At 72.4% G+C, this 98,438-nt stretch carries 82 protein-coding genes, 1 tRNA gene and 1 pseudogene (1 of these 84 only partly in view); 43 read left to right on the plus strand and 41 right to left on the minus strand.

All coding sequences use genetic code 11. From position 1 onward, the window contains the following. From HQQ78_RS07460 to HQQ78_RS07470, 3 genes are all read left to right on the plus strand, one after another. A protein-coding gene (locus tag HQQ78_RS07460; RefSeq protein WP_056049351.1) for a hypothetical protein crosses the window boundary here: on the plus strand, positions 1 to 508 show its 3' end. The gene continues 548 nt to the left of window position 1, outside the view; 508 of the gene's 1,056 nt are visible here — the last part of the coding sequence; its start codon lies off the left edge, out of view; its stop codon occupies positions 506 to 508. A 38-nt stretch (positions 509 to 546) separates the two neighbouring features. Next, on the plus strand, positions 547 to 1,419 hold the full coding sequence (locus tag HQQ78_RS07465) for an endo alpha-1,4 polygalactosaminidase (protein WP_173151923.1): 873 nt from the start codon (positions 547 to 549) through the stop codon (positions 1,417 to 1,419). A 166-nt stretch (positions 1,420 to 1,585) separates the two neighbouring features. Next, on the plus strand, positions 1,586 to 2,116 hold the full coding sequence (locus HQQ78_RS07470) for a hypothetical protein (protein WP_173151925.1): 531 nt from the start codon (positions 1,586 to 1,588) through the stop codon (positions 2,114 to 2,116). Between the two features lie 38 nt (positions 2,117 to 2,154). Here the strand turns inward: HQQ78_RS07470 and HQQ78_RS07475 are convergent, their stop codons facing one another. The 5 genes from HQQ78_RS07475 to HQQ78_RS07495 all read right to left on the minus strand — a co-directional run bounded on the left by HQQ78_RS07475 (position 2,155) and on the right by HQQ78_RS07495 (position 6,439). Next, positions 2,155 to 2,355: a helix-turn-helix transcriptional regulator gene (locus HQQ78_RS07475; protein ID WP_371740395.1), complete on the minus strand. Its 201-nt coding sequence runs from the start codon at positions 2,353 to 2,355 to the stop codon at positions 2,155 to 2,157. Next, a complete protein-coding gene (locus HQQ78_RS07480) occupies positions 2,352 to 2,531 on the minus strand; it encodes a hypothetical protein (RefSeq protein WP_173150693.1) in 180 nt (59 codons plus the stop codon). The genes HQQ78_RS07475 and HQQ78_RS07480 overlap by 4 nt, the downstream gene beginning before the upstream one ends. A gap of 391 nt (positions 2,532 to 2,922) precedes the next feature. Further along, positions 2,923 to 3,768: a transglutaminase family protein gene (locus tag HQQ78_RS07485; protein ID WP_123572111.1), complete on the minus strand. Its 846-nt coding sequence runs from the start codon at positions 3,766 to 3,768 to the stop codon at positions 2,923 to 2,925. Then, positions 3,765 to 4,691, minus strand: coding sequence for an alpha-E domain-containing protein (locus HQQ78_RS07490; RefSeq protein ID WP_056049358.1), 927 nt, complete (start codon positions 4,689 to 4,691; stop codon positions 3,765 to 3,767). The genes HQQ78_RS07485 and HQQ78_RS07490 overlap by 4 nt, the downstream gene beginning before the upstream one ends. Next, a complete protein-coding gene (locus HQQ78_RS07495; RefSeq protein WP_173151927.1) occupies positions 4,685 to 6,439 on the minus strand; it encodes a circularly permuted type 2 ATP-grasp protein in 1,755 nt (584 codons plus the stop codon). Before HQQ78_RS07495 ends, HQQ78_RS07490 begins: the two co-directional genes overlap by 7 nt. A gap of 196 nt (positions 6,440 to 6,635) precedes the next feature. Between HQQ78_RS07495 and HQQ78_RS07500 the strand changes: the two genes are divergently transcribed. The 4 genes from HQQ78_RS07500 to HQQ78_RS07515 all read left to right on the plus strand — a co-directional run bounded on the left by HQQ78_RS07500 (position 6,636) and on the right by HQQ78_RS07515 (position 10,946). After that, positions 6,636 to 6,848, plus strand: coding sequence for a hypothetical protein (locus HQQ78_RS07500; RefSeq protein WP_056049364.1), 213 nt, complete (start codon positions 6,636 to 6,638; stop codon positions 6,846 to 6,848). Positions 6,849 to 6,995: 147 nt separating this feature from the next. Beyond that, the gene (locus HQQ78_RS07505) at positions 6,996 to 7,265 is read left to right on the plus strand and encodes a GlsB/YeaQ/YmgE family stress response membrane protein (protein WP_043595797.1); all 270 of its coding nucleotides are present in this window, start codon (positions 6,996 to 6,998) and stop codon (positions 7,263 to 7,265) included. A 105-nt stretch (positions 7,266 to 7,370) separates the two neighbouring features. Beyond that, on the plus strand, positions 7,371 to 8,111 hold the full coding sequence (locus tag HQQ78_RS07510) for an aminoglycoside 3'-phosphotransferase (RefSeq protein WP_159825858.1): 741 nt from the start codon (positions 7,371 to 7,373) through the stop codon (positions 8,109 to 8,111). 120 nt (positions 8,112 to 8,231) lie between these two features. Further along, a complete protein-coding gene (locus HQQ78_RS07515) occupies positions 8,232 to 10,946 on the plus strand; it encodes a phosphoenolpyruvate carboxylase (protein WP_173151929.1) in 2,715 nt (904 codons plus the stop codon). A 79-nt stretch (positions 10,947 to 11,025) separates the two neighbouring features. Here the strand turns inward: HQQ78_RS07515 and HQQ78_RS07520 are convergent, their stop codons facing one another. From HQQ78_RS07520 to HQQ78_RS15855, 5 genes and pseudogenes are all read right to left on the minus strand, one after another. After that, on the minus strand, positions 11,026 to 11,988 hold the full coding sequence (locus HQQ78_RS07520) for an SDR family NAD(P)-dependent oxidoreductase (protein WP_173151931.1): 963 nt from the start codon (positions 11,986 to 11,988) through the stop codon (positions 11,026 to 11,028). Positions 11,989 to 12,057: 69 nt separating this feature from the next. Next, entirely contained in the window at positions 12,058 to 12,684 is a 627-nt protein-coding gene (locus HQQ78_RS07525) for a CDP-alcohol phosphatidyltransferase family protein (protein WP_123572106.1), read from the minus strand. Between the two features lie 160 nt (positions 12,685 to 12,844). Beyond that, positions 12,845 to 13,279 carry a hypothetical protein gene (locus tag HQQ78_RS07530; RefSeq protein WP_056049374.1) on the minus strand — a complete coding sequence of 145 codons (435 nt, stop codon included), beginning with the start codon at positions 13,277 to 13,279 and terminating at the stop codon, positions 12,845 to 12,847. A 203-nt stretch (positions 13,280 to 13,482) separates the two neighbouring features. Beyond that, the gene (locus HQQ78_RS15850; protein ID WP_256415791.1) at positions 13,483 to 14,568 is read right to left on the minus strand and encodes an alkene reductase; all 1,086 of its coding nucleotides are present in this window, start codon (positions 14,566 to 14,568) and stop codon (positions 13,483 to 13,485) included. 108 nt (positions 14,569 to 14,676) lie between these two features. Next, a pseudogene (locus HQQ78_RS15855) lies at positions 14,677 to 15,807 on the minus strand (MFS transporter); the annotation flags it as partial. Between the two features lie 22 nt (positions 15,808 to 15,829). Between HQQ78_RS15855 and HQQ78_RS07540 the strand changes: the two are divergent. Further along, positions 15,830 to 16,420: a TetR/AcrR family transcriptional regulator gene (locus tag HQQ78_RS07540; protein ID WP_159825848.1), complete on the plus strand. Its 591-nt coding sequence runs from the start codon at positions 15,830 to 15,832 to the stop codon at positions 16,418 to 16,420. Between the two features lie 33 nt (positions 16,421 to 16,453). Here HQQ78_RS07540 and HQQ78_RS07545 read toward each other — a convergent pair whose 3' ends face one another. Both HQQ78_RS07545 and HQQ78_RS07550 read right to left on the minus strand, forming a co-directional pair. Beyond that, the gene (locus HQQ78_RS07545) at positions 16,454 to 17,362 is read right to left on the minus strand and encodes an NAD(P)-dependent oxidoreductase (RefSeq protein WP_256415792.1); all 909 of its coding nucleotides are present in this window, start codon (positions 17,360 to 17,362) and stop codon (positions 16,454 to 16,456) included. Positions 17,363 to 17,368: 6 nt separating this feature from the next. Next, entirely contained in the window at positions 17,369 to 18,118 is a 750-nt protein-coding gene (locus HQQ78_RS07550; protein ID WP_173151938.1) for a lysophospholipid acyltransferase family protein, read from the minus strand. A 405-nt stretch (positions 18,119 to 18,523) separates the two neighbouring features. Here HQQ78_RS07550 and HQQ78_RS07555 point away from each other — a divergent pair, with 405 nt between their 5' ends. Further along, a complete protein-coding gene (locus HQQ78_RS07555; protein WP_157485546.1) occupies positions 18,524 to 18,982 on the plus strand; it encodes a hypothetical protein in 459 nt (152 codons plus the stop codon). On the opposite strand, the gene recQ is transcribed toward HQQ78_RS07555, so the two are convergent. From recQ to HQQ78_RS07575, 4 genes are all read right to left on the minus strand, one after another. Next, positions 18,943 to 21,045, minus strand: a complete 2,103-nt coding sequence (recQ, locus tag HQQ78_RS07560) for a DNA helicase RecQ (RefSeq protein WP_173151940.1) — start codon at positions 21,043 to 21,045, stop codon at positions 18,943 to 18,945. The two genes, HQQ78_RS07555 and recQ, sit on opposite strands and share 40 nt — an antisense overlap. A 31-nt stretch (positions 21,046 to 21,076) precedes the next feature. Beyond that, positions 21,077 to 22,072, minus strand: coding sequence for a type II CAAX endopeptidase family protein (locus HQQ78_RS16375; protein ID WP_173151942.1), 996 nt, complete (start codon positions 22,070 to 22,072; stop codon positions 21,077 to 21,079). A gap of 145 nt (positions 22,073 to 22,217) precedes the next feature. Next, the gene (locus HQQ78_RS07570) at positions 22,218 to 24,506 is read right to left on the minus strand and encodes a bifunctional UDP-sugar hydrolase/5'-nucleotidase (RefSeq protein ID WP_173151944.1); all 2,289 of its coding nucleotides are present in this window, start codon (positions 24,504 to 24,506) and stop codon (positions 22,218 to 22,220) included. Between the two features lie 196 nt (positions 24,507 to 24,702). Next, positions 24,703 to 25,122, minus strand: a complete 420-nt coding sequence (locus tag HQQ78_RS07575) for a GNAT family acetyltransferase (RefSeq protein WP_173151946.1) — start codon at positions 25,120 to 25,122, stop codon at positions 24,703 to 24,705. A 129-nt stretch (positions 25,123 to 25,251) separates the two neighbouring features. Here HQQ78_RS07575 and HQQ78_RS07580 point away from each other — a divergent pair, with 129 nt between their 5' ends. Together HQQ78_RS07580 and aroD are read left to right on the plus strand one after the other, a co-directional pair. Further along, positions 25,252 to 26,127, plus strand: a complete 876-nt coding sequence (locus HQQ78_RS07580; RefSeq protein ID WP_173151948.1) for a shikimate dehydrogenase — start codon at positions 25,252 to 25,254, stop codon at positions 26,125 to 26,127. A gap of 2 nt (positions 26,128 to 26,129) precedes the next feature. Then, positions 26,130 to 26,969 carry a type I 3-dehydroquinate dehydratase gene (aroD, locus tag HQQ78_RS07585; protein ID WP_173151950.1) on the plus strand — a complete coding sequence of 280 codons (840 nt, stop codon included), beginning with the start codon at positions 26,130 to 26,132 and terminating at the stop codon, positions 26,967 to 26,969. A 287-nt stretch (positions 26,970 to 27,256) separates the two neighbouring features. Here aroD and HQQ78_RS07590 read toward each other — a convergent pair whose 3' ends face one another. Then, positions 27,257 to 27,727: a DUF805 domain-containing protein gene (locus tag HQQ78_RS07590; RefSeq protein WP_173151952.1), complete on the minus strand. Its 471-nt coding sequence runs from the start codon at positions 27,725 to 27,727 to the stop codon at positions 27,257 to 27,259. 155 nt (positions 27,728 to 27,882) lie between these two features. Here HQQ78_RS07590 and HQQ78_RS07595 point away from each other — a divergent pair, with 155 nt between their 5' ends. Beyond that, positions 27,883 to 28,137, plus strand: a complete 255-nt coding sequence (locus HQQ78_RS07595; protein WP_043593189.1) for a DUF6458 family protein — start codon at positions 27,883 to 27,885, stop codon at positions 28,135 to 28,137. Positions 28,138 to 28,221: 84 nt separating this feature from the next. Here the strand turns inward: HQQ78_RS07595 and phoA are convergent, their stop codons facing one another. The 3 genes from phoA to HQQ78_RS07610 form a co-directional block, all read right to left on the minus strand. Then, a complete protein-coding gene (phoA, locus tag HQQ78_RS07600; protein WP_371740396.1) occupies positions 28,222 to 30,156 on the minus strand; it encodes an alkaline phosphatase in 1,935 nt (644 codons plus the stop codon). Between the two features lie 256 nt (positions 30,157 to 30,412). Further along, the gene (locus HQQ78_RS07605) at positions 30,413 to 33,436 is read right to left on the minus strand and encodes an AAA family ATPase (RefSeq protein WP_173151955.1); all 3,024 of its coding nucleotides are present in this window, start codon (positions 33,434 to 33,436) and stop codon (positions 30,413 to 30,415) included. Next, the gene (locus tag HQQ78_RS07610) at positions 33,433 to 34,629 is read right to left on the minus strand and encodes an exonuclease SbcCD subunit D C-terminal domain-containing protein (protein WP_173151957.1); all 1,197 of its coding nucleotides are present in this window, start codon (positions 34,627 to 34,629) and stop codon (positions 33,433 to 33,435) included. The genes HQQ78_RS07605 and HQQ78_RS07610 overlap by 4 nt, the downstream gene beginning before the upstream one ends. A 205-nt stretch (positions 34,630 to 34,834) precedes the next feature. Between HQQ78_RS07610 and HQQ78_RS07615 the strand changes: the two genes are divergently transcribed. Continuing rightward, positions 34,835 to 36,046 carry a M20/M25/M40 family metallo-hydrolase gene (locus tag HQQ78_RS07615; protein WP_216844162.1) on the plus strand — a complete coding sequence of 404 codons (1,212 nt, stop codon included), beginning with the start codon at positions 34,835 to 34,837 and terminating at the stop codon, positions 36,044 to 36,046. Positions 36,047 to 36,197: 151 nt separating this feature from the next. Here the strand turns inward: HQQ78_RS07615 and HQQ78_RS07620 are convergent, their stop codons facing one another. The 3 genes from HQQ78_RS07620 to HQQ78_RS07630 form a co-directional block, all read right to left on the minus strand. Continuing rightward, positions 36,198 to 37,217 carry a hypothetical protein gene (locus HQQ78_RS07620; protein ID WP_173151959.1) on the minus strand — a complete coding sequence of 340 codons (1,020 nt, stop codon included), beginning with the start codon at positions 37,215 to 37,217 and terminating at the stop codon, positions 36,198 to 36,200. Between the two features lie 186 nt (positions 37,218 to 37,403). Then, positions 37,404 to 38,303, minus strand: coding sequence for a methylisocitrate lyase (gene prpB, locus HQQ78_RS07625; RefSeq protein ID WP_056049418.1), 900 nt, complete (start codon positions 38,301 to 38,303; stop codon positions 37,404 to 37,406). After that, a complete protein-coding gene (locus HQQ78_RS07630) occupies positions 38,303 to 39,970 on the minus strand; it encodes an MmgE/PrpD family protein (RefSeq protein WP_173151961.1) in 1,668 nt (555 codons plus the stop codon). Before HQQ78_RS07630 ends, prpB begins: the two co-directional genes overlap by 1 nt. Before the next feature lie 182 nt (positions 39,971 to 40,152). On the opposite strand from HQQ78_RS07630, the gene HQQ78_RS07635 reads away from it, so the two are divergent. Further along, a complete protein-coding gene (locus tag HQQ78_RS07635; protein ID WP_173151963.1) occupies positions 40,153 to 40,905 on the plus strand; it encodes an Ltp family lipoprotein in 753 nt (250 codons plus the stop codon). Between the two features lie 130 nt (positions 40,906 to 41,035). Continuing rightward, a complete protein-coding gene (locus HQQ78_RS07640) occupies positions 41,036 to 41,707 on the plus strand; it encodes a hypothetical protein (RefSeq protein WP_173151965.1) in 672 nt (223 codons plus the stop codon). Between the two features lie 145 nt (positions 41,708 to 41,852). On the opposite strand, the gene HQQ78_RS07645 is transcribed toward HQQ78_RS07640, so the two are convergent. The 3 genes from HQQ78_RS07645 to HQQ78_RS07655 all read right to left on the minus strand — a co-directional run bounded on the left by HQQ78_RS07645 (position 41,853) and on the right by HQQ78_RS07655 (position 45,334). Beyond that, complete coding sequence (locus HQQ78_RS07645) at positions 41,853 to 42,803, minus strand: acetamidase/formamidase family protein (RefSeq protein ID WP_123572045.1); 951 nt, start codon at positions 42,801 to 42,803, stop codon at positions 41,853 to 41,855. Beyond that, entirely contained in the window at positions 42,800 to 44,254 is a 1,455-nt protein-coding gene (locus HQQ78_RS07650; protein WP_173151967.1) for an APC family permease, read from the minus strand. The genes HQQ78_RS07645 and HQQ78_RS07650 overlap by 4 nt, the downstream gene beginning before the upstream one ends. 153 nt (positions 44,255 to 44,407) lie before the next feature. Further along, positions 44,408 to 45,334 (minus strand): proline iminopeptidase-family hydrolase, encoded by a 927-nt coding sequence (locus HQQ78_RS07655; protein ID WP_236557002.1) that lies wholly within the window; start codon positions 45,332 to 45,334, stop codon positions 44,408 to 44,410. Between the two features lie 127 nt (positions 45,335 to 45,461). On the opposite strand from HQQ78_RS07655, the gene HQQ78_RS07660 reads away from it, so the two are divergent. The 3 genes from HQQ78_RS07660 (at position 45,462) to HQQ78_RS07670 (ending at position 48,931) form a co-directional block, all read left to right on the plus strand. Beyond that, a complete protein-coding gene (locus tag HQQ78_RS07660) occupies positions 45,462 to 46,262 on the plus strand; it encodes a FadR/GntR family transcriptional regulator (RefSeq protein ID WP_173151968.1) in 801 nt (266 codons plus the stop codon). Between the two features lie 109 nt (positions 46,263 to 46,371). After that, positions 46,372 to 48,138: an alpha-glucosidase gene (locus HQQ78_RS07665; RefSeq protein ID WP_173151969.1), complete on the plus strand. Its 1,767-nt coding sequence runs from the start codon at positions 46,372 to 46,374 to the stop codon at positions 48,136 to 48,138. A gap of 139 nt (positions 48,139 to 48,277) precedes the next feature. After that, positions 48,278 to 48,931: a hypothetical protein gene (locus HQQ78_RS07670; RefSeq protein WP_173151970.1), complete on the plus strand. Its 654-nt coding sequence runs from the start codon at positions 48,278 to 48,280 to the stop codon at positions 48,929 to 48,931. Between the two features lie 121 nt (positions 48,932 to 49,052). Here HQQ78_RS07670 and HQQ78_RS07675 read toward each other — a convergent pair whose 3' ends face one another. After that, positions 49,053 to 50,012, minus strand: a complete 960-nt coding sequence (locus HQQ78_RS07675; RefSeq protein ID WP_173151971.1) for a siderophore-interacting protein — start codon at positions 50,010 to 50,012, stop codon at positions 49,053 to 49,055. 167 nt (positions 50,013 to 50,179) lie between these two features. Between HQQ78_RS07675 and HQQ78_RS07680 the strand changes: the two genes are divergently transcribed. From HQQ78_RS07680 to HQQ78_RS07700, 5 genes are all read left to right on the plus strand, one after another. Next, positions 50,180 to 51,742: a pyridoxal-dependent decarboxylase gene (locus HQQ78_RS07680; protein WP_173151972.1), complete on the plus strand. Its 1,563-nt coding sequence runs from the start codon at positions 50,180 to 50,182 to the stop codon at positions 51,740 to 51,742. Continuing rightward, positions 51,739 to 53,196 carry a lysine N(6)-hydroxylase/L-ornithine N(5)-oxygenase family protein gene (locus HQQ78_RS07685; RefSeq protein ID WP_173151973.1) on the plus strand — a complete coding sequence of 486 codons (1,458 nt, stop codon included), beginning with the start codon at positions 51,739 to 51,741 and terminating at the stop codon, positions 53,194 to 53,196. Before HQQ78_RS07680 ends, HQQ78_RS07685 begins: the two co-directional genes overlap by 4 nt. Further along, complete coding sequence (locus tag HQQ78_RS07690; protein WP_216844163.1) at positions 53,193 to 55,649, plus strand: GNAT family N-acetyltransferase; 2,457 nt, start codon at positions 53,193 to 53,195, stop codon at positions 55,647 to 55,649. Before HQQ78_RS07685 ends, HQQ78_RS07690 begins: the two co-directional genes overlap by 4 nt. Before the next feature lie 379 nt (positions 55,650 to 56,028). Next, positions 56,029 to 56,529 carry a MarR family winged helix-turn-helix transcriptional regulator gene (locus HQQ78_RS07695; RefSeq protein WP_123572037.1) on the plus strand — a complete coding sequence of 167 codons (501 nt, stop codon included), beginning with the start codon at positions 56,029 to 56,031 and terminating at the stop codon, positions 56,527 to 56,529. A 173-nt stretch (positions 56,530 to 56,702) separates the two neighbouring features. Continuing rightward, positions 56,703 to 57,209 (plus strand): DinB family protein, encoded by a 507-nt coding sequence (locus tag HQQ78_RS07700; RefSeq protein WP_173151974.1) that lies wholly within the window; start codon positions 56,703 to 56,705, stop codon positions 57,207 to 57,209. A gap of 228 nt (positions 57,210 to 57,437) precedes the next feature. On the opposite strand, the gene HQQ78_RS07705 is transcribed toward HQQ78_RS07700, so the two are convergent. The 3 genes from HQQ78_RS07705 to HQQ78_RS07715 form a co-directional block, all read right to left on the minus strand. Further along, entirely contained in the window at positions 57,438 to 59,585 is a 2,148-nt protein-coding gene (locus HQQ78_RS07705; protein WP_173151976.1) for a DEAD/DEAH box helicase, read from the minus strand. Positions 59,586 to 59,893: 308 nt separating this feature from the next. Further along, positions 59,894 to 63,067, minus strand: coding sequence for an efflux RND transporter permease subunit (locus HQQ78_RS07710; protein WP_173151978.1), 3,174 nt, complete (start codon positions 63,065 to 63,067; stop codon positions 59,894 to 59,896). A 163-nt stretch (positions 63,068 to 63,230) separates the two neighbouring features. Beyond that, positions 63,231 to 64,670 (minus strand): PLP-dependent aminotransferase family protein, encoded by a 1,440-nt coding sequence (locus tag HQQ78_RS07715; RefSeq protein ID WP_173151980.1) that lies wholly within the window; start codon positions 64,668 to 64,670, stop codon positions 63,231 to 63,233. Between the two features lie 62 nt (positions 64,671 to 64,732). Here HQQ78_RS07715 and HQQ78_RS07720 point away from each other — a divergent pair, with 62 nt between their 5' ends. Continuing rightward, positions 64,733 to 65,359 (plus strand): YitT family protein, encoded by a 627-nt coding sequence (locus tag HQQ78_RS07720; protein WP_173151982.1) that lies wholly within the window; start codon positions 64,733 to 64,735, stop codon positions 65,357 to 65,359. Positions 65,360 to 65,463: 104 nt separating this feature from the next. After that, positions 65,464 to 67,740 (plus strand): APC family permease, encoded by a 2,277-nt coding sequence (locus HQQ78_RS07725; RefSeq protein ID WP_082460630.1) that lies wholly within the window; start codon positions 65,464 to 65,466, stop codon positions 67,738 to 67,740. 18 nt (positions 67,741 to 67,758) lie between these two features. Here the strand turns inward: HQQ78_RS07725 and HQQ78_RS07730 are convergent, their stop codons facing one another. Next, positions 67,759 to 68,757, minus strand: a complete 999-nt coding sequence (locus tag HQQ78_RS07730; RefSeq protein WP_043597449.1) for a LacI family DNA-binding transcriptional regulator — start codon at positions 68,755 to 68,757, stop codon at positions 67,759 to 67,761. 258 nt (positions 68,758 to 69,015) lie between these two features. On the opposite strand from HQQ78_RS07730, the gene HQQ78_RS07735 reads away from it, so the two are divergent. From HQQ78_RS07735 to HQQ78_RS07750, 4 genes are all read left to right on the plus strand, one after another. Beyond that, positions 69,016 to 70,269 carry an extracellular solute-binding protein gene (locus HQQ78_RS07735; protein ID WP_173151984.1) on the plus strand — a complete coding sequence of 418 codons (1,254 nt, stop codon included), beginning with the start codon at positions 69,016 to 69,018 and terminating at the stop codon, positions 70,267 to 70,269. 210 nt (positions 70,270 to 70,479) lie between these two features. After that, the gene (locus tag HQQ78_RS07740) at positions 70,480 to 71,568 is read left to right on the plus strand and encodes a carbohydrate ABC transporter permease (protein ID WP_043597416.1); all 1,089 of its coding nucleotides are present in this window, start codon (positions 70,480 to 70,482) and stop codon (positions 71,566 to 71,568) included. Further along, positions 71,565 to 72,491, plus strand: a complete 927-nt coding sequence (locus HQQ78_RS07745) for a carbohydrate ABC transporter permease (protein WP_173151986.1) — start codon at positions 71,565 to 71,567, stop codon at positions 72,489 to 72,491. Before HQQ78_RS07740 ends, HQQ78_RS07745 begins: the two co-directional genes overlap by 4 nt. A 64-nt stretch (positions 72,492 to 72,555) precedes the next feature. Next, positions 72,556 to 74,511 carry a glycogen debranching N-terminal domain-containing protein gene (locus tag HQQ78_RS07750; protein WP_173151988.1) on the plus strand — a complete coding sequence of 652 codons (1,956 nt, stop codon included), beginning with the start codon at positions 72,556 to 72,558 and terminating at the stop codon, positions 74,509 to 74,511. A gap of 85 nt (positions 74,512 to 74,596) precedes the next feature. Here HQQ78_RS07750 and HQQ78_RS07755 read toward each other — a convergent pair whose 3' ends face one another. Next, positions 74,597 to 75,757: an NAD(P)-binding domain-containing protein gene (locus tag HQQ78_RS07755; RefSeq protein WP_173151990.1), complete on the minus strand. Its 1,161-nt coding sequence runs from the start codon at positions 75,755 to 75,757 to the stop codon at positions 74,597 to 74,599. A 140-nt stretch (positions 75,758 to 75,897) separates the two neighbouring features. On the opposite strand from HQQ78_RS07755, the gene HQQ78_RS07760 reads away from it, so the two are divergent. Then, positions 75,898 to 76,095: a DUF3073 domain-containing protein gene (locus tag HQQ78_RS07760; protein ID WP_056227242.1), complete on the plus strand. Its 198-nt coding sequence runs from the start codon at positions 75,898 to 75,900 to the stop codon at positions 76,093 to 76,095. Positions 76,096 to 76,108: 13 nt separating this feature from the next. Next, positions 76,109 to 76,495: a VOC family protein gene (locus HQQ78_RS07765; protein WP_173151992.1), complete on the plus strand. Its 387-nt coding sequence runs from the start codon at positions 76,109 to 76,111 to the stop codon at positions 76,493 to 76,495. A gap of 121 nt (positions 76,496 to 76,616) precedes the next feature. Here HQQ78_RS07765 and HQQ78_RS07770 read toward each other — a convergent pair whose 3' ends face one another. Both HQQ78_RS07770 and purM read right to left on the minus strand, forming a co-directional pair. Further along, positions 76,617 to 76,838, minus strand: coding sequence for a hypothetical protein (locus HQQ78_RS07770; RefSeq protein WP_173151994.1), 222 nt, complete (start codon positions 76,836 to 76,838; stop codon positions 76,617 to 76,619). A gap of 110 nt (positions 76,839 to 76,948) precedes the next feature. Next, positions 76,949 to 78,073: a phosphoribosylformylglycinamidine cyclo-ligase gene (gene purM / locus HQQ78_RS07775; RefSeq protein WP_173151996.1), complete on the minus strand. Its 1,125-nt coding sequence runs from the start codon at positions 78,071 to 78,073 to the stop codon at positions 76,949 to 76,951. Between the two features lie 71 nt (positions 78,074 to 78,144). On the opposite strand from purM, the gene purF reads away from it, so the two are divergent. The 3 genes from purF to HQQ78_RS07790 all read left to right on the plus strand — a co-directional run bounded on the left by purF (position 78,145) and on the right by HQQ78_RS07790 (position 82,051). Then, complete coding sequence (purF, locus tag HQQ78_RS07780; protein ID WP_056049492.1) at positions 78,145 to 79,605, plus strand: amidophosphoribosyltransferase; 1,461 nt, start codon at positions 78,145 to 78,147, stop codon at positions 79,603 to 79,605. A gap of 89 nt (positions 79,606 to 79,694) precedes the next feature. Then, on the plus strand, positions 79,695 to 80,495 hold the full coding sequence (locus HQQ78_RS07785) for an ABC transporter ATP-binding protein (protein ID WP_233568550.1): 801 nt from the start codon (positions 79,695 to 79,697) through the stop codon (positions 80,493 to 80,495). After that, entirely contained in the window at positions 80,477 to 82,051 is a 1,575-nt protein-coding gene (locus HQQ78_RS07790) for a transporter (RefSeq protein WP_159825802.1), read from the plus strand. Before HQQ78_RS07785 ends, HQQ78_RS07790 begins: the two co-directional genes overlap by 19 nt. Positions 82,052 to 82,169: 118 nt before the next feature. On the opposite strand, the gene HQQ78_RS07795 is transcribed toward HQQ78_RS07790, so the two are convergent. Further along, positions 82,170 to 82,583 (minus strand): hypothetical protein, encoded by a 414-nt coding sequence (locus HQQ78_RS07795; protein WP_159825800.1) that lies wholly within the window; start codon positions 82,581 to 82,583, stop codon positions 82,170 to 82,172. A 106-nt stretch (positions 82,584 to 82,689) separates the two neighbouring features. Next, complete coding sequence (locus HQQ78_RS07800) at positions 82,690 to 83,070, minus strand: sterol carrier family protein (protein WP_123572021.1); 381 nt, start codon at positions 83,068 to 83,070, stop codon at positions 82,690 to 82,692. Between the two features lie 140 nt (positions 83,071 to 83,210). Here HQQ78_RS07800 and purD point away from each other — a divergent pair, with 140 nt between their 5' ends. The 4 genes from purD (at position 83,211) to HQQ78_RS07820 (ending at position 87,156) form a co-directional block, all read left to right on the plus strand. Then, complete coding sequence (gene purD / locus HQQ78_RS07805) at positions 83,211 to 84,479, plus strand: phosphoribosylamine--glycine ligase (RefSeq protein WP_123572020.1); 1,269 nt, start codon at positions 83,211 to 83,213, stop codon at positions 84,477 to 84,479. After that, a complete protein-coding gene (locus HQQ78_RS07810; RefSeq protein ID WP_173151998.1) occupies positions 84,476 to 85,423 on the plus strand; it encodes a phosphoribosylaminoimidazolesuccinocarboxamide synthase in 948 nt (315 codons plus the stop codon). The genes purD and HQQ78_RS07810 overlap by 4 nt, the downstream gene beginning before the upstream one ends. Before the next feature lie 162 nt (positions 85,424 to 85,585). Then, the gene (locus HQQ78_RS07815) at positions 85,586 to 86,500 is read left to right on the plus strand and encodes a VOC family protein (RefSeq protein WP_254065013.1); all 915 of its coding nucleotides are present in this window, start codon (positions 85,586 to 85,588) and stop codon (positions 86,498 to 86,500) included. A gap of 86 nt (positions 86,501 to 86,586) precedes the next feature. After that, entirely contained in the window at positions 86,587 to 87,156 is a 570-nt protein-coding gene (locus HQQ78_RS07820; RefSeq protein WP_123572046.1) for a GNAT family N-acetyltransferase, read from the plus strand. Positions 87,157 to 87,257: 101 nt separating this feature from the next. Here the strand turns inward: HQQ78_RS07820 and HQQ78_RS07825 are convergent, their stop codons facing one another. Further along, positions 87,258 to 88,760, minus strand: a complete 1,503-nt coding sequence (locus HQQ78_RS07825) for a catalase (protein WP_056049517.1) — start codon at positions 88,758 to 88,760, stop codon at positions 87,258 to 87,260. Between the two features lie 55 nt (positions 88,761 to 88,815). After that, positions 88,816 to 89,319, minus strand: a complete 504-nt coding sequence (locus tag HQQ78_RS07830; RefSeq protein ID WP_056049519.1) for a Fur family transcriptional regulator — start codon at positions 89,317 to 89,319, stop codon at positions 88,816 to 88,818. Positions 89,320 to 89,450: 131 nt separating this feature from the next. On the opposite strand from HQQ78_RS07830, the gene HQQ78_RS07835 reads away from it, so the two are divergent. The 5 genes from HQQ78_RS07835 to HQQ78_RS07855 all read left to right on the plus strand — a co-directional run bounded on the left by HQQ78_RS07835 (position 89,451) and on the right by HQQ78_RS07855 (position 95,588). Continuing rightward, positions 89,451 to 90,782, plus strand: coding sequence for an acyltransferase (locus HQQ78_RS07835; protein WP_173152000.1), 1,332 nt, complete (start codon positions 89,451 to 89,453; stop codon positions 90,780 to 90,782). Positions 90,783 to 91,066: 284 nt separating this feature from the next. Next, the gene (gene purS / locus HQQ78_RS07840; RefSeq protein ID WP_043597439.1) at positions 91,067 to 91,330 is read left to right on the plus strand and encodes a phosphoribosylformylglycinamidine synthase subunit PurS; all 264 of its coding nucleotides are present in this window, start codon (positions 91,067 to 91,069) and stop codon (positions 91,328 to 91,330) included. After that, positions 91,330 to 92,025: a phosphoribosylformylglycinamidine synthase subunit PurQ gene (purQ, locus tag HQQ78_RS07845; RefSeq protein ID WP_054144901.1), complete on the plus strand. Its 696-nt coding sequence runs from the start codon at positions 91,330 to 91,332 to the stop codon at positions 92,023 to 92,025. The genes purS and purQ overlap by 1 nt, the downstream gene beginning before the upstream one ends. A gap of 35 nt (positions 92,026 to 92,060) precedes the next feature. After that, a complete protein-coding gene (purL, locus tag HQQ78_RS07850; RefSeq protein ID WP_055978197.1) occupies positions 92,061 to 94,376 on the plus strand; it encodes a phosphoribosylformylglycinamidine synthase subunit PurL in 2,316 nt (771 codons plus the stop codon). 105 nt (positions 94,377 to 94,481) lie between these two features. Continuing rightward, positions 94,482 to 95,588 carry an acyltransferase gene (locus HQQ78_RS07855; RefSeq protein WP_173152002.1) on the plus strand — a complete coding sequence of 369 codons (1,107 nt, stop codon included), beginning with the start codon at positions 94,482 to 94,484 and terminating at the stop codon, positions 95,586 to 95,588. 150 nt (positions 95,589 to 95,738) lie between these two features. On the opposite strand, the gene HQQ78_RS07860 is transcribed toward HQQ78_RS07855, so the two are convergent. The 3 genes from HQQ78_RS07860 to gltX form a co-directional block, all read right to left on the minus strand. Beyond that, positions 95,739 to 95,810 (minus strand) — tRNA-Gln (locus tag HQQ78_RS07860). Positions 95,811 to 95,864: 54 nt separating this feature from the next. Continuing rightward, positions 95,865 to 96,800: an NAD(P)/FAD-dependent oxidoreductase gene (locus HQQ78_RS07865; RefSeq protein WP_173152004.1), complete on the minus strand. Its 936-nt coding sequence runs from the start codon at positions 96,798 to 96,800 to the stop codon at positions 95,865 to 95,867. After that, a complete protein-coding gene (gene gltX / locus HQQ78_RS07870; protein WP_173152006.1) occupies positions 96,797 to 98,287 on the minus strand; it encodes a glutamate--tRNA ligase in 1,491 nt (496 codons plus the stop codon). Before gltX ends, HQQ78_RS07865 begins: the two co-directional genes overlap by 4 nt. Positions 98,288 to 98,438 lie beyond the last annotated feature (151 nt).

Below are 98,438 nucleotides of genomic sequence, written 5' to 3' on the forward strand. Positions count from 1 at the left end.
CGCCACGGGTGACGCCCTGGCCCGGGCCGGTCGGGCCACGGCACGGGCCGTCCGTCGCGCCTCCCGGGCCGTGGTCGCATGGGTCCGACGCACCACCCCGGTCGTCGTCGCCTGGTTCCGCACGACCGGCACCACCGTCGCGACGCGCACCCGACCGGCCGCCCGCTCGACCTGGGACGGCGTGCGTCACGGCAGCCGGGCCACCGCGGCCGGTGCCGTCGTCGCCGCCCGGGCCACGGGGGCGACCGCACGACGCGCCTCCTCCGCCGCCGCAGCCAGGGCCCGTGAGAACGCGCGCAGCCTGGCGGACGCCCGCGCCGCCGCCCGACAGGCGGAGCACGACCGCGAACTGGCCCGCGAAGCGGCGCGCCTCGACTTCCTGACCTCGCGCCGCACCCCCGCCGCGCCAGCCACGTCGCCCACCGCCACGGTGGTCACCGCGGGGGCCACCCCCGCCGAGGCCGCGGTCGGCGAGCGCGAGTCCGCGCCGCTGTCGCACACCGCCTGACGGTCGGCCCGGTCGCTCGACTCACCTAGGCTCGCCGCATGCGCACACGCCTCGGACTCGTCGGACTCGTCGGCATCGCGCTGGTCGTGACGGGCTGCACGGGCGTCGACGCCGGGGCCGGTGGACGACCCGAGCGCGCCTCCACGTCCGCGGTGGTGGCCTCGGGGGCCGCGTCGGCCGACGGCGTCGTGCTGCCGCCCGAGGGTGCCCGCTTCGACTACCAACTGGGAGGCGCGTCGCCGGTCCCCGACGGAGCCACGGTCGTCGCCCGCGACAGCACCGACGACCCCGCCCCCGACGTCTACGGCATCTGCTACGTCAACGGGTTCCAGACCCAACCGGGCGTCGAGTGGCCGGACGAAGTGCTCGTGCGGACGCCCGACGGCGAACCGCTGGTCGACCCCGGCTGGCCGGACGAGCACCTGTTCGACCTGTCCTCGGAGGCGAACCGGCAGGCCGTGGCGGAGCGCCAGGCGTCGACGATCGACGGCTGCGCCGCCTCGGGCTACCAGGCGGTCGAGTTCGACAACCTCGACTCGTGGACGCGGTCGGACGACGCCTTCGGTGAGGACGACGCGGTCGCCTTCGCGACGCTGCTCGTCGCACGGGCCCACGCGGCCGGGCTGGCCACGGCGCAGAAGAACACCGCCGACCTCGGCGCCCGGGGCCGCGACGAGGTCGGCTACGACTTCGCCGTCACCGAGGAGTGCGACCGCTACGACGAGTGCGGCGCCTTCACGGACGTCTACGGCGGGCTCGTGTTCGACGTCGAGTACACCGACGACCTGCGCGGCTCGGTCGCCGACGTGTGCGCCCGCGTCACCGGGCTCGACCCGGCCCCCTCGACCATCGTGCGCGACCACGACCTGGTGCCGGCCGACGACCCGGCCCACGCCTACACGGCCTGCTGACCCGGGCCTGCTTGGCCTCGGGACAAAGATGGTCCTCACTCACCGAAACTTCGATCCTTCGATCAGGCCAGCGGCATTACGTCGCGTGAGATACCTATTGCTTTAAATATCGGCCTCTCCTAGTTTGATAGCGGGCACAGACCCCACTGTCAAAAAAGGAGTTGAGATGAAACGAATCCCTGCCATCACCTCGGCCACTGCATTGGCTGCAGTCATGCTTCTCGTGAGCCCTTTGGGCGCATCCGCCGACACACAGACTGAGGTGGAAGCAGCCATCTCGCGGCCGGCGATCACCAACTCGGACTGGAACGAGGCGCTCATGGAGCTTGACGTGGCTGGCCTGGTCACCTCTTCGACGCCGAATGCGGACGGTTCGACGACCTCCGTCGTCGACCTGGGCGAAGGGATGACATTCGAGGCGACCTCCGCCCCCCGAGAGTCACGTCTGAGTGGGGGCAGCGATTCGCGAGGTCTCTACGTGAAGTTTAATCAAGTCGATCAAGACGCCCTCATCGCAGGAGCGGGCTTTGCACTCGGTGCCGCCATCTGCGCGATCCCCGCTGTCGGGCAGGTCGCTTGCGTCGTCGTCGGCGCCATCATCACGGCCGCCACTGTCGCAGCGAGCGCCATGGGCAAATGCAAGAACAACAAACAACTCAAGGTGTACGTGAACAGTCGCGCCGCATCCTGCGTCTGATCCAAGGTGAGGGTTCGGCTCCGAGCGGAGGCGAACCCTCACCCTGCCTCGCGAACATCGAAGGCGGCCTCCACGTCGACGTGGAGCGCATCAGCGATGGCGAACGCCAGAACGAGTCCAGGCGTGTGTCGTTCCTTCTCGATGGAATGGATGGTCTGACGCGACACCCCAACCAGCGAAGCCAGGGCTGCCTGCGTCAGACCCGTTCCCACTCGGAGACGTGCTACGTCGTTCTTCACGCGGCGAGCCGGGTAGACAGCAGGTAGCGCGCCCAGAAGTCCGTGATTGCGACGACGGTGACCAAGAGCACGGCCAGCGACGCCGGAATCCAACTCCCTGACAGCAGCAGCAAGAGACCCGTCGCAGGAAGGACGATCAGGAGGTCGGCGAAGGCGCAGGCCCCGGCTCTCTGCACCAAGGAAGCCTCCAGCCCGGACGGAGCATCCATCCGAGATCGATTCCTGGCTCGTCGTACGACAAGGCCCACGGAGACGATGGCGATGAAGAGCATGCCGAAAGCCGTGATCCTCCCGACCTGGGACCAGACCCCTGTTGCTGACGCGCTCACCCCGAACCCCAGGACCATGGCGAGGACCGCTGCGGCGGGAATCGAATAGGGCATGTGAGTTCTCATGACTGTCTCCTTGACCGTCGAGTGCCGGATCCCTGCGGCCCGACCATTCGACCGCAGTCGATCATCAGATGTCAAGCCTGCTTGTCATGACACGCATTGGTGGCCCATGCCCGAATGCCGGCCACCGACCCGGCGCACGCCTACACGGCCTGCTGACCCGCGCCGCGCGGGCCTAGGCCTCGCGGGTGATCTCGACCGTGACGAAGAGCTCGCTGTTCGACGACCCCGCGTAGACCCCGCGCAGCGGCGGCACGTCGCGGTAGTCGCGACCCTGCCCGACGACCACGTGCCGTTCGCCGATGTCGATCAGGTTGGTGGGGTCGTAGCCGTGCCAGGTGCCGCAGAAGAACTCCACCCAGGCGTGGGACTCGCCCGTGACGGTCTCGCGCAGCTCGGCCGAGGGCTTCGGGTGCAGGTAGCCGCTGACGTAGCGCGCCGGGATGCCCGCCGCCCGCAGCGCACCGACCGTGACGTGGGCGATGTCCTGGCAGACGCCGGCCCGGGCGGCCCACGACTCGGCGGCCGTGGTCTTCACGTTCGTGACGCCGGGCAGGTACCGGACCGCGCCTCCGACCGTCTGGCAGATGGCCATCGCCGCGGCGCACGGATCGGCGTGGGTCGCCCGAGCCTCGGTTCCGACGGCGGCCAGGTCGGCCGGAGGCGCGGTGAGGGGCGTCTGCTCGAGGTGTTCGACGAACGACGTGCTGGCCCCCGCGACCGCCGCCAGGTCGTCCCACGAGATCGTCTCGGACGGATGCGCCTGCGGCCGCACCTCGACGAGCGACGTCGCGGTCAGGGAGAGCTGCCGGTGCGGCAGCAGCACCTCGAACGACGACACCCGCGTGCCCCAGTAGTCGACGTACTCGTGCGAGGCGGCGACCGGCTCGATGCGCAGGTGCGACGAGAGCACGAACTGGCCCTCGGTGTGCGCCGGCAGCATGCGTGCCTCGTTGTAGCTCGCGACGGCCTCGCCCTGGTACGAGAAGCCCGTGACGTGCCGGATGCGCAGGCGGCTCACGAGCGCTCCCCCACCCAGGTGGGCGCGGCGCTCGTCGGGAAGTACCGCTGCCTGATCGCCTCGGACGCGGCGCTCGTCGCGGCCTGCACGGTGTCCATCTGCCCGGGCAGGTCGTCGAGGATGTCGCCGATCGGCCGGAACTCGAGCTCGCTGCGCATCTGCCCGAGGATGCGCACCCCGCTGTCGGAGGCCGCGACCCGGTGGGTCGTCGGCTCGACCTCGCGCAGACAGGCCTCGGCCCGGCTGATCGCGAAGAGCACGCTGCGCGGGAACAGCCGGTCGAGCAGGAGGAACTCGGCCGCGTTGCGGGCGCTCGGCACGCCCCGGTAGGTGCGCAGGTAGGCCTCGTACGCGCCGCACGACCGCAGGATCGTCGTCCACGACGGGCCCGACGCCTCGGTGAGCGTGCGGGTCGCGAGCAGGCGCGCGGTCATGTCGGCCCGCTCGATCGACCGGCCGAGGGTGAAGAACTGCCACACCTCGTCGCGGCTCGTCGCGCTCTCGATGATCCCGACGGCGAGCGCGCTGCGTTCGCGCACCCAGGCGAAGAACTCGTGCACCTTGTCGTCGGCGACCTTGCGCGGCATGCGGGCGCGCGTCGTGTTGAGGCACTCCCACAGCTCGGTCGACACGATCTCGCGGGCCCGGCGGGCGTTCTCGCGCGCGGCGCCGAGCGAGTAGGCGATCGACGCCGGGTTGTGCCGGTCGACCGCGAGCATCGACAGGACGTCGCTGCGGGCGAGATCGCCCTCGGGGGCGTCGCTGCCCATCACGGCGAGCAGGCTGCGACAGGCGACGTCCTCCTCGATCCAGGGGTCCTCGAGCAGCAGCTGCAGGTGCACGTCGAGAATGCGGGCCGTGCCGTCCGACCGCTCGATGTAGCGGCCGATCCAGAACAGGCTCTCGGCGATGCGGCTCAGCATGATGGCCCTTCGGTCGGGGTCGTTCCGTGGTCGGGAACGCGGGACGCAGGAGGCGCGGGTCGGCTTCGTGACCCGACCCGCCCCTCCTTCGTCTGTTGCTGTTGCGCCTGCTGGTCGTTGCGGGGGTCGTCCTGGGGCGCGTGGTCGGGACTGTGGTCGGCCGCCGAGGCCGCGGCCGCGGCGACCTGCTCGGGGGTGATCACCGGGAGCGACTGCGTCGGGGTCGTCTGCTCGGCGATCAGGGCGCTGACGTCGTGACCGGCCCAGGCGTTGACGTCGCCGCCGACGATCCAGGTGTCCTTCGAGCCGCCGCCCTGGCTGCTGTTGACGACGAGCTGGCCCTCGGGCAGCGCGACCCGGGTCAGGCCGCCGGGCAGCACCCAGACGTCGTCGCCGTCGTGCACGGCGAAGGGCCGCAGGTCGGCGTGCCGGGGGCGGAGTCCGTCGTCGACCAGGGTCGGGATCGTGCTGAGCTGCACCACGGGTTGCGCGATCCAGCCGCGGGGGTCGCGTCGCAGCTGGGTGCGCAGGTCGTCGAGCTCGCGGCGGCTGGCCGCCGGGCCGACGACGAGGCCCTTGCCGCCCGAGCCGTCCACGGGCTTCACGACGAGCTCGTCGAGCCGGTCGAGCACCTCGTCGAGGGCTCCGGGGTCCTCGAGCCGCCAGGTGTGCACGTTCGGCAGCAGGGCGTCCTCGCCCAGGTAGTAGCGGATCAGTTCGGGCAGGTAGGTGTAGACGAGCTTGTCGTCGGCGACGCCGTTGCCCACCGCGTTCGCGATCGTCACCGTGCCGAGACGGGCGGCCATCAGGAGGCCCGGCGAGCCGAGCACGGAGTCGGCCCGGAACTGCAGCGGGTCGAGGAACTCGTCGTCGACGCGGCGGTAGATCACGTCCACGCGTTCGGGCCCGCCGGTGGTCCGCATGAAGACCCGGCCGCCGGAGCAGTAGAGGTCGCGGCCCTCGACCAGTTCGACGCCCATCAGGCGGGCCAGCAGCGTGTGCTCGTAGTAGGCCGAGTTGAACACCCCGGGGGTCAGCACGACGACGGTCGGTTCGTCGACTCCCGAGGGGGCGCTCTTCTTCAGGGCGGCGAGCAGCCGGTTGGGATAGTCGCCCACCGGCCGCACGCGCATCGAGACGAACAGCTCGGGCAGCGTCTGCGCCATGACGCGACGGTTCGAGATGACGTAGCTGACGCCGCTCGGCACGCGCACGTTGTCCTCGAGCACGCGCCAGGCTCCGGCCTCGTCCCGGACCAGGTCGATGCCGCTGACCTGGATGCGCACGCCGTTGGCCGGGTCGATGCCGCTCGCCTGCCGGTGGAAGTGGCTCGAGCTCGTGATGAGGCTCGCGGGGATGACCCCGTCGGCGATGGCGGTCTGCGGGCCGTAGACGTCGGCGAGGAACGCCTCGAGGGCCTTGACCCGCTGCTTGATGCCGCGCTCGACGGTGGTCCACTCGGCGTGCTCGACGACCCGGGGCACGGCGTCGAGCGGGAACGGCCGCTCCTCGCCGGCGAAGTCGAAGGTGACGCCCTGCGCCAGGTACGAGTCGGCCAGCGCCGCGGTGCGGCCGCGCAGGTCGTCCTGCGTCATGCCCTCGAGGGTCGCGTGGATCTCGTGGTACGCCCGACGGGGCGTGCCGTCGCGCTCGAACATCTCGTCCCACGCGGCGGCCGGCGGGCGGGCGCCGGTCGCCCGGGCCGCGGCACCCGTGGTGGTCGCGTATCCCTCGAAGAGCTCACCCATGGCTCGACGCTAGCCAGGAGGTGTTGCCGGGGTGTTTCGGTCGTGCGGCGGGGGTGTGTCGGGGTGGAGCCCGGCGAGGGAGGGGACAAAAGCGAACACCGGGAACTTCCCACCAATCCGATTTGTAACAGAGAACTCCCAGGAGGAATAGCGTCACCCCCGAACGACAAGAACGTCCCACCGGGAGGACCACCACATGCGCTTCAAGTACCTCGTCATCGCCCTCATCGCGTTCCTCGCGTACACCTACGGCGCCAAGGCCGGGAAGGGCCGCTACAAGGAGATCAGCAACTTCTTCGGCTCGTTCTGGAACGACCCCAAGGTGAAGAAGGCGCGTGCCCAGGCCAAGAAGGACGTCACCAAGGCCCGCAAGGCCGCGGTGAAGAAGGCCCGCAAGGCCGCGCACTAGTCCTCTCGACCGCTGGGGCCCGAGAGGACGACCTTCTCACGGGCCTCTTCGCATGCGGTCGTCACCCAGACCCCGCTGACACGCACCCGACCCCGACCGTCTCAGCAGCACCCGCGCACTCCGCGCACCAACGAAAAGGACCACATCATGGGCTTCCTCGCCTTCATCCTCCTCGGCCTCATCGCCGGCGCCATCGCCAAGCTCATCCTCCCCGGCCGTCAGGGTGGCGGCTGGATCGCCACCCTGATCCTCGGTGTCATCGGCGCCCTCATCGGTGGCTGGATCGGCGGAGCCGTCTTCAACGTCGGCTACGACGGCTTCTTCAGCATCCAGAGCTGGATCATCGCGATCCTCGGTGCGCTCGTCGTCCTCGTCATCTGGGGCTTCATCACCGGCCGCAAGGGCAGCCGCGCGTAAGCAGCTCCCCCGCACCACGACAGAGCGGGCCGTCCCTCCGGGGGCGGCCCGCTCCGTCGTGCCCGGGGCGGGTGCGGGTGCCGTGGCGGGTGCGAGACTCGGGTCATGTGGACGCAGAACCGGCCCGACCCCGACGCCGAGGTGCCGGAGGCGGTGGTCACGGCCGCGCGCGGCGACGCCATCACCGCGGTGTGGCGCAACGAGGCCGGCGGCACCACCTACCGCCTGGGCGACGGCCCGACCCGGCGCTTCGTGAAGTGGGCCCCGCACGGCAGCGGCCTCGACCTGCACGCCGAGGAGATGCGGCTGCGGTGGGTCGTCGACTTCACCCCCGCCCCCCGCGTGCTCGAGATCGGCGGTGACGACGAGGGCGAGTACCTCGTCACGGCGGGCGTGCCCGGGCACAGCGCCGTCGACCTGCTCCGGGCCGCGGACCCGGCGACCGCCGTGCGCGAGGCGGGACGGGGGCTGAGGCGACTGCACGACGCGTTGCCGGTCGACGAGTGCCCGTTCAGCTGGTCGGTGGACGACCGGATCGCGACCAGCGAGAAGGCGCGCGCCGTGCCTCCTGACCTCGGCGACCCGCCGCCCGTCGACCTCCTCGTCGTCTGCCACGGCGACCCGTGCGTGCCCAACACGCTGATCGGCGACGACGGCCTCTGGTCGGGGCACGTCGACTTCGACGCCCTCGGCGTCGCCGACCGCTGGGCCGACCTCGCCGTCGCGACGATGAGCCTCGGCTGGAACCACGGCCCCGGCTTCGAGCAGACCTTCCTCGACGCGTACGGCGTCGCCGACGACCCCGTCCGCACGGCGTACTACCGGGCGCTCTGGGCCGCGACGTGAGCCGGATCGTGCTGCGTCGCGGGCCACGACGCCACGATGTGGGCACCGCGCCACGATTAAACATGGCGGCGTGACCACATCGTGGCGTCATGGAGCGCCCGGGTCGTCCAAGATGGTGCGGTGACCGACATCGAGACCACACGACGACACGACGGCAGCCGTGACGACATCAGCGGCGCCGTCGACGGCAGCCTCCGTCAGGACGTCAGCTACCTCGGCAGCCTGCTCGGCCGGGTGCTGCGCGAATCCGGCGGCGACGAACTCTTCCAGGCCGTCGAGGACGTCCGGGCCGCCGTCATCGCCGCCTACGAGGGAGCCGACGGCGCGAGCCTCGACGACGCCCAGCGCCTCGTCGACGCCCTCGACCAGGGGCTGGCCGAGCAGGTCGCCCGCGCCTTCACCTGCTACTTCCACCTCAGCAACCTCGCGGAAGAGCACCACCGCGTCCGCGTGCTGCGCCGCCGCGGCAGCGAGGCGAGCGCCGCGGGCGACTCGGTCTCGGCCACGCTGCGCCAGCTCACCGAGGAGGTCGGGGCCGAGGAGGCCTCCAAGCGACTCGACGCGCTGCGCTTCCACCCCGTGCTCACCGCGCACCCCACCGAGGCGCGTCGGCGTGCGGTCGCGTCGAGCATCCGTCGGATCAGCGACCTGATGACCGACCGCGACCGGCTCGAGAACGACGTGGCCGTGGCCGAGGCCGAGCGCCGCCTCCTCGAGGAGGTCGACACGCTCTGGCGCACCTCGCCGATCCGCACCACGCGGCCGACCCCGCTCGACGAGGTCCGCACGGCCATGAGCATCTTCGACCAGACGCTCTTCGAGATCGTGCCGCAGGTCTACCGCCTGCTCGACGACCGCCTGCTCGGGGACGCCGCCGGCCGCGAACCCGCCGTCGCCCCGGCCTTCATGCGCCTCGGCACCTGGATCGGCGGAGACCGCGACGGCAACCCGCACGTGACCGCCGAGGTCACCCGGGCCGCCGCCGACATCGCCGCCGAGCACGTGCTGCTGGGCCTGCATCGCGCGACCAGCCGCATCGGCGGCACCCTGACCCTCGACGAGGCCGAGACCCCGGCCTCCGCCGAGCTGGTGTCCCTCGCGGAGGCGCAGCGCCGGATGGACGCGGACGTCGCGTCCCGCATCGGCGTGCGCTCGCCCCACGAGCTGCACCGCCGGGTGCTCATGTTCGTCGCGGCCCGCATCGACGCCACCCGCCGCGAAGGGGCCCCGCTCGCCTACGGCCACCCCGACGAGCTGCTCGCCGACCTGCGGGTCGTGCAGCAGTCGCTGCGCGCGGCCGGCGCCCACCGCAGCGCCAACGGCGACCTGCAGGGCCTCGTCTGGCAGGTCGAGACCTTCGGGTTCCACCTCGCCGAGCTCGAGGTGCGCCAGCACTCGCAGGTGCACCGCACGGCCCTCGCCGAGCTGCGGGCGGCCGATCCCGTGGCCGGCGGGGCGCAGGACGCCGGCGGCGACGCCGGGTCCGACGCCGCGCCTCCTGCACGCAGCGAGACGACCGACGAGGTGCTCGCGGTGTTCCGCACGATCGCCGACCTGCAGAAGCGCTACGGCGTGCGCGCCGCGTCGCGCTACATCGTGTCGTTCACGCAGTCGTCGGCCGACCTGGCCACCGTCTACGAGCTCGCCGAGCGCGCGATGGGCGACGAGCCCGCGCCCGTGCTCGACGTGATCCCGCTGTTCGAGACGTTCGCCGACCTCGAGGCCAGCACGCGCATCCTCGACGAGGCCCTGCAGACCGAGGCGGTGCAGAAGCGCCTCGCGGCGACCGGTCGCCGCCTCGAGGTCATGCTGGGCTACTCGGACTCGTCGAAGGACGTCGGGCCCGTCTCGGCGACCTTCGCGCTCTACTCCGCCCAGGCCCGCATCGCCGACTGGGCCGCCGAGAACGACATCGAGCTGACGCTGTTCCACGGTCGCGGCGGCGCCCTCGGCCGCGGCGGCGGACCGGCGAACGAGGCCGTGCTGGCTCAGCCGCCGGCATCGGTCGACGGTCGCTTCAAGATCACCGAGCAGGGCGAGGTCATCTTCGCCCAGTACGGCAACAAGACCATCGCCGCCCGGCACGTCGAGCAGATGGCCGCGGCCACGTTGCTGGCCTCGAGCCCGTCGAACGAACAGGCCAACGCGACGGCCGCCACCCGGTTCGCCGAGGTCGCCTCGACGATGGACGTCGCCTCACGCGAGGCGTTCTTCGGCCTCGTCAAGGCCGACGGCTTCGCCTCGTGGTTCGCGGCCGTCACGCCGATGGAGGAGGTCGGCCTGCTCGCGCTGGGTTCCCGTCCCGCCCGTCGGGGCCTCTCGGTCGAGTCCCTCGAGGACCTCCGGGCGATCCCCTGGGTCTTCGCCTGGACGCAGGCCCGCATCAACCTCGCCGGCTGGTACGGCCTGGGGTCGGCCCTCGAGGCCGTGGGCGACCTCGACCTGCTCCGTGAGGCCTACGCGACCTGGCCGCTCTTCTCGGCGATGATCAAGAACGTCGAGATGTCGCTCGCCAAGACCGACGAGCACATCGCCCGCGAGTACCTGGCGCTGGCCGACCGCGACGACCTCGCCGGACGCGTCCTCGACGAGATGGCCCGCACGCGCAAGTGGGTGCTCGCGGTCAGCGGCCACGGCGAGGTGCTCGACGGCCGCCCGGTGCTCAGCCGCGCGGTGCGGCTGCGGTCGCCCTACGTGGACGCGCTCTCCCTGCTGCAGCTGCGCGCCCTGCGGGCGATCCGCGTCGCGGGCGGAGGCGACCCGGCGGACGCCGACCACCGCCTCCTGCTGCTGAGCGTCAACGGGATCGCCGCCGGGCTGCAGAACACGGGCTGACGCCCAGGGGCAGGACGCAGGAGGCGCGGGCGGGGTCGTCGACCCGGCCCGCGCCTCCTGCGTCCTGTGCCTGCGTCGGTCAGGCGAGCAGCTGCTCGCTGAGCGCCCAGAGGCGGTCGGACTGCTCGGGGTCGAGGGCGTAGTCCTTGACGCCGCGACCGCGGGCGTCCTCGCGGAACGGCTCGGCCTCGGCGACGTCCTCGAAGTAGCGGGCCCCGACGCCCTCGGCGAGGGGGTGGACGGCCACGAAGACCGACGTCGCGGCCCCCTGCTGCGTCGACTTGAACGCGGGGTTGGGGGTGCCGTCCTCGTCGATCCAGCCGCGGTCGAGCATCTCCTGCTTGGGCAGGTGGCGCTGCAGCGGCGTCATGATGCCGCCCGGGTGCACGGCGTTGGCGAGCACGCCGTCGTCGGCCCAGCGCTGCGTGACGCCGACGGCGAAGAGCGAGTTCGCGGTCTTCGACTGGCCGTAGGCCGACCACGGGTCGTACTCGCGACGCTCGAACATCACGTCGTCGAAGACGACGGGTGAGAAGTGGTGGCCGGTCGAGCTGAGCGACACGAGTCGCGACGGGGTGCCCGAGGCCTGGGCGCCCTCGACCAGGGCTCCTCGGAGCGCGTTCGCGAGGGCGAAGTGACCGAGGTGGTTGTTGCTGAACTGGAGTTCCCACCCCTCGGGGGTGCGGGTCTCGGGCGTGGCCATGATGCCGGCGTTGTCGATGAGCACGTCGAGCGGGCCCTGCCACGCGTCGGCGAAGGCTTGCAGGGTGTCGCGCTTCTCGAGGTCGAGGATCGCGGCACGGACGGTGCCGCCGCCGTCGCCGGTGCTCTCGCGGATGTCGGCGACGGCCTTGTCTCCCTGTTCGGGGCGGCGCACGGCGAGGGTCACGTCGGCGCCGGCGGCGACGAGGGAGCGGGCGGTCTCGATGCCGATGCCGGACGCGGCGCCGGTCACGACGATGCGCCTGCCGGTCAGGTCGAGGCCGTCGACGACCTCGTCCGCGGTGGTGGCGGCGCTGAAGGGGGTGGTGATGCGAGTCATGGGGTCGACGCTACGCCCGGGCCCCGGGCGGGCGGTCAGGGCCTGGACGGGCGGTCGGGCCCCGGACCGTCAGGCGGTTCGGCGGGCGCGACGGGTGCGGACGAGTGCCGCGGCGTAGAGGACGGCGGCGACCCAGTGGCCGACGAGTCCGGCCCAGAGCACCACGAGGCCGATCGTGCGGGCGACGGCACCGGCGTCGGCGAGCGGGGCCGACGACGCGCCTCCCGATCCGCCGAACTGGTCCACGACCGCGGCCGCGACCAGCACGAGCAGCAGCCCGACGAAGATGAGAGCGGTGCGGATCTTGCCGACCCACGTCACCGGGAACGAGGCCCCGGCCAGCACGAACAGGGCATAGGCGCTCAGCAGCAGATCGGGCACGAGCAGCAGCGGCAGGACCGGCCACGGCACGAGACCGCCCGCGACGAACGCGATGACGACCACGATCACGGTGATGCGGTCCGCCACCGGGTCGAGCCACCGGCCGAGCTCGGAGGTGGTGTTCGTCCGGCGGGCGATGAACCCGTCGAGGAAGTCGGTCACGAAGACGACCGCGATCACGACCATCGCCGACCAGTAGTGCTGCCCGACGATCAACACGAGGAACACCGGCAGCAGCAGCAGCCGGGCCGCCGAGATGGCGTTGGGCACGGTGCGCCATTCGTCCTGTCGGAACAGCTTGTCGACGAGCGTCACGGGGCCCCCTCTGCACGATCGCGCGGACCGTCGGTGCCGGTCGCACCGATCACACCCGAGGAGGCGCGGGCGCGCCCCCGAGATCGCCTCGAGTCTACGGGTGCCCCGCTCCCGACCCGAGGACGCCTCCGCCGTCCGGCGGTGCCGTCAGGCGGTGCCGTCAGGCGGTGCCGTAGAGGGCGGCGGGCAGCTCCCGCGTGAAGATCTCGGCCGTCTTCGGGCCGACGCCCTTGAGGTCGGTGAGGCGGCGGGTCAGCTCGGCACGGTCGGCCGACGACCGCACGAGGTGGTTCACCGACCCCCAGTCGGAGTCGATGCGCCCCATGACCTCGTGCAGCTCGTCGCTCATCACGTGGTCGATGCGGGCGTAGCCGGCCTCGTCGAGCAGACGGCGCAGCCCCTCGTGGTCGTGCTCGGCGAAGCGTGCGGGGCTCGTCAGCCCGTGGTCGACGAGCACCTGGTAGGTCTCGGCGGCCACGCTCTGCTGCACGGGCCGGCCGAACAACACGCTCGCGAGCAGCCAGCGGTACAGCTGCTGCGGCGAGCCCTCGCTCACGTCGATCCCGAGGTCGGACGGGTGCTTCACGTCGGTCATGCCGTCCTGTCTACGCCGGGTGCGCGGCGCGGGTGACGCGACCCGCGCCTCCTCGGCTCGCCGTGCGCCGTGCGCCGTGCGCCGGCGGCCGCGCGGACCGGTCGCACGGACCGGCCGCACGACGACGGACCCCGCCCCGGGCGACCGACCACGGCAGGACGTGGTGGGTCGCCCGGGACGGGGTCCGCGGTGCGGGCGCCGGACTAGCGCGCGGCGTGCTCCAGCGTCGGGTAGTCCGTGTAGCCCTCGGCACCCTCGGCGTAGAACGTGGCGGGGTTCGGCTCGTTGACCTCGTGGTCACCCTGCCACCGCTCGACCAGGTCGGGGTTGGCGATGGCGAAGCGGCCCACGGCGACGGCGTCGGCCTGGCCGTCGGCGACCTCGGCGATGGCCTCGTCGCGCGTGGTGATCTGACCGAAGCCGCTGTTGGCGATGAAGGCGCCGCCGAAGCGCGTGCGGAGGTCCTGGACGAGCTCGCCGCGCAGGTCGGCCTGCAGCACGCTGAGGTAGGCGAGGCCGAGCGGCGCGAGGCCCTCGACGAGCGCGCGGTAGACGGCCGTCACGTCGGCGACGTCGGTCTCGACGACGTCCTGGATGTTGTGCATGGGCGACAGGCGGATGCCGACGCGGCCGGCACCGATCGCCTCGGCCACGGCGGTCGCGGTCTCGATCGCGAGGCGGGCGCGGTTCTCGGGGGTTCCGCCGTACTCGTCGGTGCGGACGTTCGAGACGGGCGAGAGGAACTCGTGCAGCAGGTAGCCGTTGGCGCTGTGGATCTCGACGCCGTCGAGCCCGGCCTCGAGCACGGCGCGCTTCGACGCGGCGACGATGTCGGCCGTGACCTGGTGGACCTCGTCGGTCGTGAGGGCGTGCGGCACGGGGAAGTCGACCTTGCCGGTGGCGGTGTGCACCTGGCCGTCGATGGCGATCGCGCTGGGGGCGACGATGCGGTCGGTGCGCGTGATGTCGGTGTGCGAGACGCGACCACCGTGCATGACCTGCATGACGATCTGGCCGCCCTCGGCGTGGACGGCGTCGGCGACGCGCTTCCAGCCGGCGACCTGCTCGTCGGTGACGATGCCGGGCTGACCGTCGTAGGCCTTGGACTCCTGCGAGGGCCAGGTGCCCTCGGTCGTGATCAGACCGAAGGAGGCGCGCTGACGGTAGTGCTCCACCACGACGTCGCCCGGAACGCCGTCGTCGCCGGAGCGGAGACGGGTGAGGGGCGCCATGACGACGCGGTTGCGCAGCTCGAGCTGGCCGAAGGTGGCGGGAGAGAAGAGGTCCAAGGGTGGTCCTTCCGAACGGTGACGCGCCCTCGGGCGGGGGCGCTCGTGAGGCAACGCCCCCGTTGCACGATGCATTCCCCGGCCCACGAGGCCCGGGAGCGCCGCGAGGAGGGCGCCGAGGGCTGCCACGGCGAGGGCCACGCCGTAGCCGCCGGTCCCGACGAGCGCGCCCAGGACGACGGCCCCCACGGCCTGGCCCAGCACCAACAGCACGAAGAGCAGGGCCGTCCCGCTCGCGGCCCGCTCGGCGTCGATCTCGGCCGTCCAGGCGATCAGCGCACCCGTCGCCGCCGTGTAGGCCCAGCCGAAGGCCGCGCAGGCCACGAACGCCACCGGCACGACGCCCGGCAGGGTCGCCAGCCCGGCCGTGCCCGCCGCCATCGCGACCAGCGTGAGCGCCCAGACCGCCCCAGGGGCCAGGCGCGCCAGCGGTCGGGCGGTGGCGATGACGGCGGTGCCGCCCACGCCGAGGCAGACCCAGGCCCCGACCGACAGCTCGGCCGCCACCCCGGCGTCGACCAGCAACGTGCGCCCGAAGTTCCAGACCCCGGCCGAGGCGGCACCGGCGAGCAGCGCCGCGACCAGCACCCACCGGTGGTCGACGAACCACGACCGCGGGGGCAGGAGGTCGCGCCCGACCGAGGTCGTGGCACCCGTCGCGTCGCTCGGTCGAGCCACGGAGCCACGGTGGTCGAGCACGAGGACGGCCCCGGCCGCGACGATCGCTCCCCCGACGGCCGCCCACCACGCGAGTCGCCAGTCGGGCAGCACGGCGGACGCCAGGAGTCCCGCCGCCACGAGGCCCGGGCCCGTCCCGGCGTTGACGACCGTCTGGCCGCGCGCCTGCCGTCCGCGCTCGAGACCGCGCTGCAGGAGGCGCACCAGGGCCGGCGACGCGAGGCCGGCCCCGGCCGAGCTGAGCACGGCCGCGAGCGCGAACGGCACCACGTCGGGCGCGAGGGCCATGCCCGCGGCACCGATCGAGGCCGCCGCACCCGCCGTGACGACGAGGCCTCGTGGGTGCCGGGCGGACGCCGCGAACCCCGCCACCGCGCCGGCGACGTAGGCGAGCGATCCGCCCGACGAGATCAGCCCGGCGATGCCGGCGTCGAACCCGAGGTCGGCCTGCGTCTCGGGCAGGTACAGCCCGTAGGCGAGGCGGACCAGGCCGTAGGTCACGGCGATCAGGGCCGTGCCGGCCGCGACGAGCCCGGAGCCAATCGAAAACGTGCGTTTCATTTTCACAGCCTAAGCTGTCCGCATGCCCCTGCGCCCGGCCAGCGAGAAGAAGATCCTCGACGCCGCCGACGACCTGTTCTTCACGAACGGCATCGCCGCGACGCCCGTCGACGCCGTCCTCGCCCGCGCCGGCGTGTCGGCCGCGACGATGTACCGCGGCTACCGCAGCAAGGAGGCGCTGGTCGCCGCAGCGCTGACCCGTCGCCACCACGACTGGCTCGCCACCTGGGACGCCGCCGTCGCCCGGTGCGACGAGGCCGGCCCGCGCCTCCTCGCGATCTTCGACGCGTTGGACGACTTCCGGTCCCGCCCGACGGGGGCGCGCTGGTGTGCGTTCCTCGCCTCGGCGGCCGAGTACGTCGATCCTCCCGCCGACGTCGCCGAGGCCGTGCGGCTGGACACCGAGACGCTGCGCACGCGACTCACCGACCTGGCACGCCCGCTCGTCGGCCCCGAGGCCGAGGGCCTCGCCGAACGCCTGCTGCTGGTGGTCACCGGCGACCTCGCCATGCGACTCCGCGAGCCCGACCGCGACACGACGACGGGCCGGGCCGTCGCGGCGTCACTGATCGCCGCCGCCGGCGCCACCGGCCCCACGAGCCCCGGCCGCTGAGACCCTCCTGCGCGCACGAGGGTCTCGGCGGTCCTAGCGGGTCTCGGCGGAACCGTCCCGGTCGAAGCCGGTGCGGACCGCGGCGATGTCGTCGCCGCCGTGCCCCCGGTTGGCCGCCGTCGCGTAGACGCCGGACAGCGCCTCGAGCAGACCGGTGTCGAAGCCCGTGCCCTGGGCGGCCTCCTGCATGAGGTCGAGGTCCTTGCGGATGCCGTCGAGCGCGAACTGGGCCGGGTAGTCGCCGGCGATCATCGTCGCGCCCTTGAGGTGCGCGTACGGGGTGTCCGACTGGCCCCCGTCGATGGCGTCGAGGAAGAGCTGCGGGTCGAGGCCCAGGGCCTCCGTCAGCGCGAGCGACTGGGCCGTGGCGGCGGTGATCGTGGCGATCCACGCGTTGGCGGCGAGCTTCAGCGCCGTGCCCTGCCCGACCGTGTCGCCCGCGACGATCGTCTTGGAGCCCATGGCGTCGAGGACCGGACGCACGGCGTCGAGCAGGGCGTCGCCGCCGGCGGCCAGCATGACGAGCTTCCCCGTCGCGGCCGGCTTCTTCGTGCCGAGCATCATCGCCTCGACGAGCCGGAGTCCGTGCCCGTCGGCCGTCCGGACGACGCGGGCCGTGTCGGCCTCGCCGACGGTGCTGGCCTGCACCCACACGGTGTCGGCACCGCTCGCGTCGGCGGCCTCGTCGAGGACCTCGAGCACGGCGTCGCCGTCGAACAGCACGGTGACGACCACGTCGGCGCCCTCGACCGCCTGCCGCGCCGTGTCGGCGACCACGGCACCGTCGGCGGCGAGCGGCTCGGCCTTCGACCTCGTGCGGTTCCAGACCGTGACGTCGAACCCCTCGCGCAGCAGTGTCCCCGCCACGCCCTGACCCATGATGCCCGTCCCGAGCACTGCGACCTTCATGGCCCCGACGCTACGCCCGGGACGCGCGAGCAGCGCGGCTCAGTCGAGCGGATCGGGCCCGACGGGGTCGGGCCGCATCGCGCGACGCACCCGGGCGACGACCGAGGGAGCGGGCGGATCGTTGTAGACGCCCGCCTCGACCTGGCCACTGAGACGCTGGACGGCCGCCATCACCTCGTCGGTGGCGTGCCGACGAGCCCGACCCGACTTCGCCTCCCCGTGGTGCGAGAGGTCGATGGGCTCGCCGAACTCGACGGTGACCTTCCGGAGGCGCGGGAAGCGCGTGCCCACCGGCTGCAGTTCCTGCGTCCCCGTGAGGGCGACCGGCACGACCGAGGCCCCGCTCGTGAGCGCGAGCCAGGCGACGCCCGTCCGGCCGCGGTAGAGCCGCCCGTCGAGGGAGCGCGTCCCTTCGGGGTAGATCGCGAACGCGTCACCGTCCGTCAGCTTGCCGAGGCCCAGGTCGAGGGCGTGCTGCGCGGCGGACCCGGCCCCTCGCTCGACGCCGATCGCGCCGATGCCGGTGAAGAAGGCCCGCGACGCCCGACCCTTGAGGCCCGAGCCGGTGAAGTAGGCGTTCTTCGCGAGGAACGAGACCTGACGGGGTGCCATGAGGGTGATCACGACGCTGTCCATGAACGAGAGATGGTTGCTGGCCAGGATGACGGCGCCGCGCCGCGGGACGTTGCGGCGCCCGATCACCCGGGGGCGCCAGACCGCGCGCACCAGGGGTGACAGGACCGAACGGCTGAGGGTTGTGAGCACGCTCCACTGTGCCCGACGCCACATTCCCCGAGGCGCATGGCTCGCCTGTGCGCCTCACCCGGGGGCCCTCGGCACCCACCCGCACCACCCGATTCGGGGAACAACGGGTGTCCCCCTCAGGGAGGATTGCCGCCGCCGGAGCCGCGGCCTATCGTCGGAGACCGACCGAAACGGGACGCTCGTCCGGTTCACGACCCTCCGACGAGTCCTCGTCGGGGGATCGACCCGAGACCCGGGGCGAGCGCCGCGACGCACCGCCCGTCCCCGTGGGCGGTGGTCCGGCCGGGCGGACGGCCCCCCCGCGCCCCGGCTCCGACAGCCGGGGACGGCCCCGGACGGCCCGAGGCGCCCCGAGTGCCCCGAGTGCCCCGCCGCATCCCCCGACGACAGCCCCGACGACCCGAGAGGACCGCCTTGGACGACGAGACCATGACCACCCGCCCTTCGCGCCTGCCGGTCGTCTTCGGCGCCACCGCGCTGATCTCCACCTACTTCGCCGTCGCCAGCATCGTCGGCGCGGGCACCTCGGTCGGCGTCGGTCTCACCGCGACGGTCGTGGCGACCGGCCTCTACGTGCTGTCGGCGGTCGTCTGGCTCGCGCTCGTCGTCGTGGCGGTCTCGTCGGTCCGCCGGACGCGCCGAGGCGCTGCGCTCGACCGGACGAGCATGCGCTTCATCGGATTGGCACCCCCGGCGGGCGGGGCCGTGCTGCTCGCCGCGGCCTACGTCGCCCGCATGAACGGACAGCCCTTCTTGGGCGGGTTCTCGGCCATGGTGATCACGACGGTCGCCCTGGTCGTCCTGTCGCAGGCGTTCCCGCTGCTCGGCTTCGGCCCGTCGACCCCGGGTCAGCGCCAGTCGTCGGGCGGCGGCGGGGCGTCGTCGTAGGGGTCGTAGGGAGCGTCGGCCGGCACGTCGTAGAGATCGTCGGCCGGCACCTCGGGCACCTCGTCGACGGCGGGCGGCGCGGCACGGCGGGCACCACGAGCGGGGGCGGTCGAGGTCGCTCGCGGCGAGCGGGGAGTGGTGCTGACCGAAGCCGTCGCGGACGATCCGACGGCCGCCGCCTCGGCCGGTGCGGTGCCGCCCACGACCGCGAGCACCTGTTGACCGTAGGTGTCGAGTTTCTTCTGGCCGACGCCGCTGATGCCCGCGAGCTGATCGAGCGAGGTGGGCCGTTCGGATGCGATGCCCCGCAGGGTGACGTCGCCGAACACCACGTAGGCCGGGACGCCCTGCGCACGGGCCACGCCGGCACGCCACTCGCGCAGCGTCTCGAACAGGGCGGCGTCGTCACCCGTCAACTCGGCGGCGCCCCGTGAGGAGCCGCGGCCCGACGAACCCGACCCGCTCCGCGCCCGGGCCGAGCGCGCCGGACGTTCGGGCTCGCGCCGCAACCGGACGGTGCGGCCGCCCGAGAGAACCTCGCCCGCCGCGTCGGTGAGCAGCAGGGTGCCGTAGCCGTCGGGCGAGACCGCCAACACCCCCTGGGCGAGCAGCTGCCGGACGACGCCGCGCCACTCGACGTCGTTCAGCTCGGTGCCGATGCCGAAGGTGGACAGCTGCTCGTGGCGGTTCTGGAGGACCTTGGGGGTCGACTTGCCGACGAGGATGTCGACGATCTGGCCCGCGCCGAACTGCTGGTTGCGCTCTCGCTTCAGCCGGACGACCGTCGAGAGGAGCTTCTGGGCGGGCACCGTGCCGTCGAGCGACTCGGGCGGCGAGAGGCAGGTGTCGCAGTTGCCGCAGGCGGTGCTCGCCTGACCGAAGTAGCCGAGCAGCTGCACCCGTCGGCACTCGACCGTCTCGCACAGGGCGAGCATGGCGTCGAGGTGGGCGCCGAGCTTGCGGCGGTGCTCGGCGTCGCCCTCGGACTGGTCGATCATGCGCCGCTGCTGCACGACGTCTTGCAGGCCGTAGGCCAACCAGGCCGTCGAGGGCAGGCCGTCGCGGCCGGCCCGGCCGGTCTCCTGGTAGTAGCCCTCGACCGACTTGGGCAGGTCGAGGTGCGCGACGAAACGGACGTCGGGCTTGTCGATGCCCATGCCGAAGGCGATGGTGGCGACCATCACGATGCCCTCGTCGCGCAGGAACCGCGCCTGGTTGCGTGCCCGGGTCTGCGCCTCGAGGCCCGCGTGGTACGGCAGCGCCGGGATGCCCTGCTTGACCAGGAACTCGGCCGTGCTCTCGACCGACTTGCGGGACAGGCAGTACACGATGCCGGCGTCGCCGTCGTGCTCGGTGCGGATGAACCGCAGCAGCTGCTGCTGTGGGCCGTCTTTCGCCTCGATGCGGTACTGGATGTTGGGCCGGTCGAAGTCGGCGACGAAGTGCTTCGCGTCGTCGAGCTCGAGGCGGCGTGAGATCTCGCGGTGGGTGGTCTCGGTGGCCGTCGCCGTCAGCGCGATGCGCGGGACGTCGGGCCAGCGCTCGTGCAACACCGACAGCTCGAGGTAGTCGGGACGGAAGTCGTGCCCCCACTGCGCCACGCAGTGGGCCTCGTCGATGGCGAAGAGCGAGACGTGGCCCCGGTCGAGCAGCGACTTCGTGGACTCGAGCTTGAGCCGCTCGGGCGCGAGGTAGAGCATGTCGAGCTCGCCCGCGACGAACGCCTGCTCGACCGCACGACGACGGTCGGGGTCTTGCGTCGAGTTGAGGAACGCCGCCCGGACGCCGACGGCCTCGAGGGCGTCGACCTGGTCTTGCATCAGCGCGATGAGCGGCGAGACGACGATGCCCGTGCCGTCGCGGACGAGGGCGGGCACCTGGTAGCAGAGCGACTTGCCGCCACCCGTGGGCATGAGCACGAGGGCGTCGCCGCCCTGGACCACCTGGTCGATGATCTGCGCCTGCTGTCCACGGAACTCGTCGTAGCCGAACACCCGGTGCAGCACGTCGAGGGCTGCGGTGGGAGCGTCGGGAGCCAGGGCGGGCGAGGCGGTGGTGGTCACGCGTCGAGTCTACGAGCGGCCGCCGACGCGGTCAGTCGACCCGCGCCTCCTGGGGACGGTCGTCGGTCGGACGGGCACCGGGGACGAGGGGTTCGCCCGGCGCGGGAGCGCCGGGCACGAGAGGAGCGCTGCGGACCGTCACGAGCCCGGTGCGTCGGGCCGCCCGCAGCACGAGCCACACGTAGAGCGGCGTCGAGACCAGCGTCACCGCCAGGGCGAGGGGGCTGCCGTCGCTCGACTCGACGCCCGCGAAGGGGGCCGACAACAGGAAGAGCACGGTGTTGTTGAGCACGTGCGCGACGATCGCCGCCTCGAGCCCGCCGGTGCGCCAGGTCAGGTAGGCCGCGGCCACGCCGAACACGGCGACGTCGAGCATGCCCCACGCGTTGTAGTCGTGGCCGAACGCGAACCCGACCGTGGGAAGGACGATCGCTGCGATCGGGTACCTCAACCACGAGCCGATCGTCTGCATGGCGAGCCCGCGGAACGCGTACTCCTCGGCCGTCGCCTGGAGCGGCGTGACCACGAGGATGACGACGACCGCCCAGACGAGGGTGTCGGCCGGCGTGGTGACCGGGCCGGTGCCGATCGGCTCGCCCGACAGCGGGGGCACCACGACGTAGCTGAGCCCCACCGTCAAGGCCATGAACGCGAGGGCGGGCACGAGGCATCGCACGAGCCACCGCCAGCGCAGCCGCCCGGCGACGCTCGAGAGGCTGCCGACCGCGCCGGGGCCGACGATCAGCGTGCCCAGCATGATGGCCGGCAGCATGACCGCGATCGAGGCGAGCGTCGTGAAGAGCACGAGCGGGTCGGCGGCGGCCAGGGCGTCGCCCTCGATGCCGCGCTGCAGGCGTTCGGCGGCGGCGGTGCCGCCCACGGCCGTGGTCACCCCGAGGACTGCCACGTAGACCACGACCGACGCGAGCAGGTACGTGACGGCCGCCACGACGGCCGCCAGCAGCGGTTTCCACCACCGGTACGAGGGCAGGGAACGGAAGAGGCGGTGGTACGCGAACGTCGTCACCCGACGAGCGTACGGGAGGCGCGGTGCCGGTCGGTCGTGCCGCCGTCGCCTCCGCGCCGCCGCGCGATGGTCGCACCACGAAAGGAACGTCGCACCAGGGAATTCCGTGGTGCGACGTTCAATCGGTGGTGCGGTGCCGGGGGCGTCAGCCCTCGGTGGGCGTCACCGTCGCGCGGAGGCGACGGCGGCGGGCGACGACGAGCGCCGAGCCGCCGGCCAGCATCAGGACGAGACCGGCGAGGGCCGCGAGACCCAGGCCGTCCTGGCCGGTGAAGGCCAGCGAGCCGTCGGCGTTGCGGACCGTGCCGGCGGGCGTGGTGCCCGGGCGCGAGCCGGGGGTGGTGCCGGGCACGGTGCCGCCGGGGGTCGTGACCGGAGGCGTGGTGCCGGGGTCGGTCGGCGGGACGACCACGGGAGCGGCCGCCGCGGCGAAGACGACCGGGACGGACGCCGTCGTGCCGGTGCCGGCGACCGAGAGCACGACCTGGCGCGTGACCGGTCCGGCAGCGGGAGCGGTGATGCCCTCGGGGACGACGAAGGTCACCGTGGCACGACCCTGTTCGTCGGAGTTGTCGAGGATGGTCTCGTCGATCGGGGCCGAGGCGAGCTCGACGCCGTCGAGCGTCGCGGTCACGGTGCCCGACGCGTCCGCGGCGGCCTGCTGCAGGACGAGCGACGACAGGGTCATCGACACGGTGTCACCGGCGGCGAACCCGCCGACGGGCGCAGCGGTCAGCCCCGAGACGCCGACCGAACGCGAGGCGAAGTCGGGGTCGGACGGGTCGCCGGCCTGGGCGTCGAAGTACTCGAGCTGGCTCTGCAGGTCGACCTTGCCGCTGTCGGCGTGGGCGCGACCGTTGGCGAAGGCGGTGAACCCGTCGCCACCCGAGGCGAGGAACGAGTTGACCGTCACCTTGTAGATCGTGGCGTCGTCGACGGCCACGCCGTCGAGCGAGACGGCCGCGATGCGCGAGCCCGCCGCCGCGGTGGGGTCGTAGGTGTAGGTCAGACCCTCGGACGTGCCGAGCTTCAGGGTGCTCGTACGACCGGCGGTCGGCCACTGCTGCTCGAGCACCTGGCGGATCTCGGCGCCGGTCATGTCGACCACGACGAGCGTGTTGGCGAAGGGCTGCACGGCCGCGGCGGCCTTGTACGTCACGTCGCCGTCCGGCGCCACGAAGGGCAGGTCGTCCCGCAGGCCGCCCGGGTTCATGAAGGCGAGCTGGGCACCGCTCGCCGTCGTCGACGACAGCTGGATGTCGGCGACGAAGTTGCCGAGCGTCGACTCACCGGCCCGGTTCGAGACGGGGAGTCCGTTGGCGTCCGGGTTGGCGTTGTAGGCCCGGTTGAAGGAGTCGCTGATCGAACCGATGACCTCGGCCCCCCGCTCGGCGGCGACGTCGACGGCCGAGGCGACGATGGCCTGGACGGTGGGGTCGGGCGTGAAGGCACCGTAGAGCGGCACCAGTCGGTGCGAGGCGATGGTCACGCGATCGCGGAAGGCGGTGGCGGCGGGGTCGACCGTCATGGTCACCCGGGCGAGGTTCGTCCCGTAGCTGCCCGTCTGGACGACGGCACGCTGCGGGCCGCCGTCGGACGGCGAGACGAGGTAGTCGTAGCCCTGGTGGGTGTGTCCCGAGAAGATGGCCGACACGTCGCCCGAGACGCCGCGGGCGATCTCGCCGAACGCGTTGTCGCCGGTGACGGAGTCGAGGCTGCCGGTCTCGGCACCCTCGTGCAGCAGCAGGACGATGGCGTCGGCCGCGTCGGCCGCGACGATGTCGTCCGCGACGGCGTTGACCGACTCGACGACGGGGGCGAAGGTCAGCCCCTCGATGCCGGCCGGGCTGACGAGCGTCGGCATGGTCTCGGTCAGCGCGCCGATGAACGCGACGCGGACGCCGCCGATCTCCTCGACGACGTAGGGGTCGTAGACGGGCGTGCCGTCGCTCCGGAGGATGTTCGCGTTCACGTAGGGGAACTCGCTGTTCGCCCGGACACGGCCGTTGAAGTCGTCCTGGCCCTTGTCGAACTCGTGGTTGCCCGGTGTGCTGACGTCGAGGCCCATGGCGTTCAGGGCGTCGAGGGTCGGCTCGTCGTCCTGGATGAACGAGGTGAACGTCGAGGCGCCGATGTTGTCGCCCGCCGAGACGAAGAGCGTGTTGGGGTTCTGCGCCTCGACCGACTTGACGGCGCCGGCGAGGACGGCCGCGCCGGCGATGGAGGCGCGAGCACCGGGGGCGTCGGCCTCGAGTCGACCGTGGAAGTCGTTGATGCCGACGAGGTCGATCGTGACCGGGACGGCCTGGGCCGGTGCCGCGGCGACCAGGCCGAGCAGCAGGGTGCCGGTGGCGACGGACGCGAGGGCCGCACCGCGGACTCGCCGCCGGCCTCCCGTCGGGACGGACTCGGATGACGGGGGGCTGATGCGCATGGGCGTCGGTGCTCCTGGAGAAGACGGTTCGGGCGGGACGGCACCCCCCGACAGGGGGCGCACCACACGACCCTAAGTTCTCGCTGGGTACCCGACAAGAGTCCGCCGAAGATCGTCACATGTTGTTCATCCGACGCCGCGAGACCGATCGACGGGCCCGCCGAGGGGCTCCACCGGAGCCTCCGGACACCGCGCCTCAGTCGGCGATCAGCCGCTTGCCCATGCCGAACGCGTCGTCGACCGAGTACCCCAGGTGTTCGTAGAACGCCCGTACCCGCTCGTTGCCGGTGCGCACCTGGAAGTTGACCTTCGGGCAGCCCAGCGCCTCGAGCGACCGCTCGACCTCGGCCATGAGCTGCCGGCCGAACCCCTCCCCCTGGCGATCGGGCTCGACCGCGACGTAGTACACCCAGCCCCGATGGCCGTCGTACCCGGCCATCGCGGTCGCGACCAGCGCCTCCTCGGCGTCGACGCCGACCAGGAACAGCTCGCGCTGGACGGTCAGCTTGCGTTCGATGTCGCGTCGCGGGTCGTTCCACGGGCGGGTCAGCCCGCAGCGCTCCCAGAGCGCCACGACGGTCTCGGTGTCGGCCTCGTCGAAGGGTCGGATCTGCATGCACCGACCCTGCCAGACCCGACGGGACGAGGAGGCGCGGTGCCGGTCGCCACCACCCCGCACCCCCTCAGGGCCCTCGCGTTAGGGTGGGTCGTCGTCCGAGCCGCGGGCGCAGGGAGGGGCCCACCCGTGACCGATGCTCGCCGACGTCTCGCCGTCCTGGGGTCGCCGATCGAGCACTCGCTGTCACCGGTGCTGCACCGCACGGCGTACGAGCACCTCGGCCTGCCCTTCGACTACGACCGGGTCGAGGTCGCCTCGGGCGGGCTCGCCGACTTCGTCGGGGGCCTCGACGCGAGCTGGCGCGGCCTGAGCCTGACGATGCCGCTCAAGCGCGAGGTGCTGCCCCTGCTCGACACCGTCTCGCCGCTCGCCCGACGTCTCGGGGTCGCCAACACCGTCGTCATCGACGACGACGGTCGCCGCCACGGGCACAACACCGACGTGGACGGCATCGTCCGCAGCGTCGAGGGCTTCCACGACGCCCGGCCCGCCGCGGCCACCATCCTCGGCGGGGGCGCGACCGCCCTGTCCGCGATGGCCGCCGCGTGGGATCTCGGCGCCCGGTCCTTCTCGATCCACCTGCGCAACCCCATGCGCGCCGGCGAGCTGACGTCCCTGGCCGCCGAGCTGGGCGCCGACGTGATGGTCGCCCCGCTCACCGAGCTGCCCTCGCTCGGCCCGTTGGACTTCGTCATCAGCACCTTGCCCGGCGGCGCGGCTGACGACCTCCACCTGCGTCCGGCCGGTGGCTCGTCCGTCCTCTTCGACGTCGCCTACGAGCCCTGGCCGACGCGCCTCGCGTCGCGCTGGTCGGCCGACGGGGGCATCGTCTTCAACGGCCTCGACATGCTCGTCGAGCAGGCGCTCGGCCAGGTCAGGCTCTTCTCCGGGCGGGCGCAGGACGAGCCGGTCCCCGACGAGGGCGTCCTGCGCGACGCGTTGCGCGCCTCCGTGGGCTCGCCGATCCGCGACCGGTCGACCACCGACAGCGTGGCGCGCTGACGATGGCGACCCCACTGCCGGTCTCGATCGGTCGGGTCGCGCTCGGCACCGGGCGTCCCGCGGTCTGCGTCCCGCTCGTGGCCCGGACCCTCGACGCGCTGGTCGACGCCGCCTCGGCGCTCGACACCGACACGGCCGAACTGGTCGAGCTACGCATCGACTTCGTCGACGCCGCGTTCGCCGCGGCACCGGACCCCGACGGCCCCGTGCGCACGGGAACCGAGGCGACGGGAGCCGCCGACCTCGACCTCGTGGCCGACGTCGTCCGTCGGGTGCGTGGCGCGCTCGACGCCGAACTGCCCCTGCTGTTCACCCTGCGGACCGAGCCCGAGGGAGGCGAGCACGACGTCGCCCCCGCGACCTACGACGCCGTGCTGCGCTCGGCCATGGCCACCGGGCTGCTCGACGCCGTGGACGTCGAGATGTACACCGACCCCGACCTGCTCGGCGGGCTCGTCGACGCCGCGCACGACGCCGGGCTCGTCGTGGTGATGTCGTCGCACGACTTCAGCGGCACCCCCACGCAGGGCGAGATCGTGTCACGCCTGCTCGAACAACAAGAGAACGGTGCCGACGTGGCGAAGTTCGCCGCCATGCCGTCCAGTACGGACGACGTGCTGACCCTGATGCGGGCCACGGCCGAGTTCCGGGCGGGTGCCGGCATCGTGCCCGCGATCACCATGTCGATGGGGCCGCTCGGCGTCGTGTCCCGGCTCTTGGGCGAGACGTTCGGCTCGTGCGTCACGTTCGGATCGGCGGGGGCGACGAGCGCGCCCGGACAGGTCCCGGCGGCGGGGCTGCGGGCGGCGCTCGAGCTGGTGCACGAGGCGCAGCAGGGCTGACGGCGTCGCCTCGGCGTCGGACCGGCTTCGTCCGGGGCCTCGGGCGTCAGGGCTCCGGAGGCCCGACGCACGCAGAGTCCACCACCGGGAAACGAGCGACGGACGTCGCTCAACGGGACCACCACGGCGGTCGGGCCCACCGGAGTGCGAACAGGTTAGCGGTCGGTGGTCCGACCCCGTAACCCCCTTGCGCCCACGAGTGCCACGTGGTCCACGACGAGGACCGGGGCCCTCGACGACGCCGTCGCCGCCGCGCCCGGGCGGGACTCCGGCGCCGTCCGGCCGGGTCAGGCCGGGCCCGGGTACTGCCGCTCGCCACCCGTGTCGAACCGCTCGCCCGAGGCGCGCGAGGGCAGCAGCGACATGACGAGCAGGGTCAGCCACCCGAAGACGGGCAGCAGGTAGAAGAGCACGTACCAGGCGGTGAAGCCCCCGTCGTGCAGGCGCCGCGACTGCAGCGCCAGGGTCGGCAGGAAGCTGACCACCGACCACAGCACGACGACGACGCCCTGTGGGTCGATGTAGGTCCAGTCGCCGTTGTCGCCCCCGGCCCAGGTCGACGTCCCGCCGCTGCCCGTGGCCCAGGCCTGGAGCGCCCCCTGGAGCACGAGCGCGATGACGAACCACCACCAGTACTCGCTGCGGCTCGCCCTCCCGTGGAACGTGGCGTACTTGCGCCAGAACCGGACGACCGCGACCTTCGGCGAGGCGCGGTGGTACGGCTGGTCGAGCGGCACGGGGCCTGCGGGTCCGGTCATGGGATCTCCTGCGGTGGGGTGACGGGCAGGACCATCCTCGCAGCGCCTCCGCCGCGTCGTGGCCGATCGGCGCGGCCCGTCGGTACTGTGGGGCCCGCCGACCCTCGCGTCGGCGCCGTCGCCCATCCGGGGCGGCGCCAGACGAAGGAGACCCCATGAGCATCGGCGGCGGAATCGCCTTGATCGTGATCGGCGCGGTCCTCGCGTTCGCTCTCGACTTCCAGGTCGCGGGCATCGACATCAAACTGATCGGCTACATCCTCATCGCGGCCGGCGTGGTCGTGACCATCATCGGCATCGCCTTCGCGTCGCGCCGCCGCTCGACGGTCTCCACGACCCGCAGCGCGGTCGACCCGGCCACGGGCGAGCGCGTCGAGCGTCGCTCGACCGACAGCGACCCGCTGGTCTGACCCGAGGGTCCGACGCGACCCGAGAACGCAGGAGGCGCGGTGCCGGCTGGCACCGCGCCTCCCGTGTGTCGGGGCGGGGAACGCCTAGAGCTGCACGCCGTCCTGCACGGACGCCGCGCGGTGGCGACGACGCAGCACGAGGGCGGCACCGGTGCCGGCCAGCATCAGCGCGAGCAGCAGGGCGGGCAGGGCGTCGGAGCCGGTGAACGCGAGGGGCCCGCTTCCGTTGCCGGCCGTCCCCGCGCCTCCTGCGCTCGAGCCGTCACCGGGGACCGCCGCGGGCGGGGTCGTCGGAGCCGGGGTGACGGCGCCTTCGACGACGGCGACGGTCGTCGCCAGCGTCGTGCCGCTCTGCGTGCCGGTCAGCGTGATCGTGTAGCTGCCGGGCTCGGTGGGGGCGGTGACGGTGTAGGTCGCGACGCCGTCGATCACGTCGGCGATGCCGAGGTCGGTCACCGTGCCGTCGACGTCGAGCGTGCCCGTGACCTGGCGGTCGCCGGCGAGGCCGGCGGTGCTGACCGGGAACTCGGCGCCGGGGGCGACCTCGGTCGGAGCCGAGATCGTCGCGTCGGTGCTGAGGCCGTCGAGGTCGCGGTCGAGCTGCAGGGCGTTCACGATGGTGAAGAAGTTGTCGGTCTGGTCGATCAGGCCGACGACGTTCGCGGCACCGGGGCCGTAACCCGCGACGCGCAACTGCGTGCCGGTGTGCTGCTGCGACCCGCCCGCCGCGGCGGTGCCGTAGGCGATCTTCATCGTGGTGCCGTCGACCGTCGTCAGCGCGGTGCTGAGCGTGGCGGGCGGCGTCGAGTCGACGATCTGGCTGGTGTGCGCGTGGTCCGCCGTGACGATGACCATCGTGTTGCCGTCGGCCTTCGCGAACGCGAGGGCGGACTGGACGGCCTCGTCGAGGTCGAGCACCTCACCGATCTGACCGCAGGCGTCGGCGCTGTGGTCGCGCTTGTCGATCGAGGCGCCCTCGACCTGCAGGAAGAAGCCCTGGTCACCGGTGTCGAGCAGGTCGATCGACTTCTCGGTCAGCGACTGCAGCGAGAGGCCGGTGGACAGACGGGCCGGGTTCGGCTGGCAGGTCTGCGGGGCCAGGTCGGCCCCGCCGACGGTCGCCGTGGTGGCGGCGTACCGGGTCGGGAAGTTGCCGTCGGTGAAGGTGCCGAGCACGGGCTGCGCCTGGTCGGCGGTCGTCAGGGCGTCGAGGCCGGCCGCGTCGCGCACGACCTGGTAGCCACGGTCCTGCGCCTGGGCGAACAGGGTGTCGCCCTGCCACTGACCGGCGCGGGCGGACTGGCCGAACGAGGTCGCGCCTCCGCCGAGGGTCAGGTCGGCACGGGTGCCGATGATCTGCTCGCTGATCGAGCCGAGGCCGCCCTGGTCGAGCGCGTCGGCGCCGCACTGGGTGACGCTGTCGGGGCCGTAGCAGCTGCGGGCGGCGACGTGCGCGGCCTGAACGGCCGGGGTGGCGTCCTGCAGCTCGGCGGTCGAGACGTTGCCGGTCTTCTTGCCGTTGGCCTTGGCGATCTCGAGCAGGGTGTCCTGCGGGACGCCGTCGACGTCGACCGAGATGGCGTTGTCGTAGGTCTTCGTGCCGGTGGCCCAGGCGGAGCCGGTCGCGGCGGAGTCCGGCACGTAGTCGGGCTTGCCCTTGTTCGCGCCGTCCCGGTAGACCGAGTACGTCGTGTACTGGCCGGTCAGGGGCAGGGCGTCGATGCCGGGCAGCGTTCCGCCGGCGCCGTAGGCGTAGTTGCGCGCCGACGTGATCTCGCTGTCGCCCATGCCGTCGCCGATCAGCAGGATGACGTTCTTGGCGGGGCCGGCCTCCACCGAGTCGAGCAGCAGCTGCGTGCTGTCGTCGATGCTGCGGGCGGCACCGCCGTTCTGGGCGACGTTCGCGGGGGTGGCCGCGAAGGCGGCGACGGGGCTGAGGGCGAGGGCGGCGGCGGCGGCCGTCGCGACGACCCCCGTCGTCAGGGCCGCACGCCGGCGGTTCGGGGTGTTCTTCGACACGGTTCTGCTCCTGTGATCGTGATCGTGATCCGGTCGCCACGCGACGGAGTCGCCGCGGGGCGGGGACCAGCAGACTCCTGCCGGGTGGCCGCCACGTGAACGAGGCCGTGCGCGCGGGTGAACACCGTCGCACGGGGGTCGTCCGCTCGGCTGGCACGCCCCGCCGCCCCGGCCGGCCGGCCCGCCGCGCTGCCCCGCCCCGCTGCCCTGCTCAGCCGACCCGTCCCGCTGAGCCGACCCGCGCTGCCCTCCCTGCTCAGCCGGCCGTCGAGCGGAGCACCGACGACCCGTCGGGGCGGCGGCGCACCTCGACCCGGTCGGCGATGCGCTGCTTGAGCTCGTCGACGTGGCTGACGATGCCGATCACCCGCCCCGAGGCACTGAGCCGGCCGAGTTCGCTCATGACGGCGTCGAGGGTCTCGGGGTCGAGCGAGCCGAACCCCTCGTCGACGAACAGGGTGCCGAGCTCGAGCCCGCCGGCCTCGGCCTGGACGACGTCGGCGAGGCCGAGGGCGAGGCTGAGCGAGGCGTAGAAGGTCTCACCGCCCGAGAAGCTGCCGGGGTCGCGGGTGGTGTCGGTGGTCGCGTCCCGGATGACGAGCGAGAGCCCCGTCTTGCGCGAGCGCGACCCGACCTCGCGCTCGTCGGACGAGGCGAGCTCGTACCGCCCGCTCGACATGACCGACAGCCGGACGTTCGCCGCCGCCACGACCTCGTCGAACCGGCGCAGCAGCACGTAGGTGCCGAGCGTCACGCCCTTGACGTTCTCGCCGGTCGAGGCGCTGGCGAGGTTCGCCATGCGCACCACCGCCCGGGCGTGCTCGACGGCGGCGTCGGCCGCGGCCGTCACGGCCTCGAGGGCGGCCAGGGCCTGGCGCGCCCGCTCGGCCCGGTCGCCGGTGCGCGTCGCGCGGTCGGTGACCTCGTCGAGCTCGGCCTCGACCAGGTCGAGGGCCTCGACGGCCGACGGGACGTCCGCCACTTCGTCGCCGGTCAGCACCGCGACCTCGGGCTCGACCAGCCCGGCCGCGACGATCGCCCGTTCGCGTTCGTGGGCCGAGGCCTGCGCCTCGAGCGCGGTGAGGTCGCCCGCCTCGAGGGCGGCGTCGGCGACCTGGTCGACGTCGTCGAACCCGCTGCGCTCGAGGGCGGCCGCGAGCTCGGCACGTCGGACGGCCGCCGCGTCGGACGCCACGTCGGCGGCGTCGAGGAGGGTCAGGAGGCGCGTGTCGCGTTCGACCCCGTCACCGACCGCTGCGGTGAGCTCGGCGATGGTCGGGGCCCGACCGTCGAGCAGTCGCGCGATCTCGGCCTCGTCGTCGAGCAGGGCCCGCCGGTCGGCGGCGACGCGCTCCCGGACGGTGGCGGCTCGCTCGCGGAGGTCGTCCCGCTCGGCCCGCAGCTCGTCGACCTCGCGGTCGTGGGCCACGAGCGCCGCCTCGGATGCCGCTAGGGCGGTACGGGTCCGGGTGGCCTCGGACACGCGCAGGGCGAGCCGGGCCAGGTCGGACTCGACGTCGTCGCGGGTCAGGTCGCCCAGGGCGCGGCGGGCCTCGGCGGCCCGCCCCTCGGCGGTCGCGTGCCGTGCGGCGGACTCGCGCTGACGGGCCTCGGCCGCTCGTGACGTCCGCGACGCGGCCTCGACCTGGTCGTCGGTGGGGTGCTCGGTGCCGGGAGCCGCCGGGGCCGGATGCTCTCGCGAGCCGCACACGGGGCACGGATCGCCGACGACCAGACCGGCGGCCAGGTGACCCGCCATGCCCTCGATCTGCCGACGGCGGAGGCCCGCCTCGTCGTCGAGTGCCCGCAGCGCCGCCGCCGAGTCGTCGGCCAGTCGTGCGGACGCCGCGTCGACGGCCCGGCCGAGGGCGTCGAGGTCGTCGAGGTCACGCAGGCGGAGCCGCGCCTCGGCCGTCGCCTGCTCGGCGGCGACGAGGTCGGTCGAGGCGTCGGCCAGGGCGTCGCGCTCGACGACGAGCGACGCCCGCACGGCGGGGGCCGCGACGAGGTGCGCGTCGAGCTCACGGCGCCGCTCGTCGGCGTCCACCAGGGATCGCTCGGCCGCCTCGAGGGCGGTGCGACGACCGGGCAGGGCCTTCTCGGTCCGGGCCGCCTCGGTCAGGAGGGCGAGTTCCGACAGTCGGGCGTCGCGACGGGCGGCGACGTCGGCTCGGAGCGGGATCTCGCCGTCCGCCGCGATCGTCTCGCCGTCGGCGACGACCCCGGCGACCCCGGCGGCCTCGGCGGCCCCGGCGGCCTCGGCCAGGCGTGACGCCGCATCACGCTCGGCCTCGGTCGCCCGCGTGACCGCGGCGAGCGCATCGGTCACGGTCGCGGCCCGGGTCGCCGCGGCGACACGCGAGCGGACCGTGGCGATCTCGCCGTCGCCCTCGTCGAGGCGCGTCCGCCGGACGGTCAGGTCGGCTCGTCGGTCGAGTGCCGCCCCCAGCGCCCGCACGCCATCGAGCGACCGTCGTGCCGCGTCTCGGGCCTCGACCACCCGTGACCGCTGAGCCGACGCGGCGACGGCCTGGGCCTCGAGATCCCCGAGCAGGGCGGCCCCGCCGTCGGCGGCCAGCCCCTCGTCGAGGGCCTCGGCCTCGAGGCCGCTGGCCTCGAGCAGTCTCGCGCGCGCCAGCTCGATGTCGCGGTCGGCGGCGGCGACGGCGGCGTTCGCGACCTTCCGCCGGTCGACGAGCTCGGCCGTGGTGCGTTCGTAGATCTCGGTGCCGAAGAGCGACTGCAGGACCTCTTTGCGCTTCTCGCCGGTCGAGCGGAGGAAGGCGGCGAACTCGCCCTGGGGCAGGACGACGGTCTGCACGAACTGCTGGCGCGTGAGGCCGAGGATGCGCGAGACCTCGGCGCCGGCCTCTTGCGTGCTGATCGAGACGATCTCGCCGTCGACGGCGTCGGGCGACGAGAGGCGCCACAGCTTTGCGGTCGCGTTCGCCGGCGTCGTGCCCGTGCCGCGTGCCTTCGGGCGGCGGTACGCGGGCGTGCGTCGGATGCGATGCACGCCCGCGCCGTTCTCGAAGACGAGCTCGACGAAGGGCTCGACGTCGGGGGCGGCATGGTGGCTGCGCAGGCGGTCGGGCGTCGAGGCCGAACCGGCGAGCCCGCCGTAGAGGGCGAAGACGATCGCGTCGATGATGGTCGACTTGCCCGAGCCCGTCGGGCCCTCGAGCAGGAAGGTGCCCGAGGCGCCGAGCGCGGCGAAGTCGATGCTGTGCTCGCCCGCGTAGGGCCCGATGGCCCTCAGGGTCAGCCGGTGGAGGTTCATTCGCCGACCTCGCTCGCGAGTGCGGCCTCGTAGGCGCCGCGCACCACGGCGAGCTCGGTCTCGCTCGCCGCCCCGCCCGAGGCGAAGGCGACGAACTCGGCCGCCACCTCGATCGGGTCGGACTCGGCCGTGACGGCGGCGAGCGCCGAGGCCTCGACCGCACCGACGGGCGTGTGGTGGATCGCGAGGGCGTGCGGGAAGTGCTCGGCCACCCGCGTGTAGAGCCGTTCGGGGTGTACCGGATCGGTGACGAAGACCCGGAGCCAGGCGTCGCGCAGGTCGTCGTGGCGCCCGTCGAGCAAGGCGTCGAGGGAGTCGGTCACCTCGGCCAGTCGTCGCGGGACGGGGGCCGGGACGAGCTCGACCGAGACCGAGCCGTCGGCCGTCAGCTCGACGATCGTGGACGACTTGACCTGGTTCCGCTCGCCGAACGAGAAGGCCAGGGGCGAACCCGAGTAGCGCAGGCGACCGGACGGGCCGACGCGCTGGGCACCGTGCAGGTGGCCGAGGGCGACGTAGTCGACGCCGTCGAACGCGGCCGACGGCACGGAGTCGACGCCGCCCACCCGGATGTCGCGCTCGCTCTCGCTGCGTTCGGGTGCCGGGGCACCCTCGGGCTCGCGGTCGGCTGCGGGCCGTGCGACGACGAACGCGTGCGCCACCACGACCGACCGGGTGCCGGGCCGCCCGGCGAGGTCGTCGCGCACCCGCTGCATCGCCGCACCCACGACGGCCGCGTGCGACCGGGGCAACGGCTCGTCGGTACCCGCCGGCGCCAGGGACCTGCGGACGCTGTCGGGGTCGAGGTAGGGCAGCCCGTAGAAGGCGACCGGCCCGTCCGGGTCGTCGACGACGACGGGCTCGTCGAGCAGGTCGACCGACGCCCGCAGGTGCAGGCCCGGGCGCATCAGCTCGGCCGCGAACCCCAGACGCACCGCCGAGTCGTGGTTGCCCGGCGTGACGATCACGGTGGCGTGCTCGGTCAGGCCGGCGAGGGCCCGGCCGAGGAGGCGCACGCTGGGCACCGCGGGGACGGCCCGGTCGTACACGTCGCCCGCGACCACCACGACGTCGATCGACCGTTCGACCACGAGCCCCACCAGGTGGTCGACGAAGACCTGCTGGTGCTCGTGCAGGTCGACCCCGTGCAGCATGCGCCCCAGGTGCCAGTCGCTGGTGTGCAGGATGCGCACGGCGCCCCTCTCGTGGATGTCGCGGTCGGTGCGGCAACGGGTGCCGGAGTCGGTGCCTCCGACTGTATCGGGGGCCTCCGACAGAGCCGACCGCGCCTCCTCGGGTACCGCGCCGCGCCTCCTCGGTCCGGCGCCGCGCCTCCTCGGGTCCCGCGCCGCGCCTCCCCACCGGTCGCCGCCCCGCCCACGGGAGTGAGATGGTCAGATGCCCGCACACCGTGGCGGGCCCGACGAGAGCGAGACCGTGAGCCACGACGCCCTGCAGCCCGACCAGGTCACCGCCCTCCGTCGCGAGGTCGAGGCCCGCCTCGACGCGATGGTGGCCGACCTGACGACCTACGCGAGCCTCGAGACGCCGTCCGACGACGTCGACCTGCTCGAGGCGGGGCTCCGCTGGATCGAGACCTGGCTCGGCGAGACCGTCGGGCCGCCGGCCGAGCGCCGGGTGCACGTCGTCGAGGGCTACGGCGACACGGTGACCCTCGACTACCCGTCGCCGTCGGGCTCGACCGAGTGGGTGTCGGCCCTGTGCCACTACGACACGGTCTGGTCCGAGGGGACGCTGGCCGGGTGGCCCGTCACGGTCGAGGGCGACCGCATGACCGGCCCGGGCGTCTTCGACATGAAGTCCGGGCTGATCCAGCTCGGCAACGCCCTCGCGATCGGCGACCGCCTGGGGCTGCCACGGCCGAACGTGCGCCTGCTGCTCAACGGCGACGAGGAGGTCGGCAGCCTCGCCTCGCGGGAGGCGATCGAGCGCGAGGTCGGACGAGGAGGCGCGGTGTTCGTCTTCGAGTCGGCCGCCGACGGTGCCGTCAAGACCGCCCGCAAGGGCGTCGGCATCTTCGAGGTCGAGGCCTTCGGGGTCGAGGTGCACGCCGGCCTGCACCCGCGCTCCGGTGCGAGCGCCGTCGACGAGATCGCCCGCGTCGTCCTGGCCCTGCACGCGGCCGCCGACGTCGAGGCGGGCACCTCGCTGAACGTGGGAGTGCTGCAGGGCGGCACCCGCACCAACGTCAAGGCCGGCTACGCCCGCGCGATGGTCGACGTGCGCGTCACCTCGTCGACCGAGGCCGAGCGCATCGAGCGGGTGTTCGCCGGGCTCGCGGCGCACGATCCGGCCGCGACGCTGAAGGTCACCGGCGGCTGGAACCGCCCGCCGATGGAGCGCTCGGTCGCGACCGGCGCGCTGTACGAACGCGCCGCCCGGGTCGCCACCTCGCTCGGCTTCGAGTTGCGCGAGGTGTCGGTCGGCGGCGCCAGCGACGGCAACTTCGCCGCCGCGCTGGGCCTGGCCGTGCTCGACGGGGTCGGCGGCGTCGGCGGCGGAGCGCATGCCCGACACGAGTGGATCAGCGTGCACGGCATGGTCGAGCGCACCGAGTTCGTCAGCGCCCTGTTCGCCGACCTCGCCTAGTCCGCCCCAACCAACCCCACCGCACCGCCTTGCAGTGCTTTGCACCGCTCTGCACCGCCGAGTGGACACGACGCCGCCGCGCGACACGGCGCCTTGTCCACTCGGCGGTTCGCTGCCGTGGCGCCGACGACGCTGTACGAATAGCGCACCCTCACGACCACGACGCCGAGGTGCGGCCCGACCGCAGCGGCACCCCGCCACGGCGCACGATCGCCGCCAGCCGTCGCGGATCGAGCGCGTCGTCGATGTCACATCTCTCGATGCGTCGGACCCGCCCCGTGCCCAACAATCGAGCCTCGCGCTTCTTCTCACGGCGTACGACCTCGGCCGGGGACGAGCCCGCGAGCAAGCGAGGGTCCGAGTACTTGCCGAAACCGTCGAACTCGAGCACGAACCCGAACTCTTCGAAGAAGAAGTCGCATCGTCCGACGAATCCCCGGGCGTCGAAGAACTCCTCTTGCAGGATCGGCTGAGGCGCACCGAGCCGATGCAACGCGACTCGCACGAGCGACTCCCCGCCGTTCTCGGACAGGGGCGTGGCGAACGAGATCGCTCGCCCGAGTGCCAGCTCACCCCGCCGTCCGACCACGCCGTCGGCCATCGCCCCGAACCGGAGCCGGAACTCGTCACGCAGATCGTCGACTCGGGTGCGCATCTCGGCGGCCCTCGAAAGCCGACTCTCGACCAAGAGCCGACGACGCATCACGCCGTCGAGACAGAGGACGCCGTCGTCGAACCCGGATGACCTCGCGACGTCGAAGGCGGTGCGCAGCTCACTCGTGACCAGCAGGTCGCCCACCGACTCGATCTCGTCGTCCTCGAGACCGGCCCCGTGCTTGACGAGGACCGGCGTGCACTGGGTCGAGGCCCGACGTCGGTCGATCACGTGCACCCGGCGCGGGTCGCCCTGGACGCTCGGCAGCCCGTGCACGGCGACGGCCGAGCCGTGGGACACGACGCAGTCGGCGGGGAGCGCGGACACGGCGGCCCGCACCCGGACGACGTGGCGACGCCAGGGCCTCAGTCGGCCCCAGTCCTCCGTCGCCACGTAGACGCCCCGTTGGACGCGCACGAGACGTCCCCCGGCGGCGTCGCGTCGCAGGGCGCGCGCCTCACGGGACTGCGCACCCGGCGTGGCGGAGAAGATCAGATCGGGGAGGTCGTCGTCCATCCCTCGATGCTCGCCCGTCGATCGGACCCGGCCGCGCCTCCAGAACTTCGCTGTGGACGACCGCCCGCCCACCGCGTCATGTCGACGAGACGACCTATGCGCACCGAGAACCGCCGAGTGGACAGCGCGCCGCCGCATGACTCGGCGCGCTGTCCACTCGGCGGCGTCCGGCACCGGCGCCCGACCTCAGCCCTCCAGCGTGAAGTCGTAGACGCCGGCGTCGAAGCGGGCGTAGCCGGGGTAGTCGATCAGCTCGTAGAGCTCGGCACGGGTCTGCATCGTCGGCACCTGCGAGTCGAGCGACCCGTCGGCCACGAGCGCGTCGAGCGCCCGGGACGCCGCCCCCATCGCGGCACGCATCAACGACACCGGGTGGATCACCATGCTCACGCCCACGTCGTGCAGCTGCTGGTGCGTGAAGAGGGCGCTCTTGCCGAACTCGGTCATGTTGGCGAGCACGGGCACGTCGAGCGCCGAACAGATCGCCTCGAACTCGCCGAGGTCGGCCATCGCCTCGGCGAAGATCGCGTCGGCCCCCGCGTCGACCAGGGCCCGGGCCCGGTCGACCGCGGCCTCGAGCCCGTCGAGCGCCCGGACGTCCGTGCGCGCCATGATCACGAGCGACGGGTCGCGGCGCGCGTCGACCGCGGCCCGGATGCGCCCGGCCGCCGTCGCCGCGTCCACGACCTGCTTGCCGTCGAGGTGGCCGCAGCGCTTGGGGTTGACCTGGTCCTCGACGTGCAGCCCGGCCACGCCGGCGGCCTCGAGCGCCTGGACGGTGCGGGCGACGTTCATCGGCTCGCCGAACCCGGTGTCGGCGTCGACGAGCACGGGCAGGTCGGTCATCGACGCGATCTGGCCGGCCCGCGTGGCGACCTCGGTGAGCGTGGTGAGCCCGATGTCGGGCAGCCCGAGCTCGTTGGCCATCACGGCGCCCGACACGTAGACGCCGTCGAAGCCCTTCTGCTCGATCAGGCGTGCGGTGAGCGGCGTGAACGCCCCGGGGAAGACCAGGGTGCGCTCGTCGGCCAGCCCGGCCCGGAACGCCGCACGCTTGTCGGCCGGCGACACCGTCGAGTACAGCATCAGAAGAGCCCGCGCGGCTGGGCGGTGGCACCCGCGAGGGCGTCGGGAGCGACGATGCCCAGCTGCCGCACCTCGGCCGCCGTCAACGAGGGGAGGCGCGTGGCCAGGTCGACGAACCGCTCGACCTCGGCGTCGGGCAGCACGCCCTCGGCCAACGTGCGGAACTTGCGCACGTAGTCCTCGCGTCCGAAGGGCCGCGCCCCCAGGGGGTGGGCGTCGGCGACGGCGATCTCGTCGACGAGGGTCGTGCCGTCGACGAACTCGACCTCGATGCGGCCGCCGAACGCCTTCTCGGCGGGGTCGGTCGAGTGGTAGCGGGCCGTCCAGGCGGGGTCCTCCGCCGTGGTGATGCGCTGCCACAGCTCGACGGTGTCGGGACGCTGCGCCCGGGCCGGGGCGTAGCTGCGCTCGTGGTGCCATTCGCCGTCCTGCAGGGCGACGGCGACGATGTAGGGGATGGAGTGGTCGAGCGTCTCCCGGCTGGCCGCGGGGTCGTACTTCTGCGGGTCGCCCGCCCCCGAGCCGATCACGACGTGCGTGTGGTGGCTGGTGTGCAGCACGATGCGGCGCACCTGCGCCGGGTCGCGGAGGGCGGGGTGCGCGCGGCCGAGCCGCCGGGCGAGGTCGATCCAGGCCTGGGCCTGGTACTCGGCCGAGTGCTCCTTCGTGTACGTGTCGAGGATGCCCCGCTTGGACGCACCCGGCGCCGGCAGGGGCACGTCGTACGACGCCCCGGGCCCGTCGAGCAGCCGGGCGATCACGCCGTCCTCGCCCTCGTAGATCGGGGCGGGACTGCCCTGGCCGCGCATCGCGCGGTCGACGGCCTCCACCGCGGCCTTGCCGGCGTAGGCCGGGGCGTAGGCCTTCCACGACGAGATCGCCCCCTTGCGCGACTGCCGCGTGGCCGTCGTCGTGTGCAGCGCCTGGCCGATCGCCTGGTGCACCACCTCGGTCGAGAGACCGAGCATCGTGCCGAGGCCGGCCGCGACCGACGGGCCGAGGTGCGCGACGTGGTCGATCTTGTGGGCGTGCAGGCTGATCGCCCGGACGAGGTCGACCTGCACCTCGTAGCCGGTCACGATGCCGCGCAGCAGGGCCGCACCGTCGAGTCCGCGGTGCTGGGCCACGGCGACGAGCGCGGGGACGTTGTCGCCGGGGTGCGAGTACTCCGCCGCGAGGAACGTGTCGTGGAAGTCGAGTTCGCGCACGGCGACCCCGTTCGACCAGGCGGCCCACTCGGGCGAGACGGGGTGCTCGGGCGCGACGCCCGTGACCTGCGAGCCCGCGCCTCCGGTGGTCGGCGGATGCGCGAGCGCCTGGTCGCGTGCGACGGCGACCGGCGCGCGCAGCAGCGACGCCGCCGAGACGGCGGCGTTGTCGATCAGGCGGTTGATCACCATCTCGGTCACGTCGTCGTCGACGGGTGCGTCGTCGGTCGCGAGCGCGGCGAGGCGCCACGCGAGCTCGTCCGCGCGGGCCAACGGCTGGTCGCTGCGGTGCACGCGCACCGTGTGCACGACGAGGTCGGCGGTCGGGGCGGCCGGTCCGTCTCGACCGTCCGTGACCCCGGACGAGGAGGCGCGGGTCGCGTCCCCTCGGCCGCCCGCGTCGGTCGTCGCCCCGGCGTCGTGTGCGTGCTCGGACGCCTGCTCGTGCTGCGTGCCCATCGGCCACCCTCTCTGGTGGGGCGGGCGTCGTGCGGCCCGCCGTGCGCCGTCGTCGGTGACGGCCGTGTCGTTGCCGACCAGTCTCGCACCCGGGCCGGGCGACGCGCCTGGCGTCCCCCGGCCCGCCGACGCGCCCCGTTCGGGGGTGAACCCGTCTGTCCGCCACCTGGCAGGCTCGGAGCATGACCACCGAGAGCCCGCTGGGGGGCGGCTCCGACGAGCGACGCCCCTCCGCCGACCAGCCGACCACCTCATACCCCGCGACGGGGACGTCGACCCCGCCGCCGCGACCGGGCCGCCCGATCGGGCTCGCGATCGCCGCCCTCGTCGTGGGCGTCGTCGCGTTCCTGCTCGGCCTCGTGCCCGTGGTGGGCACGATCGTCGGACTCGCCGCCGTGGTGCTCGGCATCATCGCGCTGCTGCGGCACCAGTCGAAGGTCATGGCGTGGATCGGCCTCGGCCTGGGAGCCGTCGCCACCATCGTGTCCATCGTCGTCGCCGTCGGCCTCGGCGCGGCGATCGACAGCGTGCAGCAGGACGACCCGGCCGTGACCGCCACCTCCGAGCCCGCCCCCGTCCGCACCTCGTCGACGCCTGCGCCCACCCCGTCGGCCACGCCGTCGTCGGCGGCCGCCGACGTGCCGGCCGACCACTCGGAGGCCCTGGCGGACGCCGAGACCATCGCGAACGGCCTCGGCAGCAGCAAGCTCGAGACCTACGCGAAGCTCGTGGCCGGCGGCGCCTCCGAGGCCGCGGCGCAGTACGCGGTCGACACGGTCGACGCCGACTGGCAGGCCAACGCCGTCCGCAAGGCCAAGGCCTACGCGGCGGACGGCATGACGGGCGACGTGCTGCGCAACCAGCTCGTCAGCGAGTACGGCGAACAGTTCACCGCCGAGGAGGCCGACTACGCCCTGGCTCACCTCGACGGCTGACGCCTCGTGACGCGATCGTGCCCCTGGCCGGCCCGACCTCATCCTCCGGGACGAGTGCTCGGGCCGGACCGGTCTGTAGCGTCGAGAACGACTGCCGGGGGGACGACCCGACGACCAGGAGGGCACGACCATGAAGAGCACGACGACGATGCGCGCCGCGATCGGCACGGGGGCCACGGCCTGCCTGATCCTGGTGCTGACCGCAGGCTGCACGGGCGGCGCCGGCGACGCGACGCCGAGTCCGTCCGAGAGCTCGACGACGCCGTCCTCGGCCACCGGCACGGCCACCGCCACGCCCACGCCCGCGCCCACCGAGACCGCCGGCCCGGTCGCCCTTCCGGTCGACTGCACCGACATCGTCGACCAGGCCACCTACGCCTCGACCTTCGGCGACACCCCGCTTAACCCGGTCGAGTTCGGCGGCTCGGGCACCAGCTCGGGCGTGGTCACCCCGACGACCCCGCCGGCCGGGGCAGGCGCTCGTGACGTCGTCGGGGCGGCGACCGAGCTGTTCTGCATCTGGCGCGACCCGCGGGCCGACATCTCGGGCATCTCGGTCTCGATGGGCCACCTCGAGCCCGCCGCCGGCGCTGCGGCCCTCGACGGTCTCGCCTCGCAGGGCTACACCTGCACCTCGGTCCACGAGGGGCGCAGCTGCCAGCTCGTGACGCCCGACCCGCTGTACCCGGTGGACCGCGCGCAGACCTACTGGCTGCGCGACGACGTCGTCGTCACCGTCGACCAGACGAACGTGCCGACGGACGACCTGATCGGCTCGATCGCGACGCGCCTCTTCGGCTGAATCCGCGCCTGCTGCACCTGTCGCACCGTGGACCGGACGTCGCACCGCCGAATCCGGCGGTGCGACGTCCGGTCGGCGGTGCGGCACACGCGCGGCGCACGCGCGGCACACGCGCGGCGCACGCGCGACGCACGCGCGGCGGGCGCTACAGCACGTGCTTCGGCACGCGGTGCAGCGTGACCGCGCCGACGGCGTCGAACGGGTGCAGCGGGTCGGGGGCGACCGAGCCGGTCGGGCCCCCGAGCCTCGAGTGCCCCACGGCGCTGAGCACGGCGTAGGCGTCTCCGCGCGACCAGCCGTGGTCGTCCACGAGGAACGAGAAGGCGTCCTCGTACCCGCGGCGGATGCTCTCCTGCACCGGGTCGCCGAGGCCGACGAAGATCCAGTCGTCGGCGGTCTCGATGCGCGGCGCCCGCAGGCCGAGACCGGGCACCAGGTCGATCGAGACGACCGCCGTGCCCTCGGCCTCGATGGCCACGAACGACGACTCGCCCTCGGCCATGATCGCGTGCACGTCGCCGATCGACAGGTACGCCCCCTCGACCATGACCGGGAGGTAGACCGTCGACCCGACCGTGTTCTCGGTGACGTCCATGTTGCCGCCCTGGGCGTACGCGGGCATGATCGTCGAGTTCTCGCCCTCGGCGGGCGCCGTGCCCATGCAGCCGATCATCGGCCGGGCCTCGAACACGTGCCGGTCGGTGACGTGGACCCCGTCGGAGTCGATCGGCACGCGGCGGGTGAACATCTCGTCGCCCATGACGTGCTGCAGGGCCCCGGAGCCGGGCAGGCTGACCGACCAGCCGTGCTCGATGAGTCGGATCTCGTGCACCGTGACGGCGAGCGCGTCGCCCGGCTTCGCGCCCTCGACGTAGACCGGCCCGGTGACCGGGTTGATCGGCACGGACAACTTCGCGAGGTCGTGGTGTCGGTGCAGCTCGGCGTAGACGGCGTCGCTCGTCTCGAACCCGATGCGTTCGCCGGTGCCCGGCTCGATGCGCAGGGCCGGCGGCACCGTGGCGGTGAAACCGGGGCGACCGTGCTCCTTGCCGAGGAAGTGGTCGATCCCGTCGCGCGCGGCGTCCTCGGCGGTCATGCGTCGCGCCGTTCGGAGTCGGCCGCGGGCACCGACGCGACCGCGGAGTCGTCCGCAGCCTGCCCGAGGGACGGCGCCGCGCCTCCTCGGCTGCGGTAGTAGAGGAACACGCCCGCGCCGAGCACCAGCCAGACGAGCCCGCCGATCTTGGCCTCGGGTGCCGCGTTCACCAGCACGTAGCCGATGATCAGGAACCCGACGACGGGCACGACGAGGTGCAGCAACCAGTTGCGCGACTTCTTCTTCACGACGTAGTGCACCACGACGGACACGTGCAGCAGCATGAAGCCGAACAGCGCCCCGAAGTTGACCAGCGACGAGATGACGTCGATCTGGCCGACGAAGAACAACACGAGCACGGCCGAGAGCGCCGACACGACGAGGATCGCGGCCTGCGGCACCTGACGCGTGTTGATCTTCGACAGGAACGCCGGCAGCTGCCCGTCGCGGCTCATCGAGAACAGCAGGCGCGACGTCGCGGCCTGGGCGGCCATGGCGTTCGCGATGCCGACGGCCAACACGTTGACGACGAAGAACGCCGTCGCCCACCCGCTGTTCGACGCCTCGCGCACGAGGTCGAAGAAGGCGTTCCCGGCCTCGCCCTCGGGGAACGAGTCGCGGCCCCCGGCGAGCGCGCTGGCCAGCCAGGTCTGCAGGATGAAGCAGAACGCCACGATGAAGAGCGCGATGATCATGGCCTTGCCGGCTCCGCCGCGCTTGCCGGTGCTCTCCTCGGCGAGGGTCGAGATGCCGTCGAAGCCGAGGAAGCTCAGCACGGCGATCGACAGCGCGGAGGCGATCAGGGGGGCGGTGACCTTGCTGGAGTCCCAGATCGGGTCGGTCGTGAACTCGGCACCGGGGATCGTGCCGCCGTTGAGCGCCGTCACCGCGATGATGACGAAGATCACGATGAAGACGACCTCGATGGCGAGGAACACCCGGTTCATCAGCTTGATCGAGCTGATGCCGAGCAGGTTCACGGCGGTGTTGACGGCGACGAAGATCAGTGCCCACATCCAGCGGGCGGTGCCCGGGAAGATGCCGATCATCGACTCGGCGGCGAAGACGTAGAGCAGCGTCGGCACGAGCAGGTAGTCGAGCAGGATGGCCCAGCCGGCGAAGAACCCGGCCACGGGGTGGATGCCCCGCCCGACGTACGAGAAGACCGACCCGGCGAGCGGGATCGACTTGGCCATCTGCGCGTAGGCGAGCGCGGTGAAGATCATCGCGACGAGGCCCACCAGGTAGACCAGCGGCACCATGCCCGACGAGGCGTTGTAGACGGTGCCGAAGATCGCCCAGGGCGCGATCGGCACCATGAAGATCAAGCCGTAGATGAGCAGGTCGACGGTCGAGACCGACCGCTTGAGTTCTTGCTTGTAGCCGTACTGCTCGAGCTGCTGCTGGTTGCTCAGCTCACCGCCGGAGGCGGCCTTCGTGGGCAGGGACATGGTGTGCTCTCTCGCTCGGGTGGGGATCGGGTCGGTGCGGATGCGGATGCGGATGCGGGTGCGGGTCGGGGGTGCGGGTGGGGTCGGGGGGCGCGGGCCGCGTCGGTTCAGGAGGCGCGGCCCACGCCGGTCAGGAGGCGCGGCCCGCGCCGGTCAGGAGGCGCGTGCGGCGTCGCGCAGCTCGTCGTGCGCCGCCAGGAACGGCGCGACGACGGCCCGGAACTCCTCGGGCTGTTCGAGGTGCGAGCAGTGGCTGGCACCGGCGAACACGTGCGACCGGACGTCGGCGATGCCGTCGACGAAGGGCTGCCAGGTGGCGGGCGTCGCCTCGTCGAACTCGCCCGCGACGACGAGGGTCGGCGTCGTGATCGCCGGCAGGCGGTCGACGACGGTCCAGTCGCGCAGCGTGCCGATGACGTGGAACTCGTTCGGCCCGTTCATCGTGTGGTAGACCGTCGGCTCGGCCTCCATCTGCTCCTCGCTGTCGACGAAGTCCTGCGGCATGGGCACCACGCGGCAGACGTGCCGCTCGTAGAACGCCTGGGTGGCGGCGAGGTACTCGGGGTCGGTGGTCGTGCCGTCCGCCTCGTGGCGTGCCAGCGCCTCCTGGGTGTCGGTCGGCAGCTGGTCGCGCAGCTCGGCGGCGCCCTCGACCCAGAGCTGCATGGACGCGGGCGAGTTGCAGATGGCCAGGCTCGCCAACCCGTCCGGCGTCGTCACGGCGATCTCGGCCCCGAGCATGCCGCCCCACGACTGGCCGAGCAGGTGGTACCGCTCGAGGCCGAGGTGCGCCACGAGGTTCGCGAACTCCGAGACGAAGAGGCTGGGCTGCCAGAAGTCGACGGGCGCGTCGGGCAGGTGGGTGCTGCGGCCGCAGCCGAGCTGGTCGTAGTGCACGACGGTGCGGCCGGTCTCGTCGGCGAGGGCCTCGAGGTTGCGCAGGTAGTCGTGGGCCATCCCCGGGCCGCCGTGCACCACGACGAGGGGCAGCGCACCCTCGCGCGGCTCGTCGGGCGTGGTGACCCGGTACCAGGTCTCGGCGTCGTGGAAGGCGGCGGTGCCGGTGGTGATCGTGGACATGCGGGTGAGCATGCACCCGGCTAAGGTCTCGCGACAAGACCTTTCGCGATGCCTTAATCTGCTCGTAACACGACGAGACCTCGACGGCTCCGCACAGGACGGGTCGGCGAGCCGGGACGGGGACGCGATGGGCCAGGACGACAGCCGAGGAGGCGCGGGCGGCGCGCGCTCGGACGTCGCGGTCGACGGCGGCCTCGGTGGCGCCCTCGGGGCCCCTCTCGCGCCCACGACACGGGTCGACGACCTCACCGACCGCCTCGTCACGGCCATCACGATCGGTGAGTACCTGCCCGGCTCGCGCCTCCCCGCCGAGCGCGACCTCGCCGCCTCGCTGCGGGTCGGTCGCATGACCGTGCGCGCCGCCCTGGCCCGACTCGTCGAGCAGGGGTTGATCGTGACGCAACGCGGGCGCGGCGGCGGCTCGTTCGTCCAGGCGCCGGCACCGGGGTCGGGCACCGACGTCGTGCGCCGCACGCTCGCCGCGCGCTGGTCCGACCTGCGCGACACGAGCGAGGCGATCAGCCGACTGCACGGCGTCGTCGCCGAGGCCGCGGCCGAGAACCGCACCCCGGACGACGTCGACCGGCTGCACGACCGGCTCGAGGGCTACCGCGGCGCGGCGTCGGGCCTCGCGTCGCAGAAGGCCGACGAGGCGCTGCACGTCGCGATCGCCGAGGCCGCCGGCAACGCCACGCTGCGCGGGGTGCTGTTCGACCTCGAGGCCCGGGTGAGCATCTCGGCGCCGGCGCACCTCTGGGGCGGGCCGGACGGCATGCGCGAGATGGAGCTGCGCGCCCTCGCCGACCACGAGGCGCTCGTCGCCGCGATCTGCGACGGGCGTGCGGCGGACGCCGCGGCCATCGCCCGCGAGCACGTAAAGATCGACCTCGAGCTGCTCGAACGCGAGCTCGGTCGCGCCGCGCCCTGACCCCGCACCCGCGCCTCCCCGCCTCCGTCCCCGCGCCTCCTGAGCCCCTGAGACCCCTAGGGTCTCGGTGCCGCGGCGCGGCCGAGGCCGACCGTGACAGGCTGGGCGCGTGAGCGACTCGACGACGAACGACACCACCCCCACGACCGCCGGAGGCGCGGCGCACGACGCCCCGCCCGTCACCACCCCGCCCGCCTGGTGGACGACCGCGACGGTCTACCAGATCTACCCGCGCAGCTTCGCCGACTCGAACGGCGACGGGGTCGGCGACCTCGGCGGCATCCGGCAGCGGCTCGGTCACCTGCACGACCTCGGGGTCGACGTGATCTGGCTGTCGCCGATCTACCGCTCGCCCCAGGCCGACAACGGGTACGACATCAGCGACTACGACGACGTCGACCCGCTGTTCGGCACGCTCGCCGAGTTCGATGCCCTGATGGACGAGGTGCACGCACTCGGCATGAAGCTGGTCATGGACCTCGTCGTCAACCACACGAGCGACGAGCACCCGTGGTTCGTCGAGGCCCGGTCCTCGCGCGACTCCCCCAAGCGCGACTGGTACCTCTGGCGCGACCCGCTGCCGTCGGGCGAGGGGACCGACGCCGCGGGCACCCCCGGGGCCGGCACCCACCCGACCGCCTGGCGCAGCGCCTTCAGCGGCCCGGCCTGGACCCTCGACGAGCCCACCGGCCAGTACTACCTGCACATGTTCGCGTCGAAGCAGCCCGACCTCAACTGGGAGGACCCCGACCTGCGCCGGGCCGTCTACGACATGATGAACCGCTGGCTCGACCGGGGCGTCGACGGGTTCCGCATGGACGTGATCAACCACATCGCGAAGGAACCCTCGTCGCTGGCGCCCGGAGCCCCGCACTTCGTCATGGGCGGGCAGATCCACGACCACCTGCGCGAGATGCACCGCGAGGTCTTCGCCGACCGCACCGACCGCGAGCTGATCACGGTGGGCGAGATGCCGGGGGTGACGGTGGACGACGCCCGACTGTTCACGGCCGCCGACCGGCACGAGCTCGACATGGTGTTCCAGTTCGAGCACGTCGGCCTCGACCACGGACCGGCCTCGAAGTTCGACAACCTCCCGTTCGACCTCGTGGCGCTCAAGCGCTCGCTGTCGCGGTGGCAGGAGGGCCTCGCCGACCAGGGCTGGAACAGCCTCTACCTCGGCAACCACGACCAGCCGCGGTCGGTCTCGCGCTTCGGCGACGACGGCCGGTACCGGTTCGAGTCGGCGACGCTTCTCGCCACCGTGCTGCACCTGCACCGGGGCACGCCGTACGTCTACCAGGGCGACGAGATCGGCATGACGAACGCCGGGTTCACCGCGGTCGAGCAGTACCGCGACATCGAGTCGATCAACTGGTTCGACGAGTCGGTCGCGGCGGGGGCCGACCCCGAGTACCTGCTCGAGGCGTTGCGCTTCCGCAGCCGCGACAACGCGCGCACCCCCGTGCAGTGGTCAGGAGGCGCGGCGGCGGGCTTCAGCACCGGCACCCCGTGGATCGAGGTGGTCGCGAACCACGACACCGTGAACGTCGACGCCGACCGTGCGGCGGGTGACCGCTCGGTGTTCGAGCACTACCGGCGGTTGATCGCGCTGCGGCACGAGTCGCCCGTGGTGGCGCTCGGGTCGTTCGAGCTGCTCGCTCCGGACGACGAACGGCTCTACGCGTTCACCCGCACGCTCGGCGACGAGCAGCTGCTCGTGCTGGCGAACTGGTCGGGCGAGGCGTACGAGCTCGACCCGGCGCTCCACCCGGCGCTGCGGCGCCGGTCCGTGCCGCAGGTCGTGATCGGCAACGTGCCCGATGGGGCCGGGCTGACGCTCGCGCCCTGGGAGGTGCGCGTCCTGCAGGGCTGACCCGCGCCTCCTCGGCTCCCCCGCGCCGCGCCGTGGGCTCTCATCGCACCGTCCGCTGAACGTCGCACCGCCGGTGTTCGCGGTGCGACGTTCAGTCGACGGTGCGACTCGGGCCCCGGGACGCGCTAGCGTCGGCGAGGTGAGCGATCCCGACGACGCGCCCGCGCCTCCCGACGACCCGGCACCCGCCGAGCTCCCGCACGGCTGGGTGCGAGTCGGCGAGCGCCGCTGGTGGTCGACGTGGGTCGGCGCGACGACGGCCTTCGCGTTCCTCGCCGCGTTCCAGGGCGTCAACTTCTTCTTCCGCATCGCCGAGACGACCTTCCGCTGGGACCTCGCCCTGCTGATCGCCATCGGCGTCACGGTCGGGATCGTCGCCGTGATCACGCTGATCCGCAACGCCCTGGCGCCGCAGCCCTGGGTCGACCTCGACTCCGGGCAGCTGCGCGCCGGCACCCGCCGGCCGATCCCGCTGACGCAGGTCGATCGTGCCGTCCTCACGACGGCGCCCGTCGGCAACGGCGGCCGCGTGCTCGTGCTGCGCCTGACGGCGAAGGAGGCGCGGGTCGAGTTCATCCTGCGCGACCGGAAGGACGCGACCCTCGACCCGACCTCGACCGCCGTGTTGGCGGAGGCGCTGCGCCGCACCTCCGTCGCCATGCCGACCTCGATCCACGACCCCACCGGCCGGTTCGCGCGCTACAACTTCCCCGGCCACGTCGACCGCCACGACGCCGTCGCCCTCGTCGAGCACCCGCCCGCGGCCGGCGACCCGCTGCCCGCGGCCTGGTGACCGGTTCGCCCTCGAGCGCCCTCGTCCGAGACCACGTCGCACCACCGTCGCGTCGTCGAACCACGCGAGAAGGTGGTTCCCCGACGCGACGGTGGTGCGACCTCGCCGGCGGGTCCCGGACTCAGCGCTTCCAGTACCCCGAGAACGTGATGCGGTTCTTCGGCAGCCCTGCCGCGTGCAGGTGCCGCCGTCCGCCGGTCGCCAGCGCGGACTCGCCCACGACGTAGGCGTAGGCCCGTGGGTCGGCCGCCGACCGCGAGAGCAGTGCGGCGAGCGCCCCCTCCCCCGGCGCGACACCCCCGGCACCCCGACCGTCTGCGTCGTCGTCGCCGCCGAGCGGCCGGCTGCCGGACCCCAGGGCGCCGAGCGACCGGGCGTCGAGCTCGTCCCGCACCACCCACGTCACCTCGACGCCGTCGGGCGCGTCGAGCGGCCGCACGTCGGCCCGGGTCGGCACCTCCTGGATCACCGACCCCACGGAGGCGCGGTGCAGCGACCGCACGATGCCCTCCGTCCCCGGCAACCCGGTCTCGTCGGCGACCAGGTGGATCTCGGTCGCGTCGTCGGGGGCGTTGAACAGCACGCCCTGGTCGAGCAGGCCGAGGGCATCGCCGGGGCGGGCGGCGCAGGCCCAGATCGCCGCGCCTCCCTCGAGTTCGCCGGACCCGCCGCGGTGCAGCACGAAGTCGATGTCGAGCTCGGCGCGCGAGGCCCCGCCCGCACCGGCCGCACCGGCGCCGGCGCCGGCCGCCCCCGCCCCCGCACTCGCACCGGCCCGACCGGCCGGCCGGAACTCGCGCACCGTGTAGTTCGCGCAGTGCGACCGCTCGGCCTCGGGGATCGCCAGGTACTGCGCGTACCAGAGCGACGTGGTCGCCCGAGGCAGCCTCAACGAGTCGCTGCCGGGCACCGGCAGGAAGAGCCGGAACCACTGGTCGAAGCCCATGCCGCCGAACTCGTGCAGGTCGTCGCCGACGACGGTGACGCGCTGGAAGCTCGGCGAGACGCGCTCGGAACGCAGCACCTCGAGCCGGTGCACTCGGGGGTCGGCGGGCTTGACGGGCGGACGGCGGGTCGACATAAGGTAAGGCTAACCTAACGAACCGCGGGTCGCATCCGACGTCGTCGACCACGCCTCCGACGGGCACACCGACGTCGAGCCACCCGCACGACCAGCACGACCCGCACGACCCGCACGACGCGCGACACCGCGCCCTGCCCCACCGCTCCACGATCCGAAGGAGACCCGTGTCCGAACGCCACGCGTCCGCACTGCTGACCACCGCGACCGCCGACGAGTACGAGCGCCTCACCGGCGCCGCCGTCGCCCGGATCGCCGACCGCTTCCGCACGACGCGCCAACCCTTCTCGGGCGAGAGCCGTGTGCACCTGCAACACCTCGTCGACGCCGTCGACCTGGACGCCCAGGGCACCGGCCTCGACGACGCCCTGCGCGAGGTCGACGAGCTCTTCACGGCGAACGCCGTCTGGTTCCACGACCCCGCCTACCAGTCGCACCTCAACTGCCCGGTGGCCCTCCCGGCGGTCGCCGCCGAGGCCGTGCTCGCCGCGGTCAACCCCTCCGTCGACACCTACGACCAGTCGGCCGTCGGCACCCTGATCGAGCGACGACTCGTCGACTGGACCGCCGAGCGCATCGGCTTCGACCCCGCCACCCGCGACGGCGTCTTCACCTCGGGCGGCACGCAGTCGAACCTGCACGCCCTGCTGCTCGCCCGCGAGCACGCCACGGCCCGCGCCCGCGCCGACGCGAGGGACGAGGAGGCGCGGTTGCGGGACACCGCCGCCCCCGGCCACCGACCCGTCCCGCGCGCCACGGCACTGCACGACCTGCTCGGCCGCATGGTCGTGGTCGCCACCGCCGAGAGCCACTTCAGCGTGCAGAAGTCGGCTCGGCTGCTCGGCCTCGGCGAGGACGCCGTCGTGACCGTCCCCACCGACGACGCCGGTCGGATGCGACCCGAGGCCCTCGCGGTCACCCTGGACGCCCTCGTGCAGGCCGGACACCTGCCGGTCGCCGTCGTCGCGACCGCCGGCACGACCGATCGCGGCTGCCTCGATCCGCTCGCCGCCGTCGCCGAGGTCTGCGACCGCACGGGCGTGTGGCTGCACGTCGACGCGGCGTACGGCGGTGGCCTGCTCGTGTCGCCGACGCGTCGGCACCTGCTCGACGGCATCGAGCACGCCCGGTCGGTCACGGTCGACTTCCACAAGACGTTCTTCCAGCCGGTGTCGTCGAGCGCCCTCATCGTGCGCGACGGGCACGACCTCGACCCGGTCGCCTGGCACGCCGACTACCTCAACCCGCTCACCGACCCCGAACCGAACCAGGTCTCGAAATCGCTCCAGACCACCCGACGGTTCGACGCGCTCAAGCTCTGGGCGACGCTCCGCGCCCTCGGCGCCGACGGCGTCGGCGAGCTGGTCGACCGGGTGATCGACCTCGCGACCGGCGCCCACGACCTGCTGCGGGGCGACGACGAGTTCGTGCTGCTCGCCGAGACCCAGCTCAGCACGGCGCTGTTCCGCTGGCAGCCGTCCGGCGTCGACGACGCCACCGCCGACCGGCTCGTCCCCCTCGTCCGACGCGTGCTCTTCGAGTCCGGCAGGGCGATCGTCGCGAAGACCGTGGTCGACGGGCGTCCCTGCCTCAAGCTGACGCTGCTCAACCCGGACGCGGGTCTCGACGACGTGAGGGGCGTGCTCGAGCTGGTCCGCGCCTCCTCGTGGGCCCTGCTCGAGAGCGACGCCCCCGCCCTCGTCGCCGCCGGGACGGAGGTCGCCCGATGACCGCCGCCACCACGGCGGCCGCAGCCGCCGCCACCCCGCGCGACGCCCAGCGCGACGCCCCGCGCGACGCCCCCCGCGACGCCTCGCGCCTCCACGACCTGGTCGGCATCGGCCTCGGCCCGTTCAACCTCGGACTGGCCGCCCTGACCGACCCGCTCGACGACGTCGACGCGGTGTTCCTCGACGAGAACGACGGCTTCGCCTGGCACCCCGGCATGATGATCGAGGGCGCCACGATCCAGGTGCCGTTCCTGGCCGACCTCGTGACCATGGCCGACCCGACCTCGCGCTTCGGGTTCCTGAACTGGCTGAAGGCGACCGGGCGGCTCTACCCGTTCTACATCCGCGAGGAGTTCTCCCCGCTCCGCGCGGAGTACGACGCCTACTGCCGCTGGGTCGCCGGCCAGCTCGTCACCCTGCGGTGGGGGCGACGCGTCACGAGCGTCGACGAGCAGCCCGACGGGACGTACGTCGTGACCTCGCGACGTGCTGCCGACCAGGCCGTCGAGACCTGGCACGCCCGACACGTCGTGCTGGGGGTGGGCACCGAGCCGCGCCTCCCCGAGCCGCTGCAGCACCTCGCCGACCGGGGCGACACCCACGGCCGGGTCGTGCACAGCGCCGACTACCTGACGGCCCGCGACCGCCTGCGCTCCGCCGGCTCGGTGACGATCGTCGGCAGCGGGCAGTCGGCCGCCGAGATCTACCGCGACCTGCTCGACACGACCCGCGTCGGCGACCGACCGGGGCACCGGCTCGACTGGGTCACCCGTTCGCCGCGGTTCTTCCCGATGGAGTACACGAAGCTCACGCTCGAGCTCACGAGCCCGGAGTACACCGACCACTTCCACTCGCTGCCGCGCGAGACCCGCGACCGCCTCGGCCGCGAACAGCGCAGCCTCTACAAGGGCATCAGCGGCGACCTCGTCGACGACGTGTACGACACGCTCTACCGGCTGAGCGTCGACGGGCCGGTCGACTCGACCCTGCTGACCGAGACCGAGCTGGTCGACGCCCGGTGGGTCGACGCCGACGAGCAGCTCGAGATCACGGTCCGGCACGCGCAGCTCGGCACGACGACCACCCGCCGCACGGACGCGCTCGTCGTCGCGACGGGCTACGCCGCACGGCTGCCGTCGTTCCTCGACGCCCTCGGCGACCGCGTCGACCGGGACGACCTCGGCCGCCTGGCAGTGGCCCGGGACTACTCGATCGACGGGGGCCGGGGACGGCTGTTCGTCCAGAACGCCGAGGAGCACACCCACGGCCTCACCGCCCCCGACCTCGGCTTCGGCGCCTGGCGCAACTCGAGCATCATCGCCTCGATCACCGGCCGCGAGGTCTACGCGATCGAGCGCCGCATCGCCTTCCAGACCTTCGGCCGGCCCGACGGGCCGACATCGACCGCGACACCGACACCGACACCGACCGAGGAGGCGCGGGTCACCCGATGAGCACCACCCACGACACCGAGGCGCTCGCGCCCGAACTCGCGCCAGCAGCCTCGCCCGCAGCGCCCGCGGCACCCGCGGCACCCGCAGCGCCGTCCCGCACCGACGAGGGGGCGACGGGCGTGGCGTTCTCGCGCCGCGCCTCCTGCGGGCTCGTCACGATCGAGCCGTTCGCCGCGGACCCCTACGCCGTCTGCCTCCGCCGGTGGTTGGCGCACCCGGCATCGGCCGCCTGGCAGATGGCGGGCCTGAGCACCGACGAGGTGCGCGCCTACCTGGCCGCGATCGACGCCGACCCGCACCAGCAGGCCTGGCTCGGGCGGGTCGACGGCGAGCCGACGTTCTTCGTCGAGACCTACGACCCGGCCGAGGTGCTGCTGACCGAGGTGCACGACGCCGAGCCCGGAGACGTGGGCATGCACCTGCTCGTCGCTCCCCCGCGCGGGCAGCGGGTGCACGGCCTGACCAGCGCCGTCATGGCGAGCGTCGTCGACTTCGTCTTCGAGATCGAGCGGGCGAGGCGCATCGTCGTCGAGCCCGACGTGGCCAACGACCGCATCGCGGCGAAGAACGACGAGGTGGGGTTCCGGGCACTCGGCGACGTCGAGCTGCCCGACAAGACGGCTCGGCTCTCGGTCCTGACGCGACACGACCGGGCGGCGGCGCACCTCGCCCCCGGCCCCGTGGACTGGGCTCATCGGCACCTGGTGACCAAGGCGCTGAGCGAGTTCGCCCACGAGCGGCTGATCGCCCCGGTGGCCGACGACGACGCCGCGACCGCCCCCGCAGTCGACGACGACGACGCCGTCGCCGCTGCGACGGACGGCGCCTGGCGGGTCGCCCTCGACCACGACGGCCACCGGATCGACTACCGGTTCACGGCCCGCCGGCTGGCCCTCGAGCACTGGGCGATCGACGACACGACGGTCACCCGCACGATCGACGACCGCCCCGAGCCCCTCGACGCCCTCGCGTTGGTCGTCGAGCTGGACGACCTGCTCGGCATCCCCGAGTCGCTGCTCGCCACCTACCTCGAGGAGGTCTCGTCGACCCTGGCGAGCGCCGCCTACAAACGTCACCGGGGCGGCCCGACCGCCGAGCGGTTGACCACCGCGGACTTCCAGACGGTCGAGGCGGCGATGACCGAGGGGCACCCGGGCTTCGTCGCGAACGCCGGGCGCATCGGCCTCGGACTCGACGAGTTCCACGCCTTCTCCCCCGAGGCCGCGGCTCCCGTCCGGCTGGTCTGGTTGGCGGCGCGTCGGTCGGTGACGCACCTCGCACTCGGTGCCGGACTCGACGAGAGGACGCTGTGGCAGGCCGAGCTGGGCCCCGAGAGCGTCGCCCGGTTCGACGCGACCCTCGCCGCGAAGGGCCTCGACCCGGCCGGGTTCCACTACCTGCCGGTGCACCCGTGGCAGTGGCAGCACCGCGTCTCGATCTCGTTCGCCCCCGACGTCGCCCGGCGTGACCTCGTGCTGCTCGGCGAGGGCGACGACACGTACCAGGCGCAGCAGTCGATCCGCACCTTCGCGAACCGCAGCCGGCCCGACCGGCACTACGTCAAGACGGCGCTGGCGATCCAGAACATGGGCTTCGTCCGCGGTCTCTCGCCGGCCTACATGAGGCCGACGCCCGCGATCAACGACTGGGTGCACGACCTCGTGCACACCGACGCGACCCTGCAGGAGGCGCGGTTCCGGGTCCTGAGGGAGCGCGCCTCCGTCGGCTACACCGGTGACGCCTACCACCGGACGACGACGTCGTCGCCGCACCGGAAGATGATCGCCGCGCTCTGGCGCGAGAGCCCGGTGCCGCTGGTCGGCCCGGGTGAGCGGCTCGCCACGATGGCGGCGCTGCTGCACCGCGACGGCGCCGGCGACGCACTCGCCTCGGCCCTCGTGAAGGCCTCGGGACTCTCGGCCGAGGACTGGCTGCGGTCGTACCTGCACGCCTACCTCCGACCGGTGGTGCACTGCCTGCGGGCGCACGACCTGGCGTTCATGCCGCACGGCGAGAACGTCATCCTCGTGCTCGAGGGGTGCGTGCCGACGGCCGCGTTCATGAAGGACATCGGCGAGGAGATCGTCGTCGTCGCCCCGCGCGAGGTCCCCGAGGCGGTGCGGCGGACCGTGCACCCGGTCGACGACCGCGAGAAGGCGTTGGCGGTGTTCACGGACGTGTTCGACGGGGTGTTCCGACACCTGGCCGCCATCCTCGACGGCGACGGCGTGCTGCCCGCGGCCCGGTTCTGGGCGCTCGTGGCCGAATGCGTCGAGCGGCACGCGGACGAGCACCCCGACCTGCCGGGGTCGGTCGACCTGCGGGCGGCGCGCTTCGACCACTCCTGCCTCAACCGGCTGCAGCTGCGCGACACGCGCCAGATGGTCGACCTCGCGGCGCAGTCGTCGTCGCTGATCTTCGCCGGGACGCTGGCGAACCCGATCGCGAGGTAGGGGGCGGCGCCCCGGGGCGGGGGCGGTCGGGCCGCCTCCGCCCCTGGGAGGTGGCGGTCGATTCACGGTCGACCACCACCCCGATCCGCGCAGGGCCACGGGCCGTGCGGGCCACCGCCGATCACAGGGGGAGAACCATCGGCGGCGGGTCGGGCTGCTCGAGCGACGGTACCGTCGTCGAGTTGCTTGGGTTTGAAGATACTCGCCCGACAAGGGGAAGGCAACGACCGAGCGCTGGGCATTCGCTGCACGGAGGCGGGTGATTCGAAGCTCGAACAACTCACTCGGCGAGGTATCGTGGCCTCCGTGGCGTCCGTCGCCGCGCCTCCTCGTCTTCGCTCCGTCCTCGCGTCGCCGTCCCGCCAGCAGAGAGCCCACCATGTCCGACGTCTCCCCCCAGCCGCCCGCCGGCTCCCCTCCGCCCCTCGACGACGAGGGCCAGTTCGACGTGACCCTCGTGCTCTCGGCGTACGCGTCGCTGCAGCGACAGGGCGAGCGCGTGCAGAAGGTCGTCGCCGACCACTTCGGCATGGGCACCACCGACCTCCGCTGCCTGACCTTCATCGCCACCGACCACGACACGACCCCGAAGCGCGCCGCCGAGTTCCTCGAGCTGTCGACCGGGGCGACGACCAGCCTGGTCGACCGGCTCGAGAGCGGCGGGTACATCTCGCGCCAGCCGCACCCCTCCGACCGGCGGAGCGTGCTGCTCGAACTGGCCCCGGCCGGGCGCGAGGCGATCGACCAGATCCACGACTTCTACCGCCGGGCGTTCCGCGACGCGGTCGACCCGAATCACCTCGACTTCCTCGCGGCGGCGATGCGTGCGATCGGCGACTCGCTGACGCGCGCGGCGGCCGGCGACGACGCCGTCGGCTGAGCGACCCCCGCCGCCACCACCGCCACCACCGCCACCGCCACCGCCGGGTCGAACCACCGATGTGGCGTCGAACCACGCACTCTGGTGGTTCGACGCCACGTCGGTGGTTCGGTGTCGTCCGGATGGTCCTGGTGACCCGCACGGGCGCGCGCGGCCGGTCGTAGGGTGGGTCGATGACCCCCTCGGACGTCCTCGTCGAAGCCTTCTCGCGCCTCCCCGCCATCGCCGTGCGGGCGGTCGCCGACCTCTCGGTCGACGACCTCGCCTGGCGCCCCGACGACGAGGCGAACACGATCGCCTGGCTCGTCTGGCACACCGCGCGGGGGCAGGACGTCCAGATCGCCGACCTCGCCGCCTCGCAACAGGTCTGGACGGCCGACGGCTGGGCCGAGTCGTTCGCGCTGCCGTTCTCGTCCGCCGAGATGGGCTATGGCATGTCGCCAGCCGACGTGGCCGCGGTGCGGGTCGACGCCGAGCTGTTGGTCGGCTACCTCGAGGCCGTGACGCTGCGGACGCGCGGCTACCTCGACGACCTCGACGGTGCCTCGTACGACGACGTGGTCGACGAGGCCTGGGACCCTCCGGTCACGGCCGGCGCCCGTCTCGTCAGCATCCTGAACGACTGCGTGCAGCACCTCGGCCAGGCCTCCTACGTGCGCGGCCTGCTCGACCGCCGCTAGCCGCCTGCCAGCTGCCGGCCGCCCGCCGCACCGAGACCCCGGACGTCGCCGAAACCCCACCTCGCGCGCGGGTATCTCGGCGACCCCCTGGGGTCTCGCGGGCGAAGGAAGCGCGCCCGCACGACGAAGAACCCCGTTCCGAACGATGCACCCACGCGATGCGGGGTCCGTCGTCCGGAACGGGGTCCGTGAGCAGGAGGCGCGGTGTGCGCCCCCGGGGGAGGCTCGCTACGCCTGCACTCCCGCGAGCTCGTCGATCAGGCGGTCGCCGGAGCGGGCCTCGATCATCTCGGCGTCGATCTCGGCGCGGTCGAGCAGCTCCTCCATGCGACGGCGGCGCTGACGCGTGATGAGCGTGACGACCGTGCCCTCCTTGCCGGCGCGGCCAGTGCGGCCCGAGCGGTGCATGTAGGTCTTGTACTCGTCGGGCATGTCGGCCTGGACGACGAGCTCGATGTCGTCGACGTGGATGCCGCGGGCGGCGACGTCGGTCGCGACGAGCACGTTGACCTTGCCGCTCGTGAGCAGCTGCAGGTTGCGCGTGCGGCGGGCCTGGTTCAGGTCGCCGTGCAGGCTCGTCGAGCGGATGCCGGCGTCCTCGAGCTGGTCGGCGAGCTGCTCGGCGAAGGCGCGGGTGCGGGCGAAGACCAGGGTCTTGCCGCCGCCCGAGGCGAGCTGCTCGATGACCGCGGTCTTGTCGCGCTGCTCGATCAGGAGCACGCGGTGGTCGATCGTGGCGCTGGCCTGGTCCTCGCCGGCGACCTCGTGGACGGCCGGGTCGACCAGGAACTCGTCGACGAGCTTCGCCACGCCCTTGTCGAGCGTCGCGCTGAAGAGCAGCTTCTGGGCGCGGGCGCCGTCGGGGCGGACCGTCGCGGTCTCGCGGATGATTCGCTGCACCGGCTCGAGGAACCCGAGGTCGCACATGTGGTCGGCCTCGTCGAGCACGGTCACGACGACCTCGCTCAGGTCGAGACGACCCTGGTCGATGAGGTCCTCGATGCGGCCGGGGGTGCCGATCACGATGTCGACGCCGCGGTTGAGGGCACCGACCTGGCGCTGCTGGGGCACGCCGCCGTAGACCTGCGTGGTGAACAGGCCGACCGAGCGGGCGATGGGCTGCACGGTGCGGTCGATCTGCATGGCGAGCTCACGGGTCGGGGCGAGGATCAGCGCGCGGGGCTTGCGGCCCATCTTGCGGTTCTTCGCGCCGTTGTTCTCCATCAGCTTCTCGACCAGCGGCGCGCCGAAGGCGATCGTCTTGCCCGAACCCGTGCGGCCACGGCCGAGCACGTCACGACCGGCGAGCACGTCGGGGATCGTCGCGGCCTGGATCGCGAAGGGAGCCGCAGCCCCCATCGAGGCCAGCTGACGCTCGATGTTGTCGCCGAGGCCCAGGTCGCCGAAGCTCACGCCCTCGACGTCGGCCGCGGTGACGACCTCGGCCTTGAGCTTCTCGAGCTTGACGTCGTCCTCGGGCGAGTAGTGGGTCGCCGCATCGCGCTTGGGGTAGAAGTCGCTCGAGCGGTCGCCGACGCGTGCCGGGCGGTCGGGGCGGTCGGTGCGGTCGAAGCTGCGGGGCGCGCGGTCGTCGCGCGCCGGGCGGTCGCTGCGGTCGAAGCTGCGGGCCGGGCGGGCGTCGCGGTCGACACCACCGGAGGCGCGGCCCCCGCGCTCGGGACGGTCACCGTACGAACGCTGGGCGCGGTCGTCGCGCGCCGGGCGGTCGCTGCGGTCGAACGAACGAGGGGCGCGGTCGTCGCGCGCCGGGCGGTCGTTCCGGTCGTACGAACGAGGGGCACGGTCGTCGCGAGCCGGGCGATCGTTCCGGTCGAACGAACGAGGGGCACGATCGTCGCGGGCCGGGCGGTCGCTGCGGTCGTAGCTGCGAGCGCCACGGTCGTCGCGGGGAGCGCGATCGTCGCGTGCGGGGCGGTCCGAGCGGTCCCACGAGCGGGGTCCGCGGTCGGAGCCCCGGGCGGCGTCGCGGCCACCGTCACGGCCGTAGCCGCGGGCGGCCTCGCGGCCACCGTCACGGCCGAAGCGAGGAGCGGCGTCGCGGCCACGCTCGCCGTTGCGGCTGTCGAAGTCTCGGTTGCCGAAGCGGTTGCCGCCGGCCGGCTTCTCGCGGGGCTCCCAGTTGGGGCGGCGGTCGTCGGAGCGGGCCGCGCCGGGGGCACGGTTGCCGCCGCCGTCACGGGTGCCGAACTCGCGGCGTCCGCGGTCGGCGCGCTCGCTGGCGTCCCAGCGCTTCTTGGGGGCAGGGGCCCCGGCCTCGTCGGCGCGGTGGCCGCGGTGCTTGGGGCTCTTCGAGCCGGCCTTGGGGGCACCGCCGGTGCGGTCGGTGCGCGGGCGGGAGTTGTCGTAAGGAGACATGGAGGAGTTCTTTCCGGGCTTGTCAGAGATGACGCGAAGAAATACCCGGGCAGCCATTGACCAGGACCGTTCACAATCGTGAATTCATCCCGTCGTGACTCGACGGGAATCCGGCCCACAAGACTTACAAACCCTCGTGCTGTTCAAAGCTGTGCATGATCGGCACCACCAGGTGCCGATGTGCTCGCGCCACAGGCGCGGTGTCTTGAGCCGACCCACCTACGATACCCGAGCCTCCCCCGAACCGGAAGCCCCGCCTCCTCGGGTCGGTCGGCGGCTAGACCGGCAGCCGGGCACACCGGCCGAGGTCACCCCCGGGCAGCAGCCGTCTCGGCACGCTCGGCACCCGCGGCGCCCTCGCCCGACTCCGCCGCCCGTCGATCGGCCCGGCGTTCGCCGATGCGCTCGAACAGGTAGTAGATGACGGGCAGCACCACGAGCGTCAGCAGGGTGGACGACACGAGCCCGCCGATCACGACGATGGCGAGCGGCTGCGAGATGAAGCCGCCGTGCCCGGTCACACCGAGCGCCATCGGGGTGAGCGCGAAGATCGTGGCCGCCGCCGTCATGAGGATCGGCCGCAACCGCCGCGACGCTCCCTCGAGCAGCGCCTCGCGCACGCGCAGACCCTTCTCGCGGTACTGGTTGACGAGGTCGATCAGAACGATGGCGTTGGTCACCACGATGCCGACGAGCATGAGCACGCCGATCAGCGACGCCACCCCGAGCGGCACCCCCGAGGCGAGCTGCAGCAGGATCGCCCCGGTCGCCGCGAACGGGATCGACACGAGCAGCAGCAACGGCTGGATCAGGCTGCGGAACGTCGCCACCATCACGATGTAGACGATCAGGATGGCGATCAGCACGGCGAGACCGAGCTGCGAGAAGGCGTTGGCCTGGTCGGCCGTCGCCCCGCCGATGGTCGCGTCGGTCCCGTCGGGCAGGTCGACGGCGGCCACGGCGTCGGACACCTCGATGCCGGCGGCCGAGAGGTCGTCGCTCGACGGCGTGATCGTCACGGTCGCCGAACGCACCGCGTCGGTCGTCGTGACGGAGGTCGGCCCGGTCGTCTGCTCGACCGTGGCGATGGAGTCGAGGCGCACGGGCCCGGTCGGGCTCGGCAGCTCGAGGGCCTTCAGCTCGTCGATGGTCGCCGGCGGCGTCGGGTCGACCGTGTAGACGTCGACCGAGCTGTCGTCGATCTCGAGCGACCCCACCCGGAAGGGCTGGATGGCCTGCGACACGATGCCACCCACGGCGACCTCGCTGTAGCCGAGGGCCGCGGCCGCGACGCGGTCGACCTGCACGCCGATGACCGGCTGGGCCGCCTGCAGGTTGGAGCTGGCCTCGGCGGTGCCGGGAAGCCCCTGCACCTTCTTCAGCACGGCGTCCGTCGCGGTCTGCAGGCTGTCGGGGTCGGGTGCCGTGACGTCGACGGTGATGTCGTTGCTCGTGCCGAAGCCGCTCGACGCCGAGACCTCGATCTCGCCCGCGTCCGTGACGTCGTCCAGCCGCGACCGGACGTCGGCCTGCAGGGCGTCCTGGTCGGCACTCTCGTCGGTGGTGATCGAGTAGGTGACGGTGCTGTCGCCCGATCCTCCGAGGAAGCTCGCGATCGACGTCCCGCTCGAGCCGATGGTCAGCTGCACCGTCTCGATGCCGTCGACGCCCTCGAGCACCTGCTCGACCCGGTCGGCGGCGTCGGACTGCGTCTGCAGGCTCGACGCGGGCGGCAGGGTCTGCGTGACGCTGAACGTGTTCTGCCCGCTCGCCCCGAGAAAGTTCGTCTTCATGAAGGGGATGACGGCGCCCGTGCCCACGAGGATGAGCAACGCCACGAGGATCGTCACGACCGGACGCTGCAGGGTGCCTCGCAGCACCGGGACGTACGCGCGACGCAGGCGGTCGAGCGGTCGGGTGTCGGACGGGTCGGAGGCGCGGGTCGTCAACGACTCGACCGTCGCCCCCTCGACGGCGGCGGCCTCGCCCCCCGGCGCGTGCTTGTGGGCCTTCGGTGCCCGGAGGAACCAGTACGCCAGCACGGGCACGATCGTCAGCGCGACGAACAGCGACGCGACGAGCGCGATGGTGACCGTCAGGGCGAACGGCCGGAACAGCTCGCCGGTGATGTTGCCGACGAACGCCAGCGGCAGGAAGACCACGACGGTCGTGACCGTGGACGCGGTGATGGCACCCGCCACCTCGCGGACGCCGACCTTGATCGCCTCGAGCCGGTCGACGCCCGCGGTGAGGTGCCGCTTGATGTTCTCGATGACGACGATCGAGTCGTCGACCACGCGGCCGATCGCGATCGTCAGCGCACCGAGGGTCAGGATGTTCAGGGTGTAGTCCGCCGCCTGCAGCCCGATGAACGTGATGAGCACGCTCGTCGGGATGCTGATGGCGGTGACGATGGTCGACCGGATCGACAGCAGGAAGACCAGGATGACGATCACGGCGAACACGAGGCCGAGCAGCCCCTCTTCGGCGAGCGCGTCGATCGACTGCTGGATGAACGGCGCCTGGTCGAACACCACCGACAGCTCCACGCCGTCACCCAGGTCGGAGGCGAGGCCCGGGATGGCGTCGCGCACGGTCTGCGACACGTCGACGGTGTTGGCGTCGAGGGTCTTGGTGATGGCGACCGTGAGGGCGTCCTGCCCGTCGACGCGGCTGATCGAGGTGACGGGTGCGCCGGTCAGCTGCACGTCGGCGACGTCGCCGATCGTCGTGGCCGAGGTGCCGCCGAGGAGCGGCAGGGCGCGGATCTCGTCGACGCTCGTGAGTCTCTGACCCGCCTGGATGGACAGCGTCTTGCCGTCCTGCGTGAGGGTGCCGCCGGGGATCAGCGTGCCGTTGGCGTCGAGGGCGTCCTGGAAGGCGGCCGTGGTCAGCCCCGCGGCGGCGAGCGCCGTCTGGTCGGGCGAGATGGTGACGCGTTGGCCGGCGTCGCCGTAGATCGAGGCCTCGCGGACGCCGTCGAGCTTCTGCAGGTCGGGCACCGTGACGGTGGTCAGCCGGTCGACGAGGGCCTGCGAGTCGGCCGAGTCGTAGCCGGTGACGGCGATCTGGATGACGGGCAGGTCGTCGAGGCTGCCCGTGACCACCTGGGTGTCGACGGAGTCGGGCAGCGAGAGCCGGTTGATCGCCGACTGGATCTTCTGCTCGGCCGAGTCGAGGTCGGTGCCGTAGGTGAACTCCGCCGAGACCGTGCTCTGCGAGGTGCTCGAGGTCGCCGAGGTGCCCTCGAGCCCGGGGATGATCTGGACGGCCTGTTCGATCGGGGTCGAGACGTCCTCGTTGACGACCTCGGGCGTGGCCCCCGGGTACGAGCTGACGATCGCGATCTGCGGGAACTGCACGTTGGGCGCGAGCTCTTGCTTGAGCGAGGTGAGGGCGATGCCGCCGAAGACGGCGACGACGATGGTGACGAGGGCGATCAGCGCGCGGTTGCGCAGGCTGAAGACGGACAGCAGGTGCACGGTGCTCCGGTGGTGAGAGGGAGAGCGGAGGAGGCGCGGTGAACGACGTGCACCGCACCTCCATTGTCACCAGCCTCTCTGGGAACTGGCGGCGGTTCCTTTCACGCTGTGCAGATCGCTGCCCGGTCGCCGTGACGGGGACGAGCCGACCGCAGGACCCGGCTCAGACGACCTCGGCCAGCAGGGGTGAGGTCGGCGCCTGCACCCCGTCGACCCCGTCCCACGCCGCGCGCAGGGCGGCGAGCGCCCGGTCGGTGTCGCTGTCGGCGTACGAGAACGGCACGCGGAGGAACCGCTCGAACGCCCCGTCGATGCCGAACACCGGGCCGGCCGCGAGCAGCAGGCCCTCCCGGCGGGCCGCGAGGGTGAGCTGCGAACTGACCGGCGCCCCCAGCCCCACCCAGGTGGTGAGGCCGCCCGCCGGCGACGGCACCTGCCACGACGGGAACGCCTCCCTCAGGCCGTGGACGACGCGGTCGCGACCTCGTCTCAGGTGGCCGGCCCGCGCCTCCAGCACGCGGTCGAAGTCGCCGAGCAGCTCGGCGACCACCAGCTGCTCGAGCACGGGGGTGCCCAGGTCGCCCGCCGAGCGGGCGCGCACGAGCCGCTCGACGAGCGGGCGCTCGGCACGGATCCAGCCGATGCGCAGCCCACCCCAGAGCGACTTGCCGACCGAGCCGATCGTGACCGCGCGTCCGTACGCGGCCATCGGCGAGGGGGCGTCGCGACGGTCGTCGATCGCCATCTCGGCCATGGTCTCGTCGGCGATCACGACGGTGCCCTCGGCGGCCGCCGCCTCGAGCACGCGCGCCCGCTGGTCGGCGGGCATCGTCGCGCCCGTGGGGTTGTGGAAGTCGGGCATCAGGTAGGCCACCGGCGGGCTGGTGCGCCGCAGGGTCTGCATGAGCGCCGCTTCGTCCCAGCCGTCGTCGACGGTGACGCTGACCGGCACCAGGCGGGCGCCGGCGCCGCGGAGGGCCTCGAAGGCGTGCGGGTAGCCGGGCGCCTCGACGACGGCCCGGTCGCCGCGCGAGACCAGCACGCGGGCGAGCAGCGCGATCGCGTGCTGCGCCCCGAGGGTCACGACGATCTGGTCGGCAGTCGTCTCGAGCCCCCGCCGTCGGTACCGTTCGGCGATCGCCTCGCGCAGCACCGGCCGCCCGACCGGGTCGTAGCCCGGGTCGTCCAGGTACGCGCCGAGCCGCCCCGCCGCCCGTTGCGCCGCCTCGGCGATGCCGTCGACCGCGGGCAGCGCCGCCTTCGTGAGGTCGAGCAGCCCCTCGGTCGTCGTCGGACGCGGCACCGAGGCGCGGGCCGGCAGCCGGACGACGCTGCCGCTGCCCCGCACGCTGTCGACGTGCCCCGTGTCGCGGAGGGCGGCGTAGGCCGCGGCCACGGTCGTGCGACTGACCCCGAGGTGCGCGCAGAGGTCGCGTTCGGACGGCAGGCGGGTGCCGACCGGCAGCCGGCCGTCGAGCACGAGCAGACGGATGCGGTCGGCGAGCGCCAGGTAGCCGGGAACCGAGGAGGCGCGCCACGAGTCGAGCAGGACGCCGAGCGCCCGCGACGAGACCGTGGTGGCACCGTGGTCGAGGTTGGTCACGCGGCCACCCTAGGCGGATTGGACCCTTGCCACCAGGCCAGTCGAGCGATTGGATCGACCCCATGCTCCTCTCGCGTCGCCTGCTGCAGTTGTTCGTCGGCCTCACCGCCTACGGCTTCGCCATCGCCCTCATGGTCCGCGCGGGCATCGGCGTCGCCCCGTGGGACGTGCTGTCACAGGGGCTCGTCCACCACACCGGGCTGACGTTCGGCACCGTCACGTTCGTCACGAGCCTCGTCGTGCTCCTGCTCTGGATCCCCCTGCGCCAGCGACCCCGCTTCGGCACGATCGCCAACACCCTGATGATCGGTCCGGTCGCCGACCTCGGCCTGCGCGTCCTGCCGCAGCAGACCGAGTGGTGGGCACAAGGCCTGACCTTCGCGGGCGGCCTGCTGTTGCTCGCCGTCGCGAGCGGCCTCTACATCGGAGCCGACTTCGGGCCGGGCCCTCGCGACGGGCTCATGCTCGGCCTCCACGCCCGGTTGGGCTGGCGGGTGGGCGTCGCGCGCACCGTCATCGAACTCACGATCCTCGCCGCGGGGTGGCTGCTCGGCGGGCAGGTCGGCATCGGCACGGCGGCCGAGGCCCTGCTCATCGGCCCGCTCGTGGCGATCACGTTGCCGCTCTTCGCCCGGCGCCGGGTGGCGACCTCCGTGGTCGCCCCGGCCCGCGCCTCCTCGCCCGCCTGAGCCGCGGCCGGTACGAACCAGTTCGGACCGACCCGCGCTGACCGGGAATAAATCGTCCACGAGCGAAGTTGACAGGCCCTCGCACGGGAGTAGAGTCGCCGCTCGTGACCAACGACACCCGGTCGCCGAAGCGTTGGCTGATCGGTGAACCCCTCCCCTCGGAGAAGCTCGAGGGGCAGCTGCTCCCGAAGCACCTCGCACTGCCGATCTTCGCCAGCGACCCGCTCAGCTCGGTGGCCTACGCGCCGCAAGAACTGCTGATGATCCTGCTGATCGGCGGCCTCGGGTTCCTGACCCTCGCGCCGTGGGTGGCCGTCGCGGTCGTCGTCCTGCTGCTGGTCGTGGTGGCGTCGTACCGTCAGCTGATCAAGGCGTACCCGTCGGGCGGCGGCGACTACGAGGTCGCCCACAAGAACCTCGGCGAGAAGGCCGGGCTCGTGGTCGCCTCGGCGCTGCTCGTCGACTACGTCATGACGGTGGCCGTCTCGGTCGCCTCGGGCGTGGACAACATCATCTCGGCCGTGCCCGAACTGGCGCCGGTGCGCGTCGAGCTCGCGATCTTCTTCGTCGTCCTGCTGGCGGCCGTCAACCTCCGGGGCGTGCGCGAGTCGAGCAAGGCCTTCGCGATCCCCACCTACCTCTTCGTGTCGAGCGTCTTCGTCATGATCGTCATCGCCCTGGTGCGCACCGCCCTCGGCGACCCGCCCGTCGCCGAGAGCGCCGAGTACACGGTGCAGGCCGACCAGCTGACGCAGGCCGCCTTCATCCTGCTGTTGCTCCGGGCGTTCTCGAGCGGCTGCTCGGCCCTGACCGGCGTCGAGGCGATCGCCAACGGCGTGCCCGCGTTCCGGCGGCCCAAGGTGCAGAACGCCCAGAAGACCCTCGTGCTGATGGGCAGCATCGCCATCGTCCTGTTCGCCGGCCTCGTCGCCGTCGCCTTGATCGCCAAGGTGCACTACGCCGAGGACGCCTGCGACCTCCAGGGGTTCGTCGACTGCGCCACCACGCCGCAGCGCAGCCTCGTCGCGCAGATCGCGAGCGCGGTCTTCGGCGGGTCGCTGTTCGGCATCCCCTTCTACGTGATCCAGGCCTGCACCGCGGCGGTGCTGTTGCTGGCGGCGAACACGGCCTTCAACGGGTTCCCCTTGCTCGGGTCGATCCTGGCCCGCGACCAGTACGCCCCCAAGGCGCTCAACACGCGCGGCGACCGACTGATCTACTCGAACGGCGTGATCGTGCTGGCGCTGGTGGCCTGCGCCATCCTGCTCGTCTACCAGGCCAGCGTCACCGGGCTGATCCAGCTGTACATCATCGGCGTCTTCGTCTCGTTCACGCTCGGCCAGACCGGCATGGTCGTCCACTGGACCCGCATGCTGCGCGAGGGATGCGCCGACCGTGGAGCGGTGTACCGCGCCCGCGGCATCAACGCCTTCGGCGCCCTGCTCACGGCGTCGGTGCTGATCGTCGTGACGGTGACCAAGTTCACGCACGGCGCCTGGCTGGTGTTCGTCATCATGCCGATCCTCTTCGTGCTGATGCTCGGCGTGAACCGCTACTACCGGGACGTGCTCGTCGAGATCGAGCCCGACGCCACGACGCAGTTCGGCTCGCACGGCGACCACGCGATCGTGCTGGTCGGCACCATGCAGAAGCCCGTGCTGAAGGCCCTCGACTACGCCATCGCCGCACGCCACGAGTCGCTCGAGGCGATCCACGTGGGCATCGACGACGAAGCAACGGCGCTCCTGCAGCGTCAGTGGGCCGAGCAGGACATCGAGGTGCCCCTGCGCATCGTCGCCTCGCCGTACCGCGACATCAGCATGCCGCTGATCAAGTACATCAAGGCCCACCGTGAAGAGCACGGCAGCGAGGTCGTCACGGTCTACACGCCCATCTACATCGTCGGCCACTGGTGGGAGGCCGCGCTGCACAACCACAAGAGCCGCCGCATCCGCCAGAAGCTCATGCTCGTGCACGGCGTGACGATCTCGCTCGTGCCGTGGCTGCTCGACTCGTCCGAGGTGCTCTACGGGCGTCGATCGCGGCCGATCCCCGGCCAGGACCGCCGTGGCGAGCCGATCCGCCCCCGCCCCGTGCCGCGCCGCGTGCTCGAGCCGGCCGGTCGCCGGTCGGGCGCCGCCGGCGGGGCCCTGGGCGCCGACGCGGGCCCGGACGGCCGCGCCGGGGCGGCGGTCGAAGGAGGCGCGGTGCAGCGGGGCCTCGACGTCCAGCCCGCGCAGAACGGCACGAAACCCGGCCCGAAGCAGACCCCGCGCGCACCGGGCTCGGCGGCCGGCAACCGCGGAGGCGGCGCCGCCGCACGCAAGGCCCGCTCGGCCGCCCGCAACTCGACCGGCACCTCCCCCCGCAAGAAGAAGTAGCGCCGGCGCCCGGGAGCGTCAGCGCCAGACGGTGCGGGGCCGCAGCAGCCGGTGCCGCGGCTCGCTGTCGTCGAGCAGCAGCGAGAGCACGGCTCCTGCGACGTCGACGAGCGGTTGCTCGACGCTCGACAGGCCGAGCGCCGAGGCGACCGGGGTGTCGTCGTAGCCCACGACCGGCACCGATGACCCCAGCACGACCGATGCCCCGAGCGCGAGGGTGTCGCTCGCGCACACCACGGCGTCCACCGCGACTCCCGCGTCGAGCACCGACCGGACCGCAGCCGAGGCGAGCGGCACCGAGTCCTCGACGGCCAGGTCGAGCGCGTCGATCGAGGCCGGGTCGAGCGTGCCCCGTGACGCGAGCGCCTCGCGCCACCCGCGCCTCCGGTCGTCCCCGGCGCCCGAGCCGGCGGGCCAGCCGAGGAAGGCCACGTGCGTCGCACCCCGGTCGAGCAGGTCGTCGGTCGTCGAGGCGAGGCCGGCGCGTCCGTCGACGTCGACCCAGCGGTGTTGCGGGTCGCCCATGTCGTCGATCCCCCAGGGCCGACCGAAGGTGACGAAGTCGGCGCCGGCGTCGATCAGCCATTCGGTGCGCGGGTCGTCGAAGAACGTCGAGGTGAGCACGAACCCGTCGACGTCGGCGCCGTCGAGCAGGCGGCGGAACTGGGCGATCTCGTCGTCGGGCCCGGCCGCCGTGTACAGCAGGATGCGGTGGTCGCGAGCGTCGGCCTGCTCGGTGACCGCGTGCAGGAACCGGTCGAGCACCGCGCCCGAGATGCCGTTCTGCACGGGGTCGAGCCGGATGCCGATGGTCGAGCTCTTGCGGGTGCGCAATCGTCGCGCCGACGCGTGCGGCCGGTAGCCGAGGTCCGCGATCGCCCGCTCGACCCGGCCCCGCGTGTCGGGTCGGACGATGTCGGGCGCGTTCAGCACGTTCGAGACGGTCTGCCGCGACACCCCCGCGACCGAGGCGACGTCGCTGACGGTCGGGAGGCGCGGTGTCGGAACCCGAGTCATCGCGCCCTCCACCCCGGCGCCGGTCGGCGGCCTCGGGTCACGTTACCCCAGCGCCCGGGTGCCTCTCGGCGCTCTGGTCTTGACACCCACGGGGCGGCCTGCCTACTCTGACGACACGGATTTGATCGATCAAATCGTACGTCCGCCCCCGCTCCATCCCGAGGCGCCACCCCGGCACCACACCCCGGCACCACACCCCGGCACCACACCCCGACCACAGCACCCGCACCATCGCAACGACGCGACGAGAGGCCCACCATGCGACGACGCACGACCCGCCTGGCGGCAGCAGCCGCCCTCACCACCATCTCGGCCCTGGCCCTCACGGCCTGCGGCTCCGGTTTCAGCGAGGGGTCGGGCGCCGCGAGCGACGGCGCCCTCACCAGCAGCGACGACTCGCTGACCGTGCTGATCGGCTCGAGCGGAGACGCCGAGACGAAGGCCGTCACCGACGCCGTCGCGAGCTGGTCCGACGATTCGGGCACCGGCGCCGAGGTCAGCGTGGCCTCCGACCTGCCGCAGCAGCTCAGCCAGGGCTTCGCCTCGGGCGAGCCGGCCGACGTGTTCTACGTGTCGACCGACACGCTCGCGGGTTTCGCCGGCAACGGCAGCCTGCTGGCCTACGGCGACCAGCTCGCCAACGAGGGCGACTTCTTCCCGACCCTCGTCGACAGTTTCACGCTCGACGACCGGTTCTACTGCGCGCCCAAGGACTTCTCGACCCTCGGCCTGATCATCAACACCGACATGTGGGCCGCGGCCGGCCTGTCCGACGCCGACGTCCCGACCGACTGGGACTCGCTGAAGGCGGTCGCCGCGAAGCTCACGACGGCCGACCACGTGGGCCTGGCCTTCAGCCCCGAGTACGCCCGGGTGGGCGCGTTCATGGCGCAGGCCGGCGGCGCGGTGACCAACGCCGACGGCACCGAGGCGACGCTCGACTCGTCCGAGAACGTCGAGGCGCTGACCTACGTGAAGGACCTGCTGACCAGCGGCGACGCCGCGTTCTCGAGCGACCTCGGCGCGGGCTGGGGCGGCGAGGCCTTCGGCACGGGCAAGGCGGCGATGACCATCGAGGGCAACTGGATCACCGGCGCACTCACCAACGACTACCCCGACGTGTCGTACCAGGTGGCCGAGCTGCCCGCCGGCCCCGGCGGCCAGGGCACGTTGCAGTTCACCAACTGCTGGGGCATCGCCGCCGACAGCCCCAACCAGCAGGCCGCCGTCGACCTCGTCGAGCACCTGACGAGCACCGACCAGCAGCTCGCCTTCGCCGACGCGTTCGGCGTGATGCCCTCGATCCAGTCGGCCGCCGACACCTGGAAGTCCGACAACCCCGACCAGGCCGCGTTCCTCGACTCGGTCGAGTTCGCCCAGGGCACGCCCACGCAGGACGGGTCCGCCGCCGTGATCAGCGACTTCAACTCGCAGCTCTCCGGCCTGAAGGACGGCGACCCGAAGACGATCCTCGAGTCCGCGCAGAAGAACTTCGAGGCGATCCTCCAGTAACCCTCGGGGCACCGCGCCTCCCCCGGCGCGGTGCCTCGCACTCCCCACCCGACGGGGGCGGCCGGGGCCGCGACGCGTCCTCCCCAGGGCGGTCGCGCCTCCGTCCCTCCCCGGTCCCGCTCCCCGCCTCCCCCGCGGCCGCGCCTCGTCGGCGATCATCCGAGGAGGCGCGACCCATCGACCCGAGACAGCGCACGAAAGGCAGTCCCCATGACCGCGATCTCGACCAAGGCCCCCCGCCGGCGCAGCGCCGTCTCGCGCGGCGAGGGCCTCTCGGGCTGGCTGTTCGTCTCGCCCGTGCTGATCGTCCTGGGCCTCTTCCTGGCCGTGCCCGTCCTGATGGCCCTCTGGGTCAGCGTCTCGGACTGGACCGGCCGGGGCTCCCCCTTCGCGGCCGGCGTCGGCTTCGTCGGGGCGCAGAACTACCGAGACCTGCTCGGCGGCGGCGGCCTGGCCGAGCGCGACTTCGGCCTGAGCCTGCGCAACAACGCCTGGTACGTGATCCTCGTCGTGCCCATCCAGACCGCCGTGGCCCTGCTGCTCGCCGTGTTGGTGAACCGCCAGGTGCTGCGCGGCCGCGGGTTCTTCCGCACCGCGTTCTACTTCCCGTCGGTGACCAGCTCGGTCGCCATCACCGTCCTGTGGCTGTTCCTGTTCTCGCAGAGCGGCGCGGTGAACAAGCTGCTCTCGTTCGTCGGCATCACCGGGCCCGCGTGGTTCAACGACGCCAGCGGCGTGCTGCACAACCTGCTCGCCGTCGTCGGCGTCACGCAGCCCCCGGCCCTGTTGGCCGACCACACCGCCCTCGGCGTCAGCTGGTGGGACTGGCTGGCCGGGCCGTCGGTCGCGATGTCCGCGTTCATCCTGATGGCCGTCTTCACCACCAGTGGCACGTTCATGCTGCTCTTCCTGGCGGCCCTGCAGAACCTCGGTGGCGACGTCCAAGAGGCCGCGATGATGGACGGCGCGAGCGGCTGGCAGCGCTTCTGGCGCATCACGTTGCCGCAACTGCGACCGACGCTCTTCACGGTCCTCACCCTCGGCCTCATCGGCACCTGGCAGGTCTTCGACCAGATCTACACCGGCACCCAGGGCGGCCCGCAGAAGACCACGCTGACGCCCGCCTACCTCTCGTACACCTCGGCGTTCGGCGAACAGGAGTGGGGTCGCGGCGCGGCCATCGCCTTCGTGCTGTTCGTCATCATCGTCGCCTTGACGATCCTGCAGCGCATCGTGCTGCGCGAACGGGCCGTGTCGAAGAGACGCACCCGGCTCTACACGACAGGAGTCGAGCGATGACCACGACCGCACCGATCGCCGACCGGACGAACCCCTCCTCGCCGGTCGCGCCTCCCCCGGCCCCACCTCACCCGGCCGGGCGCGAGCCCCGCAGCACGCGACGCATCGCCGGCACCTCGGTGCTCTACGCCGTGCTGATCGTCATCGCGGCGATCTACATCCTGCCGTTCCTGATCAACGTGGCGACGTCGTTCAAGACCGACCCCGAGGCGGCCTCCGACCCGCTGGCGTTGATCCCGATCACGCCGACGGTCGCCGCCTACCGCCAGCTGTTCCTCAACAGCGACTTCCCGACCTGGTTCCAGAACTCGGCGATCGTGACGATCGTGGTGACGCTCGGGCGGGTCTTCTTCAACTCGCTCGCCGGCTACGCCCTGGCGCGGCTGCAGTTCCGGGGGCGCAACGTCATCTTCGTGCTGCTGATCGGCGTGATGGCGGTGCCGACGGTCGTGCTGCTCATCCCGAAGTTCCTGGTGATCAACCAGCTCGGCATGTACGACTCGTACTCGGGCATGATCGTGCCGCTGCTCACCGACGCCGCCGGGGTCTTCATCATGAAGAACTTCTTCGAGTCGATCCCGCGCAGCGTCGAAGAGCAGGCGCGCATCGACGGCGCCGGCACCTTCCGGGTCTTCTGGTCGATCGTCCTGCCCATGGCTCGCCCGGCCCTCGTGACGATCATCATCCTGTCGTTCCAGGGGTCGTGGAACGAGCTCTCGCACTTCATCGTGTCGACCCAGTCGCCCGAGCTGACCACCCTCACCAAGGGCGTCGCGAGCCTCGCCTCGGGGCAACTGAGCCAGGGGTCGCAGTACCCGATCAAGCTCGCGGCCGCCGCGGTCATGACGATCCCGGTCGCCATCGTCTTCTTCGTCTTCCAGCGCCGCATCATGAACGCCAGCGCCGGGGCCGTCAAAGAGTGATGCACGCCGCGACGCCCACCCCGTCGCACCCCACGCCCGCCACCCGGAGCCCCAGGAGCCCCCGATGACCCAGACCTCCCCCCTCGATTCCGACCACGCCGACCGGTCGACCCCGACACCCGGCCTCCAGCCGTTCCTCGCCGCCGAGACCGTCGTGCTGAGGGCTCCCGTCCAGGCGTGGTCGGCCGCCGACGGGTCGATGGGCGCGGCGACGATCCACGGCGTCTACCTCGGCGACGTGCGTCTCGTCGCCGGGCACGGCGTCACCGTCGACGGTCTCGTCCCCGAGCACGTGGCCACGGTGCCCCTCGGAGCCTCGTCGGTCCGCTTCGAGTCGCTGCTGCGCGGCCTCGACGACGCCGGAGCCGACCCCGACGTCCGCCTGAGCTCGCTCCGTGACGTCACGACCACGGGCGTCCACGAGCGCCACACGGTCACCTCCCGGCTCGACCGCGAGCTCACGGTCACCCTGGCCGCGACCCTCCGACCCGACGCCTCCCCCATGGACCACGTGAAGGCCGGGATCGTGGGCGCGCCCGTGCGCGACGCGACGCTCACGTCCGACGGCACCCGCGCCTCCTGGCGGGCAGAAGGAGTCCGGGTCGACCTCGAGGCCCGAGGAGGCGCGGTGCGGGACACCCCCGCCGGCCTCGTCGTCGAGTGGGTCGCCGTCGTCCCCGCCCGGGGTTCCGTGACGGTCGGTCTCGACCTGGTCGCGACCGCCCCCGACGCCGTCGTCCGGGGCGTGCGGACGCCGCCGCACTGGGCCGACCTCGACCCGGCGCCGCGTGACGACCGGCTCGCCCGCTGGGTCGACCGTGCCCGCGACGACCTGGCGGCGCTCCGGCTGACCACGACGACGGCACCCGACGACGTGTTCTACGCCGCAGGTGCGCCCTGGTTCTTCACGCTCTTCGGCCGCGACTCGCTCTGGGCCGCCCGCTTCACCCTGCCCCTCGACCTCACGGTCGCGGGGGGCACCCTGCGGGTGCTGGCGGGACTCCAGGGCACTCGACACGTGCCGGGGACGGCCGAGCAGCCGGGCAAGATCATGCACGAACTCCGTCAACGGACGTTGACGATCCCCGGTGAGGACGTCAGCCTGCCCCCGCTCTACTACGGCACCGTCGACGCGACCGCGCTCTGGATCTGCCTGCTGCACGACGCCTGGCGCTGGGGCCTGCCGCGGGCCGAGGTCGAGGCGCTGCTGCCGCACCTCGACGCAGCCCTCGCCTGGATGCGCGACTCGGGCGACAGCGACGGCGACCTGCTGCTCGAGTACGTCGACGAGACCGGCCACGGCTTGGCGAACCAGGGTTGGAAGGACTCCGGGGACAGCGTCCAGTGGCGCGACGGAACCCTCGCCGAGGGGCCGATCGCGCTCTGCGAGGTGCAGGCCTACGCGTACGAGGCGGCCGTGCACGGGGCCGACCTGCTCGACGCCTTCGGTCGGGCGGGCGGCGACGCGTGGCGCGACTGGGCGGGGCGCCTGCGCGACCGGTTCCGCGCCTCCTTCTGGGTCGACGACGCCGCGGGCGCCTACCCGGCGATCGCCCTCGACGCGGCCAAGCGGCCGGTCGACACGGTCACGAGCAACCTCGGGCACCTGCTCGGCACGGGTCTGCTCGACCCGGACGAGGAGGCGCTGGTCGCGTCCCGCCTCGTCTCGCCCGAGCTGTCCAGCGGTTTCGGCCTCCGCACGATGTCGACCGACAGCGCCGGCTACTGGCCCCTGAGCTACCACGGGGGCAGCGTCTGGACCCACGACACGGCCATCGCGGTGCAGGGCCTGGCCCGGGCCGGGTTCGCCGACGAGGCCGCGGTGCTCGCCGAGGGCCTGCTCGCGGCGGCGCCGACCTTCGACTACCGGATGCCCGAGCTCCACTCGGGCGACCCGGCCCGCGAGGTGCCGTCGCCCGTGCCGTACCCCGCCTCGTGCCGCCCCCAGGCCTGGTCCGCCGCAGCCGCCGTCGCCGTCTGGTCCGCCACGCACGCCGTGCGCCCGCCCCGCCACCCATGACCGCTCGCCCCGCTGGCCCCGCCGCCGATGGTGCGCGCACCCTCCCGCCGAACGCGGGCGAACCCGCGCACGGGCATCGCCTGCGTCACCCCTGCCGTCGGCGCTCGGCGTCGCTCTCCGACAACCGCGCGACCACCTGACGGGCGATCGCCCGGCCGGCCCGGTTCGCCCCGATCGTCGAGGCCTGCGGCCCGTAGCCCGCGAAGAACAGCCGCGGGTCGAGGGTGGAGGCGCCGCCCTCGACGCTCACGCCCCCGTCGGCCGAGCGCAGTCCGAGCGGCGCCAGGTGACGCAGCTCGGGCCGGAACCCGGTCGCCCAGACGATCGCGTCCGCGTGGGCGGAGGTGCCGTCGGCCCATCGCACCCCGTCGGGTTCGACGGTCGCGAACATCGGCCGCTCGACCAGCACGCCGCGCTCGATGCCCGACACGAAGCGCCGGGTGCGGGGCACGCCCGTCCCGCTGACGATGCTCGGCAGCGCCTGCCCCGCCCGTGCCGCGCGGTCCTGCGCGGCGACCGCCGCGACGGCCGACTCGACGTCGAGCTCGCCCTGGTCGAGCCAGTCGACCGGCCGGCGCGTCACCCACGTCGTCGAGGCCGCGACGCCGTCGAGCTCCAACACGAATCCGATCGCGCTCGTGCCGCCGCCGACGACGACGACGTCGAGCCCCTCGAGCTCGGAGGCCGCCCGGTAGTCCGAGGTGTGCAGCTGGCGCCCGCGGAAGGTGTCGCGCCCGGGGTACCACGGCACGAACGGGGCACCCCAGGTGCCGGTCGCGTTCACGACGACCTCGGCCCGCAAAGAGCCGGACTCCGGCCCGGTCCCGACAGCCGGAGCGACCCCCGAGGAGGCGCGCCCCGCCCACCGCACCGAGAACCCGTCGCCCAGCCCGGTCACCTCGGTCACCTCGACCGGGCGCCGCACGTCGAGCCCGAGCGCGTCCTCGTACCGGGCGTACCGGTCGGCGACGACGTCACGCGCCGGGGCCGACCGGTCGGCGTCGGCGAACCCCAGCCCCAGCTCGGCCATGCCCGGCAGGTCGTGCACCCGGTGCGCGGCACCCAGCCGCAGGCTCTCCCAGCGGTGCTGCCACGCGCCTCCGGTTCCGGGGCCCCGGTCGAGGACGACGAGATCGCGACCCACCTCGAGTCCGAGCCGGCGCAGGTACCACGAGACCGACAACCCGGCCTGGCCCGCACCGATCACGAGGACCCTCGTCCGCTCGCCTTCGCCCCCTGCAGTCATCCGGACCATCATGCCCGTCCGAGGCGGCAGCCGGGGCTAGGGGTACATGATAAGATCGGTCCAGTTTTTCACCAGCATCCTGTCGGCAGTTCCCGGGTCGTCCGACACCGTTTCCGGGCCGAGTTCAGAGGGGGTCACGCATGGGGCGCGGCCGTCAAAAAGCCAAGCACACCAAGGTCGCCAGAGAGCTGAAGTACTTCAGCCCTGACACCAACTACGGTGCACTCGAAAAAGAGTTGGCGACGAAGAACGACTCCGGCGACGAATACGTCGACAAATGGGCCGACGACTTCGACGACGAATACGACACCGAGCACGACCAGAACAAGAGCGCCTGAGGCCGGCTGGCTGATGACCTCTTCGTCCTCGTCCCTCGCCTGGGAGCAGGTCGTCGTCGATGCGAGCGACCCGTCCGGGCTCGCCCGTTGGTGGGCCGACGCCCTCGGGTGGGTGTTCGTCTCGGTCGACGACGACGAGCCCGAGATCCGTCCGACGGCCGACACGCTGCCGGGGCTCCTCTTCGTGAGCGTCCCCGAGGCCAAGACGGTCAAGAACCGTCTGCACCTCGACTTCCGTCCGACGCCGGTCGACGGCCAGAGCCGCGAGGCGACGCAGGCCGACGAGGTCGCGCGGCTCGAGTCGCTCGGGGCCGTCCGCGCACAGGTCGGCCAAGACGACACGGACGTGTCGTGGGTCGTCCTCGCCGACCCCGAGGGCAACGAGTTCTGCGTCCTCTGAGTCCGCACCACGCACGCCACACGACGACGGCCCCTCGATCTCGAGGGGCCGTCGTCGTGTGTCACCAGCTCACCGGGTGACGGGCCGACCGGGCGCCGGGGCCACGGTCAGGAGGCGCGGCTCAGCCGCCGACGAGCGTCGCGACCGCGGGCAGCAGCCCCACGACCAACAGCAGGATCATGCCGCCGGCCGTGAGAGCAGCGACCTTGCGCCCGCCGGTGACGGGTGACGCGGGCGAACGCAGCGGCGCGGGCTGGGCGGGGACGCGGCTGATCCGGGCGCTGCGCGGAGCGGCGACCGCCGCGCGCGAGACGGTGGAGAGGGGGATGCGGGTGGTGCTCATGGGTCGACTCCTTCGTCGTCCGGTCTGACGTCGTCGTCAGGACGCCCGGCAGGGGCGTGGCTTCATCGTACGTCCGCCGCCGGACGAACGCCACGCGACGTCGCCGGTGATCAGCCCGCGTAGGACCCGACGAGCCGCACCGCGCCTCCGTCGACTCCCTTGGCGCCCTGTTCGAAGCCGGACAGGTCACGCGCCCGGGTCGAGACGGTGCCGACGGGCCACGTCGCGATGCCGTCGGCCTCGAGGGCCGCGGTGACCGAGTCGGCCTGTCCGGCGGCCACGACGGCGATCATGCCGATGCCGAGGTTCCAGGTGCCCTCGCTCGACTCGAGGGTCGAGCCGGCCAGGTCGCTCAGCACCCGGAAGACGGGCAGCGGCGACCAGGTCGAACGGTCGACCTCGGTCCACGACCCGAGGGGGAGCACGCGGGCGAGGTTGGCGGCGATTCCGCCCCCGGTGACGTGGCTGAGCGAGTGGATCGCGCCGTCGAGCGCAGGGTCGTCGAGCACGCGCAGCAGGGGCGAGGTGTACAGGCGCGTCGGTTCGAGCAGTGCCTCGCCGACGGTGCCCGAGAACTCGGGCAGGGTGTCGTCGTAGCCGAGGTCGCGTGAGGCCAGGATGTGGCGCACGAGCGAGAAGCCGTTCGAGTGGACGCCCGACGAGGCGAGGGCGAGCACGACGTCGCCGTCGCCGACGAGGTGCGGGCCGAGCTGGCGCCCCGACTCGACCGCACCCACCGCGGCGCCGGCCACGTCGTAGTCGTCGGGCCCGAGCAGGCCGGGGTGCTCCGCCGTCTCGCCGCCGACGAGGGCGGTCCCCGTCGCGCTGCAGGCGCGGGCGATGCCCTCGACGATCGAGGCGATGCGGGTCGGCACCACGCGGCCGCAGGCGATGTAGTCGGTCATGATCAGCGGCCGGGCGCCGACGACGACGATGTCGTCGACGACCATGCCCACGAGGTCCTGCCCGATCGTGTCGTGCTTGTCGAGCGCCTGGGCGATGGCGACCTTCGTGCCGACGCCGTCGGTCGACGTCGCGAGCAACGGCTTGTCGAAGTCCTTGAGGAACGACACGTCGAACAGCCCGGCGAACCCGCCCACGCCACCGACGACACCGGGGCCGTGCGTGGCACTGACGGCCGCCTTCATCAGCTCGACCGCCCGGTCGCCGGCGGCCGTGTCGACCCCCGCTGCGGCGTAGGAGGCGCTGGTCGAGTGGGCAGAGGAGGTCGCCATTCGTTCATCCGTTCGGTGTCGCTCTAGACTGTCGCGGTAACCCCAACTCTACGGTCTGGAGCCAGATCCGCATGTGCGGCATCGTCGGTCTCGTCGCGCACGAGCCAGCAAATCAACTCGTCTACGACTCGCTCCTCCTGTTGCAGCACCGAGGGCAGGACAGCACCGGCATCGCCACCGCCGAGGGCGGCATCTTCCACGTGCACAAGACCAAGGGTCAGGTGCGCGAGGGCTTCCGCACCCGCGACATGCGCGCCCTGCTCGGCAACATGGGCCTCGGTCACGTGCGGTACGCCACCAAGGGCGCGGCCAGCAACGAGCAAGAGGCGCAGCCGTTCTACGTGAACGCGCCCTACGGCATCGTGCTGATCCACAACGGCAACCTGACGAACACGCGCGAGCTCACCAGCGAGCTCTTCCACGTCGACCGTCGCCACCTCAACACGAACAGCGACACCGAGCTCCTGGTCAACGTGCTGGCGCACGAGCTGCAAGAGCAGGTCAACGGCAGCGAGCTCGACCCCGAGCAGATCTTCGCCGCGGTCTCCCGCGTGCACGACCGGGTGCAGGGCTCCTACGCGGCGATCGCGATGATCGCGGGCCACGGCCTGCTGGCCTTCCGCGACCCCTTCGGCATCCGCCCGCTGGTCCTGGGCCGCCGTCTCGCCGCCGACGGCGTCCGCGAAGAGTGGATCACCGCCTCCGAGTCGCTCGTCCTCGAGTCGGGCGGCTACGAGATCGTCCGCGACGTCGCCCCCGGCGAGGCCGTCTTCATCTCGCTCGACGGCCAGATGGTGTCGAAGCAGTGCCACGCCAGCCCGCGCCTCATCCCCTGCTCGTTCGAGTACGTCTACCTGGCCCGCCCCGACTCGATCATGAACGGCATCTCGGTCTACGACGCCCGCCTGCGCCTCGGCAACCGGTTGGCCGACACGATCGCCGCGCACTCGCCGATCGGCGACATCGACGTGGTCATGCCGATCCCCGACTCGTCACGCCCCGCGGCCATGCAGGTCGCCCAGAAGCTCGGCATCGAGTACCGCGAGGGCTTCTACAAGAACCGTTACGTGGGCCGCACCTTCATCATGCCGGGGCAGGCCGAGCGCAAGCGGTCGGTGCGCCAGAAGCTCAACGCGATGTCGAGCGAGTTCAAGGGCAAGAACATCCTGATCGTCGACGACTCGATCGTCCGCGGGACGACCTCGCGCGAGATCGTCGAGATGGCCCGCGCCGCCGGAGCGAACAAGGTGACGTTCACCTCGGCCGCTCCCCCGGTCCGGTTCCCCCACGTCTACGGCATCAACATGCCGTCGCGGCACGAGCTGGTCGCCCACGACCGCAAGATCCCCGAGATCGCCCGCGAACTGGGTGCCGACCACCTCATCTACCAAGAGGTCGCCGACATGCAGGCGGCCATCACCGAGGGCAGCGACGTCACCGAGCTCGAGATGAGCTGCTTCACGGGCGAGTACGTCACCGGCACCGTCAGCCCCGAGTACCTCGCCTGGGTCGAGGCCAACCAACTCAGCTGAGTCGCGCCGCCGTCGCCACCCGCACCTCGCCCCTGCTTCCACCCGCCGGGGGAGGTGCGGTGTCGGCAGGCGTCCCTAGGCTGGGGGCCATGAGCGACGTCGGCATGCCCCGCCCCGAACCGACCGCGACGCCCCCGGCGTCCGCCCTGCAGATCACCGGTCTGCGCAAGGCGTTCGGCGACAAGGTCGCCGTCGACGGAATCGACCTGACCGTGCCGACGGGCTCGTTCTTCGGCCTCGTCGGCCCGAACGGCGCCGGCAAGACGACCACGCTCTCGATGGCGACCGGTCTGCTGCGTCCCGACTCGGGCAGCATCGCGGTCCTGGGCGTCGACGTCTGGTCCGACCCGACGCACGCCAAGTCGCTCGTGGGCGTGCTGAGCGACGGCATCTCGCTGTTCGACCGCCTCACCGGCGAGCAGCTCGTCACGTACCACGGCCTGCTCAACGGCATGAGCCGCGAGACGACGGCCCAGCGGGTCGGCGACCTGCTCGACCTGCTCGACCTGCGCTCGGCCGGCGGCACGCTCGTCGTCGACTACTCCGCGGGCATGACCAAGAAGGTGGCGCTCGCCTGCGCGCTCGTCCATGCCCCGCGCCTCCTCGTCCTCGACGAGCCGTTCGAGTCGGTCGACCCGATCTCGGCCGCGAACATCCGCGACATCCTGCACGGTTACACGCAGAACGGTGGCACGGTCATCGTGTCGAGCCACTCGATGGACCTCGTCCAGCGCATGTGCGACCACGTCGCCGTCATCGCGGCCGGGCGCGTGCTCGCGGCCGGCACGACCGACGACGTGCGCGCCGGCTCCACCCTCGAGGACCGCTTCGTCGAACTCGTCGGCGGCCGTCAGCACAACGAGGGGCCGTCGTGGTTGCGCACCTCCTGAGCCTGCGCTGGCGGGTGCTGCTGAACGGCTTCAAGCGCAGCACCTGGCAGATCGTCGCGGCCGTCATCGGCGGGCTCTACGGCCTCGGCGTTCTCGCCGCCGTCGTGGTCGGCCTTGTCGCCCTCTCGTTCGCGCCCGAGCGCTGGGCCTGGACGGCCGGCGTGCTCGGCGGTTCCCTCGCCGTCGTCGGCTGGATCGTCGTGCCCTTCGTCGCCCGGGGCTACGACCAGACCCTCAGCGTCTCGAAGCTGCGCCCGTTCCCCCTGCCCGCCGACAGGCTCCTCGTCGCCCTGTTCGTCACCGGGTTGCTGGGCATCCCGGGCATCGTCACGCTCGTCGCCGCCCTCGCGACGACCTTCAGTTGGCTGCACCACCCTCTCTCGGCCGTCCTCGCGCCGTTCTGCGGGGTGCTCGGCGTCTTCGTCTGCGTCGCAGCGTCCCGCGCGGTCGAGACCGCCACCAGCGCGCTGGGTGCCAAACGTCGCTACCGCGAGTTGATGAGCGTCGCGATCTTCGTGCCCCTCATCCTGGCCGGGCCGCTGATCGGCCTGGTCGGCCAGGGGCTCAGTTCCGTCGGCGACGACCTGCCTCGTGTCGCCCACGCCCTGTCGTGGAGCCCGCTCGGCGCCGCCTGGTCGATCCCCGGCGACGTCGCCCTCGGCCGACCGGGCGAGGCAGCCCTCAAGGCCCTCATCGCCCTGGTCACCCTGGGGGTGCTCCTCCTGCTCTGGCGACGTGGACTGGCGACGGCGCTCGTGGCTCCCCCGGCCGTCACGGCCACCGCGGCGTCCAAGGGCCTCGGGCCCTTCGCCCGGTTCCCCGCGACGCCGACCGGTGCGGTCGCCGCCCGGACGGCCGTCTACTGGCTGCGCGACCCGCGGTACGGCGGGTCGCTGATCGTCGTCCCGCTGATGCCGGTCCTGGCGATCTTCCTGTCGTTCTCCCTCGAGACGACCTGGCCGCTGTACGCCATCGGTCCGGCCGTGGCCGCGCTCCTCGCCATCACGCTGGCCGCCGACGTCTCGTACGACGGCACGGCCTTCGCAGCACACCTGTCGACCGGCTTGGCGGGTGCGGCCGACCGCGCAGGTCGCGTCCTCACCCTCTCGCTGTTCGCGGTGCCCTCCGTCGTGCTCGCCACGCTCGTCCCCCTGGCCGTGGTGGGCCGATTCGACGTGGCCCCGGCCCTGCTCGGCATTGGCCTGGGGCTGCTGCTCACCGGGTTCGGCGTGTCGAGCGTGGCCTCGGCGCTGTACCTGATGCCCGTCCCGGCGGCGGGCGAGAGCCCCTTCAAGTCACCGCCCGGGGCCAACGTCACCTCGACCCTCGGGCTCTACGCCTCGTGGGCGATCGTCTTCGTGCTGTCGCTGCCCGAGCTCGTGCTCGGAGTCGTGGCGCTGGTCCAGGGCTCGGTGATCCTCGGGCTCGCGACGCTCGTCGTCGGCGTCGTCCTCGGTCTCGTGCTGACGATCATCGGCATCCGACGCGGCGGCCGCCTCCTCGACGCCCGCGGCCCCGAGCTGCTCACCAGGTTGCGGCGGGCTCGCGGGGCCTGACCCGGGCCGTCAGCCGGGCACGCGGCAGGTAGGCGAGGCCTGGCGCGGTGAGGCCTGGCTCGGCTCGGCTCGGTGAGGCCTGGCTGGGCTCGGCTCGGCTCGGCTCGGCAAGGCGACGTCAGTCGCGGTCGGGTTCGCCGTCGGTGACCGGGCGGGGCGCCGTGTCGACCTCGTCGTCGATCGGCATCTCGAGCCGTTCGCGTTCGACCTGGACGCGCTTCGCCCCACGGCTGGTCACCTGCTCGGCGACGATGGCCACGACGCAACCGACGGCCCCGCCGATGGTGAGCCCCCAGAGCGAGATGTAGCCGTAGGTCTGCGCGACGCCCTCGCCCGAGTCGAACGGGAAGAGCGAGGTGACGATCAGCGACACGACCACGCCGAGCGCCGCACCCATGATCAAGAACACGGGCACCTTGGGAGCCCGGCGCACGGTGACCTCGTCACGTTCGACGATCGACTCGACTGCGCGATCGGCGGAGGGCTCGACGACGGGCTCGGGTCGCTGCTGGTCGTCGGGTGCGTTCGTCACCCGCCCATCATCCCAGAGGAGGCCGACCACCGCCGCCGCCCCTCTCGACGTCGAGCAGGGCCCTGGCAGGGCGACCACGGCGGAGGCACCGCCGAGGAGGCGCGGGTCAGCCCCGCTGCCAGGCGATCGGCACGTAGCCGGTCAGGTCCGCCCTGCTGCCGGAGGCCGACACGAGAGCCCCGGCCCGCGCCTCCTGCCAGCTGAGATCGCCGGTGGCGAGTCGCACGAAGGTGGCGGCGTCGGTCTCGACGACGTTCGGCGGCGTGCCTCGCGTATGACTGAGTCCTTCGCGGAACTGCACCGCGCCGAACGGTGGGACGCGCACCTCGACCGTCGCGCCGGGTTCGCCGTCGGCGAGCACCTGCAGCAACCAACGGACGGCCATGGCGGTCACCGGCCGTGGCGCGGTCTCGTCGGCGGCGAGCGCCGCCCGCACCTCGCCCACCGCGGCCGATCCCGCCGCGTCCTCGATCCGTGCCCTGGCCATGCGCCCACGCTACCCGCGCCTCCTCGTCGCGCCCCGCTCCGGCCCGCCCGCCCCGGCCCGGCCCGGCCCGCCCGCGCCAGCCCTCCCCGGCCCGGGCGACGGACTCGGCATCGCAGCACGCCCTCGGTAGGCTGGAGCGCGTGCGAATCCTCGTCCTCGGTTCCGGTGCTCGCGAGCACGCCATCATCACCGCCCTGCTGCGCGAAGACGCGGGCCACGAGATCACCGCGGCCCCCGGCAACGCGGGCATCGCCGACCAGGTCGGCATCGTGCACCTCGACCCGTCGAACGGCGCCGTCGTCACCGAGTACGCCCTCGAGAACGACGTCGAGCTGGTCGTCGTCGGTCCCGAGGCACCGCTCGTCGCCGGTGTCGCCGACGCCCTCCGCACCCGGGGCATCCCGGTCTTCGGGCCGGGCAAGAAAGCCGCGGCGCTCGAGGGCAGCAAGACCTTCGCGAAACGCATCATGGACGAAGCCGGCGTACCGACCGGGCGGGCCACGCGCGTGGGCACCCTCGACGAGGCCCTCGGCGTGCTCGACGACTTCGGCTCCCCGTACGTCGTCAAGGCCGACGGGCTGGCGGCCGGCAAGGGCGTCCTCGTCACCGACGACCGCGACGCGGCGGTCGAGCACACCACCTACTGGCTGCAGCACGGGCCCGTCCTCGTCGAGGAGTTCCTCGAGGGTCCCGAGGTCTCACTGTTCTTCCTCAGCGACGGCCACACGGTCGTGCCGCTCAGCCCCGCGCAGGACTACAAGCGCCTGCTCGACGGCGACGCCGGTCCCAACACGGGCGGCATGGGTGCCTACTCGCCGCTGCCCTGGCTCGCCGACCGCTTCGGCAGCGAGAAGGACTTCGTCGACGAGGTCCTCGACGCCATCGCCACCCCGACGGTGCGGCAGCTCGAGTCCGAGGGCACGCCGTTCATCGGCCTCCTCTACGCCGGGCTCATCCTCACCGAGCGGGGCGTCCGCGTCATCGAGTTCAACGCCCGGTTCGGCGACCCCGAGACGCAGGTCGTCCTGCCCCGTCTGGTCACGCCGCTCAGCGGGCTGCTGCTCGCCGCGGCGACCGGATCGCTGGGCAACCACGAGTCGCCGCGGTTCTCGTCCGACGTCGCGGTGACCGTGGTCCTCGCGAGCGAGGGCTACCCCGAAGGCGCCGTGAGCGGTCGCCCGCTGCGGGGTCTCGACGACGCGACCGCCGTCGCCGGGGTCCACGTCGCGCACGCCGCGACGGCTCGCCTCGACGACCAGCTCATCGCCACCGGAGGGCGCGTACTCAGCGTCGTCGCCGAGGGGGCTGACTTCACCGAGGCCCGGGGTCGCGTCTACGACGCCCTCTCCCGCATCGAGCTCGAGGGCGGCCAGTACCGCCACGACATCGCCGAGCGAGTCGCCCGATGACCGCCCCCGACGGCACGACGCCCTCCGCCTCCGGCCTCGACGCCGCCCCTCGCCACCTCGACGGGTGGACGCCGGTGTACTCGGGCAAGGTGCGCGACCTCTACGTCCCGGCACCGGTCGCCGGCTCGGTCGGCGACGCCGCCACCCTCGCCGACACCGAGTACGTGCTCGTCGTCGCGAGCGACCGGGTCAGCGCCTTCGACCACGTGCTCGAGCCCGGCATCCCGGGCAAGGGAGCACTGCTCACGCAGCTCAGCCTCTGGTGGTTCGCCCAGCTCACCACCGTGCCCAACCACCTCGTCGACCCGACCACCGCCTCCGTCTCGTTGCCCGCGCAGGTCCGGGACCGCGCCATGCTCGTGAAGCCGCTCGACATGTTCCCCGTCGAGTGCGTCGTCCGCGGGTACATGGTCGGCAGCGGCTGGGCCGAGTACCGCGAGCACGGCACCGTCTGCGGCATCCCGCTGCCCGAGGGGCTGTCGAACGGCGACCGGTTGCCCGAACCGATCTACACCCCGGCGTACAAGGCTCCGCTCGGCGAGCACGACGAGAACATCTCGTTCGAGCGCACCGTCGAACTCGTGGGGGCCGAGACCGCGGCGGCCCTGCGCGACCGGTCGCTCGAGATCTACCGCCTGGCGTCGGACGTGGCCGAGGCCAGGGGGGTCGTCCTCGCCGACACGAAGTTCGAGTTCGGCGCCGACCGGGCCACGGGCGAGATCACCCTGGGCGACGAGGTCCTCACGAGCGACAGCAGTCGCTTCTGGGACGCCGAGGTCGACGCCTCGGGCGACCGCACCCAGAGCTTCGACAAGCAGATCGTCCGCGACTGGCTCTCCGCGCACTGGGACGGCACGGGCGAGGCCCCCGCCCTGCCCGACGACATCGTCGCCCGCACCTCAGCCCGCTACCGCGAGCTGATCGAGCGCCTGACCGCCCGCTGACCCGGGCTCCACACCGCGTTTCGTGCACTGCACCGCATCGAGTTCCGGTGCCGTGCACGGAACGCGGTGCGCCGTCGGTCGGGAATGCCCGGCCCGACCGGCCGGTTCCTGTCGATGACACGTCACCGATCCGGTGACCATCCGACCAGACCGAGGGCCCCCATGACCGACACCTCCGCGACCGACGCGACGCGCGCCTCCTCGTCCGACCTGCTCGCCGCCGACACCGGCATGGGTGCCGTCACCCTGCGGGTCGCCGACCTCGACGCGATGACCGCGTACTACCGCGACGCGGTCACCCTGACGGTGCTGACCGCCGAGCCGGCCGCGGGCCGCGTGGTGCTCGGTCGAGGGGCGACCCCGATCGTCATCCTCGAGCACGCTCCCGAGTTGAAGCACGCCGGGCCGCGTGACGCCGGCCTCTTCCACACGGCGATCCTGTTCGAGACCGAGGCCGACCTCGCCGCCGCCGTCTACAGCGTCGCGACCCGTCACCCCGGCACGTTCACCGGCAGTGCGGACCACCTCGTCAGCAAGGCCTTCTACTTCACCGACCCCGAGGGCAACGGCATCGAGCTCTACTGGGACCGCAGCCGCAGCGAGTGGTCCTGGACCCACGGCCAGGTCGACATGGCCACCCTCGCCCTCGACCCGAACGCGTTCGTGCAGCAGAACGTCACGGAGGAGGCGCTGACCGGCTCGGCATCCCGTCCCGCCACGGTCGGCCACGTCCACCTGAGCGTGGGCGACGTCGAGTCGGCCCACCGGTTCTACGTCGAGCAGCTCGGCTTCGAGACGACGACGCGCTTCGGGCCGCAGGCACTGTTCGTCAGCGCGGGCGGCTACCACCACCACATGGCGATGAACACCTGGAACAGCGCCGGCGCCGGGCGCCGTCAGCTGGCGCTGGGCCTCGGCCTGGTGCGCATCGAGGTGCCGACGGCCGACGACCTGGGCGCCCTCGGCGAGCGCCTCGGCCACCACGGCGTCGCCACCCGCGACGACGGGCGTGTGCTCGGGTTCGACGATCCCTGGTCCAACCAGCTCCAGGTGACCGTCCGACCGCAGTCGGCCTAGCCCTCGGTCGCAGGCTCCCTCGGCGCTGGCGTCGCAGAGCCGCTGGCGCGGCTCCCTCGGCGACGCCGATGGCTACGGTGGTGAGCATGCCTGCAGCCGACTCCCCCACCTTCTCCACGACCCCCGAGGGCGACCTCACGCTCGACGACCACGAGGCCGTCGCGGCGATGCTCGCCCGGGCCTTCCCGAGCTACGACCACTGGTACGCCGGGGCCCGCAGCTGGGCGGGCATGCAACCCGAGCTGCGGGTCGTCGCGCGTCAGGGCGACGTCGTGGTCGCGCACGCCGGTCTGCGACGTCAGTTCGTCACCGTCGGCGACGCCGACCTGCTCGTCACCGCGGTGGGCATGGTCGCGGTCTCACCGGCCGTCCAGGGCACCGGCCTCGGGGGCGAGCTGTTGCGCCGGGTGGACGCGGCGCTGACGTCGCTCGACAGCGGCTTCGGCGTGCTCGAGACCGGGGACGACGTCCAGGGCTTCTACCGACGCGGCGGGTGGCTGCCGCTCGACGGTCTCACGGCGCACTACACGGCGTTCAGCGCCGACGGCGCCGGCGTGCTGGTCACCCAGGACCACGGCTGGCTGCTCCGGGAGGGCACGCGCACCCTCGCCGACTGGCCGCAGGGCGAGCTGCACTGGAACGGCCAGATGGTCTGACCCGCGCGGCACTCGAGACCGCGCGAAGCCCGGAGACGCCGAGGAGGCGCGGTGACCGACGAACGGTCACCGCGCCTCCTGCGGTCTGTCGCGACTCGCGGCTACGCCGGGACGCCGACCTCGGCCGGGTCCTCGTTCGAACCGGGAGCCTCGGGCTCGACGCCCTTGCGGACGCGCAGGCCCAGGGTGGGGTCGACGTTGGTCCAGTACTCGTAGACCCGCTCGCGCAGGGCGGGCTGGGTGACCTTGGAGACGTGGCCCACGATGTTCTGCACCAGGCGGTCGCGCTCCTCGTCGTCGAGCACCTCGCGGACGAGCGTGCCGGCCTGGCCGAAGTCGTCGTCCTCGGGGTGCAACGTCACGGACGAGCGGACGAGCTCGCCGTCGCTCTCCCAGCCACCGGTGTCACCGGCGGCCTGCGGGTCCGCGGCGGGACCGCCGACCGAGTTCGGTGCGTAGACCGGCGCCGTCGCCTCGCTGAAGTGGTACCGCGCGGCACCGTCCTTCGAGTACGAGTGCACCTCGGTCTTGGGCGTGTTCACCGGCAGCTGCTGGTGGTTGACGCCGATGCGGTAGCGGTGGGCGTCCGCGTAGCTGAAGATGCGGGCGAGCAGCATCTTGTCGGGGCTGGTCGCGATGCCGGGGACGAAGTTCGACGGGGCGAACGCGGCCTGCTCGATCTGCGCGAAGTAGTTCTCGGGGTTGCGGTTCAGCGTCATGGTGCCGACCTCGATGAGCGGGTAGTCCGCGTGCGGCCACACCTTCGTCAGGTCGAACGGGTTGAAGCGGTACGTGGCCGCCTCGTCGTAGGGCATGACCTGCACCGACAGCGTCCAGGTGGGGAAGTCGCCGCGGTCGATGGCCTCGGAGAGGTCGCGGATGTGGAAGTCGGCGTCCTCTCCCGCGATGCGGTCGGCGTCGTCCTGCGTGAGGATCTTGTTGCCCTGGTTCGTCTTGAAGTGGTACTTGACCCAGAAGCGCTCGCCCTCGGCGTTGATCCACTGGTAGGTGTGCGAACCGAAGCCGTCCATGTTGCGCCACGAGGCGGGGAGGCCGCGGTCGCCCATCAGCCAGGTGACCTGGTGCGCCGACTCGGGCGAGAGCGTCCAGAAGTCCCACTGCATGTCGTGGTCGCGCAGGTGCGAGCCGGGCAGGCGCTTCTGCGAGTGGATGAAGTCGGGGAACTTGATGCCGTCGCGGATGAAGAAGACGGGCGTGTTGTTGCCCACGAGGTCGTAGTTGCCCTCGCTCGTGTAGAACTTCAGCGCGAAGCCACGGGGGTCGCGCCACGTGTCGGGGCTGCCCTGTTCTCCGGCGACGGTCGAGAAGCGGGCGAGCATCTCGGTCTCGACACCGGGCTGGAAGAGCGCGGCGCGGGTGTAGCGCGAGACGTCGGCCGTCGTGACGAACGTCCCGAAGGCGCCGCCGCCCTTGGCGTGGACGATGCGCTCGGGCACCTTCTCGCGGTTGAAGTTGGCCAGCTTCTCGACCAGCTTGTGGTCGTGCAGGACGATCGGGCCGTCGGCGCCGACCGACTGCGAGAACTCGTCGCTGGCGGCGGGGGCGCCGTTGTCGGTGGTGGTGATCTTCTTGGCGTCGGTCATGTGTCCTCTTTCGTTCGTGGTTCGTCGTCGTGTGAGATCAGGGGGGGCGGGCCGGTCAGGCCGCCGGGACGGCCGCGTCCACGCGGTCGGACGAGGAGGCGCGGGTCGGCTCGTCGCCCTCCGCACCCTCGGACTCGGCCGCCCGACAGGCCGGGCACAGGCCCCAGAAGGTCACCTCGGCGGTCTGCACGAGGTACCCCGAGTCGTGCGAGGGGGTGAGGCAGGGGGCGTGGCCGACGACGCAGTCCACGTCGGCGACCGAGCCGCACACCCCGCAGACCACGTGGTGGTGGTTGTCGCCCGTCCTCAGCTCGTAGAGCGCTGCCGAGCCCGCGGGTTCGATGCGACGCACCAGCCCCGCGCCGGTCAGCGCGTTGAGGACGCCGTAGACCGCCTGCACCGACGTGCCGGGCAGGTCGAGGGCGACCCGGGCGAAGACCTGCTCGGCGGCCGCGTGGGGCGACGGCTCGAGGGCGCGCAACACGGCGAGCCGGGGCTCGGTCACGCGCAACCCGGCGGAGCGCAGTGCCTCGCGGGGGTCGTCGGTCGGATGGGTCATGCTTCAAGTGAACCACTCTTTTGATCAGATCAAAACAATCCGGGCCACCTCGGAGGACGTTCTCTGGTTCGGACGCGCCGCACCTGTGGACAACCACACCCGAGCGGCCACGGGTCGCTACCGTCGTCGACATGAGCACCGCCGCCACGACACCGCCGTCCGTCGTCGTCCCCCCGGGCCGCGACCTCGTGGTGGATCTCACCCGCGTCTTCTGCGTCCTGCTGGTCGTCGCGATCCACGTGATGATGGTCGGTGTCGCCGTCGACGCGACGGGCGCCGTCGTGGCGAACCGTCCCCTGCAAGAGCAGTCCTGGTTCCCGCTCTCGACGTGGGCCGGGCAGATCATGCCGCTCTTCTTCGTGGTGGGCGGGTTCGCCAGCGCCACGGCCTGGGCCGGGGCACGGCGCCGCGGCGCCGACGCCGGCGACTTCGTCCGCGGTCGCCTCCTGCGCCTCGCCCGGCCCGCGAGCGCGGTCTTCGTCGTCCTCGCGATCGCCCTCGCCGTCGCGACCCTGCTCGGTGCCGATCCCGAACTGCTCGACGTCGTGGCGACCGGCGTGGGCTCGCCGTTCTGGTTCCTCGCCGCCTACGGCATCACGCAGCTGCTCGTGCCGGTGATGGCCCGCCTGCACGCGACCCGCCCGTGGGCGACGCTGTCCGTCCTGGTCGTCGCCGCGGTCCTGGTCGACGCGGTGCGGTACGGCACCGGCGTCACGGCCGTCGGCCTCCTCAACCTCGCCTTCGTGTGGCTCTTCGTGCAGCAGCTCGGCTTCGCCTACGCCGACGGGCTGTTCCGTCGGACCCCTCGGGCCGTGCTGCTCGTCGTCACCGTCGTGGCGTACGCCTCGCTGGTCCCGCTGACGACGGCCGGGCCGTGGTCGGACGACATGCTGAGCAACCTCAACCCGCCGACGGTGCCGCTCATGGTGCTCGGGGTGGCACAGATCTGCGTCCTGTCGCTCGTGCACCCCGCCCTGGCGCGTCTCATGTCCACGTCGGCGGCCCGTGCCGTCGTGTTCGCCGTCGGCAGCCGCGGCATGACCATCTACCTCTGGCACCTCCCGCTGTTGATCGCCGTGCTCGGGGTCCTCTTGGCCGTGGGCGGGCCGCTCCCCCAACCCTCGACCGCCACCTGGTGGTGGACGCGCCTCCCGATCTGGGCCCTCGTCATCGGGCTGACCTGCCTGGTCTCGCTGGCGACCGCCCGGTTCGAGCTGCCGCCGCGAGCGTTCGCCGAGGGGCGGCGCCGCGCCTCCTGGTGGTCGATCGGGGTGGCGGCGGTGCTCGCCATCGGGCCGCCGTTCGACGTGATGCACGAGGGCCTCGACCTGCGCAACGCGATCGCGGGCGCGATCTGCCTGCCCCTGGCCGTCTGGCTGCTCGGCCGCTCGCGCCCCGACGTCGACCCGGAGTCCGCCCTGAGGGCCGGCGACAGGCCCGCGGACGCAGCCCACACGGGGTAGACGCCCGGCCGACGGGGGGCTCGGCCGGGCGTCCGGCGGTCTCGGAGCGGATCAGGAACCCCGGGACCGGACGCGGAACAGAAGGCCCGATCACGAGGCCCGCGCTCTGTCCGCTGAGAACACCCTGCGGCGCGAACCAATGATCCGGCTGACAGGTGGCCCGCATTCCGCTGACCATCGCCGCGACGGCCGATGCGTCCACGACGACGGCACCACCAGGAGGCGCGCGCGGCTGCCGTAGACTCGTCGCGTCCACCCGTTGACGCCTCTGCAGGAGTAAACCAGTGCCCACAATCGTCGTCGAGGTCATGCCCAAGGCTGAACTGCTCGACCCCCAGGGCAAGGCCGTCGCCGGTGCCCTCTCCCGTCTCGGCAAAGGGGCGTTCACCGACGTCCGCATCGGCAAGCGCTTCGAGGTCACGGTCGAGGGCGAGGTGACCGACGCCGTCCTCGCGGACGTCCGCGAGCTCGCCGACGACATGTTCTCGAACTCGGTCATCGAGGACGTCGTCTCGATCACCGTCGCCGACGCTCCCGCCGCCCTCTGATGCGCGTCGGCGTCGTCACCTTCCCCGGCTCCCTCGACGACCGTGACGCGCAGCGCGCGGTCCGACTCGCGGGCGGCGAGCCCGTCGCCCTCTGGCACGGCGACCACGACCTGAAGGGCGTCGAGGCGATCATCCTGCCCGGCGGCTTCAGCTACGGCGACTACCTGCGTGCCGGCGCGATCGCCTCCTTCTCGCCGATCATGGCCGACGTGGTCGACGCCGCGAACGCGGGCATGCCCGTCCTCGGCATCTGCAACGGCTTCCAGATGCTCGCCGAGGCCCGCCTGATCCCGGGGGCGCACACCCGCAACGCGCACCAGCAGTTCATCCGCCGCGACCAGCGTCTCGTCGTCGAGAACGCCCGCACCGACTGGACGAACGGCTTCACCGAGGGGCAAGAGATCACCATCCCCCTCAAGAACGCGGACGGGCGCTTCATCGCCGACGCCGAGACCATCAAGCGCATCGAGGGCGAGGGGCAGGTCGCCTTCCGCTACGTCGGCGTGAACCCGAACGGGTCGATGGACGACATCGCCGGCGTCACCAATGCGCGCGGCAACGTCGTCGGCCTCATGCCGCACCCCGAGCACGCCGTCGAAGAAGGCTTCGGCCCCGACACCCCCGCCGCGATGTCGAGCGGCGTCGACGGCCTGACCTTTTTCACGTCCGTTCTCGAGAGGGCCCTCGCCAAGTGACCGACCAGACCGACCGCGCCCCGCACGACGCCGAGATGATCGACGTCCGCCCCGAGGGCCACGTGCCCGACACCGTGGCGAACGCCGCGGCGACGCCCGATCGCGAGCAGCCCTACGGCGCCCTCGGTCTGAAGGCCGACGAGTACGCGAAGATCCGCGAGATCCTGGGGCGTCGCCCCACGAGCGGTGAGCTCGCCATGTACTCGGTCATGTGGAGCGAGCACTGCTCCTACAAGTCGAGCAAGATCTACCTCCGGCAGTTCGGCCAGAAGGTCTCGCCCGCCATGAAGAAGAACCTCATGGTCGGCATGGGCGAGAACGCCGGAGTGGTCGACGTGGGGGGCGGCTGGGCCGTCACCTTCAAGGTCGAGTCGCACAACCACCCGAGCTACATCGAGCCGTTCCAGGGGGCGGCCACCGGCGTGGGCGGCATCGTCCGCGACATCATCTCGATGGGTGCCCGCCCCGTCGCGGTCATGGACCAGCTGCGCTTCGGCGACATCGACGCGGCGGACACGGCCCGCGTGGTCGACGGCGTCGTCGGTGGCATCAGCTTCTACGCCAACTGCCTCGGCCTGCCCAACATCGGCGGCGAGACCTACTTCGACGCCGTCTACCAGGGCAACCCCCTGGTCAACGCACTGGCCGTGGGCGTCCTGCGCCACGAAGACCTCCACCTGGCCAACGCCCGGGGCGTCGGCAACAAGGTGGTCCTGTTCGGTGCGCGCACCGGCGGTGACGGCATCGGCGGCGCCTCCATCCTCGCCTCCGACACGTTCTCGTCCGGCGGGCCCACCAAGCGTCCTGCCGTCCAGGTCGGCGACCCGTTCGCCGAGAAGGTGCTCATCGAGTGCTGCCTCGAGCTGTTCCGCGACGAACTGGTCGAGGGCATCCAAGACCTCGGGGCAGCCGGCATCAGCTGCGCCACGTCCGAGCTCGCCTCGAACGGCGACGGCGGAATGTTCATCGAACTCGACAACGTCCTGCTGCGCGACCCGTCGCTCACCGCCGAAGAGATCCTGATGAGCGAGAGCCAAGAACGCATGATGGCCGTCGTGCGTCCCGAGAAGCTCGACGCGTTCCTCGCGGTCGTGGCGAAATGGGACGTCGAGACGAGCGTGCTCGGCGAGGTCACCGACACCGGTCGTCTCGTCATCAACTGGCACGGCGAAGAGATCGTCAACGTCGAGCCCCGCACGGTCGCCGTCGACGGCCCGGTGTACGAGCGTCCCGTCGCCTACCCCACGTGGATCGACGCCTTGCAGGCCGACAGCGCCTCGTCGCTGCCCCGCCCCACGGGCAACGCCGTCCTGCGCGAGCAGTTCCTCGAACTGCTCGGCTCGCCCAACCTGGCCGACAAGAGCTGGGTCACGAACCAGTACGACACCTACGTGCTGGGCAACACCGCGCTCAGCTTCCCCGACGACGGAGGCATGATCCGCGTCGACGAAGAGACCGGTCTCGGCTTCGCGATCGCGACCGACGCCAACGGGCGCTACTGCCAGCTCGACCCCAAGCAGGGCGCACGCCTCGCCCTGGCCGAGGCGTACCGCAACGTCGCCGTCACGGGTGCCGTGCCCGCCGCCGTCACCGACTGCCTCAACTTCGGCAGCCCCGAGGACCCCGAGGTCATGTGGCAGTTCTCGCAGGCCGTCGAGGGCCTGGCCGACGGCTGCCTCGAGCTCGAGATCCCCGTCACGGGCGGCAACGTGTCGTTCTACAACCAGACCGGCACACGTCCGATCCACCCCACACCCGTGGTGGGCGTCCTCGGCGTGATCGACGACGTCGCCAAGCGCATCCCGTCCGGCTGGCAGGACGAAGGCGACAACATCTACCTGCTCGGCACCACGGCGCTCGAGCTCGACGGATCGGCCTGGGCCGGCGTGGTCCACGACCACCTCGGCGGTCGACCGCCGGCGGTCGACCTCGCGGCCGAGGCGCAGCTCGCGCAGCTCCTGCACGCCGGTGGCGACCAGTCGTTGATCGCGGCGGCCCACGACCTGAGCGACGGCGGCCTGGCACAGGCGTTGGCCGAGGCCGTGCTGCGCTTCGGAGTCGGTGCTCGCGTCTGGCTGGGTGAGATCATCGAGCGGGACGGCATCGACGTCGCGACCGCGCTCTTCAGCGAGTCGACCGGTCGCGTGATCGTCTCGGTGCCCCGCGAGGACGACGTCCGCTTCCGCGGCCTCTGTGAGGGCCGCGGCTACCCGGTGGCCCGCATCGGCGTCACCGACGGCGAGTCGGGGTCGCTCGAGGTACAGGACGTCTTCACGGTGTCCATCGACGAGCTGCGCAGCACCCACCGTGGCACTCTGCCGGCCCGCTTCGGAGCCACCATCGGCGACTAGTCACCATCCTGCATGCCACCGGAGGCCCTCACCACAGGTGAGGGCCTCCGGTGTCTTGCGAGGCAAGCCCTGAGCCTCGGATAATTCGCATGTAAAATGTCTCATGTGCAGACCCCGACCCTGTCCCCCAGTGGACCCTTCCGCGATCGCGAGCACTTCTCGGGCATCCAGGGCCTCCGGTTCGTGGCGGCCCTCCTGGTGGTCGTCACCCACACCGCGTTCTACGCCCACGAACGACTCGACCCCTCGTTCCGCCCGTGGAGCTACGGATCGGTCGGGGTGGACGTCTTCTTCGCCATCAGTGGGTTCGTCATGATGCACACCGTCCGTCGCCTCGAGGGCACGCCGCGAGCCTGGGCCATCTTCGCGCGTCGCCGACTCGATCGCATCGTCCCGCTCTACTGGCTCGCGACGACCCTCAAGGTGCTGACGTTGGTACTCGTCCCTTCGGCCGTGCTGCACGCCACCCTCGAGCCGGCCAACACGCTCGGGTCGTACTTCTTCATCCCGACCCGCAACGCCGAAGGCAACATCGAACCCGTCCTCGGCGTCGGCTGGACCCTCGTCTTCGAGTGTGCGTTCTACGCCCTCGTGGCCCTGTGCCTGGCCCTCAGAGTCAGAGTCCTGCCCACCGTCGGAGCGGTGCTCGTCAGCTGCTCGGCGCTGTGGTGGGCCTTCGACGCCGCACGCCCGGCATGGGCGGTCTATTTCGACCCCATCGTCCTGTTCTTCCTCATCGGCATGGTGATCGCCGAGCTGACGCGTCCCGCCCGCCGTGGCTGGTTGTGGGCCGTGCTCGCGGTCTCCCTGGTGGCCGTGGTGATCGTGCTCGCCACATCCGTCGGCGACGGGGGCTTCGGGCGCAACGCACCAGCCCGATTCGCGGGCGTCACGGCTGTCGTCGCGGCGACGGTGCTGGCCGAAGGTCCCCTTCGCCGCGTGACGCCGACCTGGGTGCTCACCGGCGGTGCCGCGTCGTACGCGCTCTACCTGTTCCACCCCCTGGTGGCCCCGGCCGTGCCCGAGCTCTTCGCGCGCCTGGGTTGGATCGACGGCTGGCTGTCGGTCGCCGTGTCGGTTCCACTCCTGGTGGCCCTGTCGTTCGTCATCCACCGTCGCGTCGAGCGCCCCATCGCCAGGGTTCTCGCCCGACGAGGACGCGACCCCCGGCGCCCGCTCGGCTCCGAGTCAGAAGAGCCCCAACCGGCCTAGCTGCTGGCGCCCGACGGCACACCGACCACTCTCCCCGAGGCGCGAAGCGGGGACGATCGCGTTCGGCTAAGCCGAACACGCCGTCGGAGGCGGCGAGACAGGCCCGAACAGCAATTCCCCCGGGCCGCAAGGCCAGGGGGAATCATATTGCTGGGGTACCTGGACTCGAACCAAGAACAACTGAACCAGAATCAGTCGTGTTGCCAATTACACCATACCCCAATGATGACAACCGTCAGGTCTACATCACTGTCGGCCCATCATCTGGACCGACGTCTACTGTACAGCATCTGCCAGGCGTTCGAGGCCACCGATGAGGTCCCGGTTGATCACGGCAGCGACGCGGGCGCCGTCGCCGGCTGCAACGATGAGTTGCTGGGGGCCGGGCGCGGTGCTCTCGCCGGCGGCGTACAGCCCAGGAACCGACGTGTGACCATGGGCGTCCACGACGAGCAGTCCGTCGTCGTCCAGGTCGGCCCCTGTCGCCGAGACGTAGTCGAGCGCGGCCGACCACTCCGGGCGGACGAAACCACCAGCCCGAGGCACGACCGTGCCGTCCTCGAGCACGACGCCACGCATGCCGTCACGATCGCCGTCGATGCTCGTGACGCGACGACGATCCACGGTGATCCCCCGGGCGGCCAACGCAGCCTCGTCCGCCGAGGTCACCACGTCCGAACCGTGCGTGAAGACGATGAGGTCGTCGGTCCACTGCGAGAGCAACAGGGCGCGGTCGACGAGGTCGGGGTGCTCACCGATCAGGGCGAGTGGCTGGTCACGCTTGTCGTACCCGTCGCACTCGATGCAGCTGTGGACGTACGTGCCGTAGAACGCACGGAGTTGGGCGATCTCTGGGAGGGTCTCGCTCAGACCCGTCGTCACCAGCACGGTCCCTGCCAGCGCGGACGACTCCTGCCCACGGAACGCGCACGAGATCTCGAACCCGCCCTCGACCGGGACGACGTTCGTCGCCAGGGTCTGCCGGTGTTCGGCTCCCTCGTACCCCAGGAACTCGTCGCGTCCGAGCTTGCGGAGTTCGAGCGGCGAGATGCCGTCGCGGGTGAGGTACCCGTGCGAGAGCAGCGTGGCGGAGTTCCGCGGCCGGTTGCTGTCGATCAACACGACGCGTCGTCGGGCGCGGACGAGGTTGAGCGCGGCGCTCAACCCTGCGGGGCCACCCCCGATGACGGCGACGTCGTAGGGCGCGGTCATGAGCGGTCAGCGAGAGCGGCGAGTCGGGCAAGGGTCGACTCGCGGCCGAGGATCTCCATCGACTCGAACAACGGCGGACTCACGCGGCGCCCGGACAGCGCCACCCGCAAGGGGCCGTAGGCCAGGCGGGGCTTGAGGCCGAGTCCGTCGACGAGCGCCTCCTTGAGGACCGCCTGGATCGACTCGTGCGTCCAGTCGGCCAGGCCCTCGAGGGCAGCCGAGGAGGCGCGGAGCACCTCGGTGGACCGCTCGCCCAGTGAGGCCAGCGCGTCGTCCTCGTGGACAAGGTCGTCGTCGGCGACGAACAAGAAGCCGAGCATGCCACGAGCTTCGGACAGGAGGGTCATGCGTTCTTGGACGAGAGGCGCTGCCTGAACGAGCACGGCACGCTCGTCCTCTGTCGGCGGAACGCTGACGACCCCGTCGAGGTAGGGCAGCAATCGCTCGGTGAAGTCCCCGACGGACAGCAGTCGGATGTGGTCGCCGTTGATCGACTCGGCCTTCTTCACGTCGAATCGCGCGGGGTTCGGGTTCACGTCGACCACGTCGAACGCCGCCACCATCTCGTCGATCGAGAACACGTCCCGATCGTGAGTCAAGGACCACCCCAGGAGCGCCAGGTAGTTGACGAGGCCCTCGGGGATGAAACCGCGGTCTCGGTGGTGGAACAGGTTGGACTCGGGATCGCGCTTCGAGAGCTTCTTGTTGCCGTCACCCATGACATACGGGAGATGGCCGAACCGAGGGACGAACGTGGTGATGCCGAGCTCGACCAGCGCCTCGTAGAGGGCGATCTGGCGGGGAGTGGACGAGAGGAGGTCCTCACCGCGCAGGACGTGGGTGATGCCCATCAGAGCATCGTCCAGCGGGTTCACGAAAGTGTAGAGAGGCACTCCGTTCGGTCGGACGACGACGAAGTCGCTGAACGATCCCGCCGGGAACGTGATCTCACCACGGACGAGGTCGTCGAAGCTGAGGTCGCGGTCGGGCACTCGCAACCGGAGTGCCGGCTGACGCCCCTCGGCTCGGAACGCCGCACGTTGTTCGTCGCTCAGCTCACGCTCGAAGTTGTCGTAACCCTGCTTGGGGTCGCGACCGTTGGCGATGTTGCGAGCTTCGATCTCCTCACCCGTGGCGAAGCTCTCGTAGAGAAGCCCCCGCTCGAGCAGCTGATCGATGACCCCGCGATAGATGTCGTGGCGCTGAGACTGACGGTAGGGGCCATGAGGCCCACCTGCGTCGATGCCCTCGTCCCAGTCGATGTTGAGCCAACGAAGCCCGTCGAGGATCTGATCGTAGCTCTCTTCGCTGTCTCGGGCCGCATCGGTGTCTTCGATGCGGAACACGAGCTTGCCACCCGCGTGCCGGGCGTAGGCCCAGTTGAAGAGGGCGGTGCGGATGAGGCCGACATGCGGCGTTCCGGTGGGCGAGGGGCAGAACCGCACGCGCACGTCGGTGCCGGTGGCGGTGGAGAAGGGAGCTGACATCGCTGACGATCTTACCGGGGTTGGTGGGTGGGTCAGTGTTAAACGCAGAAAGGCCCCTTCCGAAGAAGGGGCCTTTCTGGTGTTTCGTGTGCTGTTCGCACTAAAAGGAGTCCGGCGGTGTCCTACTCTCCCACAAGGTCCCCCTTGCAGT

This window comes from Frigoribacterium sp. VKM Ac-2859 (assembly GCF_013204925.1).
GTDB lineage: Bacteria > Actinomycetota > Actinomycetes > Actinomycetales > Microbacteriaceae > Frigoribacterium.

Bases quoted from the DNA above. Each gene is read 5' to 3' on its own strand.
- HQQ78_RS07575 (WP_173151946.1), bottom strand. From the start codon at position 25,122: ATGCAGATCCGACCCTTCGACGAGGCCGACACCGAGACCGTCGTGGCG.
- HQQ78_RS07595 (WP_043593189.1), top strand. From the start codon at position 27,883: ATGAGCATCGGCGGCGGAATCGCCTTGATCGTGATCGGCGCGGTCCTC.
- aroD (WP_173151950.1), top strand. From the start codon at position 26,130: ATGGCGACCCCACTGCCGGTCTCGATCGGTCGGGTCGCGCTCGGCACC.
- HQQ78_RS07510 (WP_159825858.1), top strand. From the start codon at position 7,371: ATGTGGACGCAGAACCGGCCCGACCCCGACGCCGAGGTGCCGGAGGCG.
- HQQ78_RS07820 (WP_123572046.1), top strand. From the start codon at position 86,587: ATGCCTGCAGCCGACTCCCCCACCTTCTCCACGACCCCCGAGGGCGAC.
- HQQ78_RS07690 (WP_216844163.1), top strand. From the start codon at position 53,193: ATGAGCACCACCCACGACACCGAGGCGCTCGCGCCCGAACTCGCGCCA.
- HQQ78_RS07620 (WP_173151959.1), bottom strand. From the start codon at position 37,217: ATGGACGACGACCTCCCCGATCTGATCTTCTCCGCCACGCCGGGTGCG.
- HQQ78_RS07835 (WP_173152000.1), top strand. From the start codon at position 89,451: ATGAGCACCGCCGCCACGACACCGCCGTCCGTCGTCGTCCCCCCGGGC.
- HQQ78_RS07530 (WP_056049374.1), bottom strand. From the start codon at position 13,279: ATGACCGACGTGAAGCACCCGTCCGACCTCGGGATCGACGTGAGCGAG.
- HQQ78_RS07705 (WP_173151976.1), bottom strand. From the start codon at position 59,585: ATGTCTCCTTACGACAACTCCCGCCCGCGCACCGACCGCACCGGCGGT.
- HQQ78_RS07765 (WP_173151992.1), top strand. From the start codon at position 76,109: ATGACCTCTTCGTCCTCGTCCCTCGCCTGGGAGCAGGTCGTCGTCGAT.
- HQQ78_RS07500 (WP_056049364.1), top strand. From the start codon at position 6,636: ATGCGCTTCAAGTACCTCGTCATCGCCCTCATCGCGTTCCTCGCGTAC.
- HQQ78_RS07730 (WP_043597449.1), bottom strand. From the start codon at position 68,757: ATGACTCGGGTTCCGACACCGCGCCTCCCGACCGTCAGCGACGTCGCC.
- HQQ78_RS07700 (WP_173151974.1), top strand. From the start codon at position 56,703: ATGACCCCCTCGGACGTCCTCGTCGAAGCCTTCTCGCGCCTCCCCGCC.
- HQQ78_RS07520 (WP_173151931.1), bottom strand. From the start codon at position 11,988: ATGACTCGCATCACCACCCCCTTCAGCGCCGCCACCACCGCGGACGAG.
- HQQ78_RS07470 (WP_173151925.1), top strand. From the start codon at position 1,586: ATGAAACGAATCCCTGCCATCACCTCGGCCACTGCATTGGCTGCAGTC.
- HQQ78_RS07695 (WP_123572037.1), top strand. From the start codon at position 56,029: ATGTCCGACGTCTCCCCCCAGCCGCCCGCCGGCTCCCCTCCGCCCCTC.
- HQQ78_RS07785 (WP_233568550.1), top strand. From the start codon at position 79,695: ATGAGCGACGTCGGCATGCCCCGCCCCGAACCGACCGCGACGCCCCCG.
- HQQ78_RS07650 (WP_173151967.1), bottom strand. From the start codon at position 44,254: ATGTCCCTGCCCACGAAGGCCGCCTCCGGCGGTGAGCTGAGCAACCAG.
- purM (WP_173151996.1), bottom strand. From the start codon at position 78,073: ATGGCGACCTCCTCTGCCCACTCGACCAGCGCCTCCTACGCCGCAGCG.
- HQQ78_RS07505 (WP_043595797.1), top strand. From the start codon at position 6,996: ATGGGCTTCCTCGCCTTCATCCTCCTCGGCCTCATCGCCGGCGCCATC.
- gltX (WP_173152006.1), bottom strand. From the start codon at position 98,287: ATGTCAGCTCCCTTCTCCACCGCCACCGGCACCGACGTGCGCGTGCGG.
- HQQ78_RS07825 (WP_056049517.1), bottom strand. From the start codon at position 88,760: ATGACCGACGCCAAGAAGATCACCACCACCGACAACGGCGCCCCCGCC.
- purQ (WP_054144901.1), top strand. From the start codon at position 91,330: ATGCGCGTCGGCGTCGTCACCTTCCCCGGCTCCCTCGACGACCGTGAC.
- HQQ78_RS07660 (WP_173151968.1), top strand. From the start codon at position 45,462: ATGGGCCAGGACGACAGCCGAGGAGGCGCGGGCGGCGCGCGCTCGGAC.
- HQQ78_RS07755 (WP_173151990.1), bottom strand. From the start codon at position 75,757: ATGACTGCAGGGGGCGAAGGCGAGCGGACGAGGGTCCTCGTGATCGGT.
- HQQ78_RS07675 (WP_173151971.1), bottom strand. From the start codon at position 50,012: ATGTCGACCCGCCGTCCGCCCGTCAAGCCCGCCGACCCCCGAGTGCAC.
- HQQ78_RS07735 (WP_173151984.1), top strand. From the start codon at position 69,016: ATGCGACGACGCACGACCCGCCTGGCGGCAGCAGCCGCCCTCACCACC.
- HQQ78_RS07495 (WP_173151927.1), bottom strand. From the start codon at position 6,439: ATGGGTGAGCTCTTCGAGGGATACGCGACCACCACGGGTGCCGCGGCC.
- HQQ78_RS07830 (WP_056049519.1), bottom strand. From the start codon at position 89,319: ATGACCCATCCGACCGACGACCCCCGCGAGGCACTGCGCTCCGCCGGG.
- HQQ78_RS07745 (WP_173151986.1), top strand. From the start codon at position 71,565: ATGACCACGACCGCACCGATCGCCGACCGGACGAACCCCTCCTCGCCG.
- HQQ78_RS07815 (WP_254065013.1), top strand. From the start codon at position 85,586: ATGACCGACACCTCCGCGACCGACGCGACGCGCGCCTCCTCGTCCGAC.
- HQQ78_RS07605 (WP_173151955.1), bottom strand. From the start codon at position 33,436: ATGAACCTCCACCGGCTGACCCTGAGGGCCATCGGGCCCTACGCGGGC.
- HQQ78_RS07750 (WP_173151988.1), top strand. From the start codon at position 72,556: ATGACCCAGACCTCCCCCCTCGATTCCGACCACGCCGACCGGTCGACC.
- HQQ78_RS07865 (WP_173152004.1), bottom strand. From the start codon at position 96,800: ATGACCGCGCCCTACGACGTCGCCGTCATCGGGGGTGGCCCCGCAGGG.
- HQQ78_RS07465 (WP_173151923.1), top strand. From the start codon at position 547: ATGCGCACACGCCTCGGACTCGTCGGACTCGTCGGCATCGCGCTGGTC.
- HQQ78_RS07760 (WP_056227242.1), top strand. From the start codon at position 75,898: ATGGGGCGCGGCCGTCAAAAAGCCAAGCACACCAAGGTCGCCAGAGAG.
- HQQ78_RS07655 (WP_236557002.1), bottom strand. From the start codon at position 45,334: ATGTCCACGATCACCACCGGCACCGCCGCCTTCCACGACGCCGAGACC.
- HQQ78_RS07630 (WP_173151961.1), bottom strand. From the start codon at position 39,970: ATGGGCACGCAGCACGAGCAGGCGTCCGAGCACGCACACGACGCCGGG.
- HQQ78_RS07570 (WP_173151944.1), bottom strand. From the start codon at position 24,506: ATGCGCATCAGCCCCCCGTCATCCGAGTCCGTCCCGACGGGAGGCCGG.
- HQQ78_RS07550 (WP_173151938.1), bottom strand. From the start codon at position 18,118: ATGTGGCGTCGGGCACAGTGGAGCGTGCTCACAACCCTCAGCCGTTCG.
- HQQ78_RS07640 (WP_173151965.1), top strand. From the start codon at position 41,036: ATGAAGAGCACGACGACGATGCGCGCCGCGATCGGCACGGGGGCCACG.
- HQQ78_RS07555 (WP_157485546.1), top strand. From the start codon at position 18,524: ATGACCACCCGCCCTTCGCGCCTGCCGGTCGTCTTCGGCGCCACCGCG.
- HQQ78_RS07720 (WP_173151982.1), top strand. From the start codon at position 64,733: ATGCTCCTCTCGCGTCGCCTGCTGCAGTTGTTCGTCGGCCTCACCGCC.
- HQQ78_RS07590 (WP_173151952.1), bottom strand. From the start codon at position 27,727: ATGACCGGACCCGCAGGCCCCGTGCCGCTCGACCAGCCGTACCACCGC.
- HQQ78_RS07685 (WP_173151973.1), top strand. From the start codon at position 51,739: ATGACCGCCGCCACCACGGCGGCCGCAGCCGCCGCCACCCCGCGCGAC.
- HQQ78_RS07490 (WP_056049358.1), bottom strand. From the start codon at position 4,691: ATGCTGAGCCGCATCGCCGAGAGCCTGTTCTGGATCGGCCGCTACATC.
- HQQ78_RS07615 (WP_216844162.1), top strand. From the start codon at position 34,835: ATGCCCGCACACCGTGGCGGGCCCGACGAGAGCGAGACCGTGAGCCAC.
- HQQ78_RS07770 (WP_173151994.1), bottom strand. From the start codon at position 76,838: ATGAGCACCACCCGCATCCCCCTCTCCACCGTCTCGCGCGCGGCGGTC.
- purL (WP_055978197.1), top strand. From the start codon at position 92,061: ATGATCGACGTCCGCCCCGAGGGCCACGTGCCCGACACCGTGGCGAAC.
- HQQ78_RS07645 (WP_123572045.1), bottom strand. From the start codon at position 42,803: ATGACCGCCGAGGACGCCGCGCGCGACGGGATCGACCACTTCCTCGGC.
- purF (WP_056049492.1), top strand. From the start codon at position 78,145: ATGTGCGGCATCGTCGGTCTCGTCGCGCACGAGCCAGCAAATCAACTC.
- HQQ78_RS07540 (WP_159825848.1), top strand. From the start codon at position 15,830: ATGCCCCTGCGCCCGGCCAGCGAGAAGAAGATCCTCGACGCCGCCGAC.
- HQQ78_RS07810 (WP_173151998.1), top strand. From the start codon at position 84,476: ATGACCGCCCCCGACGGCACGACGCCCTCCGCCTCCGGCCTCGACGCC.
- HQQ78_RS07740 (WP_043597416.1), top strand. From the start codon at position 70,480: ATGACCGCGATCTCGACCAAGGCCCCCCGCCGGCGCAGCGCCGTCTCG.
- HQQ78_RS07800 (WP_123572021.1), bottom strand. From the start codon at position 83,070: ATGGCCAGGGCACGGATCGAGGACGCGGCGGGATCGGCCGCGGTGGGC.
- HQQ78_RS07635 (WP_173151963.1), top strand. From the start codon at position 40,153: ATGACCACCGAGAGCCCGCTGGGGGGCGGCTCCGACGAGCGACGCCCC.
- prpB (WP_056049418.1), bottom strand. From the start codon at position 38,303: ATGCTGTACTCGACGGTGTCGCCGGCCGACAAGCGTGCGGCGTTCCGG.